Origin of the sequence: Prevotella sp. P5-64 (genome assembly GCF_002251285.1) — a bacterium.
Classification (GTDB): Bacteria; Bacteroidota; Bacteroidia; order Bacteroidales; family Bacteroidaceae; genus Prevotella.
The window spans coordinates 57672-151024 of record NZ_NPJK01000030.1 but is presented as its reverse complement, the minus strand read 5'-3'; the positions used below and the strand labels follow the sequence as shown (position 1 = coordinate 151024).

General features: G+C 51.3%; 83 protein-coding genes and 1 pseudogene (1 of these 84 only partly in view). 49 read left to right on the top strand and 35 right to left on the bottom strand.

Annotation, left to right across the window (positions count from 1 at the left end; genetic code table 11):
- Positions 1–7: 7 nt before the first annotated feature.
- A complete protein-coding gene (gene trmD / locus CIK87_RS05760; RefSeq protein WP_022310288.1) occupies positions 8–697 on the bottom strand; it encodes a tRNA (guanosine(37)-N1)-methyltransferase TrmD in 690 nt (229 codons plus the stop codon).
- Positions 698–819: 122 nt separating this feature from the next.
- On the opposite strand from trmD, the gene CIK87_RS05755 reads away from it, so the two are divergent.
- Entirely contained in the window at positions 820–1569 is a 750-nt protein-coding gene (locus tag CIK87_RS05755; RefSeq protein WP_094386246.1) for a DUF5020 family protein, read from the top strand.
- Between the two features lie 75 nt (positions 1570–1644).
- Here CIK87_RS05755 and ligA read toward each other — a convergent pair whose 3' ends face one another.
- The 3 genes from ligA to CIK87_RS13945 are packed head-to-tail and all read right to left on the bottom strand — an operon-like array spanning position 1645 to position 4617.
- Positions 1645–3624, bottom strand: a complete 1980-nt coding sequence (gene ligA / locus CIK87_RS05750) for an NAD-dependent DNA ligase LigA (protein ID WP_254046514.1) — start codon at positions 3622–3624, stop codon at positions 1645–1647.
- A 9-nt stretch (positions 3625–3633) separates the two neighbouring features.
- Positions 3634–4299: a B3/4 domain-containing protein gene (locus tag CIK87_RS05745; RefSeq protein WP_094386210.1), complete on the bottom strand. Its 666-nt coding sequence runs from the start codon at positions 4297–4299 to the stop codon at positions 3634–3636.
- Between the two features lie 30 nt (positions 4300–4329).
- On the bottom strand, positions 4330–4617 hold the full coding sequence (locus CIK87_RS13945; RefSeq protein ID WP_144008124.1) for a hypothetical protein: 288 nt from the start codon (positions 4615–4617) through the stop codon (positions 4330–4332).
- A 204-nt stretch (positions 4618–4821) separates the two neighbouring features.
- Between CIK87_RS13945 and ald the strand changes: the two genes are divergently transcribed.
- Entirely contained in the window at positions 4822–5931 is a 1110-nt protein-coding gene (gene ald, locus CIK87_RS05735; protein WP_094386206.1) for an alanine dehydrogenase, read from the top strand.
- Positions 5932–5934: 3 nt separating this feature from the next.
- Here ald and CIK87_RS05730 read toward each other — a convergent pair whose 3' ends face one another.
- Positions 5935–7098, bottom strand: a complete 1164-nt coding sequence (locus CIK87_RS05730) for a clostripain-related cysteine peptidase (RefSeq protein ID WP_094386204.1) — start codon at positions 7096–7098, stop codon at positions 5935–5937.
- 23 nt (positions 7099–7121) lie between these two features.
- Positions 7122–9833 carry a valine--tRNA ligase gene (locus tag CIK87_RS05725; protein ID WP_094386202.1) on the bottom strand — a complete coding sequence of 904 codons (2712 nt, stop codon included), beginning with the start codon at positions 9831–9833 and terminating at the stop codon, positions 7122–7124.
- 95 nt (positions 9834–9928) lie between these two features.
- Here CIK87_RS05725 and mazG point away from each other — a divergent pair, with 95 nt between their 5' ends.
- From mazG to CIK87_RS05685, 8 genes are all read left to right on the top strand, one after another.
- Positions 9929–10783: a nucleoside triphosphate pyrophosphohydrolase gene (gene mazG, locus CIK87_RS05720; RefSeq protein WP_094386200.1), complete on the top strand. Its 855-nt coding sequence runs from the start codon at positions 9929–9931 to the stop codon at positions 10781–10783.
- Between the two features lie 10 nt (positions 10784–10793).
- Positions 10794–11366: a hypothetical protein gene (locus tag CIK87_RS05715; protein WP_022310296.1), complete on the top strand. Its 573-nt coding sequence runs from the start codon at positions 10794–10796 to the stop codon at positions 11364–11366.
- A 4-nt stretch (positions 11367–11370) separates the two neighbouring features.
- Positions 11371–12288: a ribonuclease Z gene (locus CIK87_RS05710; protein WP_094386198.1), complete on the top strand. Its 918-nt coding sequence runs from the start codon at positions 11371–11373 to the stop codon at positions 12286–12288.
- 90 nt (positions 12289–12378) lie between these two features.
- Positions 12379–12687 (top strand): T9SS type A sorting domain-containing protein, encoded by a 309-nt coding sequence (locus CIK87_RS05705; RefSeq protein ID WP_022310298.1) that lies wholly within the window; start codon positions 12379–12381, stop codon positions 12685–12687.
- A gap of 36 nt (positions 12688–12723) precedes the next feature.
- A complete protein-coding gene (locus CIK87_RS05700) occupies positions 12724–14229 on the top strand; it encodes a L,D-transpeptidase family protein (RefSeq protein ID WP_254046513.1) in 1506 nt (501 codons plus the stop codon).
- Positions 14226–14765 carry an RNA polymerase sigma factor gene (locus CIK87_RS05695; protein ID WP_094386196.1) on the top strand — a complete coding sequence of 180 codons (540 nt, stop codon included), beginning with the start codon at positions 14226–14228 and terminating at the stop codon, positions 14763–14765. Before CIK87_RS05700 ends, CIK87_RS05695 begins: the two co-directional genes overlap by 4 nt.
- A gap of 43 nt (positions 14766–14808) precedes the next feature.
- Positions 14809–15153 carry a hypothetical protein gene (locus CIK87_RS05690; RefSeq protein ID WP_144007837.1) on the top strand — a complete coding sequence of 115 codons (345 nt, stop codon included), beginning with the start codon at positions 14809–14811 and terminating at the stop codon, positions 15151–15153.
- Between the two features lie 22 nt (positions 15154–15175).
- Positions 15176–15616, top strand: a complete 441-nt coding sequence (locus CIK87_RS05685; protein WP_094386194.1) for a hypothetical protein — start codon at positions 15176–15178, stop codon at positions 15614–15616.
- A gap of 75 nt (positions 15617–15691) precedes the next feature.
- On the opposite strand, the gene CIK87_RS05680 is transcribed toward CIK87_RS05685, so the two are convergent.
- The 3 genes from CIK87_RS05680 to CIK87_RS05670 are packed head-to-tail and all read right to left on the bottom strand — an operon-like array spanning position 15692 to position 17711.
- Positions 15692–16276: a M48 family metallopeptidase gene (locus CIK87_RS05680; RefSeq protein WP_094386192.1), complete on the bottom strand. Its 585-nt coding sequence runs from the start codon at positions 16274–16276 to the stop codon at positions 15692–15694.
- Positions 16277–16279: 3 nt separating this feature from the next.
- A complete protein-coding gene (locus CIK87_RS05675) occupies positions 16280–17515 on the bottom strand; it encodes a M64 family metallopeptidase (RefSeq protein WP_094386240.1) in 1236 nt (411 codons plus the stop codon).
- A gap of 10 nt (positions 17516–17525) precedes the next feature.
- Positions 17526–17711, bottom strand: a complete 186-nt coding sequence (locus CIK87_RS05670; RefSeq protein WP_022310305.1) for a hypothetical protein — start codon at positions 17709–17711, stop codon at positions 17526–17528.
- A 58-nt stretch (positions 17712–17769) separates the two neighbouring features.
- Here CIK87_RS05670 and CIK87_RS14330 point away from each other — a divergent pair, with 58 nt between their 5' ends.
- The 10 genes and pseudogenes from CIK87_RS14330 (at position 17770) to CIK87_RS05620 (ending at position 27941) form a co-directional block, all read left to right on the top strand.
- The gene (locus tag CIK87_RS14330; RefSeq protein ID WP_158216211.1) at positions 17770–17922 is read left to right on the top strand and encodes a hypothetical protein; all 153 of its coding nucleotides are present in this window, start codon (positions 17770–17772) and stop codon (positions 17920–17922) included.
- Positions 17923–17985: 63 nt separating this feature from the next.
- Positions 17986–18489 carry an RNA polymerase sigma factor gene (locus CIK87_RS05665; protein WP_094386189.1) on the top strand — a complete coding sequence of 168 codons (504 nt, stop codon included), beginning with the start codon at positions 17986–17988 and terminating at the stop codon, positions 18487–18489.
- A gap of 8 nt (positions 18490–18497) precedes the next feature.
- Complete coding sequence (locus tag CIK87_RS05660) at positions 18498–19163, top strand: hypothetical protein (RefSeq protein ID WP_144008123.1); 666 nt, start codon at positions 18498–18500, stop codon at positions 19161–19163.
- Between the two features lie 22 nt (positions 19164–19185).
- Positions 19186–20088, top strand: a complete 903-nt coding sequence (locus CIK87_RS05655) for a hypothetical protein (protein WP_094386185.1) — start codon at positions 19186–19188, stop codon at positions 20086–20088.
- Positions 20089–20304: 216 nt separating this feature from the next.
- The gene (gene rpsF, locus CIK87_RS05650; protein WP_022310308.1) at positions 20305–20649 is read left to right on the top strand and encodes a 30S ribosomal protein S6; all 345 of its coding nucleotides are present in this window, start codon (positions 20305–20307) and stop codon (positions 20647–20649) included.
- Positions 20650–20651: 2 nt separating this feature from the next.
- Positions 20652–20924, top strand: a complete 273-nt coding sequence (gene rpsR, locus CIK87_RS05645) for a 30S ribosomal protein S18 (protein ID WP_094386183.1) — start codon at positions 20652–20654, stop codon at positions 20922–20924.
- Positions 20925–20939: 15 nt separating this feature from the next.
- The gene (gene rplI / locus CIK87_RS05640) at positions 20940–21461 is read left to right on the top strand and encodes a 50S ribosomal protein L9 (protein ID WP_094386181.1); all 522 of its coding nucleotides are present in this window, start codon (positions 20940–20942) and stop codon (positions 21459–21461) included.
- Between the two features lie 185 nt (positions 21462–21646).
- Positions 21647–22534: an ACP S-malonyltransferase gene (gene fabD / locus CIK87_RS05635; protein WP_022311167.1), complete on the top strand. Its 888-nt coding sequence runs from the start codon at positions 21647–21649 to the stop codon at positions 22532–22534.
- Positions 22535–22539: 5 nt separating this feature from the next.
- Positions 22540–24658 (top strand): annotated as a pseudogene (locus CIK87_RS05630) (alpha-amylase family glycosyl hydrolase).
- Between the two features lie 16 nt (positions 24659–24674).
- A complete protein-coding gene (locus CIK87_RS05620) occupies positions 24675–27941 on the top strand; it encodes a glycosyl hydrolase (RefSeq protein ID WP_094386175.1) in 3267 nt (1088 codons plus the stop codon).
- 92 nt (positions 27942–28033) lie between these two features.
- Here the strand turns inward: CIK87_RS05620 and CIK87_RS05615 are convergent, their stop codons facing one another.
- Positions 28034–29608, bottom strand: a complete 1575-nt coding sequence (locus CIK87_RS05615; protein WP_022311163.1) for an Rne/Rng family ribonuclease — start codon at positions 29606–29608, stop codon at positions 28034–28036.
- Between the two features lie 222 nt (positions 29609–29830).
- Positions 29831–30109, bottom strand: a complete 279-nt coding sequence (locus tag CIK87_RS05610) for an HU family DNA-binding protein (RefSeq protein ID WP_022311162.1) — start codon at positions 30107–30109, stop codon at positions 29831–29833.
- Between the two features lie 373 nt (positions 30110–30482).
- Here CIK87_RS05610 and CIK87_RS05605 point away from each other — a divergent pair, with 373 nt between their 5' ends.
- Entirely contained in the window at positions 30483–31337 is an 855-nt protein-coding gene (locus CIK87_RS05605; RefSeq protein WP_022311161.1) for a DUF3298 and DUF4163 domain-containing protein, read from the top strand.
- 65 nt (positions 31338–31402) lie between these two features.
- On the opposite strand, the gene CIK87_RS05600 is transcribed toward CIK87_RS05605, so the two are convergent.
- Complete coding sequence (locus tag CIK87_RS05600; protein ID WP_158216210.1) at positions 31403–32053, bottom strand: SprT-like domain-containing protein; 651 nt, start codon at positions 32051–32053, stop codon at positions 31403–31405.
- A gap of 162 nt (positions 32054–32215) precedes the next feature.
- Between CIK87_RS05600 and dinB the strand changes: the two genes are divergently transcribed.
- The 4 genes from dinB (at position 32216) to pyk (ending at position 36233) form a co-directional block, all read left to right on the top strand.
- Positions 32216–33304 (top strand): DNA polymerase IV, encoded by a 1089-nt coding sequence (dinB, locus tag CIK87_RS05595; RefSeq protein ID WP_094389325.1) that lies wholly within the window; start codon positions 32216–32218, stop codon positions 33302–33304.
- Positions 33305–33731: 427 nt separating this feature from the next.
- Positions 33732–33932, top strand: coding sequence for a hypothetical protein (locus CIK87_RS05590; RefSeq protein WP_144008122.1), 201 nt, complete (start codon positions 33732–33734; stop codon positions 33930–33932).
- Between the two features lie 194 nt (positions 33933–34126).
- A complete protein-coding gene (locus tag CIK87_RS05585; RefSeq protein WP_094386167.1) occupies positions 34127–34768 on the top strand; it encodes a SagB/ThcOx family dehydrogenase in 642 nt (213 codons plus the stop codon).
- A 25-nt stretch (positions 34769–34793) separates the two neighbouring features.
- Positions 34794–36233 (top strand): pyruvate kinase, encoded by a 1440-nt coding sequence (pyk, locus tag CIK87_RS05580; protein WP_022311155.1) that lies wholly within the window; start codon positions 34794–34796, stop codon positions 36231–36233.
- A 77-nt stretch (positions 36234–36310) separates the two neighbouring features.
- Here the strand turns inward: pyk and CIK87_RS05575 are convergent, their stop codons facing one another.
- From CIK87_RS05575 to CIK87_RS05565, 3 genes are read right to left on the bottom strand one after another with little or no spacing between them, the layout of a single operon-like run.
- Positions 36311–36592, bottom strand: coding sequence for a hypothetical protein (locus CIK87_RS05575; RefSeq protein ID WP_022311154.1), 282 nt, complete (start codon positions 36590–36592; stop codon positions 36311–36313).
- Positions 36593–36595: 3 nt separating this feature from the next.
- Positions 36596–36946 carry a phage holin family protein gene (locus tag CIK87_RS05570; protein ID WP_022311153.1) on the bottom strand — a complete coding sequence of 117 codons (351 nt, stop codon included), beginning with the start codon at positions 36944–36946 and terminating at the stop codon, positions 36596–36598.
- 12 nt (positions 36947–36958) lie between these two features.
- Positions 36959–37177, bottom strand: coding sequence for a YtxH domain-containing protein (locus CIK87_RS05565; protein ID WP_022311152.1), 219 nt, complete (start codon positions 37175–37177; stop codon positions 36959–36961).
- 238 nt (positions 37178–37415) lie between these two features.
- Here CIK87_RS05565 and CIK87_RS05560 point away from each other — a divergent pair, with 238 nt between their 5' ends.
- The 8 genes from CIK87_RS05560 to rplT all read left to right on the top strand — a co-directional run bounded on the left by CIK87_RS05560 (position 37416) and on the right by rplT (position 44713).
- Entirely contained in the window at positions 37416–37904 is a 489-nt protein-coding gene (locus tag CIK87_RS05560) for an SPOR domain-containing protein (protein ID WP_022311151.1), read from the top strand.
- A gap of 6 nt (positions 37905–37910) precedes the next feature.
- Positions 37911–38327, top strand: a complete 417-nt coding sequence (ruvX, locus tag CIK87_RS05555; protein WP_022311150.1) for a Holliday junction resolvase RuvX — start codon at positions 37911–37913, stop codon at positions 38325–38327.
- A gap of 20 nt (positions 38328–38347) precedes the next feature.
- Positions 38348–38911 carry a peptide deformylase gene (def, locus tag CIK87_RS05550; protein WP_094386236.1) on the top strand — a complete coding sequence of 188 codons (564 nt, stop codon included), beginning with the start codon at positions 38348–38350 and terminating at the stop codon, positions 38909–38911.
- A gap of 132 nt (positions 38912–39043) precedes the next feature.
- Entirely contained in the window at positions 39044–41044 is a 2001-nt protein-coding gene (locus CIK87_RS05545; protein ID WP_094386233.1) for a tetratricopeptide repeat protein, read from the top strand.
- A gap of 145 nt (positions 41045–41189) precedes the next feature.
- Entirely contained in the window at positions 41190–43154 is a 1965-nt protein-coding gene (thrS, locus tag CIK87_RS05540) for a threonine--tRNA ligase (protein WP_094386165.1), read from the top strand.
- A gap of 214 nt (positions 43155–43368) precedes the next feature.
- Positions 43369–44049, top strand: coding sequence for a translation initiation factor IF-3 (gene infC / locus CIK87_RS05535; protein ID WP_094386163.1), 681 nt, complete (start codon positions 43369–43371; stop codon positions 44047–44049).
- A gap of 83 nt (positions 44050–44132) precedes the next feature.
- Positions 44133–44330 (top strand): 50S ribosomal protein L35, encoded by a 198-nt coding sequence (gene rpmI, locus CIK87_RS05530; RefSeq protein WP_022311145.1) that lies wholly within the window; start codon positions 44133–44135, stop codon positions 44328–44330.
- A gap of 38 nt (positions 44331–44368) precedes the next feature.
- On the top strand, positions 44369–44713 hold the full coding sequence (rplT, locus tag CIK87_RS05525) for a 50S ribosomal protein L20 (RefSeq protein WP_022311144.1): 345 nt from the start codon (positions 44369–44371) through the stop codon (positions 44711–44713).
- 473 nt (positions 44714–45186) lie between these two features.
- Here the strand turns inward: rplT and CIK87_RS14325 are convergent, their stop codons facing one another.
- From CIK87_RS14325 to CIK87_RS05455, 15 genes are all read right to left on the bottom strand, one after another.
- A complete protein-coding gene (locus CIK87_RS14325; protein ID WP_158216209.1) occupies positions 45187–45363 on the bottom strand; it encodes a hypothetical protein in 177 nt (58 codons plus the stop codon).
- Positions 45356–47482, bottom strand: a complete 2127-nt coding sequence (locus CIK87_RS05520) for a Tex family protein (protein WP_094386161.1) — start codon at positions 47480–47482, stop codon at positions 45356–45358. Before CIK87_RS05520 ends, CIK87_RS14325 begins: the two co-directional genes overlap by 8 nt.
- A gap of 16 nt (positions 47483–47498) precedes the next feature.
- A complete protein-coding gene (locus CIK87_RS14820) occupies positions 47499–49067 on the bottom strand; it encodes a DNA/RNA non-specific endonuclease (protein WP_371327108.1) in 1569 nt (522 codons plus the stop codon).
- An 81-nt stretch (positions 49068–49148) separates the two neighbouring features.
- Entirely contained in the window at positions 49149–50468 is a 1320-nt protein-coding gene (locus CIK87_RS05510; protein ID WP_094386159.1) for an MATE family efflux transporter, read from the bottom strand.
- 6 nt (positions 50469–50474) lie between these two features.
- Entirely contained in the window at positions 50475–52907 is a 2433-nt protein-coding gene (locus CIK87_RS05505) for a TonB-dependent receptor (RefSeq protein ID WP_254046512.1), read from the bottom strand.
- A 92-nt stretch (positions 52908–52999) separates the two neighbouring features.
- Positions 53000–53995 carry a hypothetical protein gene (locus CIK87_RS05500; protein ID WP_022311138.1) on the bottom strand — a complete coding sequence of 332 codons (996 nt, stop codon included), beginning with the start codon at positions 53993–53995 and terminating at the stop codon, positions 53000–53002.
- 7 nt (positions 53996–54002) lie between these two features.
- Entirely contained in the window at positions 54003–55832 is a 1830-nt protein-coding gene (locus CIK87_RS05495) for a U32 family peptidase (RefSeq protein ID WP_094386157.1), read from the bottom strand.
- Positions 55829–56746, bottom strand: a complete 918-nt coding sequence (locus tag CIK87_RS05490) for a homoserine O-succinyltransferase (RefSeq protein ID WP_094386155.1) — start codon at positions 56744–56746, stop codon at positions 55829–55831. Before CIK87_RS05490 ends, CIK87_RS05495 begins: the two co-directional genes overlap by 4 nt.
- Positions 56747–56882: 136 nt before the next feature.
- Complete coding sequence (locus CIK87_RS05485; RefSeq protein ID WP_094386153.1) at positions 56883–58916, bottom strand: M13 family metallopeptidase; 2034 nt, start codon at positions 58914–58916, stop codon at positions 56883–56885.
- 22 nt (positions 58917–58938) lie between these two features.
- A complete protein-coding gene (abc-f, locus tag CIK87_RS05480) occupies positions 58939–60876 on the bottom strand; it encodes a ribosomal protection-like ABC-F family protein (RefSeq protein WP_094386151.1) in 1938 nt (645 codons plus the stop codon).
- A 598-nt stretch (positions 60877–61474) separates the two neighbouring features.
- Positions 61475–62932, bottom strand: coding sequence for a DASS family sodium-coupled anion symporter (locus tag CIK87_RS05475; RefSeq protein ID WP_022311133.1), 1458 nt, complete (start codon positions 62930–62932; stop codon positions 61475–61477).
- A 142-nt stretch (positions 62933–63074) separates the two neighbouring features.
- Positions 63075–64691 (bottom strand): MFS transporter, encoded by a 1617-nt coding sequence (locus tag CIK87_RS05470; protein WP_094386149.1) that lies wholly within the window; start codon positions 64689–64691, stop codon positions 63075–63077.
- Between the two features lie 20 nt (positions 64692–64711).
- Positions 64712–66862, bottom strand: a complete 2151-nt coding sequence (locus CIK87_RS05465; RefSeq protein ID WP_094386227.1) for a S9 family peptidase — start codon at positions 66860–66862, stop codon at positions 64712–64714.
- A gap of 5 nt (positions 66863–66867) precedes the next feature.
- On the bottom strand, positions 66868–68772 hold the full coding sequence (gene yidC, locus CIK87_RS05460; protein WP_094386147.1) for a membrane protein insertase YidC: 1905 nt from the start codon (positions 68770–68772) through the stop codon (positions 66868–66870).
- 3 nt (positions 68773–68775) lie between these two features.
- Positions 68776–70380, bottom strand: a complete 1605-nt coding sequence (locus CIK87_RS05455) for a CTP synthase (protein WP_022311129.1) — start codon at positions 70378–70380, stop codon at positions 68776–68778.
- A 211-nt stretch (positions 70381–70591) separates the two neighbouring features.
- On the opposite strand from CIK87_RS05455, the gene CIK87_RS05450 reads away from it, so the two are divergent.
- Complete coding sequence (locus CIK87_RS05450; protein WP_094386145.1) at positions 70592–71908, top strand: DUF3078 domain-containing protein; 1317 nt, start codon at positions 70592–70594, stop codon at positions 71906–71908.
- Positions 71909–72027: 119 nt separating this feature from the next.
- On the top strand, positions 72028–73236 hold the full coding sequence (locus tag CIK87_RS05445; protein ID WP_094386225.1) for an MFS transporter: 1209 nt from the start codon (positions 72028–72030) through the stop codon (positions 73234–73236).
- A 711-nt stretch (positions 73237–73947) separates the two neighbouring features.
- Here the strand turns inward: CIK87_RS05445 and CIK87_RS05435 are convergent.
- Positions 73948–74961 (bottom strand): GGGtGRT protein, encoded by a 1014-nt coding sequence (locus CIK87_RS05435; RefSeq protein WP_022311125.1) that lies wholly within the window; start codon positions 74959–74961, stop codon positions 73948–73950.
- Positions 74962–74975: 14 nt separating this feature from the next.
- Complete coding sequence (locus CIK87_RS05430) at positions 74976–75677, bottom strand: iron-sulfur cluster assembly scaffold protein (RefSeq protein WP_094386141.1); 702 nt, start codon at positions 75675–75677, stop codon at positions 74976–74978.
- A 298-nt stretch (positions 75678–75975) separates the two neighbouring features.
- On the opposite strand from CIK87_RS05430, the gene CIK87_RS05425 reads away from it, so the two are divergent.
- The 9 genes from CIK87_RS05425 (at position 75976) to CIK87_RS05385 (ending at position 83167) form a co-directional block, all read left to right on the top strand.
- Entirely contained in the window at positions 75976–76482 is a 507-nt protein-coding gene (locus tag CIK87_RS05425) for a DMP19 family protein (protein WP_094386139.1), read from the top strand.
- Positions 76483–76519: 37 nt separating this feature from the next.
- The gene (gene smpB / locus CIK87_RS05420) at positions 76520–76999 is read left to right on the top strand and encodes an SsrA-binding protein SmpB (protein WP_022311122.1); all 480 of its coding nucleotides are present in this window, start codon (positions 76520–76522) and stop codon (positions 76997–76999) included.
- A gap of 53 nt (positions 77000–77052) precedes the next feature.
- A complete protein-coding gene (gene metH, locus CIK87_RS05415; RefSeq protein ID WP_094386137.1) occupies positions 77053–79821 on the top strand; it encodes a methionine synthase in 2769 nt (922 codons plus the stop codon).
- A 61-nt stretch (positions 79822–79882) separates the two neighbouring features.
- Positions 79883–80743 (top strand): type I methionyl aminopeptidase, encoded by an 861-nt coding sequence (gene map, locus CIK87_RS05410; RefSeq protein ID WP_022311120.1) that lies wholly within the window; start codon positions 79883–79885, stop codon positions 80741–80743.
- An 11-nt stretch (positions 80744–80754) separates the two neighbouring features.
- Entirely contained in the window at positions 80755–81780 is a 1026-nt protein-coding gene (gene tsaD, locus CIK87_RS05405; RefSeq protein WP_094386134.1) for a tRNA (adenosine(37)-N6)-threonylcarbamoyltransferase complex transferase subunit TsaD, read from the top strand.
- Positions 81781–81813: 33 nt separating this feature from the next.
- Positions 81814–82341: a CinA family protein gene (locus CIK87_RS05400; protein ID WP_022311118.1), complete on the top strand. Its 528-nt coding sequence runs from the start codon at positions 81814–81816 to the stop codon at positions 82339–82341.
- Between the two features lie 160 nt (positions 82342–82501).
- Positions 82502–82780 (top strand): 50S ribosomal protein L28, encoded by a 279-nt coding sequence (rpmB, locus tag CIK87_RS05395; RefSeq protein WP_094386223.1) that lies wholly within the window; start codon positions 82502–82504, stop codon positions 82778–82780.
- A 24-nt stretch (positions 82781–82804) separates the two neighbouring features.
- Positions 82805–82993, top strand: coding sequence for a 50S ribosomal protein L33 (gene rpmG / locus CIK87_RS05390; protein WP_004370497.1), 189 nt, complete (start codon positions 82805–82807; stop codon positions 82991–82993).
- Between the two features lie 15 nt (positions 82994–83008).
- Entirely contained in the window at positions 83009–83167 is a 159-nt protein-coding gene (locus CIK87_RS05385) for a DUF4295 domain-containing protein (protein ID WP_022311116.1), read from the top strand.
- Between the two features lie 597 nt (positions 83168–83764).
- Here CIK87_RS05385 and CIK87_RS05380 read toward each other — a convergent pair.
- The 3 genes from CIK87_RS05380 to CIK87_RS05370 are packed head-to-tail and all read right to left on the bottom strand — an operon-like array spanning position 83765 to position 85443.
- Positions 83765–84214, bottom strand: a complete 450-nt coding sequence (locus CIK87_RS05380; protein ID WP_022311115.1) for a DUF4293 domain-containing protein — start codon at positions 84212–84214, stop codon at positions 83765–83767.
- On the bottom strand, positions 84214–84546 hold the full coding sequence (locus CIK87_RS05375) for a DNA-directed RNA polymerase subunit omega (protein ID WP_022311114.1): 333 nt from the start codon (positions 84544–84546) through the stop codon (positions 84214–84216). The genes CIK87_RS05380 and CIK87_RS05375 overlap by 1 nt, the downstream gene beginning before the upstream one ends.
- Positions 84547–84582: 36 nt before the next feature.
- Positions 84583–85443 (bottom strand): outer membrane protein assembly factor BamD, encoded by an 861-nt coding sequence (locus CIK87_RS05370; protein WP_094386220.1) that lies wholly within the window; start codon positions 85441–85443, stop codon positions 84583–84585.
- A gap of 125 nt (positions 85444–85568) precedes the next feature.
- Between CIK87_RS05370 and uvrB the strand changes: the two genes are divergently transcribed.
- From uvrB to CIK87_RS05340, 5 genes are all read left to right on the top strand, one after another.
- Positions 85569–87593 (top strand): excinuclease ABC subunit UvrB, encoded by a 2025-nt coding sequence (gene uvrB, locus CIK87_RS05365; protein WP_022311112.1) that lies wholly within the window; start codon positions 85569–85571, stop codon positions 87591–87593.
- 185 nt (positions 87594–87778) lie between these two features.
- On the top strand, positions 87779–88852 hold the full coding sequence (locus CIK87_RS05360; RefSeq protein WP_094386132.1) for a DUF4468 domain-containing protein: 1074 nt from the start codon (positions 87779–87781) through the stop codon (positions 88850–88852).
- A gap of 234 nt (positions 88853–89086) precedes the next feature.
- Positions 89087–91417, top strand: coding sequence for a putative porin (locus CIK87_RS05350; RefSeq protein ID WP_094386130.1), 2331 nt, complete (start codon positions 89087–89089; stop codon positions 91415–91417).
- 121 nt (positions 91418–91538) lie between these two features.
- The gene (locus CIK87_RS05345; protein WP_022311107.1) at positions 91539–92174 is read left to right on the top strand and encodes an HD domain-containing protein; all 636 of its coding nucleotides are present in this window, start codon (positions 91539–91541) and stop codon (positions 92172–92174) included.
- A gap of 164 nt (positions 92175–92338) precedes the next feature.
- Positions 92339–93353, top strand: partial view of an MFS transporter gene (locus tag CIK87_RS05340; RefSeq protein ID WP_094386128.1) — the 5' portion only. It continues 230 nt past the right edge of the window; 1015 of the gene's 1245 nt are visible here — the first part of the coding sequence; the start codon lies at positions 92339–92341; the stop codon falls past the right edge of the window.

Sequence of the window (93353 nt, the reverse complement as noted above, 5' to 3'; positions counted from 1 at the left end):
GGGGGGGTTATCCCTTCTTCTGCCGTTCCAGCAGGTCGGGGCGCAGACGGCGGGTGCGCTCATAGCTCTGCTCTATCTCCCAGTCCTTGATTTTGGCTTCGTTGCCGCTGAGCAGGATGTCGGGCACACGCCAGCCTTTGTATTCTGCCGGCCGTGTATAGATAGGCGCTGAGAGCATGTCGTCCTGGAAACAGTCCGACAGAGCGCTCTGCTCGTCGCCCACCACGCCCGGCACGATGCGTACCACGGCATCCGAGATGATGGCAGCAGCCAGTTCGCCACCGGTGAGCACGTAGTCGCCCACCGAGATTTCGCGGGTGATGAGGTGGTCGCGCACGCGCTGGTCTATACCCTTGTAGTGGCCACACAGGATGATGAGGTTCTGCTTGAGCGACAGGTCGTTGGCCACATGCTGGTCAAACTGCTCGCCGTCGGGGGTGGTAAAGATTACCTCGTCATAGTCTCTCTCGGCCTTGAGGGCGCTGATGCAGCGGTCTATGGGCTCTATCTGCATCACCATGCCGGCAAAACCGCCGTAGGGATAGTCGTCCACGCGGCGCCATTTGTCCTTGGTGTAGTCGCGCAGATTGTGCAGATGTATCTCAGCCAGTCCCTTCTTTTGGGCACGTGCCAGGATGGATTCGTGAACAAAGCCCTCGAGCATTTCGGGCAGAACGGTAATGATATCTATTCTCATAGTGTCTATTTCTCTGAATTTCATCTACAAAGTTACGACAATTTTGCCAACCATCTCTTATATTTATGGTCTTTTTCGTACCTTTGCACTATCTTTGGACTATTTTTATAAACATGTATCATATGAAACAGAGATTACTTATGCTTGCAGCCTTCACCGTGGCTGCCGTTTCTGGCTTCGCACAGAATGTCCAGTTGCATTATGATTTGGGTCGCTCGCTTTACTATGACCTTTCCGAGCGTCAGAGTGTAACCACCACTATCGAGTTGTTCAAGCCCGACCGTTGGGGTAGCACCTATTTCTTCACCGACCTCGATTATGAGAGCGACGGAGTGATGGGCGCTTATTGGGAGATTAGCCGCGAGTTCAACCTTTCTGCCAACAAGCAGTGGGCTGCCCATGTAGAGTACGACGGTGGTGTAAGCACCGGCCGTATGGACAACAGTTATTATGGCAACCGTTTCCAGCAGGCGGCTCTCCTTGGTGGTGCGTGGAACTGGCATAGTGCCGACTTCTCCCGCACATTCTCGCTGCAGGCTATGTATAAGTATTATTTCAAGAATGCTCACAAAGACATGCGTGCTTTCAACAGTTTCCAGGCTACAGCAGTTTGGGGCATCAATTTTGCCAAGGGCCTCTGCACCTTCAGTGGTTTTGCCGACCTCTGGTATGACCAGAGCGTGCGTGGCAACTACATTTTCCTGAGCGAGCCTCAGTTCTGGGTTAACTTGGACAAGCTCAAGGGATGGGATGATGTCCATCTGAGTCTTGGCAGCGAGGTCGAGCTGTCCAACAACTTCGTGTGGAACAACCAGGGTGAGAACAATAAGTTCTATGCCATCCCCACAGTGGCAGCCAAGTGGACTTTCTAAACTTGGAGACCATATACAGAGAGCGGCTGACGGGTTATATGCCTGTCAGCCGCTCTCTTTTGCTTCATGCAGTGTCTATCCGAAACGCTCGACGAACTCGTCTTCACTGATAATGGGGATGCCCAGCTCCTGGGCTTTCTTGTTCTTGCCCGACTGAGAGGTTACATCGTTGTTGATGAGGTAGTGGGTCGAGCGACTTACGCTACCTGTAACCTTGCCGCCTTGACTCTCGATATAGGCCTTGAGCTCGTTGCGGTTTTTGTAGTGGTGCACATCGCCGGTCACTACGAATGTCATTCCCTCGCAACGGGCGCCGGCTGGCGCGGTGGCATCTGCCTCGATTTCTATCTCGGCGAGCAGACGGGTTACCATCCTGCTGTGCGTGGGATTGTGGAACCACTCCACTACAGCAGCCGATTTCTCGGGGCCTATGCCGTCTATGTGGGCAAAGTGTTCAGGGTTGTCGGTCTGAGAGGCTTCGGCTACCAACTTTTCGAAGGTGTATGCGGCGAGCAGACGCTTGCACACGTCGGTGCCGCATAGAGGTATGCTCAGGGCGTATAGCAACTGGCGCGCCTTGACCGTGCGTGCTTTCTCTATGCTGCGCAACAGGTTGCTTACTGACTTGCGCCCGAAGCCTTCCATCATCGACAGCTCCAGCGCATGCTCGTCCATGTGGTAGAGGTCGGCATATTCGCTCACCCAACCCAGGTTGATGAACTTGGCGATGGTCTGTTCGCTCAGTCCGTCGATGTTGGCACCAGCCTTGGAGACAAACCGTGCAAACTTGCGCAGCTGTTTGGCGGCGCAGTCGGCATTGGTGCAGTGCAGCGTGCGTGTGCCGCTTGCGCTCTCGGTCACCTCGGTGGGTGCGCCGCATACGGGGCAGGCGGCGGGGATGTCGAGTGTGCCCACGGTCTGTATCACCTCTATCACCTTGGGGATAATCTTGTTGGCCTTGATTACCGATAGGGTAGTGCCGGGGCCGCCTATGCCCAGGCGTTCGCACTCGCTGATGTTGCAGAGCGAGGCGCGCTTCACGGTGGTGCCCTCGAGACTTACGGGAGTGAAGACCGCCACGGGCGAGATGGTCGATGCCGCACACGACCACTCGATGTGGTCCAGCTGGGTCTGTGCACTCTCGTCCTGCCACTTGAAGGCGTAGCCGGCGCGGGTGGCGTGGTGCCCCGTGACCGAACCGGTAGAGGCGTAGGCCGTGTCGTCATAGACGATTACCAGCCCGTCTACCGGGAAGGGGCATTCTCCGCTGGTGACCTTGTGGGTCCAGCCATCGATGCTGTGGTCTATGTTGTCGAGGGTAGGCGTGGCTATCAGCTCGCGCTCCACGGTGGTGAAGCCCAATCGGTCCAACAGCGCCATGCGGTCGCCCCACGAACCGACAGCCTCGTCGGTATAGACCAGCGTAAAGGCTATCCACTGGATGTGGCGGCGGCTTACCTCGTTGATGTCTTTCAGCGTGAGCGAGCCTGAAGCCAGGTTGCGGGGATTGGCATACTCTTCGTCGCTCTCCATATTGAATATCTCAAAGTCCTTGTAGGATATTACCGCCTCGCCACGTATCACGAGGTGGCCCTGATGGTCTATGTGCTGGGGGATGCCGCTGATGGCTGGCGCCAGGTGGGTGATGTTGGTGCCGGTATGACCGTTGCCGCGCGTCACGACCTTGCTGAGCAGTCCCTCGTCGTAGGTCACCACGAGGGTGAGGCCGTCGAGTTTCCACGACATCCAGATGGGGCGCTCCTCGGCCCACTTCACCAGGTCGGCAGGACTCTTGGTCTTGGCGAGCGACAGGGCGGCAAACTCATGGTCTTCCTTCTTGCCGGCGATGTTGTCTTCTGACACCTTGGCAGTGGGCGAGCCGTCGAGCGTGATGCCCGTGAGCGTCTCCATAGCCTTGAGCCGGTCGAAGAGAGCATCCCATTCGTAGTCGGTCATCAGCTCTTCCCTGCCATTATAGTAGGCTGCAGACGCCGCATTGAGCTGTTCTATCCACTGGCGCATCTGTGCCACGCGGCTGTCATTATTCTGTTCCATAGTCTTACCTTATTTATATATATAGTAGCTTCCGTCGGTACCGTCGCAGTAGTCGCGCGCCAGCTGGAGGATGTACTCGGCATTGGCGCGCACGTCGGCCTCGCAACCGTCATACCCGTTGATGAGCACCACGAGGTGGGTGGTGTTGTCGTCTATCTTGGTGCGCTCGTGGTCGGAGGTGGGAGTGCCCACGCCCCCCACGGCGTCGCGATAGACGGGTAGACCCTCGATGTTGATGGTGCCGCGGCCAATGCCCTCGTAAGGTTCGCCGGCACGGCCCACACCCAGGGTGAGCGTGTCGCCCTCAAACTTGTCGGCGTCGAAACCGCCAATGCTGTAGCCATAGCGTATGCTCGCCAGATTGACAAGGTCTACCAGCGTATTGATTTGGTAGAGCTGCTTGCCTTGGAGGATGCGGCGGATGAGGGCTTCGGCAGCAGGACGGTAGCGCGACGGGTCTTTGCCGCAGGCACGGTAGACCTGTCGGGTGGCTGCTATGCCCGAAATGTCTTTGAGCGTCTCGGTCGTCAGGGTCTGCCTGAACTCCTGGCCCAGTCGGTCTATCTCGCCCCAGAGTCCTGCTGAGTATGGGCTGTTGTGTACGTATATCTCTACATGTGCTCCCACAAACTCGGGGCACACGCTTTCTATCTCGTCAGATACTATTATGCGCATGGTGATACTGTTGGTTACTATGTTGCGAAATTACGAAAAAAATAAGACATAGATGTAATTTGTCGGCAAAAACTTGGCGACATCCCTATGAAGCGGCGCCATCATGGCAGTTGTAGCCAAAGCGCAGGAGCATGAAACGATGTGGAGAACTGTGCCCCACGAAAGCATCGGAATATCCTGATTTCTGCCCGTGATGCAGTGGAAACTGATTGCGAACTGCGAAACGGTAAAATCGAAGTGCGAAATGAAGAAATCATGGTTGGAAATCCAGAAATCAAACCACGCAATTATTTTTAAGTTCATCAGCATGGTTTTCATTCCGCCGACTATCGGTCAGAAGATGCCCCCACGGGAGACCACGTGGGTGAAAAAGGTGGCGTGAATGGCGGCCGATGCAGGCTCGATGTGCTTACAAATCGTAAGTGAAAGGATAAAGTTTGAAAAAAAACGAAGAAAAATGTTTGGAGAATGTGATTATTTATTATATTTGCAGCAATTAATCAATTAAAAACCAATATAATCATGAAAATCGGTATTCCAAAAGAAATCAAGAACAACGAGAACCGAGTGGGTATGACCCCCGATGGCGTGGCCGAACTGGTAAAACACGGGCACGAAGTGTTTGTACAACATACAGCCGGCGATGGCAGTGGCTTTGCCGATGCGGCGTACGAGAAGGTGGGTGCCAAGATACTGCCCACCATCGAAGCGGTGTATGATGTGGCTGAAATGATTATAAAAGTCAAAGAGCCCATCAAGCCCGAATATCCTCTGCTGAAGCATGGACAGTTGGTATTCACCTATTTCCACCTGGCTTGCGATTTGGAATTGACCGAGGCCATGGTCAAGAGCGGTGCGGTGTGTCTGGCCTACGAGACGGTGCAGACAGCAGACAAAAGGTTGCCTCTGCTGGTTCCGATGAGCGAGGTGGCAGGCCGCATGGCGTCAATCAACGGTGCCTACTATCTGCAGAAGACCAAGGGCGGAAAGGGCAAGCTGATGAGTGGTGTGCCCGGCGTGAAGCCCGCCAAGGTGCTGGTACTCGGCGGCGGCATCGTGGGTGAAGCGGCTGCGCGCATGGCTGCCGGAATGGGGGCAGAGGTGTATATCACAGACATCAGTCTGCCTCGTCTGCGCCAGTTGGATGCCGAACTGCCTGCCAATGTGCATACGCTATACTCGACCGAGCACAATATACGCAAGGAGTTGAAGGATGTGGATATCGTAGTAGGTTCGGTACTGGTGCCGGGCGACAAGGCTCCGCACCTCATCACCCGCGACATGCTGAAGGAGATGGAACCCGGAACGGTGCTGGTGGATGTGGCTATAGATCAGGGCGGCTGCTTTGAGACTTCGCATCCCACAACACACAGCGACCCCGTATACGAGGTGGATGGCATCGTACACTATGCCGTGGCAAATATTCCCGGTGCAGTGCCCAACACGTCGACCGCCGCTCTGACCAATGCTACGCTGAAGTATGCCTTGGCTCTGGCAGACAAGGGCTGGAAGAAAGCATGTCGTGAAGACGCGGCTCTGTATAAAGGCCTGAATGTGGTAGAGGGCAAGATAACCTTCAAAGCTGTGGCCGATGTATGGGGTATGCCTTATGAACCGGCTCAGGTAGATTAACTCCTAATGGGTGGCTTGCCACCAAGCAGTCATAGATTTCCGGCCCGCTACGTAACTGTTGGTAGTAGGGTCGGAAATTGTTATTCCGCAGAACGTGGTGACGGGGATGGTGCTTATGCCGCCATTGAACTGGCTCAGGTCGGTATACACGGCATTGGTGTGGGTGTGGTAGGGCACAAGTCGCTTGACCAGATAGTCAAACTGGCTGCGGTCATTGGCATCGCAGAGATCATCGATGTAACTCTTCATGTCAAAGAAAATGGTCTGTGCCATACCGTCGAGTTTCTGCAGACGGTCGACATGGGTGGCATCAAAGGTGTAACGGCCGTTGATGTCTTTCATCCACGCAGCCATAGCGTCCATCTGTCGGCAGTCTATCACCGAGAGCGTGCCGTAGGGATAGGTGTGCTGGGTGTAATAGGTATGAAACTCGTTGACAATGGACTGATAATCGGGGCTGGTGGCAGCCAGGTGGCGCCAGATGCGGTAGTAAGGCAGTCCGTCGGCCATAATCTCTGAGGTGGAGGCGATGATATGGTCGGTGGCGTCCTTTAGGTCGTATGCCACTTCGACTCCCGCCATGTAGCAGTCGTCGAAGGCGATGAACTGAAGGGGCATGGCTGCTCTCTTGATGCCTTCGGCAAGGTCGGAGAGCTCGGTCTGAAACTTGGCGTCGATTCCGCCAAACGAGCGGCTACGGTAATAGTCCTTGACACCGCTTGGAATCCATCCGTTGCCATGGCATCCGATGACCATGGCATATCGGGGAGCCGGGGCGGCGGTCTTGACATCGCCTAAGAGTGCAGCTATGCCCGAGGCACTGGTGTAGTCGTAGGCATTGTAACGCTTGAGCGTGTCGCGGACGCACTGGTTGCCCTGATACCTGATTTCTACCAATGCAGAGTAGGTAGGCGACTGCGAGATGAAAGTGAGCAGGCGCGTATTGCCCATCCCGCCCTGTTGGCGGATGGCCCTTTCTATATTCTCAATGTTGTTGATAAAGTACGAATATAGATTGCGCTGGTAGGGAGGTTGGCCAGTAGACGACCAAGGAAGGTAAAGAAAAAGCGTTTTCTGGGTCTCTGGCGGTGTCGGAGCATTGTCGTCGCTACAAGAGGTAAACAACAGGGTCACGAAACACACACACAAACCGAGAAAACGCTTCATAATGATTAAGTATTTAATGAGTTCTATTTCTTTCTGAGCTCAGCAATCGACTCCTGGAGTGCTGCAATCTTCTCGAGCGAGTCGCTCTCCTTCTTGCGCTCCATGGCTACGACAGCCTCGGGGGCATTGGCGACGAACTTCTCGTTGGCGAGCTTCTTGCGGATACCCATGAGGAAGCCTTCGAGGTGCTTGAGCTGTGCCTCGGCCTTGGCTATCTCGGCCTCGACGTCGATGAGGTCGCCCAGAGGTACGGCAAACTCGTGAGTGCCCACCATAAAGGCGCTGGCGCTGGCATCCTTGTCGCTCACTACGTCGATGCTGCTGAGGTTGGCCATCTTGGTGATGACGGCGTTGTAGGCAGCGAAGGCGTTGGTGCCGATGGCCTGCAGAGCCAACTGCTCCTTGGGCGCAATGTTCTTCTGGTTGCGTACCATGCGCACGCCGCTTACTATCTGCTTCACCTCCTCAATCTGCGAGATGAGGGTAAGTTCGGCCTCGGTGGGAGCGGAAACCTTCAGCGCGTCGCGCATGATGCTCTCGCCATCCTTGCGGTCGTAGATGTGCTGCCACAGCTCCTCGGTGATAAACGGCATGAAGGGGTGCAGCATCTTGAGCAGTGTCTCGAAGAAGCGCAGTGTCTTGTCGTAAGTGGCGCGGTCGATGGGCTGGGCTTCGCCATTGATGTAGGCGGGCTTGACCATCTCGAGGTACCAGCTGGAAAACTCATCCCAGAACAGGCGGTAGACAGCCATCAATGCCTCGGAGATGCGGTACTTGCGGAAGAGGTCGTCGACCTCCTCGTTGGTCTGCTTGAGCTTGGCGTCGAACCACTCGGTGGCTATGCGGCTTGCCTCGGGCTGCTCGCCGTCGGCAACGGTCCATCCCTGAACCAGACGGAAGGCATTCCAAATCTTGTTGTTGAAGTTGCGGCCCTGCTCGCACAGGCTCTCATCGAAGAGGATGTCGTTGCCGGCGGGGGCGGAGAGCATCATGCCCATGCGCACGCCATCGGCGCCGAACTTCTCGATAAGTTCGATGGGGTCGGGAGAGTTGCCGAGACTCTTGGACATCTTTCGGCCCAGCTTGTCGCGTACGATACCGGTGAAGTAGACGTTCTTGAACGGTATCTTGCCGGTGTACTCCTCGCCAGCCATAATCATGCGGGCTACCCAGAAGAAGATAATGTCTGGTCCGGTAACCAGGTCGCTGGTGGGGTAGTAATAATTGAGCTCCTCGTTGCCTGGGTTGTTGATGCCATCAAAGAGGGAGATGGGCCACAACCATGAGGAGAACCATGTATCGAGTGCATCTTCGTCCTGTTTGAGGTCATCAGCGGTCAGAGCGGCATTGCCGGTCTTTGCCTGAGCCATCTTCAGCGCCTCGTCGGCGGTCTCGGCTACCACGAAGTCTTCTTCGCCGTCGCCATAGAAGTAGGCGGGTATGCGGTGACCCCACCACAACTGGCGCGAAATGCACCAATCCTGGATGTTGTCGAGCCAGTTCTTGTATGTAGTCTTGTATTTGGCGGGGTAGAAGTTCATCTCGCCGTCCATAACGGGAGGTAGGGCGATGTCAGCGAAGTGCTGCATGCGAAGGAACCACTGTAAGGAGAGGCGTGGCTCTATCGCCGTGTCGGGGTTTCGCTCTGAATAGCCCACCTTATTATTATAGTCTTCGATGCGTTCCATAAGTCCGGCGGCCTGAAGGTCCTTTGTAATCTGGCGACGACAGTCAAAACGGTCCATGCCGACATACAGCGGAGACGCCGCGGAAATGGTGGCGTCGGCATTGAAGATATCGATGGTCTCGAGATGGTGTGTCTTGCCCAGCATATTGTCGTTGGTGTCGTGTGCAGGGGTAACCTTCAGACATCCTGTACCAAACTCTATGTCTACATAGCGGTCCTCGATGACGGGGATGACACGTCCCACGAGTGGTACGATAACCTTCTTGCCTCTAAGCCATTGGTTCTTGGGGTCTTTGGGGTTGATACACATCGCGGTGTCGCCCATGATGGTCTCAGGGCGCGTGGTGGCTACCACTGCATAGTAACCCTTCTCGTCCTTATGGATGACATTGCCTTCGGCTGCTTGGTCAATATCCGAGCAATCACAGTCAGGAGCAATGTAATATTTAAGATTATAGAGTTTGGACTGCTCATCCTTGTAGATAACCTCCTCATTGCTGAGTGCAGTCTGGGCCTTGGGGTCCCAGTTTACCATGCGCAGTCCGCGGTAGATAAGTCCCTTGTTGTATAGGTCAACAAAAACTTTGATGACGCTTTGAGAGCGCTTCTCATCCATGGTGAATGCGGTGCGGTCCCAATCGCATGATGCCCCCAAACGGCGTAGCTGCTTGAGGATAATGCCACCATGTTCGTTGGTCCAGTCCCAAGCATGCTTCAGAAATTCATCGCGGGTGAGGTCATGCTTCTTAATACCTTGTTCAGCAAGTCTCTTCACCACCTTGGCTTCAGTCGCTATCGAGGCGTGGTCGGTTCCGGGTACCCAACAAGCATTCTTGCCTTCCATGCGGGCGCGTCGCACCAGAATATCCTGGATGGTGTTGTTGAGCATGTGACCCATGTGTAACACGCCAGTTACATTGGGAGGTGGGATGACAATGGTGTATGGTTCTCTTCCGTCTGGCTTGCTGCTGAAGAGTTTGTTGTCAAGCCAGTACTTGTACCATTTCGACTCCACTTCACGTGGGTCGTACTTACTTGCTAATTCCATATTTTTCGGATTAATAATATCATGTTAAAAAAATCATTGCAAAGTTACAAGAATTTATTGAAATTTACTTACTTTTGCATAGAAAAAATATAACAATGAATACGAGAGAAGCTAAAATAGAAGCCTTTGGCCACCTGCTTGATGTCCAGGAGCGCCTTCGTAAAGAGTGTCCCTGGGACCGCAAACAGACGTTTCAGAGTCTGCGTCCCAATACCATTGAAGAAACCTTCGAGCTTGCTGACGCATTGATGAACAATGACATGCATAATGTGAAAAAGGAGCTCGGTGATGTCATGGAGCATGTGCTGTTCTATGCCATTCTTGGAGATGAATCCGACGAATTTGACATCGCTGATGTCTGCAACCAAGAGGCTCGCAAGCTGATGTTCCGTCATCCATTTATAGATTGGACGGGATGGCGGGATGATCCGAAGGCGGACTCGGGCGACGTGCCGCACAACAGCGAGGAGGTGGAGCAGACTTGGGAACAAATCAAACAAAAGGAAAAGGACGGCAACAAGACCGTGCTTTCCGGTGTGCCAGCCTCGCTGCCTTCGCTCATCAAAGCCTACCGCATCCAGGACAAGGCCCGCAATGTGGGCTTTGACTGGCAGAAACGTGAAGATGTTTGGGATAAGGTGCGGGAAGAACTCAACGAGCTTGAGGTTGAACTCGCCAAGGACGACGCTATCAACTCTGAAAAGGAACTTGGTGATTTCCTCTTCAGCGTCATCAATGCCGCTCGCCTCTATCATCTCAATCCCGACAACGCGCTCGAGCAGACCAACCAGAAGTTCATCCGCCGCTTTGGCTACGTAGAGCAGAAGGCCAAAGAGGCTGGAAAAGAGCTTAAAGATATGACTCTCGGGGAGATGGATGACCTCTGGAATGAAGCTAAGTATCAGGAACGCAAGAATGATAACCAATACAATGAGAATGATAATCAATAAAAGATATACAATGAAGAAGGTATGTTTTATCTTGACCATTGGAGTCGTAATGATGATGATGGGATGCGGAGGACAGAAGAACGCGGACAATAATGCCGACGCGGATAGCGTGGAGGTTATGGAGACGCCGGATTCTACGGTCTATGGAGTGTGCGGAAGTGGCACGTCGATGCATTCTCTTGAATTGGTGACCGACGAGGGCGACACCATAACCTATATGTTGGATGCCGACGATGCGGAGATGACCGTCAAAGGCGGAATGTTGGTCGGCGACCGCATGGCAGTTGTCGGCTTCAAGAATAGTGATGGAGAGATGCAAGCCTCGCAGGCCATCAACATCACCACGTTGCTCGGCAGATGGACCAGCATTGACAAGAACTTTGAAATACAGGAAGGTGGAACAGTGGCATCGGCAGTCAAAGCCGAAAGCAACCCTTGGACGGCGTGGAAGATATGCAATTGCAAGCTCATTCTCAATCGTGACACCTTTGGCATTGACGTTCTGGGAGCCGACAGCCTATATCTCGAAAATCATCAGGGCATCTACGCCTTCAAGCGCCAACCTGTGAATAGTAACGATTAACGTTTTGGAATCATTCAAGGTACATATACTCGGGTGTGGCAGTGCGCTGCCCACGCTGCGCCACAATGCATCGGCGCAGGTGGTAGAGCTGCGCGACAAGATGTTCATGATAGACTGCGGAGAGGGCACCCAGATACAGCTCCGTCGTTCGCGCGTGAGTTTCTCGCGCATTGGCCACGTTTTTATTTCCCATCTGCATGGCGACCATTGCTTCGGGCTTATCGGGATGATATCCACATTCGGCATGTTGGGGCGTACAGCACCGCTGCATGTCTATGCTCCGGCGGAGTTGCAACCCATCCTGGAGGTGGAGATGCAAGCTTACTGTCAGGGACTTGAATACAAGGTCGAGTTCCATGCGATTGATACCGCGGCGACTACCGTTATCTATGAAGACCGTAGCCTCACGGTGACTACCATTCCCCTTGAGCATCGTATGCCTTGTTGCGGTTTCCTTTTTTGTGAGAAACGGACACTCCCGCACATACGTCGGGACATGATAGACTTCTATCATATCCCCGTATGTCATATCGCCAACATCAAGAACGGCGCAGACTGGACGACCGAGGATGGCTCTGTAGTCCCCAATTCGCGCCTTACTTTCCCTGCAGACCCACCTCGCAGCTATGCTTACTGTAGTGACACGCGCTATATGCCCAAGTTGCATAAGCTCGTGGAAGGCGCTACCGTGCTTTATCATGAGAGTACCTACGACAAAGCCTGCGCCGACCGCGCCAAGCTCTACTACCACAGCACATCGGAGCAAGCCGCAAAGGTAGCGCGGGCCGCCGGAGTCGGCAAGTTGGTCTTGGGACATTTCAGTGCCCGCTATGAGAACGAGCAGACTATCCTCGACGAGGCCGTTGCCATCTTCCCCAACACCGTCTTGGCCAATGAAGGCATGGTGATAGATGTTAAATAGTTTTAATGATGCTCATTTTGTTCGTGCAAATGATGGATAGTGTGCGATAAATTACCTATTTTTGCATTGAAATACAATATTGAAAGGCTTATGATAAAAAATATACTCGTATCAGTTTTTGCTTTGTTCGTCGCCTTTGCCATGCCATCGTCGGCGATGGCCAACCCAGGCATAGAGATTGTGGAGACCGATTTCCAGCAGATTTCTATATCTTACGCCAACTCCATCCTGCGTGTTACCGGTGCTGAGGGAGAGGTCCTTCAAATCTACAACGTGGCTGGAGTAAGAGTGATGAACGTCAAAGTGGAAGGTGAAGACAAGCGCTTTGAACTCAGCTTGCCCAAGGGTTGCTATATCGTAAAGGTGGGCAAGTGTGTTCGCAAAATCTCTGTCAAGTAGTCCGTGTCGAGCCTCCTGAAACTATTCTTTATTGCGGTGGCCGCCTTTTCGCTTGTCGCCTGTAGCGAAAAGGATGTCAATCCCAACCGCGACCTTACCTTGGATGATTTTTCCACGATGCGTGTGTCTGACTATGTGGTCAGCCTGTCGCGTCTCAAGCAGCATTTGGACCGCCAAGTGCGCGATGACCGAGATACGGTCGCTTCCGATTATTTTCTTCGCAATTATTACCAGCAGGGTGGACGCCTCCTTTGGGTAGACCGTCAGGGCGTCGACCGCCGGGCTGACACTCTCTTGGCCTATCTGCGTCATGTCGACAAGATTGGCTTCAGTCCCAATCGTTTTCGTGTGCCCCAGATAGAGGCCGACCTCCATCGTATGCGCCACCTGCAGTTTGACACGCTCCACACAGCCAGTCGTGTAGTGGCTCGGCTGGAGTACAATCTTACCAAGTCATACCTGCGCTATGTGACGGGCCAACGCTTCGGTTATGTCAACCCCCGCGTGCTTCTCAACCGCATTGACCTCGTCGACACGGCGCGTATAAGCCTCGGCTATCGCACCCTTTTTGATGTTGGGATGGACACCCCCAACCGTGCGTTCTACCAGCGCGCTCTCGCCAAGGTCGAGGCCGACAGCGTAGCCGTCTTCCTGCACGATGTCCAGCCCGTCGATTCGCTTTATCGTCGGTTTGCGCAGATGCTGCAGACCACTCCGCCGCAGACGCCAGCCTACTCGCGGATAATGGCCAACATGGAGCGCCGCCGCTGGCGCACCCACCGACATCCCCAGACTTGCCCCAAATATGTGATGGTCAATGTGCCGGCGTTTATGCTGACCGCTGTCGACGGCGAGACCACCATGCAGATGCGTGTAGGACTGGGAGCCGTGTCTACCAAGACCCCTCTGCTCGTCAGCGATATCTCCCGTATGGACCTCAACCCTCAATGGATTATCCCAAGGAGCATTATCCGCAACAGCGTGGTACGCCACATCGGCGACAGTGCCTATTTCGCCCGCAACCATTACATTGTGCGCGAGCGCAGTACGGGCAAGACTGTCTCCTGGCCACATTTCACATCAGATATGTTGCTTTCGCCCGCCTATTCGGTTGTGCAGAAAGGTGGTGAGGGCAATTCCTTGGGGCGTATAGTATTCCGTTTCCCCAATTCTTTCTCCGTTTATCTCCACGACACTTCATCCCGCGGATTTTTCAGACGTGCTGTGCGCGCAGTCTCTCATGGTTGTGTGCGAGTTGAGCGCCCCTACGACCTGGCAGTTTTCCTTCTCGCCGACAAAGACCCGTCGGTCAAAGCCAAGATACAGTATTCGATGACAGCCATGCTGGCCCGCGACGGCGAAGCCCAAGCTGATACGCTCAAGCGCCGTATGGTTATCCGTTCCAAGAGCCTCGACCCGGTAGTGCCGTTGTTCATTACCTATTACACCCTCTATCCCGACCCTCAAGGTCATATGTGTGAGTATGCCGACATCTATGGTTATGATGCCGTAATCAACCGATATCTGAACAATTACCGATGACAGTCGACGACAACACACTTCTGAAGATGCTCGCGTCGCCCGAGACCAAGCGCAAGGCATTCGGGCTCATCGTCAGCCAGTATAGCGAGATGCTGTATTGGAAGATACGACACTTTGTGCTCTATCACGACGACGCCGACGATGTGATGCAGAATGTGCTGATGAAGGCGTGGATGAATATCGACAGGTTCAAGGCCGATTCCAAGATTTCCACCTGGCTCTACAGTATTGCCGTCAACGAGTCGCTCGACTTTCTGCGCCGCAAGAAGAACGTGGCCGACGCCGATGCCGACCTCTACGCCGCCCGACACCTGATGGCCGACGAGTATTTCGACGGCGACGCCACCGAGGCCCTCTTGCAGGAAGCCATTGCCCAACTCCCCGACATGCAGCGCACGGTTTTCCTGCTCCGCTATTACGATGAGATGAAATACTCTGAGATGAGCAAGATGCTCGAGCGTACCGAGGGCGCTCTGAAGGCCAATTACCACATTGCAGCCCAGAAAGTTTTGGATTATATTAAACACCGTGATTAAACTATTCGAAGATACAATCGTCAAACGTATAAAGTGAATGAATATGAGCGAAATCAATCTTAATGACATGCAGTCTGGTCACCACCGCAATCCTTTTACGGTGCCTGAAGGATATTTCGACCATTTTGCCGATGACTTTATGGCCCGTCTTGATGACCAGCCTGCCGTTGTCCATCATTCATGGTGGCACCGTTACCGTTATTATGTGGCTTCAGCAGCCTGTCTGGCAGGCCTGTTGCTTACATCTACTGTCTATCTGGCCCATACGCAGCATCAGCAGACCAAGGCTCTTGCCGAGCAGCATGCCATCGATGCTTCTATCGACGAGATGGCCGACTATGCCATGTACGACAAGGGCGATATGTATGCTTCGCTGTCTGAGTATTAATGTATATATAATAAGGTATAGCATGAAAAGAATACTGATAATGTCCTTCACTCTGCTGCTCGCTGTCGTGGCGGCTGCCGCAGAGCACGATTTCAACCCCCGACGATTTCAGGCGGATATGGAGACTTTCATTGTCAAGGAAGCAGATCTCACGCCTGCCCAGATAGATAAGTTCCTGCCTCTTTTCCGTGAGATGCAGACCAAGCAGCGTGCCCTCTTCGATGAGATGCGCCAGTATCGCCGCATGGCCGATTTCGGCGATGACAACGCCTGTGCCCGCGCCATCCATCGCATGGACAACATCGATGTGCAGATACGCCGCATCCAGCAGCAGTATCACCGCAAGTTTCTGGCTGTTCTGCCTGGCCGCGTGGTGATGAAGATTCTTCGTGCCGAAGACTGCTTCCATCGTCAGGCTTTCCGCCGTGCAGCCCGCTGTCCTCGTGCCCCGAGAGAGAAATAGCCCCATCCGTTTATAGAGAGACGGGAAGAATGTTGCAGATGATTGTTGCCGACATTCTTCCCGTCTTTTTTGTGTCTATTCTTCGCCCAGATAGTTTCTTAGGGCAGCCGTCATGTTGCGCAGTTGTGCCACTCGGGCTTTGTAGTCAGGGCTTCCCGCCCGTTCGTAGTATATCAGTGCGCTCTCCAGATAGTCCTTTGCCACCCGCATATTGTGTAGATTGATGTAGCAGAAGCCTAAGCGGTAGAGCGCGTCGGCCTTCTCGTTGCCGTAGCGCATCAGGGTGGTGGCTTCGTAGTAGGCTATGGCGCGCTGCCATTGCTCCTGCTTGAACAAACATTCGCCGCAGAGCCAGTTGTAGAGCCCCACCTCTTGGGGCGAGAAGGCTTTCAGTTGCGGGATGGTCGCCTCCAGATATTCTGCTGCCTTGGCGTATTGGCCTTCGTAGTAATAGCACACGCCGAGAAATGCCCTGAAGCGCGGATTGATGGTATATACGCTGTCGAGCCGTGCCAGGATGAGCATGCACTCATGATACTTGGCCGTCTGAAAATACTCTATGGCCCGCCCCAGCTGCTCCTTGTCGGCCTGCTGGGCGTGCAGAGGCAGCGTGGCAGCCACGAGTATGGCTATCGTAGTCAGCGTATGGCGCAGCGGCATGGCTTATTCGGTATAGAAATTGATGAGTCTGACGAGCGCCTGACGGCAAGCCTTGCAGAACTCGGGGTTCTCGTTGGTGCGCATGCGGCAGTCGGGATAGGCGCGATACACGCCCTTGAGGCTGTAGCCCGCTCCCTCGTAGAAACCAGCCTGGCTGTCGGTGCCTATCAGGTTCTCCCACTTGTTGTGGAAGTCCACCTTGGTCGTGATGTTAGGTTCCCATGGCTCCACATCGTGAGGATACATGGGGATGTCCTCAAAGTCGTAGGCGTATTCATCGGCAAGACCGGCAAAACTGTGGCCGAACTCATGGACCACCACTGGGCGGAACTTGGGATGGTGGGTCATGGCGAGGTTGTACGAGTTGAGTATGCCGCCGCCACCATACTGGTCGGTATTCACCAGCACGATGATGTGCTCATACGGAGTGCCAGCCAGCACGTCGTGCAGCGTCTTCAGCCTGAGTGTGGTCAGATAGCGCGAGCTGTAGAATGTGTCGAAGTGGGAGCCCAGCACCGTGTTCTTCCATTCGCCTGTTGCCGGCGACGATGTGCCGCTCTCTGCCGAGACGGCCTTCACTGCCACCACGTTGAACCTGTCGCGCATGCTCTTGAAGGGTTCGTGGGCAAAGATGGCATCCATCGCGGTGCGGGCGTCGGCTACGAACGTCTCCATCTCGCCCTCGGTGTAGCCCTCGGCCACGAAGGCTATGTGGATGCAGCGTGTGGTGTCGCGGGCTTGCCATAGGGTGGTGTAGGGCGTAGGCTTCTTGCCGATGCGACGTATCAGGATGTCGCTGGGCACCACCGTGTGGGTGTAGCTTGCGATGACCTCCTGGCGGTTGTTGCGCAGGTCTATTGTCACCTCTACCGTGTCTTTGGGCATGGGCATCAGAAACACGTTCTCAAACGAGCGTGCCGCGCCCTCTGCCTCGGGATAGCTGAGCCATTCCTGGAAGAGCGTGGAGAACGAGTTGCGATAGATGGCGGTGCGGGTCTTGTGGTCGCGCACGGTCAGTTGGCCGTTTCCTTGTACCGGCAGTTCGGTCAGTCGCTGTCGTTTGCCATACCATCGGGGGCTCACGTTGAGCTGGTCGAGAGCGATGTGTTGCTGCCGGGCGTTGCCCTCGAAGATGTAGTCGAGCCGCAGCGTGCTGTCGGTGAAATACTTGTCAAAGTCTTGTGCCGTGGCCGTCGCACACAGTGCCAGGGCGAGCAGAGTCGTCATTATATGCTTCATATCCATTGTCTTATTCGTGTTTCCAAGCCGTGATGTATAGCCCCACGCTTATCACTACCGCAGCCAGACCAGCCAGCAGCAGCGAGTTCTTGATCCAGGGGTTGGTTATGACATAGGCTGCCACAAAGCAGACCATGCCCGTCACGAGGGCGTAAGGCGCCCCTTTGCCTATTCGGGTGAAATCTATCTTTTTCATTATTGCAAAGGTAGTGCAAACCGATAGGAGAACAAAATAAAATCATTTATTTTTTATCATGATGGTCATCAAATTGATTGCAGAGTGGGAAATGGAGATTTCAAACCCGGAATTATCCAAATCGCGGCGGGCAACCACTATTTCCAACCACGAATTAATCTTGCCGGCCATCGATGGTACAATCGGCGTTGTCAGAAGAAATTTAGGTTAATGTGTGTTAAATCGGTTGATAAATCGCGTGTTTCCGCGTTTATAGAGTAGCATAGCGAAAATCATGATGAGCGAAAAGGAGTTTACCGATATAGCCGCAGAATTGCGCGTGGCAGCCGTCCGTTCGGCTGCCGCTGCCGGCATCGGTGTCGAGGGCGCAGAAGATGTGGCCCAAGACATAATGCTGAGGCTGTGGACGCTGCGCGACAATATCTCCTCCGCTCGTCATGCCCGTGGACTGGCTGTGGTGGCTGCCCGCAACAGGGCGCTCGACATGCTGCGCCAATCTCACACGGTATCGCTGACGACGGGAGTGACTGTTGTCCAGTCCTCGTCGGCTGCCGATGTCGCTATCGAGGCCGATGAGACCGATACATGGCTGCAGCGCAGACTCCAGGCTCTGCCGCCCATGCAGCATCAGGTGTTGCGGCTGCGACAGATAGAACTGAAGGACAATGCAGAGATAGCTGCCATACTCGGCATCAAGCCGGCCTCGGTGGCCACGCTGCTCTCAAAGGCACGCAGACAGCTGCTCGCCGATATCAGAAAACGTAATCAACGTACATAAATATAACAATGTATAACGAAAAGCAAATCAGACAACTCCTCACGAGGTTTATGGAAGGCCAGACCACGGTGGAAGAGGAGCAGGAGATAGCCCGGTGGTTTGCCGCCCGTCGCGAGGTGGCTCCCGACTTGGAAGACTATCGGCAGATGTTTGCCTACTTTGATGCCGGCATGCCCGAAGAGGATGTGGCTGTCACTCCCGTGACAGCGGGCAGGTCGTCGTCTGTGGCCCGGAGCATCGCCCTCAGGGTGGCTATGATTGCCGCCGCCTGTGTGGCTGTGGCTGTGGTCATGACGCTCGCTCTCAGCCCGTCGTCGCCGTCGGCAGACAGTGTGCAGATAGCAGCCGTTCCCATAGACACGGTCTCGGGTGCCGCTGTCCATGCACCCTCAGTCCCCAAGGCAGACAGCGTGAAGAGCGAGAAACCCAAGGCGCGCCGTTATCATAAATATATGTACACGCCGGCGCCTCCCCACCCGCTGTATGCCGAGGCGCGCCGAAAGGAGTTCGTCGACTCGCTCTCCGACGCCATCGATGCCTTTGTGGCACAATGCGTGGAAGAGGCGCAGCGCGACGATGAGCAGCTCTACCAGCAGGCTATGATGGAGGGAGCTAACCGCGAGAATGCCATCGTCAATGAAGCCTTGGCTGTGCTCGAAGAAGAAGTTTATTAAAATATAAAGGAGGAAACTGAATATGAAGAAAATCAAGCGTTTTATCTTGTTGGCTGTGCTCGCTGCCATGGCGGCTGTCGCCTCTGCTGCCTCGCCCAAGCAGTCTATTGATGTAGCATTTGCGCAGCTGGCTCAGACCCTCATAGACATGGGTGCCATCACCAATAGCGAGGCCCAAGAGTATGAAGGCGGTTATCACAAGTTCTACAACTTTGTCATCGACAAGGAGCAAAGAAAGCTGGTCGATGACTTCGAGGCCAAGACTATGCGGCCCAATGTGGCTCTGGCTTACATGTCTAATTTCCGCAAGGCCGGTACGATAGCCAAGTCCAATAATATAGGTTATGGCAAGGACAACGCCCTGACCTATAATCTGGGCGTGTATATCGACCGCAACTACGATATCCTCTACCTGCGCGACCCGCTGAACAAGGAAAAACGTTATGTCTATGCTTTGGTGTGGTGGATGTCTGGGAAAAAGATGAATGGTTCGCTGCTGAAGTTCTATAACATTGACCCGGTGGTGCAGCGAGAGAAGGCATCGAAGCAGACCGAAGGCCGCAGAGTGCTACGCACCGAGAGCGACAGCATCTTGATGGTTGACGGTAGCGGAAAGCTGGTCTACTCCAATCTGGATATCGCCAACAAGGCCACCAAGTTTACCTCTTCCAGTCTGTTGACGGCAGTAACATCAGTATGTTCGGCCTATACGTCGCTCGCCTTTTCAGATGGCGCAGCAAAGGATGTGGAATACCGCCAGATATTGGCCAACCGACTGGTAACCCTGTGCAATCTGGGTCGCAAGACGTTTGATGCCAACGACAAGAAGGCTTGCATCAAGCTGGTAGAAGGCGTGCGTCGTTGCGAGTCGGATGTGGTCAACAGCACGCTGCTCGACGCTGCGCTCACGCTGCTCAAAAACTGATTATAGAAATCTCTCTCAACTCTGAAAGTCCTCCGGCAACTGTCAACGATGGTTGCCAGGAGGACTTGTCTGATTAAAAAAATAATGAAATAATCCTCGAAATGTTTGTCAGTCAGGAAAAAAAGCAGTACCTTTGCACCGCATTTTGAGGCAGTGGGCTTCGGCTCTCCTGTCGATAGTGCGCAAACATTAATCATTTATTAATTTATAAACAGTATGAATCAATACGAAACCGTTTTCATTTTGACTCCCGTTTTGTCTGATGAACAGATGAAGGAAACGGTCGCTAAATTCAAGAAACTGCTCACTGATAAAGGCGCAGAGATTCTGAACGAGGAGACCTGGGGACTGAAGAAGATGGCTTATGCTATTCAGAAGAAATCTACAGGCTTCTACTGTCTGTTGGAATTCAAGGCTGAGCCAACTATCGTTAACTCTCTCGAGACTGGCTATCGCCGCGACGAGAAGGTTATCCGTTACATGACCGTTAAACTTGACAAGTATGCTGCTCAGTACGCCGAAAAGCGTCGCGCAAAACTTGGTAAAAAAGAGGAGGCTTAATCATGGCAGAGCAGAACAATTCAGAAGTACGTTACTTGACAGCTCCTTCTATCGATGTAAAGAAGAAGAAGTATTGCCGCTTCAAGAAGAGCGGTATTAAGTTTATCGACTACAAAGATCCTGAGTTCCTGAAGAAGTTCCTGAACGAACAGGGTAAGATTCTTCCCCGTCGTATTACTGGCACATCTCTGAAGTATCAGCGTCGTGTGGCCCAGGCTGTAAAGCGTGCGCGCCAGATAGCATTACTTCCTTATGTAACTGACTTGATGAAATAAAAAGGAGGAAGCACAATGGAGATTATTTTGAAAGAAGATATCATCGGTCTTGGATACAAGAACGATATCGTGAACGTTAAGAGTGGTTACGGTCGTAACTATCTTATCCCCACAGGCAAGGGTGTTATCGCTTCGCCCAGCGCCAAGAAGGTGCTCGCTGAGAACCTTAAGCAGCAGGCTCACAAGCTGGCTGCCCTCAAGGCTGAGGCTGAGAAGAAGGCTGAGGCTCTCAATGGTGTAGAGCTGGTAATCGAAGCTAAGGTTTCTGCAACTGGTGTAACTTACGGTTCGGTAGGCGCTGCTGCTGTAGTAGAGGCTCTCGCTAAGAAGGGCTTCGACATCGACCGCAAGATTGTTACCATGCACGATGCCAAGAAGGTTGGCGACTACGAGGCTACCGTTCACTTCCACAAGGAGGTAGAGGTAAAGGTTCCCGTTAAGGTCGTTGCCGAGAACGCTCCCGTGGAGGCCGTTGAGGCTCCCGTTGAGGAGGCTCCTGTTGCTGAGGCTGCTGCCGAGGCTCCCGCAGCTGAATAAGTTTGCGCTGTAAAGCAAATCTCAATAGAAATCCTAACTGCAATTGCGCGGTTAGGATTTTTTTTGTGCCATAATGTATGGCGGTGCCTCGCGCGTACATAAAAATAAATGTGATTTATTTTGTATTGCGCTCGGTTTTCACTAACTTTGCACTAAAGTAATAAGTATTAAGTAATAAGATAATAATGAAAGCATTTGTATTCCCCGGACAGGGTTCACAGTTTGTCGGCATGGGCAAGGAGCTCTACGACAATAATCCATTGGCAAAAGAATTGTTTGACAAGGCCGACGAAATCCTCGGCTTCAAAATCACTGATATCATGTTTGCAGGCACCGACGAGCAGTTGAAGCAGACTAATGTTACCCAGCCTGCTGTATTCCTGCACAGTGTCATCTCTGCTCTCTGCCTGGGCGACGAGTTTGCTCCAGCAATGGTTGGCGGTCACTCACTCGGTGAGTTCTCTGCTCTTGTAGCAGTAGGCGCGCTCAGCTTTGAGGATGGCCTGAAGCTGGTGGCTGCCCGTGCCAATGCCATGCAGAAGGCTTGCGAGGCTAACCCTGGTACTATGGCTGCCATCATCGGTCTGCCCGATGAGAAGGTTGAGGAAATCTGCGCTGAAGTGTCTACCGATGGTAATGTAGTGGTTGCTGCCAACTACAACTGTCCTGGCCAGCTGGTTATCTCTGGCAATGTAGATGCCATCAATGCCGCCTGTGAGAAACTGAAGGAAGCCGGTGCCAAGCGCGCTCTGCCCCTGAAGGTTGGTGGCGCTTTCCACTCTCCTCTGATGCAGCCCGCCAAGGACGAACTTGAGGCCGCCATCGAGAAGACTACATTCAATGCGCCCAAGTGCCCCGTTTATCAGAACGTGGACGCCAAGCCCCACACTGAGCCTGAGGTAATCAAGGCCAATCTGATAGCCCAGCTCACCAGTTCGGTTCGCTGGACTGCCAGCGTGCAGGCTATGATTGCCGACGGTGCCGATGACTTCACGGAGTGTGGTCCTGGAAAGGCGCTGCAAGGTATGATAGGTCGTATAGACAAAACCGTGGCTGTGCGCGGTATCGCCTGAACGATATGATAGTTTATCAGATATTTACCAGACTTTTCGGCAATCGTAACACCACTCGTAAAGAGTGGGGTTCGGTTGCCGAAAATGGTTCTGGGAAGATGAATGACATTGATGCGCAGGTGCTGAAGCGCATCAAAGCTATGGGTGTGACCCATGTGTGGTTTACCGGTGTGTTGCGTCATGCCACGCAGACCGACTACACGGCTTATGGCATTCCGGCTCAGAACGCCGAGGTGGTCAAGGGTCGTGCCGGTTCTCCCTATGCCATTACCGATTATTATGACATTGACCCCGATTTAGCTGTCGACGTCGATAAGCGTATGCAGGAGTGGGAGAGGCTCATCGCAAGGACGCACAAGGCGGGGATGAAGGTAATCATGGACTTCGTGCCCAACCATGTGGCGCGTCAGTACCACTCTGTATGCAAGCCCAAGGGCGTAAGAGATTTGGGTGAAGACGATGATGTCAACATGCACTTTTCCACCCACAACAACTTCTATTACTGCTGGGGGCAGTCGCTTGACTTGGGCGATGTCACCGATAGTCAGACTTATCACGAGGCTCCTGCCAGAGCTACCGGCAATGACCATTTTGACAATCGTCCTGGTCGCAATGACTGGTATGAGACCGTCAAGCTCAATTATGGTGTTGACTATTGTGATGCAGGTGGTCGCTCTGAGCATTTTGACCCCACTCCCGATACGTGGACCAAGATGACAGACATCCTGATGTACTGGGCAGGCAAGGGAGTGGATGGTTTCAGATGTGATATGGCAGAGATGGTTCCCGCAGCGTTCTGGGCTTACGCCACCAAGGTGGTGAAAACGGCTTATCCGCATATCATCTTTATCGGCGAGGTCTACAATCCTTCGCTCTACCGTACTTATATTGGGGCTGGCTTTGACCTCCTATATGATAAGGTGGGCATGTATGACAGTCTGCGTGACATCGTCTGTGGCCGTCGTTGGGCCTCTGACATCACAACGCAATGGCAGCAGACCGACGATATCCGCGACCACATGCTCTATTTCCTGGAAAATCATGACGAGCAGCGTATTGCGAGCGACTTTTTCGCCGGCGAGCCTTGGGCTGCCTATCCCGCCCACATAGTGAGTTGTCTGCTCCACGCCAATCCTTATATGCTCTACGCTGGTCAAGAACTCGGCGAGCGTGGTATGGACAAGGAAGGCTTCAGTGGTCGCGATGGTCGTAGCACTATCTTCGACTATTGGAGCATGGACAGTGTCAACCACGGATACTTCGATATTCGCAAGAAAACACCGTCGGAACGCAAACTGATGGATGCCTACAAGCGCGTGATGCTCATTGCTGAGAAAGAGAAGGCGGCAAGCAGAGGTCTGACCTTTGACCTGATGTATGTTAATGGTCATCTGGCACAATCTCAATATGCCTTCCTGCGCAAGAAGGATGACGAGCTGCTTCTGGTGGTTGTCAATTTCGCAGCTGAGGCCATCGATACGGGAGTTATCATTCCTTCGCATGCCTTTGTGTATATGAGTATCGCAGAGGGGGATGCCGACGCTGTTGAGTTGTTGAGTGACGGTAAGGCCAAGTTGCATCTTGCGGTCAACGAGGCTGTCAATGTCGCCGTTCCGGCTCATGGCGGAGTAGTATACAAAATCAAACAATAATATCATGGACGAATTGATTCTGAACGAACACAACAAGGAGGAATTCCCGCCTGCCCATACTGCCGAGCATCTGCTTAATCAGCTGATGGTACGTAAGTATGGGTGTGAGCGAAGTCGTAATGCGCACATCGAGCGCAAGAAGAGCAAGATAACCTATCAGCTCGCCAACAAGCCCACCCGCAAGGAAGAGAAGTTCATCGAAGATGAGATGAACCGCCTCATTGATGAGGACATGCCTGTAACCTATGAGTTTGTAGACCGTGACCATATCCCCGAGGGTGTTCATATCGACCGTTTGCCCGAGGATGCGAGCGAAACCATCAGGCTGGTACGCATCGGCGATTACGACGTCTGCCCATGTATCGGCAAGCATGTGCGCTCTACTGGACAGATTGGCCATTTTACTCTGCTCGGCACCAATTGGGACGAAGAGAAGCGCAGCTTCCGAATAAGGTTCAAAATCGTACAATAACTTAATCTATATCCATATGTTGAAACTTAAATCATTACCAGTATTGCTCTTTGTTGCCGCAGGGGCATTGTCCGCTTCGGCTCAAGACGCACAGACTTTGTACCAGGACTTCCAGCATCCCGGTCAGCCTTATCGCCCCCGTGTATGGTGGCATTGGATGAACGGAAACATCACCAAGGACGGTATCTACAAGGACCTCACCTGGATGAAGCGTAGTGGCATTGGTGGCTTTCATGTCTTCGATGCCGGTCTATCCACTCCGCAAGTCGTCGAGAAGCGTCTGCCTTACATGACGCCAGAATGGAAAGACGCCTTCCATTATGCCATTCATCTTGCCGATAGTCTCGGGCTCGAGGCGACTATCGCCAGCGCTCCCGGATGGAGCGAGACTGGCGGCCCATGGGTCAAGGACGAAGATGGAATGAAGAAGCTCGTTTGGCGACAGACCGAGGTCAAAGGTACAGGCAAGGCCCTGAAGGTTAAGTTGCCCGGTGGCTTTGATATCACTGGCCCCTATCAGGACTATTGTTATGTCAATCAATCTGTAGCCACAGTCTTCTTGCAGAAGAAGTTCTATCGCGACGTCGCAGTTCTGGCTATGCGCATTCCAGATAACGACAAGTCGATGATGGAGCTCAATCCGACCATCACAACCAGCGGTGGCACAGTTACTGCCGAGCAGCTGGGCAACGACAGTATCTCTGACTATTCTATCATCCAAGCCGAGAAGGACGGCAAGGCATGGGTGCTGATGGACTTTCATCAGCCACAACTCGTGCGGTCAGTGACATGGTCGGTATTGAAGATAGAAGAAAGAGTGGAGAACTGCGCTGCGAGTCTCTTCTGCAGCATGGACGGAAAGACATTCACCAAGGTGGTCGACCTGAGTTACCAGGGAGGCTTCGAGCGTGTGGAGGATATTCCTCAGACCACAGCCCGTTATTTTAAGATGGTATTCACAAGTACTGAGAAGAACAATCCCGCTACCGGATTCCGTCTTTCTTCGCTTAAATTGTCACCCGTAGTACGCGTAAACCTCCTTTCAGACAAGTCGGCATCTTCTTTCTATCGTTATGGAACGTCTGTCAAGACTCCTGCCACTACCGATGTTGTCAACACGGCAGACGTTGTCGATGTTACCTCTTTTGTCAAGGACGGCGTGCTTACCTGGAAAGCTCCCAAGGGCCGTTGGCGCATCATGCGATTCGGCTACGGACTCACAGGAAAGACCAACCATCCCGCTTCGCCTGAAGCTACCGGTCTCGAGGTTGACAAGATAGACCCCGTGGCTATCCGCGATTACTATAAGAATTATCTCCAGACTTATGTCGATGCCAGCAAGGGACTGATGGGTAACCGTGGTATCACCTACTTGCTCAATGACAGTTATGAAGCCGGTGCCCAGACATGGACAGGTAAGATGGTGGAAGAGTTCAAGGCCCGCCGTGGCTACGACTTGCTCCCCTGGCTTCCCGCGCTGGCAGGTATCGTTGTCAACAGTGCTGAGGAAACCGAGCGCTTCCTCTTCGACTGGCGTACCACTATCGGCGACATGATGACAGAGTACCACTACGACCAGATCACTGACATCCTCAAGCCCTACGGCCTGAAGCGATATACGGAGAGTCATGAGGCGTGGCGCGCCAACGCTACCGACGGTATGGACTGCAAACGCAGCGCCGATATACCTATGTCTGCTATCTGGATGCGTTACAAGCAGGGACTCGTAACCGTCCCCCAGCACGAGAGTGATATCCGAGAGTCTGCTTCTGTTGCCCATATCTATGGACAGAACGTAGCTGCAGCAGAGTCGTTTACATCCGATGGCTTCCGCGATGGCGCCTTCGTGTATACCCCCGCTGTCCTCAAACCCACCGCCGATGCCGCTATGGCCAGCGGATTGAACCTCTTCGTCATCCACACCTCTCCCCACCAGCCTGTTGATGATAAGGTGCCGGGCATTGGCCTTGGTCTTTGGGGCCAGTGGTTCGACCGCAATGAGACTTGGGCAAGCCAGGCCGGCGCATGGACCGACTACCTCGCCCGCAGCTGTTATCTCTTGCGTCAAGGTAAGTTTGTCGCCGACGTAGCTTACTATTACGGTGAGGATTCCAATGTTACAGCCCGCTACCAGACCCGTATGCCAAAGTTCCCCAATACCTACAACTATGACTTCGTGAGTCCGTCGATAGTTAAGGATGTCCTCAAGGTTGACAATGGTCAGCTGGTAACCGCCACAGGTATGCGCTATCGCGTATTGTGGCTTGACAATGTGAGCATGATATCCATCAAGATGCTGCGCCGCATCAAGCAGCTGGCTGATGCCGGTGTGACCATTGCCGGCGACAAGCCCAAGATCCTCGTGGGACTCGATGGAACTGTCGAAGAGTTTGACAGCCTGGTAAAGGATATCTGGGGCTCTGGCCGCAAGAATGTTACTACCGGAGTGTCTATCGGCAAGGTGCTTGCAAACACTGGAGTCGCTCCCGATGTCACCTTCTCTGACGCCAAGGCCAACATCAAGTTTGTACACCGTCGTCTGAACGATGGCGAGATTTACTGGATAGCCAACCAGACCAAGCAGGCGCGCAAGTTCACTGCCTCCTTCAATGTCACAGGTAAGAAGCCACAGCTGTGGCATGCCGATACCGGCGCCAAGGAAGATGTGAGCTACGAAATGGTCGACGGCCGCACCCGCGTAACCCTCGACATGCCCGCCTATGATGCAGTCTTTGTGGTGTTTGTTGACGATACCGACGTTCCTGCTGTCACTCTCGCCGATCGCACCCGCACTGCTTTTGCCGAGTTCGCCCAGCCATGGACCGTCAACTTCCAGGCTCATCGCGGAGCTCCATCACAGATTGCTCTGGATAGCTTGGCATCGCTTACAGAGTCATCCGAGCAGGGAGTTAAGTACTTTTCAGGTGTTGCAACTTATACCAACACCTTCAAGGTAGCCAAGAAATCACTCAAGAAGAAAGCTCCCTCACGCATACTGCTTGACCTGGGCGAGGTCAAGGACTTGGCCGAAGTTACCGTCAATGGTCAGCCCGTGGGCGTGGTATGGCATGCACCTTATATAATAGATATCACCGCTGCCGTCAAGGCTGGTGACAACAAGGCCGAGATTGCTGTAGTCAATCCATGGCACAACCGCATGGTAGGAGATATGCAGCCCGGCGCCGAGACTGTCACCTATTACCCCATCAAGTATTACAAGGCCGACGAGCCTCTCCTCAAGTCAGGCTTGATAGGTCCTGCCCGCATTGTCGGTGAAAGATAAACGCAAGAAGCTACTCTTCGTCAGTCCGAAGGGTAGCTTCTCACAGATTACTACAAGAAAGAGCCTCCCACTTTGCTGTGAGAGGCTCTTTCTTATTTGGTTTCGATTTCTTCCTTCATGTCGATAAACTGCTTCTTTGTATCGTAGAATTCGTATTGTAAGAAAGCAAGTTTCTGCGACGCTATTACATGTACGCCAAAGCCGTACTTTAGCTGCCATTTTCGCTTGAGTGATACCAGTCCTTGGTTGATATATGCCTCAACGTATGGATGTACATGTAGATAGAACTTCTTGATGCCAATCTTGTTGACCAGTCGGTCAATCTTTCTTTCGAGAATGTCAGTAAACAGGATGCTCGACTTGATTTTGCCTGTACCGTTACAGGTGGGGCAGGCCTCTTCGACGTTGACGTCCATGGCTGGCCTAACCCTCTGACGGGTTATCTGCATCAGTCCAAACTTGCTAAGAGGCAGGATGTTGTGTCTGGCTCTGTCCTTTTGCATGTTCTTGCACATACGTTCATAGAGCATCTGCCGGTCTTCGGCGAGGTTCATGTCGATGAAGTCTACGACGATGATACCACCCATGTCCCTTAGTCTGAGTTGGCGTGCCAGTTCGTCGGCAGCGCCAAGATTGGTTTCCAGTGCATTCTGTTCCTGTCCGTTTTCCGATTTAGAACGGTTTCCACTGTTCACGTCAACCACGTGCATTGCCTCTGTGTGCTCGATTATCATGTAGGCACCATGGCGGTAGTTGACCGTTTTGCCGAAACTCGACTTAATCTGTTTGGTTACGTTGAAGTTGTCGAAAATTGGAACTTTACCCGTATAGAGTTTTACGATGTGCGCTTTTTCAGGGGCTATAAGCGACACGTAGTCTTTTACTTCCTGATAAACATCTTCGTCGTTGATGTAGATGTTCTCATAACTTGGGTTGAACAGGTCTCGCAGAAGCGCTACGGCACGGCTGGTTTCTTCAAACACAAGTTGGGGTCTTTTCTGTGTCTTTTGCACCTTTGTTATGGCGTCCTCCCAGCGCTTGGTAAGCACCTTCAGCTCAGTATCCAGTTCAGCCACTCTCTTACCTTCGGCTACCGTTCTCACAATAACTCCACAGTTTTTCGGCTTAATGCTATGTATAAGCTGCTTGAGTCTTGCTCTCTCTTCTCCCGACTTTATTTTGGAAGATACCGAGACCTTATCGCCGAATGGCATAAGCACAAGATATCGTCCGGCAAAAGAGATTTCGCCTGTCAGTCGCGGACCTTTGGTAGAAATGGGTTCTTTTACAATTTGCACCAGCACCTCATCGCCCACTTTGAGCGCAGTCTGTACGCTGCCGTCTTTAGGGATATCGGGCAGACGTGATGCTTTGGCAAAAGGGTAAAGTTTTTTCCGGTCACTCTGTACCTGTCTGAGATATTTCTCGTACGAGTTGAATTGGCTTCCTAAGTCAAGATAATGAAGAAAGGCATCGCGTTCGTAGCCTACATCCACAAAGCTGGCGTTGAGACCAGGCATCAGTTTTTTGACTTTTGCTATGTAGATGTTGCCCACAGAGAAAGAGGCCGAGCGGGGCTCGTTCTGATACTCCACGAGGTTCTTGTCCTCGAGCAGAGCTATCGAGATTTCTTTCTGACGGACGTCAATGATTACTTCGCTTGTCATACTATCTTCACTTATTGCTTAAAAAAATGGGGGCATGTCGCACGACACGCCCCATTAGTCTTTTTGATTAGGCTATAGAGCAATACAATGATTACTTGCTCTTATGTCTGTTCTTGCGTAATCTCTTTTTACGCTTGTGAGTAGCCATCTTGTGGCCCTTCTTCTTTTTACCGTTTGGCATAATTCTTTTAATTTAAATGGTTATGTTTTTGCGTTGTATGCTTAGTTGTTCTTCATCTTCTCCACGAACTCCTTGGCAGGCTTGAAGCTGGGGTAGTCGTGTGCGGGGATGATTACAGTAGTATTCTTCTGTATGTTGCGAGCTGTCTTCTCTGCACGACGCTTGATGATGAAGTTACCGAAACCACGCAGTGAGATGTGCTCTCTCTTGAGCAGGCTTTCCTTTACAGTCTCCATGAGACTTTCCACTACAATGGCTACTTCCTTCTTTGAGATGCCAGTATTCTCTGAAATCTTGTTTACAATTTCTGTCTTTGTCATTGCTGTTTTTATTGTTATTTATATGAATATTTTGACTATGTTTGTTTTTGTGGGTGCAAATATAATAGTTTTTTGTGTGATATGAAAAGATTATCACTCTTTTTTGCGTTTTTGGGGGATATTTTGCCGTATAAGTGGCTCATTTGTAGGTTATTGAAGGGCGAAAAGAGGCTTTTCGGCACCTTTTTGCATGTCTCCATCGTTACTTTCTTGTCACTCGCTTTTCCCCTTGTTTAGACTGCGATTGCCGGAGGTATCGATGGCGTTGCCCCAGATGCTTTTTTACTTATTATTAACTAAAGTTGTTTGGTGGGAATTATGCTTTCTGCTAACTTTGTCTTTTCTAAGTAATATTATATACCATATTAGAATTATGAGAAGACTATTTTTCGTTGCCTCCATCCTCTTGGTATGGATGGGAGGCATTACCGGATGCAAGATGGCTGGCTCTGCCAATGGTTCCGACTCTTTGGCGGTTGACAGTTTCAAGTATGCCTTTGCCGACAGTATGCTCCACTGCAATATTGTGGCCGATGTGCCCCAGGGCGATGACTCCCTCGCTGTCGGAGTGCGCGCTTATGTCAATGCCCAGCTCGACTCGCTTTCCAGTGTTCATGCTTTTGACGCCTCGCGTTCAGCCGGATACGGCGGAGACCTTACCGATGGCCAGGCGCTGGTCGATTTCTATGGCAAGCTCAATGTTGACTCGATGCGCGCCATGCAGTCGCCCGATGGCGGAGCCCCCGAGTTCCAGTGTTCTTACGATGTGGCTATTCGCCTTGCCGCCCAGAACGAGCGTTATGTCACCTATAGCGTAGACCAGTATGTGTATGGCGGTGGCGCCCATGGTTCTGCCGTGTCCTACCGTGTCAACATCCTCAAGTCTTCGGGCCGCGTGCTCGGCGCTACTGTCGATGCCGCTCAGCTTGAAGCCATCCAGCCTCTGCTGCTTCACGGTGTGACCACCTATATCAACGCCCAGGGGCAGAAGGTTACCGAGGACGAAGCCCTGAAGCTCCTCTTCATCGACAAGGGCATCATCCCGTTGCCCGCCCATGCTCCCTATCTTGCTGCCGACGGTCTCCACTTCGTCTATCAGCAGTATGAGATTGGCCCTTATGCTATGGGCATGGTTTCGTTTACATTGCCTTACGACAAAGTAAAGCCTTACATGACTGCCGAGGCACTCCAGCTTCTTGAGACTGGTGCCGCCGATGCTGCCAAATAAGTATAATATAATAAGGTGTAAAAACAATGGCACGCTGTTTGTCTTGACAGAACAGCGTGCCATTTTCATTTTCCGGCAGTTTGTCTAATCCGCTCGTCTTCTTTCAGATGCTGGGCCAGCAGAGCTTCATCTACATAGTAGAGCTTGACCGTGAGCGGGTGCGGATAGTTGTAGAAGAAGGTATCGGTTGTGTAGTACCACTCGATGCTACTCACCTTGTCGCTTTCCATGAGTACTTTCTGGAAGTGGGCCACCCTTGTGCTCGGGGGTAGGGTGATGGCGGTCTTTCCCGACGTCATCCGGCATGCCGCCACCAGATTCCACTTCATGCGCACCACCTTGGTCACTTCTCTTTTCATCTTTGTGCTTATGGTGATGTGGCGCCCGAACTCCTTGTTGATTTTTTCCATCACCGACTTGAATACAGGTCCGTGCGAGCTTGCGTCTTTCAGTTGTTCATGCCATATATGCAGATGTATCATCTCGTGCAGCATGATGTCTTCGGCCTTTCGTTCGTCGATGTCATACTTCACGTTGAGCTTCATCTTGTACATAGCCACGTACCCCTGCTTGTCGCGCTTTAGCGTACGGTGCATCTGACCCATATACGAGTTTACGTTGACCAGCCAGAAAGCCGGGCGGGGCAGGCGGTCGTTGAAGATTGTCTTATTGAAATGAGCAAAGCGCTCTCTTGCAAATTCCAGCGTATATCTCATGTCTCTGTTATTCTTGGACCGAGTTCCCTCAGTTCCGATTACGTAGATGCAAAAATACTCATCTTTTCTCTTACCGCCAAGCATAGCTTTGTTCTTTTGCGTTATTTTTTTGTTCTTCCCGCAGTCTGGAGTAAAAGAAAAGTGGTAATTTTGCTCCTGATTATGGAGCGCAAGATTATACACATCGACATGGACGCCTTCTTTGCCTCGGTAGAGCAGCGCGACGATGCCTCACTCCGTGGCAAGCCCATTGCCGTGGGCTTCGACGGCGAGCGCGGCGTGGTGAGTACTGCCAGCTACGAGGCACGCCGCTATGGCGTTCACTCTGCCCAGTCGATGGTTGTCGCCCACCGCCTTTGTCCCGAGCTCATCGTGGTGCCATGCCGGCACGACTACTATGCCCAGGTGTCGGCACAGATACATGCCATCTTTGCCGACTATACCGACCTCATCGAGCCCATATCGCTCGACGAGGCATTTCTCGATGTCACCCACAACAAGCGCCACATGGATATGGCGGTCGAGATAGCCCGCGAAATCAAGCAGCGCATTGCCGACGAGCTCCATCTCACTGCCTCGGCAGGCGTGTCCTACAACAAGTTTCTCGCCAAGATAGCCAGCGACTTCCGCAAGCCCGACGGACTCTGCGTCATCCATCCCACGCGTGCCCTCGACTTCATCGCCTCGCTGCGGGTCGAGCAGTTTTGGGGTGTGGGTCCCAAGACCGCCGAGCGCATGCACCGCATAGGCGTCTTTACTGGTGAGCAGCTGCGCGAGGTGTCGCGCCATCATCTCTGCGAGGTCTTTGGCAAGATGGGCAACGTCTATTACGACTTTGCCCGTGGCATCGACCTCCGCCCGGTTGTGGCCGACTATGTGCGCAAGTCGGTTGGCTGCGAGCAGACCTATCTGCGCGACATCAGCCAGCGCTCTGTAGTCATCATCGAGTTCTACCACCTTGTCGTCGAGCTTGTTGCCCGCCTTGCCGACGCCCGTTTCGAGGGTCGCACGCTTACCCTCAAGGTCAAGTATGCCGACTTTACCCAAATCAGCAAGCGCATTACCACCAACCATACACTGTCTACCAAAGCCTCCATACTGCCGCTGGCTAAGCGGTTGCTGGCACAGGTAAGCTACTCGTCATCGCGGCCCATACGCTTGTTGGGGCTGTCGGTCTCCAATCCGCTCGCCGACGATGGTTTGCCCCAGAGCCAATGGGTCGAAGGCGACCTCCCGTTTGAGGAATGGTGACCCTACGCGCCTATGGCTGACGATGCCCCCCCCCTTTTACCTTGTTTCCACCCATGCCCGATGTTGATAGCAAGCCGGCGGATGCCATATTCCGTTCACGCATCAGAGCCGACTTGTCCGCTGCCGCTTAATCTTATGTTGCAAACCGTGAATTGGAGAAATCAAGGCGTGAAAACATTAATTCGCGCTTCGCAATAGTCATTTCATGCTTTGAAACTCCTCTCGACATCATCTTTGCGGTTTTCGGTCGGTGTGGGCAGATGTTGGGGGTGCTGGCGATGATGGCGGGCACCATAGCCAGGTTCTATGAGCCGGCTCCTGAAAGCCCGGCAGCCAAGACCGCGCCCGCGACTCCTATCCCGCCCAGTTGCAGCGCATGCTCGGTCCTGGCTATGTCCGTCGGGACCTATATATTAATGTATCGCGCGTGGGTAACTCTCTCGTCGTGCGCTTTGACTATGCCGGCGGACTCTTCACGGCCGACGGCAAGGCCCCGTCGACATTTGAGATAGCCGAGGAAGAAGGCCTGTATCATCCTGCCACAGCCGTCATCGCCGGATGCACCGTCGTCCTGACGTCGCTGGAGGTAAAGCATCCCCGCCTCGTGCGCTATGGCTGGCAGCCATAGCGCACGTGCCAATCTCGTCAACGGCGCCTCGTCGCCCGCTTCTACCTTCAGAGGCGAAGTGGGCGCGCACGACTGATGGGCGAGGGAAAACTGAAATATCTCGTTTATGCTCAATTCTTTTCTGCCGATATATGAAAAAATATCTCAGAATTGTTGTAATTTTGCAGCGTAAATAGATATTAGTTCAGGTTAATATGAAAAAATTGTCATTTCTTGTTGTCCTCGTCATGATATCGCTTTCGGCGCTGGCACAGACCACGGTCAAGCTGCCCGCCCCAGACAAGCAGGTGGCGATGACGCTCTACGAGGCTTTGCAGACGCGCCGTTCGGTGCGCAGTTATCAGAATAAGGATGTAGACAATGCCACGCTGGCTCAGGTGTTATGGGCGGCGTGTGGCTACAGCCGCGAGGCGGAGAAGAAGATAACCGCCGCTTCGGCGCTCAACCGTCAGGACATTGAAGTATACGTGATTAAGGCTGCTGGCGCTTACCGTTACGATGTCGAAAGTAATGCTCTGGTACAGCTCTCGGGCAAGGACCTGCGCCGCGAGGTGGCTGCCGGGCAGCAGTCGGTGGCTTCGGCTCCCGTCATGCTTGTGCTCGCCAGCAACCAAGGCAAGTTCGGCTCCTTGGGCGACGCTCAGGCAGCCCAGCGTCTGGGCACGCTGGATGCAGGATATGTGTCGCAGAACATCTATCTGGCATGTACGGCGCAGAAGTTGGGCACCGTGGCACGCGCCACCATGAATGTAGAGGTGCTCAAGAAGGAACTCGGACTCGGTGCCGACCATCTCTTGCTGCTCAATCATCCGATAGGGTGGGAGGAAAGCAAATAAAAACCAAACGATAAAACCAATAAAGATGAAAAAGACCAAAATAGTATGCTCGATAAGTGACCGCAGGTGTGAGGTAGACTTCCTGCGCAAGTTGTTTTTTGCCGGTATGAACGTGGTGCGTATGAATACCGCCCACGCCACGCCCGACGGAATACGTACCATCATCCGCAACACGCGTGAAGTGTCGCCCCACCTGGCTCTGCTCATTGATACCAAGGGCCCCGAGGTGCGTACCACCAATGTGGAGCAACCCATAACCTACAAGAAGGGTGATGTGGTAAAGATATTCGGTCGCCCCGAGATGGACACCACCCACGACATCGTCAACGTGTCGTATACCGATTTCACCAAGTGTGTGGGCAAGGGTGCACATATCCTCTTCGACGACGGACTGTTGGATATGCTCGTCATGGAGCAAGTGGGGCCGATGCTCGTGGCCCAGGTGCAGAACGACGGTGTGCTGGGCGCTCACAAGAGTGTGAATGTGCCTGGTGTACACATCGATCTGCCCGCGCTCACGGAAAAGGACAAGAAGAACATCAACCTCGCCATCGACGAGGATATAGACTTCATCGCCCACTCGTTTGTGCGTAGTGCCGACGACGTGATGGCGGTGCAGAAGATGCTTGACGAGCGTGGCAGCGACATCAAGATTATCTCCAAGATAGAGAACCAGGAGGGCGTGGACAATATCGATGAAATCATCGACGCATCGTATGGTATCATGATTGCCCGCGGCGACTTGGGAATCGAAGTGCCTCTCGAGCAGATACCCGGTATACAGCGTACAATCATGCACAAGTGTGAGCAGAAGAAGAAACCCGTGATTGTGGCTACACAGATGCTGCACACCATGATTGACAACCCGCGCCCCACGCGCGCCGAGGTGACCGACATAGCCAATGCCATCTACTCGCGCACGGATGCGCTGATGCTCAGTGGTGAGACGGCGTCGGGCAAGTATCCTCTGGAGGCTGTACAGACCATGGCTGCCATCGCCGAACAGGCTGAGCAGGACCGCATGAACAGTGACGACTTTGACATCCCATTGAGTTCGACCTGCTCGCAGCGTGAATTCCTGGCCCATACAGCCATCGAGTCGACCCGCAAGTTGGGCGTTGCCGGTATCATCGCCGCCAGCGAGAGCGGACAGACTGCGCGCGACATTGCCGCCTTCCGCGGTCCTACTCCCGTGCTCGCCATCTGCTACAACAACGAAAAGACCATGCGCTGGCTCAACCTCAGTTATGGCGTAATACCCATTTATCAGAAGAAACACTTGAGCTCGCTCTTCCTGTTTGTGGCTGCGCTGCGTATGCTATTGCAGAAAGGCTATATCAAAAAAGATGACAAGATAGCTTACCTCGGTGGTAGTATCGGCGGACGTGGCGGCGCCACCTTCCTGGAGATAAACCGCGTAAGCCAGGTATTCGACAAGTCTTACGAATTCCACTTGCCTGACTGATAAGTGTAGAAGAAAACGATGGGATATAAAAACGAGGGGGATATTGACAGTCATGTCGATATCCCCCTCGTCTTCGGTTATTTCTTGTGTCGTCGGAATCTTGGTATCAAGGACTTGCCGCTGAACTTGCGGTACAGTTTCCATCCCAGGAGCGCTGCGTCAAACATTCCGATGCCCGTGCTCATGAGCCGTTGCAATCGCTTTGACGGTGTCTCATATCTCGGCGCTTCCTCCTTGGCAAAGAGCGTCTGCCAGAGGTCGGCTATCTTGTCTTCGCTGGCGTCAATCTCCTTGGCAAGAGCCTCGCGACGGGCCTGAATGTCTTCAAGCGAATTGTAAGTGTTCTCGTTGTTGACCATAGCTTATTTCTCCATTAATATACTTGCCAATAATCTGACCAGCGGGCGCTCTATCCACCTCTTGCGGTTGGCCACGCACAGCAACAGTATGATGAAATAGGTTGCAGCCACGGTGCCAAAGGCAAGCGCGTGACCCATAAGTGGGGCAAGCGCATAGGCCACGGCGAAGGAGAAGTAGATAAGGGTGAGCATGAGGAGTATGGCTATAATCACGCTGATGGTGGCAATCGTAAGGATACGCACCACCTTGTCAACGAGATTGAGCTTGATGTACTCTCCACGCAGCCCGATGTACTGCTTGATGGCTTCAACCAGCTGACCTATGGTCTCGATGTTTTTGTCGTTGGAGAACATCTGCAGAGGTCATTAATCCAATGCGTCTTCGGCAGCATCCTTGATGTCATCAACAAGGTCAGCAACCTGCTTGCGACTCAATTTGATGTCATGCTTGTTGCAGAAGTCGTCAACTGCGTCAGATATCTTCTTACGTGTGTCCTCACCTTTCTCAGGAGCCATGATGAGACCCAGTGCTGCTCCAGCAAGGGCGCCTCCGAGGAATGCTCCAATGTAACCTAATGCTTTCATATCGTTACTCTTTATAAGTTAATAATTCTCTTTGTCGGCAAATTGTCTGCCGATATCTGTCGCAAATGTAAGAAAAGAAAATAGATTGACCATAAAAAGTTAGTAATTTTTTGTTAAAACGCTTGGAATTCTCATATTTAACAAACTTTATGCACGAATGCACCCTCCCTTTGCGATATATTTTGTAATTTCGCAAACAAAAGTGAACATAAATAATCAAACAATATCTTAACAGACAATGAAGAAAAGTATAGTAATGTGCGCAGGCGTTTGTGCCGCTCTCGTGCTGGCCAGCTGCGGTTCAAGTAAGGATAGTGCTTTCAAGAAAGCATACGACAAGGCTAAGGCCCAGGAGCAGGTGGCTACCCAGCCAGAGACTCCCGCTCCAGTAGTGGCTCCCATCGTGGAGAAACCTGCCACCCAGTCTACCGTAATCGACAATGTGGACAACGCCAACGTTCGCACAGAGGATGTAACCCTCGTAAGCGGCGCCGGTTTGCAGAACTTCAGCGTAGTTGTAGGTTCGTTCTCTCTCAAGGCCAATGCCGAGGGTCTGCAGAGCACTCTGAAGGCTGCTGGATATGATGCACAGATTGTGCTCAACTCTGCCCGTGGCATGTATCGCGTGGTTGCCAGCACTCATGCAGACAAGGCTGCTGCCGTACAGAGCCGCAATCAGTTCCGCGCAGGCAACTATCCTGACGCTTGGTTACTTTTCAAGAAGTAAAGGTTAATGCGTGTTCTTTCTATAGACTATGGTAAGAAGCGCACAGGAATAGCAGTGACCGACCCCTTGCAGATAATTGCAAACGGGTTGGCCACTGTTTCTACATCCCAGCTTTTCGATTTTCTGAACGACTACATTGCTCGCGAGCAGGTGGAGCGTATCGTGATAGGCAAGCCCGTCCAACCCAATGGAGAGCCCAGTGAGAATCTTGCGAGGGTAGAGCAGTTTGTCAATCGTTGGCGCAAGGCTCACCCGGAATTGCCCATCGAGTATTATGATGAGCGTTTCACTTCCGTCTTGGCCCATCGCGCCTTGATAGATAGTGGTGTAGGTAAGAAAACGCGTAGAGAAAACAAGGGACTGGTTGACGAAATCAGCGCAACCATCATTCTTCAGGACTGGATGGGTTCTAAGAAGTTTTGATACATACCAACATACAGTTTATGATATTACCTATTTATATATATGGCCAGCCTGTACTGAGAAAGGTGGCCGAGGATATCACCCCCGATTACCCCAATCTGTCGGAAATCATCGCCAATATGTATGAGACCCTCGATGCTGCAGAGGGCATTGGTCTCGCGGCTCCTCAGATAGGCATGGCTATCCGTCTGGTGGTCATCGACCTCGATGTGCTCAAAGAAGATTTGCCCGAGTATGCCGGCTTCCGTCATGTGTTCATCAATCCGCATATTGTGGAAATCGACGAAGACTCCAAGAAGGAAACCATGGAAGAAGGATGCCTCAGTATTCCGGGTATCCATGAGTCTGTGGCTCGCCACACACGCATTCATGTCACCTACCTTGACGAGAATATGGCTGAGCATGACGAATGGGTCGAGGGATATCTTGCCCGCGTGATGCAGCATGAGTTTGACCATCTGGAAGGTACCATGTTTGTAGACCGCCTTACTCCCCTGCGCAAGCAGTTGATACGCAGTAAGCTCAAACAGCTTACTCAGGGAAAATATCGTTGCAGTTACCGCACGAAACCGGTAAGACGATAACTTGTAAAGGTTGTCCATGGCTGTTCCGCATGGGCAACTGAATGAATGGGAACAACAAACAGCTATAGGATAATGAAGAGTATAATATCACAGGATAACCCGAAGCGAACAGTCTCTAACGCAAGTATGCGCATGAAGGCGTGGATTACATCTGCGATAGTGCTCTTCATTGTCTTTTTTGTTCCGGGCAAGGCCATTGCCCAGTATAATACCAACAGGCTTATGCTTAGTGGAGAGATAGCCCTGCACTATGAGGACTATGTGCTCTCCATACAGTATTTCAATCAGGTTATCGTTCTCAAACCTTACCTCTATCGCCCCTGGCAGTATCGTGGCATCGCCAAGTTCTACCTTGAGGACTATAGCGGTGCTGAGTATGACGTGACCCAAGCCCTCAAACTCAATCCCTACATTGACGGACTGTACGATTTGCGTGCCATTGCCTACGTGCGTCAGGATAAATACAAGGAAGCCATTGACGATTACACCCATGCTATCCGCCTCAATCCCGACCAGCGTAACTATTGGTTCAACCGAGCCCTCTGCCAGATGAATCTCAAGGAGTATGCCAAGGCCCATAATGACCTTGACACCATCATCAGCAAGTGGTCGGGCTTCGCCAATGCTTATTCGCTCAATGCGGAGATATGTCTGCAAGAGAAGGACACTGTGACGGCCGCCAAGTGGCTGGACAAGAGTCTGGAGATAGACCCCTATGACGGCAACGCATGGACCACGCGAGCGTTTATATCCCTTGCCCGCAAGGAGTGGAAGGACGCTGACAAGTTCTTGAGCAAGGCCATCCACCTCAAGCCCAAGGTTGTGTCCAACTATGTCAACCGTGCCTTGGCGCGATACAATTACAACAACCTGAGAGGTGCTATGGAAGATTATGACCGTGCTATAGACTTTGATCCCAATAACTTCCTGGCACATTATAACCGTGGACAGCTGCGTATGCAGTTGGGTGACGACAACCGGGCTATTGCCGACTTCGATTATGTCATCCATATGGAGCCCGAGAATTATCTTGCCATCTTCAATCGTGCCCTTCTGCATGACCGCACGGGAGACCTGAAGTCTGCCATCCGTGACTACAGCACCGTAATCAGTCAGTTCCCCAACTTCTGGACTGGCCTGTCTTATCGTGCAAAGGCTTACCGCCGTCTGGGCATGACCGCCAAGGCCGAAATGGATGAATTCCGTATCCTGAAGGCTCAGATGGACAAGCATCTGGGCATTCAGCCACGCTGGAGCAAGAACAAGAGACGCGAGATGCGTAAGCGTAGTGAGATAGACCCTGAGAAGTACAATCGTATGGTGGTGGCCGACGAGAACCTGGCCAACCAGGAGTACAAGAGTGCGTTCAGAGGAAAGGTGCAGAACCGCTCGGTAGAGGTGGAGTTCATGCCTATGTACACCCTCTCGTTCTTCAAGTATAATAATGGCGTCACCTCTTATCAGGCGTTCGACCGCGATGTAGAGAAGTTCAATGCCCTTCAGACCAAGAGCAAGATTGACTATAAACTCTACGTGACCTGCAATCCTCCTCAGCTCACCGAAGGTCAGTCGCAGGCATTCTTCCAACTTGCAGACTCACTTTCGTCATTCATAGAGAAGGCTCCCCACGTTACAGATGTCAAGCGTCAACTGATGATGCGTGCTGTGGTGTATGGCGTCGTACAGGATTTTGATGCCGCCATCAACGACCTGACCGTCCTTGTCCATACCGATTCTCTCTCGACGATGGCCTACTGGCAGCGAGCCGTTTGCCAGCATCTTGTCAATGAGTTTGACCGCACCCATGGTGTCCAGACCTCCGACGCCCCCGCTCGTGTGATGCGAGTGCGTACCGACCTTGACCGCGCCATCGCCCTCGCGCCTCAGAATGCCTACCTATATTATAATAGAGGTAATCTGCACGCCTCCAATGGTGAATATTCCAACGCCATCGATGACTACACGCGCGCTCTTCAGATAGATGCTTATCTTGCCGAGGCTTATTACAATCGTGGCTTGGCCTATGTCAAGAATGGTAAGAAGGCCGACGGTATTCGCGACCTGAGCCGTGCTGGCGAACTGGGCATCTATGATGCTTATAGCGTAATCAAGCAGATTAGCAATGACAAATAAACTCTTCCCAATGGTGTCGATTGGGTGAAAAAGTACTTGAGAGAGGTGATTTTTATGCTTTTTGTAAAAATTACCTCTCTTTTCTTATCTTATGTCGTAACAAAGTAGTACTTTTGCAACGATTAAAATAAAACTAATTTGTATTATGGTTAAAATCACATTTCCTGATGGCTCCGTGCGTGAATACGAGAGCGGAGTTACAGGGTTACAAATCGCCGAGAGCATTTCACCGGCTCTCGCTCGCAACGTTGTATCTTGCGGTATCAATGGTGAAATTGTAGAGTTAAACCGTCCCATCACTGCCGATTCTACCATCGCGCTTTACAAGTTTGAGGACGAAGAGGGTAAGCACACCTTCTGGCACACCTCTGCCCACTTGCTCGCCGAGGCGCTACAAGAGCTCTATCCCGGCATCCAGTTCGGCTTCGGCCCTGCCGTAGAGAATGGCTTCTTCTATGACGTTATGCCCGCTGAGGGTCAGGTGATTTCAGAGAACGACTTCCCCAAGATTGAGGAAAAGATGCGCGAGCTGGCCAAGAAGAACGAGGCCGTTGTGCGCCGTGAAGTGTCTAAGGCCGAAGCGCTCAAGGAGTTCAAGGCCGATGGTCAGAACTACAAGTGCGAGCACATTGAGCAGGACCTCGAGGATGGTACCATCACCACTTATACCCAGGGCAACTTTACCGACCTTTGCCGTGGTCCGCACCTTCTCTCTACAGGTGAAATCAAGGCAGTCAAGATTACCAGTGTGGCTGGTGCTTTCTGGCGTGGTGACGCCAAGCGCGAGCAGATGACACGTATCTATGGCATATCATTCCCCAAGAAGAAGATGCTTGATGAGTATCTCGTTATGCTTGAAGAGGCCAAGAAGCGCGACCACCGCAAGATTGGTAAGGAGATGGAGCTCTTCTTCTTCTCCGACCGTGTGGGCAAGGGACTTCCCATGTGGCTCCCCAAGGGTACCGACCTGCGTCTGCGCTTGCAGGATATGCTCCGCAAGATACAGAAACGCTTCGGCTATCAGGAGGTTATCACTCCCCACATTGGTTCCAAGAATCTTTATGTGACCTCTGGACACTACGCTCATTATGGTAAGGACAGCTTCCAGCCTATCCACACTCCCGAGGAGGATGAAGAGTACATGCTCAAGCCTATGAACTGTCCTCATCACTGTGAGGTTTTTGCCAGCAAACCACGCTCTTACAAGGACTTGCCACTGCGTATAGCTGAGTTCGGTACCGTTTATCGTTATGAGAAGAGCGGTGAGTTGCATGGACTTACCCGTGTACGCTCGTTTACTCAGGACGATGCCCATATCTTCTGCCGTCCCGACCAGGTCAAAGGCGAGTTCCTGCGCGTGATGGATATCATCCAGGCCGTGTTCGAAATTTTCCAGTTTGATAACTTCGAGGCCCAGATTAGTCTCCGTGACCCTAACGACAAGGAGAAGTACATTGGCTCTGACGAAGTTTGGGAAGAGAGTGAAACCGCTATCAAGGAGGCTTGCGCCGAGAAGGGCCTTGATGCCAAGATTGAGTATGGCGAGGCTGCGTTCTATGGTCCTAAGCTCGACTTCATGGTCAAGGATGCCATCGGCCGCCGTTGGCAGCTGGGCACTATCCAGGTCGACTATAACCTGCCCGCCCGCTTCAAGCTCGAATACACAGCCGAGGACAACACCAAGAAGGTGCCCGTGATGGTTCACCGCGCTCCTTTCGGTTCGCTCGAGCGCTTTACCGCTGTGCTCATTGAGCATACAGCAGGTCACTTCCCACTCTGGCTTACTCCTGACCAGGTGGCTATCCTGCCCATCTCAGAGAAGTACAATGACTATGCACGCAAGGTGAGCAAGTATTTTGCCAGCCAGGGTGTGCGCGCCGTCATCGACGACCGCAACGAGAAGATTGGCCGTAAGATTCGCGACACCGAGTTGAAGCGTACTCCTTATATGGTCATCGTTGGCGAGAAAGAGATGGAGGAAGGTCTTGTAAGTATGCGTAAGCAGGGTGGTGGCGAGCAGGCTACCATGTCTATGGAAGACTTTGCCAAGCGCATCAATGACGAGGTGGCAGTCCAGTTGAAGGCTACCGAAATCGAGCCTCAAGACTAAGACTTAGAAGTCAATTTTAGCATAGAGCAGCATTGCGGTGTCTATCCGCGGTGCTGCTTTTTTTGAAGAATTGATGCGTCTGGGACGAAAAGGCATTACCTCCGTGCGCCTTTTGGGGTCAATTATAGCACCTTTGGATAAAAAAGATGAAAATTTAATTTGATATTTAACGATTATTTTGTACCTTTGCAGCCGCTAATTATAAGATAGTTGAATGAAAAATGACAAAATGAAGAATCAGTACCGCGTGAACGAACAGATTCATGTCCGGGAAGTTCGTGTGGTAAGTGAGGATGGTTCCGAGGTGATGCCTACTCGTAAAGCGATGGATTTGGCTCGTCAGCAAGGCGTCGATCTCGTCGAAATATCACCCAATGCCCAGCCTCCTGTTTGTCGTCTCATCGACTACTCTAAGTTCCTCTATCAGCAGAAGAAGCGTCAGAAGGAAATGAAGCAGAAGCAGGTGAAGGTCGAGGTTAAGGAAATACGCTTCGGACCCCAGACCGATGAGCACGACTATCAGTTCAAGCTCAAGCATGCCCAGGAGTTCCTGCTCGAAGGCAACAAGGTGCGCGCTTATGTATTCTTCCGTGGACGCTCAATCCTCTTCAAGGAGCAGGGAGAAGTTCTTCTCCTCCGTTTTGCCAACGACCTGGAAGAGTATGGCAAGGTAGAATCGATGCCCGCACTTGAGGGAAAGAAGATGTTCCTCTATCTGGCACCCAAGAAGGCCGGCGTGGCAAAGAAGAGCCAGCAGAAGCGCGACCGCGAGGCAGAGGAAGCCAAGGGCAGTGCCAGTGGAGTGGAAGAAGTAGAGGAAGCACCCAAGGACGGTGGCCTTTTCGGCAACGCCAAGAATGGTGCCGAGGCTCTGCAAAAGCTACAGCGCGATTAAGACAAGAACATAGTGTGCGTAACGTCTTGGTATATACGTTACCACCTATATTATAAATAATAACAATTAAACAATTAACAAAAATGCCAAAAGTTAAGACAAATTCCGGCGCAAAGAAGAGATTCACATTCACCGGTACTGGTAAGATTAAGAGACATCACGCTTACCACAGTCACATTCTGACTAAGAAGACAAAGAAACAGAAGAGAAATCTTGTTCACCAGACTCTGGTTGACAACTCCAACCTGAAGCAGGTACGCGATCTGCTCTGTCTCCGTTAACCGTTAACTTTTTAGTCGAACTTTAAAAGAAAGAAATTATGCCAAGATCAGTAAATCACGTTGCATCTAAAGCAAAGAGAACAAGAATTCTGAAGCTCACCAAGGGTTACTTCGGCGCCAGAAAGAACGTATGGACCGTTGCTAAGAACACTTGGGAGAAGGGACTTACCTACGCATACCGCGATCGCCGTAACAAGAAGCGCACTTTCCGTGCTCTCTGGATTCAGCGTATCAATGCAGCTGCACGCTTGCAGGATATGAGCTACAGCCAGTTGATGGGAGCTCTCCACAAGGCAGGTATCGAGATTAACCGCAAGGTCCTCGCTGACCTCGCAGTCAACAACCCTGAGGCTTTCAAGGCTATCGTTGACAAGGTAAAGTAAATTGAGAATAGGTAAAAGAGCCTCGCTCTTCTACTCATAAGCTATAAAGCGCAAGACTGTAATGGTCTTGCGCTTTTTCTTTATCCCCATAACTGGCGGGACCAATGCCATCTTGATGCGATAGAAAGACGCAATGCAGTTTGGCTTGTCAAAGAGTTTGGCCATTGTGAAAATGTTGGTTTCATGGTTTGAATTTGTGAAATCAAGGTGTGAATTCTCGGTTTCATGGTTTGATTTTGTTATTTCATAATTTGGTTTTATTATTTCGTGGTTTGGTTTTATTTTTAGGTTGGTCTCGGGAGGTTTTGGCGTTTTCCCTTTTCCCGATTACGCCTCTTGCTTATTTCGGTCGGCCATTAGGTTTTGCTGGGGCGGTGGTGGGGTGGTGCGTTAGGGCAATGTGAGGGGGGATGGACGGGATGAGATACGTTAAGGGCTGGATTCGTTTGTGCCGAATCCAGCCCTTGGTTGTGCTATGGCAACTGACCCGTATTGTTGACTTTACCTTCGAGATCGGTGCCTTCTTCCTCTGTTTGCGTGTCTGTATGGATGGGTGCGCTGTGGTCGCTGATGGCTATGTCGGCGGGCTGAAGGGGAGTGACAGGAGTGCCGGGCCGTGAGGCGGAACGGACCTGCGGACACTTAGACATCGCGCATAGACAGCGAGATGCGGTGGCGCTGGTGGTCTATGCCTATCACCTTGACCGTGACGTGCTGCTGCAACTTTACCACTGTGCTCGGGTCGGAGACAAACTTGTTGGCCAGTTGGGAGATGTGGACGAGCCCATCCTGATGGATGCCAATGTCGACGAAGGCGCCAAACTGGGTGACGTTGGTCACTATTCCCGGCAGTATTATCCCTTCCTGCAAGTCGTCTATCGACTTAATCGAAGCATCAAACTCAAAGGTCTCCAACGCCATACGTGGGTCTCTTCCGGGCTTCTCGAGCTCTGCCAGAATGTCGTTCAGCGTGGGCAGTCCCACCGTGTCGCTCACATAGTGCTCTGGCTTTATCTGCTTCTGTATCTCCTTGTTCTTAATCAGTTCGGCAATGCTGCATTTGAGGTCCTTTGCCATCTGCTCCACGATGTGATAGCTCTCGGGATGCACCGCACTGTTGTCGAGCGGATTCTTGGCGCCGTTGATGCGTAGGAAACCGGCACATTGCTGATAGGCAACCAGTCCCAGGCGCGGTACCTTCTTCAATTGGCTGCGGCTTGTGAATGCTCCATGCTCGCTGCGATATGCTACGATATTCTGAGCGAGCGACATGCCCAAGCCACTCACATAGCTGAGCAGATAGGCACTTGCTGTATTGACATTGACGCCAACGTGGTTGACGCAACTCATCACTGTGTTGTCGAGAGCATGCTTGAGTTTGGTCTGGTCTACATCGTGCTGGTACTGACCCACGCCGATACTCTTCGGGTCTATCTTGACCAGCTCGGACAATGGGTCCATGAGCCTTCTGCCTATCGACACGGCGCCTCGCACTGTGACATCCTCGTCGGGGAACTCCTCGCGCGCTATCTTTGAAGCTGAATATATTGACGCCCCATCTTCGCTCACCACGTAGTAGGGGATGTCGCTGAGACTGCCGATTGAACGCAGCCATTCGGTAGTCTCCCTGCTTGCCGTGCCGTTGCCAATGGCGATGGCTTCAATCTTGTATTTGTCTGCCATGTGTTGCAATGCCGCGGCAGCCAGCGCACTCTTGCGCTGTGGCGGGTGCGGATAGATTATCTCGTGGTGCAACAGCGTGCCCAGCTCGTCGAGACATACGGTCTTGCATCCATTGGCAAACCCCGGGTCTATGGCCAGCACGCGCTTCTGCCCCAATGGCGCAGCGAGCAACAGCTGGCGCAGCCCTTCGGCAAACACGGCTATGGCCTCTTCGTCGGCCTTGTCCTTGCTGCTGTGGGCATATTCGGTCTCTATCGACGGCGCCAGAAGTCGCTTGAGGGCGTCGTCCACAGCCTCACCCATCAGTCGCTGACATTCTCCTTGGCCTCTGACGTAGTGACGCTTGAGTCTGTCGGCACACTGGGCGCGGTCTATGTCGATGCTCACACGCAGCACGCCCTTGTCTTCGCCCCTTCGTATGGCGAGAAGCCTGTGGGACGAACACCGACTGAGCGGCTCGCTGAAGTCGAAGTAGTCGCTGAACTTGGCAGCCTCATCTTGGTCTTTCTGCGTCTTGTTGACTTTGGATGTAATGGTGGCAAAGCGTCTGAACTCTCCACGCACCGTATTGCGCGTGCCCTCGTCCTCGCTTATGATTTCGGCTATGATGTCCTTGGCTCCAGCCAGTGCTTCCTCTACGCTGATTCCCTTGGACTTCCAGCGGGCGGCGATGCCCTCTATGTTGCGCTCGCGCTGCAGCATGATGATGTTGGCCAGCGGTTCCAGTCCCTTCTCGCGGGCTATCTGTGCCCTAGTGCGCCGCTTGGGTCGATAGGGCAGATATATGTCTTCCAGTAGGGTGGCGTCCCAGCAGTCGTCTATGCGCCGCTGCAGTTCAGGCGTCATTGCGCCAGCCTCGGTGATGGTGCGCCCGATGGTCTCCTTGCGCTTGGCGAGTTCCTTCAGTCGGCTATACAGTTCGTCGATTTGTCCAATCTGCACCTCGTTCATTCCGCCCGTCTTCTCCTTGCGATAGCGGCTTATGAATGGAATCGTGGCGCCCTCGTCAATGAGCGCGAGGGTATTAAGCACGTAAGGCTCTCCGATGTGGAGAGCCTTAGCGATGATATTTGAAAAATTGTTCATATTCAATTGTTTGTCTTTAAGGCCTGCCCCAATATGCAGGGTCCCATTCGGCCTCCACCTTGGCCTCGATGTCGTCGGGCAGGTTGCAGAAGAAGTCGATGCCAGTGCGCTTCTCGAGTTCGTCGATGGAGATATATTCGGTCTTGCTTCCTGTAGCGTGGGGGGACCAGATGCCCAGTGCGCGGTAGACGCCATTCTTGACACTCAGGATGGCTATATAGAAGTATTTGGGCACAATCAGTCCGCTGGAGGTATGCGTCATGATGTTCTGATCGTCTATGGTGGCTGCCTTGACTACATAGAGCGTGTCGCGCATATTGTCTGTGTTCCACTTGTCACGCAGGCGCACCTCCAATGTGTTCCATACGCCACCGTTGTGTCCCTGTATCTGTGGCTGCATGTTGGAGAGATAGAACGTCTGGCTGTTCTGCTCGCGCGAACATAGTCTGTCTGACGACGGACAGAGGTGGCCGCGGCTGTAACCGCTTCCCTTGTAGTCGCCGAGGGTAGATTGGTATCTGGAAGGTATGTTGGGGTCTTCGCGGAAATCTTCACTTCGCTTCACGTTCTTCTTGCTATTATCCTTGTGCATCTGGTAGCAGGTCCAGCGGTTGGCTCGCTTGGCGCAATCCCATTCCAGAGAGTAGGTGATGCCGTAGGCCGCGGTGCTGTGGGTAATCACGAGGTTCATGTCGTCGCCCTTGATTTTGGGGAACTCCAATCGCCATACCTCCTTGTTGGCAGACTTGGACACATTGTTGCAGTTCTTGTTGTTGGGGTCTTCGGTGCCTGGCTTTTCTTCACCTCCCCCGCCTCCGCCAGTGCTTCCACCGCCGGTAGAGGTAATCTCCTGGAGCTTCACCTTCATCAGCTCCCATGTCGACGAACTGTTGCCGCATGAGTGGTAGAAGGCGATGGTAACATTGCTCTCGCCGAGGAAGCGCGAGGGAATGTCGCAGTTTACAGTGATGGTCTTGTTGAATGTCATCGGGTTTTCGATGTCATCCTTGAGCGTGGTCCACTCTGTCGTGGCGGCGTCGCCGGTAAAGCAGTCGGTGATGAGCACCTTGACGGTCGAACCGGCGTAGTTCATCTTGTAGCTGAACTCCAGGGAAGCCTCAGTAGTGTTGGTGAAATCAAACTCGGATGAATAGAGAAATGTCTCCGAGGGTGTGGTCTTGTTGTCCTTGAATCCTGTGGCTAATGCGCACTTGTACTGTGTGCTGTAGTCCCATGATATACCTTTGGGCGTGGAAACCTCGAATACGCCCAAAGAGTTGGAGAAGTCCTCATTGATAAAGAATTTCTGGAAAGCAGGGTAGCCGATGTCCTCATAGTTGGCGGGACGTGTAAAGACAATGCTGTCAATGTTGGCTTTATCATAGATGTGCTCGTCGTCTCCGGTGAATATACGTACCTTGCCGTAGGTGCCGAGATCAACACGGTCAATCTTGCTGCGGTCGTATAGGTGGTAATTGGCAAGATTCTTATTCTGTGAACTGTGTTTGCACACGGCCATTTTCTCCTGTGCGCCTGCGGTGAAGGCAAACGCAATCGAGAGGATTAAGAATAATGTTTTCTTCATGTCTGTTTATGCTATAGTAATACTTTGCAAAATTAATGGTTTTATCGCGCGCAACCAAGCAAAAACCTATAATTTTCTATCTCACTGCATAAATGACTTGAAAACAGATGGAGAAAAGCGCAACATCAGCATTTCTACTATACCGCGCATGGCCAGATAGGCTATCAGCGCCAGCCATAGAGCGTGGTTGTGGAGTGTGGGGGCGAGGGTAAAATAGAGTGCGAAGAACACTATCGCCGCCAGTGCAGTGGACCACAGCATGGGACGCGTGGCGGTGAGCCCGATGAACAGTCCGTCGAGCAGAAAAGCGGTTACACCGGCGATGGGTATGGCCACAGCCCAGGGCAGATAGGGTAGGGCTGTGCTGATGACATCGTGCTCGGAGGTAAGCAGGTGGAGCAATGGCTTTCCGCCGAAGGCGAAGACGAGGGTGAACACAATGGCGACAATGATGCCCCAGAGAAACAGACGGCGTGTCAAAGTACTGAAAGCCTTGCGGTCGGCGGCTCCGCAGTATTTGCCGCCCAAGGCTTCGGCGGCATAGGCCAGCCCGTCGAGGAAGAAGGAGGTCAGGGTAAACAGGGTGAGCAGCAAGGTGTTGGCAGAGAGCATCAGGGTGCCTTGGCGGGAACCGAAGGAGGTGAAAAACAGGTTGACCATCACCAGAAAGAGCGTGCGCAGGAATATGTCGCGGTTCACTGCAAAGAAGCGGAGCATCCCGTGGTGCCACTTCATGCCTAGCTTGTCGCTGTCGCAGACTTCCACCTTGGCGAGGCTCCTCTTGAGCCACATCAGCGCCATGCCGAAGCCTGTCCATTGGGCTATCATCGTGCCCAAGGCCACTCCCTCGATACGGAGTCCGAATCCGAAGACCAAGATGATGGAAACGAGTAGGTTGGTGATGTTTTGCGCGATGGAGACATACATGGGGATGCGCGTGTTCTGCATGCCGATGAACCATCCGGTAAGGCTGTAGAGTCCCATCACGGCTGGGGCTCCCCATACGCATATAGAAAAGTAGGTGTCGACGGTCGCGCTCACCGTGTCGTCGGGCTGCATGATGAGGGTTGTGGCATGGAAGATTGCCCGCTGGTAGACTATCATTAGCGTGGCTATGATGAGTGCGGCGGTGATGGACTGGCGTAGCAGATGGCGTACCTGCCGGTGGTCGTTTGCGCCCAATGCCTGCGCAGTGAGCCCGCTGGTACCCATGCGTAGAAATCCGAATATCCAGTAGATGACGTTGAACATCATCGAACCTACTGCAACGGCTCCGATATAGACAGCGTTGCCCATGTGTCCCACGATGGCGAGGTCGGCCATGCCCAGCAGAGGTACTGTGATGTTGGTCACCACTGCCGGAATGGCAAGGCCGAATATCTGCTTGTCTATATCTCTCATCGCGGGTTAGAAATTCAACTTGACATCAATGCCCATGTGGAACGGGTTGGCTTGTTGGGCGAAGACAAGTGGTTTGCCGGTTGCACTGCTTTCCACGACGAAGGTGTTGGGGCGGGAATTGGTGATGTTGCGCCCCCACAGACTTACAACGACATTGCCGCACAATGCATCGCAATGGGCGCCAAGTGTAGCGTAGAATGGCTGGCTCAGGGTGTTGGCCTCGTTCCAATAGATGCTGCCTTGGGCGGCCATATTGGCACCGATAACCAGGGCATGTATACGTGGGTTGCGCGTGTCGATGCGGTAGTCTATCGTCGAACCCAATGTGTGGCGAGGGATGAAAGGCACACGGTGATGGCGGTAGTCTATCTGGGTGGTGGTGTTGCCTGTAGTTGCGGCGTCGCGATAGTCTCTGAATGTCGATTGGGTAAAGGCGTAACTGGCTGTCCATGTGAGGTGATTGTCAAGATGACTTCCTCGCAGAGAAAGTTCTCCACCCAGACTGCGGCTACGGCCTGCGTTGACCATCATTCGGCCGAAACCGTAGTTTCCGGCCATCACCGACAACTGCAGGTTGTTCACGTTGGTGAGATAGACGGCCATATCCATCTGTATCTTATTCCCAGGCAGATTGATGTGGGCTCCCAGTTCGTAGTTCCATGTCGTTTCGGGGGCGTAGGCTATGGTTTTCTCGATATCCTTGTAGTCCTCTTCGGTATGGGGTATCTCGTAGTCGCCACGCTGGCTGGAGTTGTTGCTGAGTTCGGTCTGTAGAATGTCTGAAAACATCTGATAATTGTAGCCACCGGCACGATAACCTTTGCTGATGGCACCATAGAGGTTGGAACCGTTATCGCCAAACTTGTAGCTCAATCCTAATTTGGGCAGAAGTTGGTGGAAATCATTGTGGTAACTGTTGCTGAGTTTGGATAAGAGGTGGCTCGAAGCTGCGCTGCCCATCATCATGACGTTGCAGTTCATCTCCGCCCGCGTGTCATAGTCGAGTCTTACCTTGGAGTAATCATAGCGGAGTCCCAAAGTCAGTGTCAGACGGCGCGTGAGGTCGATGTTTGATTCGTGGAATACCCCTTGGTTGAATGTAGGGAGTCGGAACGTGCCTGGGATGACGCCCAAATCGGTGGTAACTGTTATTCCGCCGCGCTGTTCTATCATCTGCTCAGCCATCTGCTTGGCTCTGTCGGGAGCCATGCCAGTTGCCTCGAAGCGTGCCGCCATTGTCTGTACTATAGCTTTATACATGGCGGTTTGGATGGTGGTTCCCAGCATGTTATCCATATCTCCAAAGAACGCAACTGGCGCTTCGGTCTTGTTCCATTGGTATGAGGTAAACGTACCTGTCGTCCACCGCCATGCACGGTTGGTCTCCGCCTCCTTCAAGCCCATCTGCCCCTTGACAACCATCTCGTGCGTAATCGAGTTTTGGTGTTGGCGTTCTTCCATTTGCATGAAGTCGGCAGCCATATAGTCGATATCCATCAGCATGTAGTCCTTGAGATATTGGAAGCTGGTGGTAGAACTGAAGGTGGTGTTTTCCCAACGCTTGGAGATGACTACGCCGGTGTTGAGCATGTTACGGCGATAGTTGGACTGACGGTTGGCGACAGTGGGTTGGGTTTCGCCGTTCCAGAGTCCGTAGGGGAACGCGTTCTGGCGGACGTATTGATAGTCGAGGATATAGTCGACGCTGAAGCCGTTACCTTGCTGATAGATTAGGCGCAGTTTGCCGCCGGCTTCATTGCCTTTATCAGCTCTTTCACCAGTTGTGTTGTTGGTAAAGAAACCTTTCTGACCATTATAGAAACCGGCAAGCGACCAGGCTATGTGTTCGTTGGGCTTCGCATAGTGAGCCACCTCAGCATGACGAGTGAAGTGGGAGCCGACGCCCAGTTTGATTCTTGTGCCTTGATAGTTCATTGGACTGAGGCTATAGGTACATATCAGTCCGCCCTCAGTGTTGATGCCGTAGAGCGTTCCTTGTGGACCACGCAAGACATCGGCGCGAGCCAACTCATAGTTGTGATAGTTGTACGTACTCTTACTCATCAGCGGCAGACCGTCGGCATAGACGCCCACAGCCGGACTGTTGATGCGTGATCCGATACCGCGAATATAGATAGAGCTGGTATAGCGCGAACCGTAGGAGGGCATCGTAAACGAGGGGACAAAGGCAGAGAGGTCACGTAAGTCGTTCATGGACATACGTTGCAGGTCGTGTGCATCGAACATCGAACTGCTCAATGGCTGCTGACGCAGATAGAATGCCTCTTTAGGTTGTGACACCACTACTACCTCGTCGATATTCACTACTTTTGATGTGTCGTTGGCTACCGGTGTGACGTAGCGCGATTCGCTTGCTGATGCAGCAACGGCCAGCATCAGCGAAATACATGTAGTTACAATTGTCTTGTTATAGTTCATCCTCTTGTATTGTTGTTTTGAACGGCTGCAAAGGTACTCATAATCCTCTGCAATCCCAATCCTCATTTATGAGGAATTGTGCCGCGATGGCGTCATACGTTGAAGGCGCCGCAGTGAGGACATTCGCCTTTTTTGCGTAGCAGTGCGCCACATTTCCCACAGACATAGGTCATGCGGCTATGGGTGCGGTATTGCCTGATGGCGTATATGAAATACAAGACGAGCAGAATATAACCTATAAAATATAAAGAGGTGATGCTGAAGACTATGTAGTCGATGGCGCAAACTGCAGCCAGTCCACTCAGATAGAGTATGGCTTCGCCCGTTGCCAACTGACCGCGCACGTCGTCCAGCACTGCGACACCTACAATCAGCATCGCCCAAACCAGAAGCAGAAATAGCGCCAGTATGGGTGGCACCGACAGCGGGTTGAGTGTCGGGTTGAAGTAGAAGTGCCGCCATACGTCTGGGGCAAATGTCTGGATGCTGGCATAGAGCGTCGCTGCCGACGCCACCAGTAGCGTGAGCAGAGTGGGATAGAAGGAATGGATGTCGCGGAAGTGGACGATGGGTACATCCATACGCTTCAGCTTCCTGATGAGATAAGCGGCAGAGATGACGCATATCACGATAAGGAAAATAAGGAGGTGGGTGTCAGAGAAAGTGGATATGAACTCGGATATGGGATCATCGGGCACGACAGAGCGGAGCAGCTTTCCTTCATGTACCCATCCGAAATGGCGCGAGGCAGTTGCCACCTGTATCCATACAGAGTCTGCCGGGTCCTGTGGCAGTGTGCGATAGTCTGCCACAACCAGATGTTCGCCGTGCCGGACTGTAAACGAGTCGGTGGGCATGTTGCTCAGTACCTCTTCCGGTTGCTGCGCAACAAGCGTAAGCGAGTCTGAGCGCACGATGAAATTATAGTTGACCGTATAATGGTGCAGTGTGTAGAACGACATGGTATCTGTCTGTACGCCAGTGATTTCCCTGGTTACGTTCGCGTAACGGTGCGGGCGGTGGTAGCACGACGCCAGCATCGTTATCATCAGCAATAGCAGCGCTGTGTATTTACTCGTTTTCATCATCATTATCCTATTCTTTAGCATAGATATTCATCTGACATTCGTCACAGACAAACTTGAGCTCGAAACTTCTTCCGTCGGCAAGGCGCAGGCTCAGAGGCTCTTTCCATTCGGGCTGACGACCGCCGCGACGCACACAGTAGCCCAGCGCATAGCGCAGACAGTGACGGCACTGCATGATGAGTGGATGTGAGGTCGGCGAGAGCTCGTAGGCAGGAGCCAGCTCATGACGGTGATGCTGTTGGTAGAAGGCGCGGGCTTCGCGGTTGGCTATATTATATAAATAGGTGTGCTGGATGTATTCGCGTTGCCATCCGTTGGGCATCATGGCATCGTCGGCCACCATCTGCTGATTGTCCTGGTTTGAGGTCTGCTTCACAGGAGCCTCTTCGAGTTGTGTCACAACCATTCTTCGCAACTCTGCCAGCAGACTGGACGGGATGAAGAGCATCTCCGCGCCCTCGGCTATGCTCACGTCGGCCAGCGTATAGGGCGTGTTGCCCAACTTAGATAGCTGTCTTACGATGTTGTCATGCTGGTTGGTCCGCGCCGGTTGATGTTCAAAGGTCACAGTGGCCCTTGCATGAAGCGCTTCGAGTGCAAAGCCGTCGTCCGATGTCGACAGGGTCATGTGCAGAGGCAACTTGCGCTCAGCCACAGTTGATGCGAGCAGTTTGGAGAAAGCCACATCGTTGTTGCGGTATAGCGCTGCTCCAGGGCGGAGCGACTGCGGCATGCGCTGGGGGAAGAGACGGTTGCCCTCGGCGCGGTTGACGCGGAAGCCCTCAAGCTCGTGATTGCTGTTGAAGAAGCAGAGCCCGTCGCCATTGGCAAACTCAGCCAAGCCCGCCACGTTGAACGAGTTGCCGCGTATCTCCTTGACCTTGCCCACATACTCGCCCATGGCCTTGGGGGTGTCAAAACTGGAGATATCTGCCTGGCGGCCGTTGAGGAAGTAGTGGGTATAACCTCTATTGAAAGTCTTGCGCAGATTGGGCTCGAAGTGATAGGTCACCTGACCCTTCGAGGCGCGGCAATAGTCGTTGGGACGCTTGCTTACCAGTCTGTCTATCTGCTGCGAGTATGCCGATACAACATTCTTCACATAGTCGGCGTCCTTGAGTCGGCCCTCTATCTTGAACGAACAGGCACCGGCGTCGGCCAGCTGTTCGATGGCATCTATCTGGCACATGTCTTTGAGCGACAGCAGATGGCGCTGGTGCTCTATCTCCCTGCCAGTGGCGTCGACGAGGTCAAACTTGAGTCGGCAGAACTGGGCACACTCGCCGCGGTTGGCGCTTCGGCCGAAGCAGTATTGCGAGGCGTAGCAGACGCCAGAGTAGCTCACGCACAGGGCACCATGGACAAAGACCTCGAGCTCCAGTTCGGGCGAAGCCTTGTGTATCTCGGCTATCTCGTCGAGCGACAACTCGCGAGCCAGCACTACTCTGGTGAAGCCCAGCGACTCCAGCCACAGAGCCTTCTCTGCCGTTCGCGTGTCGCATTGGGTTGAGGCGTGTATAGGCAGAGCCACCCGTCCCACCAGACCCATGTCTTGCAGCAGCAGGGCGTCCACTCCTGCCTCGCGCAGTTGCTCTGCGAGCGCCAGCGTGTCGTCCATCTCGCTGTCGTAGATGATGGTGTTGAGCGTGACATAGACCTTGGCGTCAAAGCGATGCGCATACTGGCACAGCTGGCCGATGTCGTCGACAGAGTTGCCGGCTGCAGCGCGGGCGCCGAAGCGTGCGGCACCGATATACACGGCATCGGCTCCGCAGTCGATGGCTGCGATGCCACATTCCAGGTTCTTGGCGGGAGCCAACAGTTCGAGTTTTCTCATACGTTTATGTTTTCATCTGCCTCTTGACGACAGACGTAATGATTGATCCAGTTGTTGTAAAAGAGCGTAGCCGCTGCGCGCCAGTTGCAGTGGGGCTGGGCGTTGGGGTCGTCGTTGGGGTAGTAGTGCTGTGGCAGATTGACATCATCGCGCTTGCCCAGGTCGCGGCGGTACTCGTCGCCAAGTGTCCACACGGGATATTCGAAGTGGCCCAATACATAGAAGTCTCTATGCTGGCGCGAGGCGCAGATGCACAGACCGGCTTCGGCCGACTCGGCGAGGATGTCCACGCCCTCGGTATGCTCGATGTCCGGGCGCCTTATCTCGGTATGGCGGCTGTTGGGCATGCTGAAAGTGTCGTCGAAACCGCTGAATATGGGATGGTGCAGGTCGGCTGGCGTTACCGTAAACACGCCGAATCTCTTGGCTGGCAGGAGATACTTGGGGATGCTGTAGAAATGGTAAAGTGCAGCCATGGCTCCCCAGCACAGATAGAGCGTGCTGCGCACGTGGCTGTGGGCCCAGTCCATGATGGCCGTGAGCTCGCGCCAATAGTCTACCTCTTCATAGGCGATGGTCTCTACCGGTGCGCCGGTGACTATCATGCCGTCGAAGTGCTCATCTGCCAGTTCGTCGGCATACCGATAGAAGCGTTCCAGATGTTCTGCCGTTGTGTTCTTTGAGGTATGCGAGCGCAGCTTCATGAAACTCAACTCTATCTTGTGTGAAGAGTAGGCCAGCACACGCGCCAGGTCGCACTCTGTTTCCTCCTTCTTGGGCATGAGGTTGAGGACCACGATGTGTAGAAGGTCCTCTCGGCGGGCGCAGTCGCGTCCATATCCTTCGATGCCGTCCACGTGTTCGTATCTCAGGGTCTGGATGGCGGGAATACCTTCGGGTAAATATATGGGCATAACTGTTGTGGAATTACTACTTGTCAATAATGTGGGGCGTATTGCAGTTGCAAAAATAGCAAAAACCGATGAAAAACAAGTAGGGCTGTCAAAGTATTTTCTGACAGCCCCCACTTTTATCTTGTCTTACGATGTGTTACCAGAGGTCCAGACGGTTGGCCTTGGGGATAAAGAGCTTGTCGTCCTCCTTCACTCCGAAAGCCTCGTACCACGCATCTACATGGGGCAGAGCGCCGTTGACGCGCCATTTACCCAGTGAGTGCGGGTCGCGCTTTACGCGGTTGCGTATTTCCTTCTCGGTGATGTTCTGGCCCCAAACTCCAGCGTAGGCGATGAAGAAGCGTTGGTCGGCGGTGAAGCCGTCCTTCTGCTTGAGTGGCTTCTCGGCAGTGGCGTTCTTGTAGGCAGTGAAAGCCAGTTGCAGACCACCGTGGTCGGCGAGGTTTTCGCCCAGCGTGAACTCACCATTGGCGTTGAGGTCGGGCAGCACCTTGATGTTGTTGAAGAAGTTGGCATACATATCGGCACGCTCCTTGAAGCCCTCGGCATCCTTGGCGGTCCACCAGTCCTTGAGCATACCGTCGGCATCGTACAGACGGCCCTTGTCGTCAAATCCGTGGGTCATCTCATGACCTATCACTACGCCGATGGCACCATAGTTGAATGCTTCGTCGGCCTTGGGGTCGAAGAATGGGTACTGCAGGATGCCCGCAGGGAAGCATATCTCATTGGTGGTTGGGTTGTAATAGGCGTTGACGGTCTGTGGGTTCATAAACCACTCATCGCGGTCAACGGGTTTGCCGGCCTTCTCGGCGATATGCTTGTCGTGGGCAAAGGCGCGACAAGCCATCACGTTGTCATAGTAGCTCTTTGATGGGTCTATGGTCAATGCGCTGAAGTCTGTCCACTTGTTGGGATAGCCTATCTTTACGTAGAACTTGTCCAGTTTGCGGTGTGCGTTTGCTTTGGTTTCGCTTCCCATCCACTTCTGGGCGTCGATGCGCTGACCCAAAGCTATCTGCAGGTTGGCCACCAGTTTCTCCATCATCTTCTTGGACGACTCGGGGAAGTAGCGCTGGGTGTAGATTTTGCCCAGAGCCTCGCCCATCTGTGCCTCGACTTGTGCGGTGGCGCGTTTCCATAATGGGTAGTCTTCCTTGCGGCCGCTCATGGTCTTGCCGAAGAAGTCGAAGTTGGCTTCTCTTATCTCGTCGCTGAGGTAGGATGCCGAGCTCATGATGATGTCCCACTCCATGAGCGCCTTGATTTCGTCGGCGGTCTGCAGAGCCACAATCTTGTCCAGGCCCTTCATAAACTCGGGCTGGCCCACGATGAGTGTCTGGATGTAGTCCTTGTTTACGCCCTCTGCTACGCACATCTGCTCGAGCGGGATGTTGGGATAGTGCTCGGCAAACGCCTTCATGGTCATCTTGTTGTAGTTGGCCTCGGGGTCGCGCAGCTCGGTCTCGCTCTTGGAGATAAGGGCGAGGATGGTCTCTTGACGGAACACGGCGTCGCTCTTCTTCTGGGCCCGGGCTTCGTCAAAACCGTAGAGCCCGAACATGCGGGCGATGTGCTTGCGGAAAGCCTCGCGTATGGCCACCGTGGCAGCGTCGTTGTTGAGATAGTAGTCTTTCTGCTCCAGAGTGAGTCCGCTCTGAGAGATGTGCATGATGTTCATGCTCACATTCTTGGAGTCGGCGCCGAAGTATGAGGCATACTGTACGCCATAGCCCTGGGCGGCATACTTGAGCTGGAGCTCGCGCAGCTGGGCCACGGTAGAGGCGCTCTCTATCTCGTTGAGCAGAGCGGCAACGGGGGCTGTGCCCTCGGTATTGCGTCGCTCTACGTTGAGAGCCAGCTTGTAGAAGTCAGACAGCTTCTGCTCGATGGTGCCGGTGGCATATTTCTTCTTTTCCAGGTCGGAGAGGATAGTGTTGATGCGCTTGCTGTTGTTCTCCTGCAGCTGGTCGAAACTGCCGTAGCGGCTGTAGGCGGCAGGGAGAGGATTGTTCTTCTGCCATCCACCAGTGGCAAACTGATAAAAGTCATCGGCAGGCTTGACGGTTTTGTCAAGGTTTGACATTACCAGTCCCGACTTGTTCTGTCCCATGCCCATGATGGGCGCCGATATCATGAGGACTATCGGAATAATTGGTTTCAGTTTCATTGTATTGTTGTTTGGTTGTTGATTATTCGTTTTTGAGACTCTCGAGCTGTTCGGAGAGTTCCATCCACTGCTCGTTGGCCTGCTCGAGGGCCTGGTGGGTGGTGGTATACTCGGTCACGAGTTCCATGTCGGCTGCGTTCTCAGGCTGCATGAGCAGGGCGTCGAGTTCCTTGAGCCTCGTCTCCATCGTGGCAATCTTGCGTTCGCACTCTTCTACCGACTTCTGCGCCTTGCGTATGCGCTTCTGCTGTTCCTTGTGCTCGGCATAGGAAATCTTCTGCTGGCTCTGGGGCTGTTCTACAGGCTTGGACTGGGTCACTACAGGCTGTGCAGCCAGTGCCTCGTGGATGCTGTCGGCATTGTGGGCACGCAGATAGTCGTAGATGCCACCGAGGTGCTCGCGCACATGGCCTTGGCCGAACTCATAGACCTTGGTGACCAGACCGTCGAGGAATTCGCGGTCGTGGCTCACGATGATGGCTGTGCCGTCGAAGGCGCGGATGGCCTCTTTGAGCACATCCTTGGACTGCATGTCCAGGTGGTTGGTGGGCTCGTCGAGGATGAGCAGATTGACGGGCTCCATGAGCAGACGTATCATGGCCAGACGGCTGCGCTCGCCGCCGCTGAGCACCTTGACCTTCTTCTCAGAGGTCTCTCCGCCAAACATGAATGCACCCAAGAGGTCGTTGATCTTCAGGCGCATGTCGCCGGTGGCTACGCGGTCTATGGTGTCGTAGATGGTGATGTCTTCGTCGAGCAGCTGGGCCTGGTTCTGGGCAAAATAGCCTATCTGCACGTTGTGGCCTATCTTGAGGGTGCCGTCGAAGGGGATTTCGCCCATGATACACTTGACGAGTGTAGACTTGCCCTCGCCGTTCTTGCCCACAAAGGCCACCTTCTCGCCCCGCTTGATGGTGAGCGTCACGCCCGAGAAGACGTTGTGGTCACCGTAGGTCTTGGCTACCTCGTCGCAGATGACGGGATAGTCGCCGCTGCGCAGACATGGGGGGAACTTGAGGTGCATGGCAGAATTGTCGACCTCGTCAATCTCGATGGGAACTATCTTCTCCAACTGCTTGAGGCGGCTCTGCACCTGCACGGCTTTGGTCGCTTTGTAGCGGAAACGCTCTACAAAGTCCTTGATGTCGGCTATCTCTTTCTGCTGGTTCTCGTAGGCGCGCAGCTGCTGCTCACGGCGCTCGGCGCGCAGCACCACATACTGGTCGTATTTGACCTTGTAGTCTTCGATGTGGCCGCAGGTTATCTCGATGGTGCGGTTGGTGACATTGTTGATGAAGGCGCGGTCGTGGCTCACCAGCACCACGGCTTTGGCAGACTGGGCGAGAAACTGCTCAAGCCACTGTATGCTCTCGATGTCGAGGTGGTTGGTGGGCTCGTCGAGCAAGAGCACGTCGGGCTGTTGCAAGAGAATCTTGGCGAGCTCGATGCGCATGCGCCAGCCACCGGAGAACTCGCGCGTGGGGCGGTCGAAGTCGCTGCGTTGGAAGCCCAGACCGGTGAGGGTGCGCTCGAGGGTGGCTTCGTAGTTGTCGCCGCCGAGCATCATGTAGCGGTCGTGCTCGAGAGTGAACTTCTCGACCAACTGGGCATAGCTCTCGCTCTCATAGTCGGTGCGGTCGGCCATCTCCTGCTGCAGCCGCTCGATGCGCTCCTTCATGCGGGTGGTGTGGATGAAGGCTTTGCGGGCCTCTTCGATGACGGTGGTGTCGTCGGCGAGTTTCATCACCTGGGGCAGATAGCCTATGGTGGTGTCGTTGGGGATGGCTACGGTGCCCGAGGTGGGCTTCTGCTGTCCGCAGAGTATCTTGAGCATGGTCGATTTGCCGGCGCCGTTCTTACCCACGAGCGCTATGCGGTCGCGGTCGTTGATGACAAAACTCACGTCATGGAAGAGCGGGCGGGCGCTGAACTCTACAGCGAGATTTTCTATAGAAATCATATTTCTGGTCTTCAATATGCTTGCACGGCTCTGTCTTGCTGGGGCGCAGACGGCAGACAGGGCGTGGCGGTATGTTTATATATTCGGTTTAACTATAGTTCGCGCAGCGGGCATGACGCGCAGACCCGTAGGGGCGACCTCTGTTAGTAAAGTGCAAAATTACGCTTTTTTTTTGTTAAAACCTAACTATCACCGCTTTTTCTCCCGACATCGGGGGAGATAAGGTTGTGGCTGTGGGGGATGGAGCTGGTGGAGGGGCTGTATGCTCGCCTATAGTGGAAATCTTCAGCGGTCGGCCTCTGGCATGTAGCATCAATAGCGCCGTCGCGGCAAAGTTTAACGCAATGGCTTTCAAGTAGTTTCCAAACTACGATTTACTTGTTTCAAACTGCGAATTACACTTTTCGCGATGCGAAACAAACAAATCGCACCACGATTTCTCCATTTCCAACCCTGCAAATACTTTGTCGATGGTCAGTGCAGAAATGGAGATGGACTCTCTTCGTGCGAGCGGATGTCTGGTGCGATTGTGCTGGGTCGCGGCAACAAAAAACGGGAAGAGTAGCCCCTTCCCGTTGATAGTTTTTGTAGATAATATTTATCCGATGAGTCCGGCCTTACCGATGAAGTAGAGCACGGTGTAGCCGAGAACCATGCTGATGATGCCCATGGTGATACCCGTCTTGAGCATATCGTTCTGCTTGACCAGTCCGGTAGAGAAGGCGATAGCGTTAGGAGGAGTAGAGATGGGGAGACACATGGCGCTGGATGCAGCAAGGGCAATACCGATGATGATGGTAGAGGTGCCGCCAATGGCGCCCAGTTTGTCGCCCATACCTGTACAAACGACAGCAAGGATTGGAACCAGAAGAGCTGCGGTGGCAGTGTTGCTGATAAAGTTGCTGAGGAAGTAGCAGATAAGTCCAGAGATGAGCAATATGGCGATGGGAGAGAACTCGCCGAAAGGTATACTCTCGATAGCGCGGTCGGCAAGTCCGGTGCCGTTCATGCCCAGTCCGAGGGCGAAACCACCGGCAACCATCCAGATAACGCTCCAGTCAATCTTCTGCAAGTCTTTGCCATTGATGACTCCTGTAAGTGCGAATACACCCATAGGAATGATGGCTACAGTGTTGGCGTCGACACCAGTGACACGGTCGAGCAGCCACATGAGGATGGTGACGATGAAGGTGATGCATACCACCCACATACGCCAGCCGTGAGAAACATGACCCTCAATCTTGAGTTCGATGGTCTTCTGAGTGAAGGGGAAGAACTTGAGGATAAGGCGCCAGCTGATGAACAGGATGATGATGACCAGCGGGAACATGAATGACATCCACTGTCCGAAGCTGATGTTAAGATGCAGCTGCTCATTGAGGGCCTGCAGGGCGATGGCATTGGGAGGTGTACCGATAGGAGTGGCCATACCACCGATATTGGCGGCGATTGGGATGCTCATCGTCAGCGCGATGCGTCCCTTTCCGTTGGCGGGAAGGGCGGCGAAGACAGGGGTAAGGAAGGTGAGCATCATGGCGGCGGTAGCTGTATTGGACACGAACATCGAGAAGACGCCTGTGATGAGTAGGAAGCCCAGCAGCACGTTCTCGCTCTTGTTGCCGAAGGGACGGATAAGATTCTTGGCAAGCAGCACGTCGAGACCCGACTTGGTGGCTGCGATGGCAAGGATGAAACCGCCGAGGAAGAGCATGATGACGGGGTTGGCGAAGGTGGCCATGATGTCCTTGGACTTGAGAAGCTCGCCAAAGGCTTCGCCCTCGCCCTTGAAGCAGGCGATGGAGTTGTCAGACAGAGTAAGACACATTACCGATATGATGGCCAGTGAGGTTGCCCAAGAGGGAATGGCCTCGAACAGCCATGAAAGGGTAGCGAAGACAAAGATGGCTATAACGCGCTGCTGGATAACGGTAAGGCCCTCAATGCCAAAGCAGGTGATTGGGAGGTTCCAGATGAGGGCGGTAACGGCAATGATGCCGAGCAGCTGCCATACCTTTTTCATCTCAATCTTGTTTGAAAGAACATTTTCTTCAGACATAATCTTTAAGTTTTTAGTTGTTATTATTAGTTATTATGATGTTTACGAATGTCAGGTTCAATTGGGTAGGTGTATTTCTGGTATATATATCCATGTGCGGCATCGGCGCAGGGCCGGTGACGCACATGGATGATATGGAGGTTTACTTGATGTTGGGCTCTTCAAGGTGCAGTCCCTTCTTCTTGTCAACAACCTTGAGGACAAGGCCGATGACGAGCGCGGCAACACCCAAGCCTGCCAGCATCACCAATGGGGCGGTGTAGTTGAGTTCGGTAGCATTGGTAACTCCCTTGTTGGTCATGGTGAGGACCTTGCCGATGAGCAGGGGGAACAGCCACAGGCCGATATTCTGTATCCAGAAGATAAGGGCGTAGGCAGAGCCGATAATCTTGGCGTCTACCAGTTTGGGCACGCTTGGCCACAGAGAGGCGGGGACAAGAGAGAACGATGCGCCGAGAACGAGGATGGTCACGTAGGCTACGATGACTCCGCCTACCTGGTTGCCCTTGAATTCGGGAAGAATGAAGGCGAAGGTAAGGTGGCAGGCGATAAGCAGCAGTGAACCCAGAACGAGCATAGAGGCAGCCTTGCCCTTATGGTCTACAAAGTTGCCCAGGATGGGGGTAATGCCCACGGCAAGCAGGGGGAACACGGCAAAGATAGACTCGGCAGACTGACGCATGTAGCCCATGTAGCAGTAGGTGACAAGGGATACGATGGACAGGTAGAGCACACCGTACTTGAAACTCTTGTTCTTGAGGAAGTTGAACATAAACGCTGTAACAGCCACCACAAGCATGATGACATACTGGATGATGGTAACAGACGAGGATGCCCAGAAGGAGTCGGCGGGAACCTCTGTAAATGAGAGGTTGCACTGCAGCATGTTTACAGCGTACTTCTGGAAGGGGAAGATAGCTGAATAGTAGAGTACGCAGAGCAATGATACGAGCCAGAAACCACTGCTGGTGAGTATCTGTCCCAAGTCGCTGATTTTGAAAGGGTCGTCTTTCTCTTCGGCTTCGCCGGTCTGCGCGTCGAGTTTCTTGTCCATAAAGAAATAGACAACGAGCATAATCATGGCGATGCAAAGCAGCACAACGCCGAAAGCCACAGAGCGTGATACGCTAACGACTCCGCCGAGCTTGGCGAAGAAGGGCGAGAATATCATGCAGGTGGCTACGCCCAGGCGGGCCAATGCCATCTCAGATCCCATGGCCAATGCCATCTCGCGGCCCTTGAACCACTTGACGATACCACGCGATACGGTGATGCCGCCCATCTCGGCTCCGCAGCCGAAGAGCATAAATCCACAGGCTGCCAACTTGGCAGATGCGGGCATACCCTCATAGAACGGCGATACGTTCAACTGCTCGAAGACGGGAATGTGGTTGAGGTTATTGGTAAACCAAGTCTCAAGGCCGCTGCCGATAAAGCTGTCGCTGATGGCATACCACTTGATGATGGCTCCCAAAAGCATCACGCCTCCAGAGAGGAGGGCTGTAAAGCGAACGCCCATCTTGTCGAGGATGATGCCTGCAAAAATCAGGAAGAAGACAAATACGTTGAGGAAAGTCTCCGAGCCCTGCATGGTACCGAAGGCGTCAGAGTCCCAGCCTCGCTGTGTCTGCATCAGGTCTTTAATGGGCGAAAGGATGTCCATAAAGATGTAGGCACAGAACATGGCCAAAGCCAAGAGCAACAGGGCCATCCAGCGGATGGCGGCCGAGTCGCGCAGTGTTTTTTGTGTTGTTGTCATTGCTTATATCTTTTTATTGTTTATTTCTTTAACCAGCGGTCAAGCCATGAGAAAAAGGTGCGCTGCCACAGTACACCGTTCTGTGGTTTAAGAACCCAGTGGTTTTCATCAGGGAAAAGGAGCAGTTCGGCTGGAATACCCTTGAGGCGGGCTGCATTGAAGGCGCCGAAGCCCTGATTGGCATTGATGCGATAGTCTTTCTCGCCATGGATGCAGAGGATGGGGGTGTCCCAATTATCGACAGCCTTGTGGGGACTGTTGGCATAAGTGCGGCGTGCACGCTCGGTCTGGTCCTTGTTCCAGTAGGCGTCGTCGTACTCCCAGTTGGAGAACCAGGCTTCCTCGGTGTCGGTGTACATGGACTCAAGGTTGAAGGCTCCATCATGAGCGATGAAGCACTTGAACCGTTTGTCATGATGGCCGGCAAGGTAATAGACTGAGAAGCCACCGAAGCTGGCGCCCACGGCCCCCAGACGGTCTTTGTCAACATAGGGGAGATTGTTGGCGGCATCGTCGATGGCGCTGAGGTAATCTTTCATGCACTGGCCGGTCCAGTCGCCGCTGATATCTTCGTTCCACTTGCTGCCGAAGCCTGGCAGACCGCGGCGGTTGGGGGCTACGACGACATAGCCGTTGGCTGCCATAATCTGCATATTCCATCGGTAACTCCAGAACTGTGATACGGGACTTTGGGGACCGCCTTCACAGAAGAGGAGGGTAGGATATTTCTTGTTGGGGTCGAAGTGGGGAGGAAGGATTATCCATACCAGCATATCTTTGTTGTCAGTGGTTTTCACCCATCGAGGTTCAACCTTTCCGACTGCAAGTTGGTCAAAAATATGCTTGTTTTCATCTGTAATCTGTGTGATTTCAGTCTTCTTCTTGGGGTTGATGACAAAAATGTCATCGGGGTGGCTCATCGAATGACGGGTAACAAGCAACTTCTTGGTATTACCTATCATCTGCAGGCTGCCGTAGTCGTATTGGCCTTCGGTAACCTGATGGAGTTCTCCGCGAAGATTAGTCTGGTAGATGTTGGCACATCCATGCCATACGGAAATGAAGTAGATACTCTTGTTGTCAGAGTTCCAGCAGAATGCATCGACATTGGTGTCGAGCTTCTCGCTGACGTATTCTTTCTTGCCAGTGGCCAAATCATACACCAGTAGACGGTTGCGGTCGCTCTCATAGCCATTGTGTGCCATGCTGAGCCAAGCAACATACTTGCCGTCGGGTGAGAAACAAGGTGCAGTGTCATAGCCTACGTTCATATCACCATCCTGATGATTGACGGGCTGGTCCTTCATCGATTTGGTTGGATTAATGGCTGGTTCTTTATAGTCGGCAGGCTTGCAGAGATTGCGGGTGGTGTGGCTGTCGATATCATACAGGTAGATATCGGCGTCGGTAGAAATGGCGTAATGCAAGCCAGTACGCTTACGGGAAGAGTAAGCAATCTGCTTTGAGTCGGGGCTCCATGCAAGTTGCTCAATACCACCGAAAGGAGCAGAGGGACACTCATAGGGTTCACCCTCCATAATGTCGATACCGTCGGTGATGGCATTGTCGTTGACAGCAGCCATGAAGGGATGGGCGATGGTCTCAACGTAATGATCCCAATGACGGTAGTTCAGGTCTGTGATGACACGGCCGGTAGCCTTGGGCAAGTCAGAAGGATTCTTCTTGATGATGTCATTATAGGGAATTGACTTGATAAGAATTACCTTGCTTCCGTCGGGTGAGAAACTGAACCCCTCGATATCCAAAGCCGAGTGAGTGAGCTGCTTGCGGTCTGTGCCATCAGGGTTCATTTTCCACAGCTGGCCACCAGAAAGGTAGGCAATCTTGCTTCCGCCTTCTATCCAGGCGGCGTCGCTCTCGCTCTTGGCGCCAGTGGTGAGCATACGCTTGGCAGTGCCGTCCACGTTCATTACATGCAAGGTCTGCTGCCCTTTGTTTTTTTCTACGCTGTAGTAACCTACCTGGTATACCACTTGCTTGCCATTGGGCGAAACCTGAGCTCCACCTATGCGTCCCATTGCCCATAAGGCTTCGGGAGTCATGAGGTCTGAACTGAGTTTGATGTCACTTTTACCAATCATGGTCTGTGCGTTTGCAAAATTGCCGCCCATCCACAGGGCGGCAACTAATGCTATAGTTTTGGCTATCATCATAGTTAATACTTTTTTCTTTTACGAGCCAGCTCTTCTCTCTGTTTCTGCAGCTCGGCCTGCTGTTCCTGCATAGCCTGCAGGCGTGCAGCCAGACCTTTCATCTTCTGAGGGTTGTTCTGGTTCTCCTTGTAGCGTGCTTCAAGGATAGCAAGCAGTTTCTCATCATTGGTGGTCTTGCGGAGGGTCCACATGATGGCAGCCGAGAAGAAGAGGCTGACAAAATAGTAGAAGTTAAGACCCGACGAGTAGTCGTTGAAGATGAAGAAGAACATGACAGGCATGAGGAACATCATCCACTGCATCACCTTCATCTGTTCGGCTTGCTGGCCTACCATCTGGTCGCGCTGCTGACGCATAGTCATCCACGAGTAGAGCAGGTTGGCTACGCAGAAAAGTATACAGGTGAGCGAGAGGTGGTCACCTATGATGGGCAGATTGGTGCCCCATTCGAAGATGGGGTCATAGGTTGAAAGGTCACTCATCCACAGGAAACTCTGACCACGCAGCTGAATGGCGTTGGGCACGAAGTTGAACATGGCAATCCAGATTGGCATCTGTATGAGCATAGGCAGACAGCCCGACAATGGACTTACGCCATATTTGGCATACTCTGCCATCATAGCTTGCTGCTTCTGCATCTGGTCTTCGGGCTTGTCAAATTTGGCGGTGGCAGCTTCGAGTTTCGGTTTGAGTACACGCATCTTGGCGCTGCTCATGTAGCTCTTTTTTACCATTGGGAAGGTGATTACCTTCAGTAACAGTGTGATGAGAATGAGTACCACTCCCATGGGGAAGAGCTTGGACAGCCAGTCGAAAACATAAATGGTGAACCAGCGGTTGATGATGCGGAAGAGAGGCCAGCCAAGGTAAACCAGACGCTGGAGCTCGAGGTCCTTGCCGAAGGTGCTTTGCTCCTCTACATTCTGCAAGAGACGGAAGTCATTCGGGCCATAATAGAACTCAAACTCTGATGGCTGCTTGCCTGTTGGGTCAAAGAACGACTTCATCTTGGCCTGATAGCTCTTCAGATAGCCATCGCCAGACTTTTTGTCATAAGGGATGGAAGTCATAAGAGCGTTGGGCTGGAAATCGTTTTTGGCAATCATCACAGCCGAGAAGAACTGGTTCTTGAAGGCAACCCAGTCTATACGTTCTTCAATGGGCTTGTCGATTTTTTCTGATGTCTCGCTCAGATAATCGGTGCCACCTTCGCTTTCGTGGTAGGTCAGGGTAGCGTATCTGTTTTCAAAGTTGAAGCCCTTCTCCTGCTGACGGCATTTCTCCTGCCAGTTGATATCCATTGTGGAGGTATTGGGAGCGAAGAGTCCGGCCATGCCTTCTACGCTCAGACGCATGTGGAGCATATAGTCCTTGCCGAGCAGATAGCTCAGCACGATGTTCTTGCCGGCGGCAGCTTCGGCGGTGAACACGACGGTAGAGTCGGTGAGTGCCGATACGTTGAAATACAGGTCCTGGGTAGAGATGTTGGTCTCCTTGGCCTCCAAGGTATAATTGAGTGACTGTTCGTTCTTGTCAAACAGCACCACGTCGTTCTTCTCCTTGATGTTGTCCTTGTAACCCTTAATCACGGCTTTTTCTACCGTTGCACCCTTGGTGTTGAAGGTCAGTTCTACATGCTTGTTCTTAAGTACCACGTTTTGCGCAGTACCTTTGAGGGCGTTATGAAACAGTGCAGTACTGTCTTCGAGGGTCTGCTGCAACGCGCGTTCGCGTTGAGCTTTTACGGCATCTTTCTCGGCTTTGGCAGCCTTGTCCTTGGCGGCTTCCTGTTGGGCGAGCTGTTCCTGCTGAGCCTTAATCTCTTCTTCAGAGGGCTGGCTCCACCAGGTAAACCCGATAAACAGCAGCGCTATGAGCACAATGCCGGTAATTGTATTTTTGTCCATGTCTTATTTCTTGTTCTTTATTGCGTGTTTAACGAAATCTACGAAGAGTGGATGTGGCTTCAGCACTGTGCTTTGATACTCTGGGTGATACTGGGTACCAATGTACCACTTCAGTCCAGGTATCTCTACCACCTCTACAAGGTCGCTTTCGGGGTTGCGTCCTACACACATCATGCCAGCGCGTTCATATTCAGTAAGATACTGGTTGTTGAACTCGTAGCGGTGACGGTGGCGCTCGCGGATATTCTCCTTCTTATATATATCAAATGTACGCGAACCTTGTTTAAGTATACACTCATACAGACCCAGACGCATAGTACCTCCCATATTGGTGATGTTCTTCTGCTCTTCCATGATGTCTATCACGTTGTGGGTTGTCTTCTCGTCCATTTCGCGGCTGTTGGCGTCGGCATAGCCCAGCACGTTGCGGGCAAACTCGATAACCATCATCTGCATACCCAGACAGATACCAAAGGTGGGGATGTCATGGGTGCGGGTATAATGAGCGGCAATCAGTTTGCCCTCAATGCCACGCTGGCCGAAACCGGGACAAATCATGATACCGTCCTGGCCTTTCAGCAGGTCGGCCACGTTGTCTTCCGTAATCTTTTCGGAGTTGATGTAGTTGATGTTTACCTTGTAGTCGTTATAGGTGCCAGCCTGTGAGAGACTCTCGCGAATACTCTTGTAGGCGTCCTGCAGGTCATACTTGCCCACCAGACCGATGTTGACAGTCTCGGTAGCTTTGGCGCGACGCTCAAGGAACTGGCGCCAGGGACCCAGTGATGGCTTCTCGCCAATGGGCTCTTCCACCTTGCGCAGGATGGCGGTGTCCAGACCTTGGTCCTGCATATATACAGGAGCCTCGTAGATGCTTGAGAGGTCTTCGCTCTGGATGACACAGTCGAAGTCGACGTTACAGAAAGCGGCAACCTTCTTTCTTAAACCCTCGTCGAGATACTTTTCGGTGCGGAGGACGAGCACATCAGGCTGGATTCCCACGCTTTGCAGTTCCTTCACGCTATGCTGTGTGGGCTTGGTCTTCAGTTCGCCCGCAGCCTTGAGGTAGGGCACGTAGGTGAGATGCACATTGACAGCCTTCTTGCCCAATTCCCATTTCATCTGGCGGATAGCCTCCATGAAGGGCGCGCTTTCGATATCGCCGATTGTACCACCTATCTCAGTGATGACAAAGTCATAGTGGTAGCGCTGGCCAAGCATCTTGATGTTTCGCTTGATTTCGTCGGTGATGTGAGGCACCACCTGGATAGTCTTGCCCAGATAGTCGCCACGACGCTCTTTGTCTATTACACTTTTATATATACGTCCTGTGGTCATTGAGTTGGCTTTCGTGGTCTGGATGCCAGTGAAGCGCTCATAGTGTCCCAAGTCGAGGTCGGTCTCCATACCGTCGGCCGTCACATAGCACTCTCCGTGCTCATAAGGATTCAGTGTACCCGGGTCAATGTTGATGTAGGGGTCAAACTTCTGGATGGTGATGTTGTAGCCTCTGGCCTGCAACAATTTGCCGATAGACGATGAGATGATTCCTTTGCCTAATGAAGAAACCACACCGCCTGTTACAAAAATATACTTTGTGTCTGCCACGATTGTGATAATTTAATATTTGTTCAAGTTGCAAAATTACAATAATTTGGTGAACTCTGCAAAGAAAAGGTGTTATTTTGTTCCACGCTTTTTCCCTTTTGTTCACGACTTTTGCTTTCGCAGACTTCTAAAACAAAAATTCATTGAGATTTATTTTGTATTTTTCACAGCATGCAGTAACTTTGCAAGCACAAATAGCCACTATACAATTATGAGAATTAAGTTTATTGCCATTATCCTTTTAGGTTTGCTGTGTGATGTTACGTCCGTGTCGGCCCAGTCACGACATTCGCAATCGCTGTCGTCATCGCGCCGACATGCCGCACAAGCCCAGCCGGATATGGTGACTCTCTATATGGATTCGCTGTTGCATTTCCGCGTCCACCAGGACTCTGCCCATCTCGAAGAGTTTGTGCCAACCATGACTGTGCCGGCACTGCCCAAACTGGGGATCGAGTACAAGTTGCTCTTTATGCCGACCACGTTTTATAAAGGCGTGTCCCACAACTTCTTTGATATCGACCGCGATGCCAACCTTATCGACGAGAGTCTGCTGGCGCTCTATCTCGGGCGTCCCGACCTCGTGCGCTCTACGCAGAGCCAGTTGGAGCGTGCTGGAGACATACGTAAGGCCGAGGCAATACATGTCGACCATGCTCCTGAAATCGTTGAGAAGGTAGCCCCCAAGCCCCAGGAGACAGTTGTGGCTCCCTTGGATATTGTGGTGCTGAAACCCAACTTCTGGACATACTCCGGCGACTATTATCTCCAGTTCCTGCAGAATTACATTTCTTCCAACTGGTACAAAGGTGGTGAAAGCAACTACTCGATGGTAGGTTCGATAACCCTCAATGCCAATTACAACAACAAGCAGAAGGTGAGATGGGACAACAAACTTGAGATGAAGTTGGGATTCCAGACCTCCAGACAGGATACGTTGCACACCATGCGAGTAAGCGAGAACTTGCTGCGTCTGACGAGCAAGTTGGGATTGCAGGCATCCAGAAGCTGGTATTATACCATCCAGATGATAGCCGCTACCCAGTTCGTCAGACAGTGGAACAGTAACTCCAATGTCGTTACCACCGACTTCTTGGGCCCGTTGAATGTCAATCTCTCTGTCGGTATGGACTACAACGTCAAGTGCTTGAAGGATAGGCTTACCGGTTCCATCCACTTGGCTCCGCTGGCTTACAATTTCCGTTACGTCAACCGTCTTGAGCTCGCTTCTCGTTACGGTTTGGACGAAGGCGAGCACCAGTTGCACAACTTCGGTTCGCAGTTTACGGTCGATTTGTTGTGGAAGTTTGCCGACAACATACGTTGGAAGACCCGTCTCTATGGTTATACTACCTACGAGCGTGCCGAGCTTGAGTGGGAGAATACGTTTACCTTCCAGTTCAACAAGTATATATCCAGCAACATATTCGTTTATCCCCGTTTTGACGACGGAACCAAGCGCAGTGACCGTCATGGCTATTATCAGTTGAAGGAGTACGCCTCTTTGGGCTTCGCCTATTCCTTCTGATGATGCTTTCTTCGGCGTGCTCAGCCCCTCTGCTACTGTTGCGGTGAGCCCGCGTGCAATATTCGCCTGCCATATTGGCAGGCGGTTACTATATATAATAGGTATTAAGACTAATGATGATGAAATCTATAGGCAGCATAATCAAGGGACATCCCACCATGACCGAGAGTACGGTCTATTCCATGTTGGTGATTTGTGGCATATCACATTTCCTCAACGATATGATTCAGTCGATTATCCCGTCTATCTATCCCATCATCAAGGACAAGTTTGAGTTCTCGTTTGCGCAGATAGGCATTATCACTCTGGTCTTTCAGATGACGTCTTCCATCCTGCAACCATTCACCGGACTCTATGCCGACAGGCATCCACGCCCCTATGCCTTGTCCGTGGGCATGTGCTTTACGTTGATAGGACTTCTGCTGTTGGCTTTTGCCGAGAATTATCTGCTCATTCTTTTGGCTGTGAGTGTGGTCGGCTTTGGTTCTTCAATCTTTCACCCCACGGCATCACGCGTAGCGCAGTTGGCATCGGGAGGAAAGAAAAGCCTGGCACAGTCTATATTCCAGGTTGGAGGCAACGGAGGTTCCGCCCTCGGCCCCTTGCTGGCTGCTGTCATCATCTTGCCTTTCGGCCAGTATGCCATATCCTGGTTCGCCCTTGTAGCACTGCTCGCCGCATTGATTATGATGCGTTTGGGAGCTTGGTATAAGGCGCGCCTGGTCTATGCCCAGCACCATCATCTGCCCACTCCGGCATTGAACGACCACATCTCCCGTGGAGCCAAGTATCGTGCCCTGGCGATACTCATTCTGCTTGTATTCTCCAAGTATTTCTATACGTCGTGTATCACGAGCTATTTCACCTTTTTTCTTATCGACAAGTTCGGTATCAGTGTACAGGCGTCGCAGATATGCTTGTTTGTATTCCTGTTGGCCTTTGCCATCGGCACCTTGGCAGGTGGCGTCTTTGGCGATAGGTATGGCCGCAAGTATGTGATATGGTTCTCCATCCTCGGAGCAGCGCCCTTCGCGATAGCCATTCCTTATGCCAGTCTGCCTTGGACCATCGTCTGCACATTCCTCTCAGGCCTCATCATCGCGTCGGCTTTCTCGTCGATTGTGGTCTATGCCACCGACCTTATGCCCGATAAGGTGGGACTTATAGCTGGCATCTTCTTCGGACTTATGTTCGGTTTGGGCGGTCTTGGCTCCGCGTTCTTCGGTTGGCTTGCCGATAGGACCAGCATCGAGTTTATCTTCCAGGCCAGCGCGTTCCTTCCCTTGTTAGGAGTCATTGCCGGCTTCCTGCCGAATACGCAGAAGTAGTAATTCGTCCATATCTTTATCAGACGGCAGCAATCCTTAGTGTAGCCGCCAGACACCATTGCCTTGCCCGTGTTTACTGACCGTCGGCAGGATTTCCTCCACAGTCGTAAGGACTTTCCCCCGCAGTCGTCAGGACTTCTCCGTCAGTCAGCAGCTCGTCCCCGTCAGTCTGTCGCCTTTCCAAGCCAATCATCTCCACTTCCAGGACAGTCTGCTGCTCATCCCCGATAGTCAACTGCTCTTCCCTAATTATCGGCCGTCCTTCCCCGTTAGTCAAATGTTCTTCCCCGATAATAGGTTGTTCTTCCGCAACATTTTGCAGTTCTTCCCCGACAACCTAAAGGTGTTTCGCCCAAAGTTGATTTCAAACTGGGAATTCGTCAAATCAAACTCAACAACGTATAACTCGAACTTTTAATTCCGCGTTTCCCGCTCCGCCTTCATCCCTAACGCCATCTCCAGCGCTATCAGTAGATTTCGTACCCTTTACGGTATCAAGGCTACGGCATCGTCAGTAGCGCCAAATGATGTGTTTGCACATATACATTCTTCATCATTGAGTCCGACTGTTACCAACCCCACTTTGCGTACATCCTCGAGGCGAATATGTGTTCCAATAGTAATGCTTGTGATGACAAGGGTACAAAAAAATCCCTGTGACATAGAAGTCACAGGGATAAACTTATGTTTGAAAAATGTATAGCTCGTGATTTACTTCTTGTTGAGAGCCAGGTCGATAGCTACAGCGATAGCCACTGTTGCACCTACCATTGGGTTGTTACCAATACCCAAGAAGCCCATCATCTCTACGTGAGCAGGAACTGAAGAAGAACCTGCGAACTGAGCGTCAGAGTGCATACGGCCGAGAGTATCAGTCATACCGTAAGAAGCGGGACCTGCAGCCATGTTGTCTGGGTGCAGTGTACGGCCGGTACCACCACCTGAAGCTACAGAGAAGTAAGGCTTGCCAGCGAGCACGCGCTCCTTCTTGTAAGTTCCGGCTACGGGGTGCTGGAAGCGTGTGGGGTTGGTAGAGTTACCAGTGATTGAAACGTCTACATCCTCGCTCCAGTTGATAGCAACACCCTCGCGTACGTCGTCAGCACCATAGCAGTTAACCTTGGCACGAGGACCGTCGCTGTAAGGAATGCGCTTTACAACCTCGAGCTTGCCACTGTAGTAGTCAAACTTGGTCTGTACGTATGTGAAACCGTTGATACGGCTGATAATCTGGGCAGCGTCCTTGCCAAGACCGTTGAGGATGACGCGGAGAGGATTCTTGCGAACCTTGTTGGCCATCTCGGCAATCTTGATAGCACCCTCGGCAGCAGCGAAAGACTCGTGGCCAGCCAAGAAAGCGAAGCACTGTGTCTCCTCGCGGAGCAGACGGGCGGCGAGGTTACCATGGCCGAGACCTACCTTGCGGTCATCAGCTACAGAACCAGGGATGCAGAAGCTCTGCAGACCGATACCGATGGCCTCGGCTGCATCAGCAGCTGTCTTAACACCCTTCTTGATGGCGATAGCGGCACCACAAACGTATGCCCACTTAGCATTCTCGAAGCAGATACGCTGAGTCTCTTCGCACATCAGATAAGGATCAACACCAGCCTCTTCGCAGATCTGATTAGCCTCTTCTACGCTACTGATACCATTTGCATTCAGAGCAGCCAGCACCTGCTTCTCGCGGCGCTCCTGGCTTTCATAACTTACTTTTCTAATCATAGTTGTGTATCTCCTTATTCTTTACGTGGATCAATTGATTTAACAACACCCTGCTCAGCAGTTGTACGACCGTAGCGGCCAGTGAACTTCTTCACAGCCTCGTTGGCGTCCATACCGTCCTTGATGGCTTCCATCATCTTGCCGAGGTGTACATATTCGTAACCGCATACCTGGCTGTCCTTGTCAAGGAACATCTTGGTGATGTAACCCTCGGTGAGCTCGAGATAGCGAGTACCCTTGGCAACGGTGCCATAGAGAGTACCAGTCTGTGAGCGCAGACCCTTGCCCAGGTCCTCGAGACCGGCACCGATAACGAGACCACCCTCAGAGAAGGCGCTCTGGCTGCGGCCATAGACAATCTGGAGGAAGAGCTCACGCATAGCTGTGTTGATGGCATCACAAACGAGGTCAGTGTTCAGAGCCTCGAGGATGGTCTTGCCAGGCAGAATCTCAGAAGCCATAGCAGCTGAGTGGGTCATACCAGTACAGCCGATGGTCTCAACGAGACATTCCTGGATAACGCCTTCCTTGATGTTCAGAGACAGCTTGCAAGCACCCTGCTGAGGAGCACACCATCCCACACCGTGAGTGTAACCTGAGATATCCTTAATCTCTTTGGCTTGAATCCATTTTCCCTCTTCGGGGATTGGAGCTGGTCCGTGGTTCGGGCCTTTGGCGACAACGCACATGTTGTCAACTTCCTTTGAATAAATCATGTTGTTCAAAAATAAATATAAAGTACTGTTACTTATTCACGCTTGTCAAGGGCGATACGTTGGTCACGGGCATCCCCTTTTTCAAGCGCAAAGTTATAAAAAACTAAACAAACTACCTAATAATGATGAGGGTTTTTTGTTCTGCCTCATGATTTTTTAGATACCTCAATGGCAAATGCTGCCGTTTTGTCATTCTGAGTTGGCAAACATGACCGCCGCAAGTCAAATCTCAAGGGCAAACACTATTTTCTTGTACCTTACATATTCTTTTTCCGTTTTTTTTGTCTAATTTTGCATCATTATGATAGTAAAAGTCAAAGACGCCGCTCTGGCCAAAGCTGCCGGCGAAGGCATGGATGAGTTTGTGCAGGTAATAGTGGATGCCACCTATGAGGCTATCGGTGGAGAACTTACAGCCGAGACAATGGGGATGCTCAATGCCGACCAGATTACGCTGCTGGCATATATTGCCATGCGCGAAGAAATGATGGATGGTGGCTTTGTCCAGCTTATCCACAACGGTTGGGGACACTTTATCTTCCACAATCCGTTTGACAAGGCTGTGCGTGGTTGGGGGTTGCCTGAACTGTGCAGTCTTATACGCCGTGCGCACAAACTCTATTCCAAGTATCATGAAGAGATAGAGCGTGAGTGTGACGACGACGAGTTTATGGCCATGTTTGAGCGCTTCCCCGAGTTTGACGACCTTGATGACAAGTTTGTTGAGGGCGAAGAGGGATTCACTTCTGCCATAGCCCACTATGTGGATGAGCATCTGGACCGTTTCTGCGAGATAGAGGCTTGACAGATGGTGGTAACGAGTAAGAAAGGAGAATGAAAAAATGAACAAACAAGAACAGGATATACGCAAGAAGAGCCCTGTGCAGATACGCAACAAGAAAGCCTCGTTTGAGTATTTCTTCGTTGATACCTATACGGCAGGCATGGTACTCACCGGTACGGAGATTAAGTCTATACGTGCCGGCAAGGCTTCGCTTGTCGATAGCTACTGTGTGATAGACCGTGGGGAAATATGGGTCAAGGGTATGAACATCAGCCCTTATTTCTATGGCTCTTTTTCCAATCACGAGGCTAAGGGTGACCGCAAACTTCTGCTCAAGAAGCGCGAGATACGTCATCTCGAGGCCGCTGCCAAGGATGTGGGTTTTACCATCGTCCCTATTTTGATTTTCATCGACGAGCACGGTAGAGCCAAGATGGATATCGCCCTTGCCCGAGGTAAGAAAGAGTTTGACAAACGCCAGACTCTCAAGGAAAAGGAAGACCGTCGGGAGATGGACCGTGTAAGAAAACATTTCTAATTGATTTTATTTGAGACAGGAGTAGGCCGAGGCGTATTCCTGTCAGATTGTTTATGGATATAAGACAACTTGTCAAGCAACGCATACTGATACTCGATGGTGCCATCGGCACGATGATACAAGGCTACGGTCTCTCGGAAGGCGACTTCCGCGGAAGGTTGGACTTGCGCGATGATGTACTGTATGTAGGCAACAATGATATGCTGTGTCTTACCCGTCCAGATATCGTGCAGGATATTCACCGGCGCTATCTTGAGGCTGGTGCAGACATGATAGAAACCAATACGTTCTCTTCGCAGCGTATATCCCAGGCCGATTACCACTTGGAGCATCTGTCGGGTGAGATGGCGTTGGCCGGTGCCCGGCTTGCCCGTGAGATGGCCGACCGCTATGCAACGGCAGAGCACCCTCGGTTTGTACTGGGCTCGATAGGTCCCACCAACCGCACGTGCTCGATGTCGCCGGATGTGGCTGACCCTGCTGCACGTGACCTTGACTATGACACACTGCTTGACGCCTATATGGAGCAAGTCGATGCCTTGGCTGAGGGTGGGGTAGACGCGTTTCTGATAGAGACAATATTTGACACCCTCAATGCCAAGGCGGCCATGGATGCTGCGGTGAGCGTGATGGAGCGCCGTGGCATAGAACTGCCCATCATGCTGAGTGTGACGGTGAGCGACCTGGCTGGTCGCACGCTGAGCGGACAGACGCTCGATGCCTTCTTGGCGAGCATCAGTTCGTATCCGGTATTTTCAGTCGGACTGAACTGCTCGTTTGGTCCATCTCAAATGAAACCGTATCTGGAGGAGCTCGCCCGCAAGTCACCTTATTATATATCTGCTTACCCCAATGCTGGTTTGCCCAACTCTATGGGACTATACGACGAGACTGCCGACACTATGGCTCCCAAGATAGGCGCTTTGATAGATGAAGGCATACTCAATATCGTCGGTGGCTGCTGTGGTACTGATGACCATTTTATCGCCCGCTATGTGGAACTTGCTCGTGGCAAGCAGCCCTATGTCCCCTGCGATAGAAGTGAATATCTGCAACTGAGTGGCCTGGAGCCGCTGGAGGTTCGGCAGGGTATGTTTGTCAATGTCGGCGAACGCTGCAATGTGGCTGGCTCTCGCAAGTTTCTCAGACTTGTCAAGGAGAAGAACTACGAAGAGGCGCTCACGATAGCCCGCCACCAGGTAAGTGACGGTGCTATGGTGGTAGACGTCAATATGGATGATGCCCTCCTTGATGCTGAAGCCGAGATGAGCCATTTCCTGCGGCTATTGGCATCGGAACCCGACGTGGCACGCGTTCCGGTGATGATTGACTCGTCGAAATGGAATGTCATCCTTGCTGGCCTCAAGTGTTGTCAGGGAAAGTCGGTGGTCAATTCCATCTCGCTGAAGGAAGGAGAGGATGTGTTTGTCAGCCACGCCAAGGATGTCAAGCGCTTCGGTGCAGCCGTGGTAGTCATGTGCTTCGACGAAGAGGGCCAGGCTACTACCTATGAGCGACGTATCGAGATAGCTCAGCGCGCTTATCACATTCTGACGGAGCAGGTGGGCATGAATGCGTGTGACATCATCTTTGACCCCAACATACTCTCGATAGCTACGGGGCTGGAAGAGCACGACCGATATGCTCTGGACTTCATCCGTGCTACCCGATGGATAAAGGAAAATCTGCCAGGAGCCCACGTAAGTGGCGGAGTGAGCAATCTGAGTTTCTCCTTCCGTGGCAACAACTATATCCGTGAAGCTATGCATGCCGTCTTCCTCTATCATGCCATTCAGGCTGGTATGGATTTTGGTATTGTCAATCCCTCTACGCGTATCACCTATCAGGATATCCCCGAAGACCATCTGCGTATTATAGAAGATGTAGTGCTCTGCCGCCGCAAGGGAGCTGCGGAAGACCTCATTGAACTGGCTGCCCGTCTGAAGCAGGAGCAGGATGCTCTCAAGGCCGGTGGCGCTTTGCCGTCAGCCAATGTGCAGCAAGAGGCTTGGCGAAAGGAACAGCTGGAAGCCCGTCTGCAATATGCACTGCGCAAGGGCATAGGCGATTATCTGGCTGAAGATTTGGCAGAAGCCCTTGAGAAATATCCACGGGCTGTGCAGATAATAGAGGGGCCGCTGATGGATGGAATGTCGGAGGTAGGCAGGCTGTTCGGTGAAGGCAAGATGTTTCTGCCACAGGTCGTGAAGACGGCACGTACAATGAAACAGGCTGTGTCTATACTCCAACCGCATATCGAAGCGGAACGTGACGAGAACCAGACATCGGCAGGGCGGGTAATCTTGGCTACTGTCAAGGGAGATGTACACGATATCGGCAAGAATATTGTTGGCGTGGTGATGGCGTGCAACAATTACGAAGTAATCGACCTCGGTGTGATGGTGCCTGCCGACCAGATAGTGAGCAAGGCTATCGAACTCAAGGCAGACATCATTGGCCTGTCGGGACTTATCACGCCGTCATTGGAAGAGATGGTCTGTGTGGCCCACGAGATGGAACGGGCGCACCTGGATATACCTATAATGATAGGCGGTGCTACCACCTCAGAGATGCATGTTGCCCTCAAGGTGGCTCCGGTCTATGACGGTCCGGTGGTGTGGATGAAGGATGCATCGCAAAACTCGCTCGCAGCTGCGCGTCTGCTTAATCGTGAAGAGCGTGAGGCGTATAAGGCGGAGCTGGACCATCGCTATGATGAACTTCGGAAGAGTTATCACGATGAGCAGCAGAGACTCTTGTCTATAGACGATGCACGGCGGCAAAAGTTGTCATTGTTCGACAGTCACAGTGATAAAAAATAGCCTTATCTTTGGCAGTTTCTTGATTTTGAAGTAATTTTGCAGTGATTTAATAACATAGGATATGTTTCATAAGAAAAGACGTTGGCACTGTCTGTCTGGACAGGAGCCTACTGAACTTGATAAAAAGGTAATGTATTGGGAGCAGAAAGGAAAGCTGGTGCCAACCCGCGATTTGATTAAGACTCCCGAACAGATAGAAGGCATACGCCGTAGCGGTGTGGTCAATACGGGCTGTCTTGACGAAGTGGCCCGCCAGATACATGCAGGTATGAATACGCAGGAAATTGACGATATCTGTATGCAGTATTGCAAGGACCACAATGCCATCCCAGCCTGTCTGGGCTATGAGGGCTTTCCCAAGAGCGTATGTACTTCAATCAATGAGGTTGTGTGTCATGGTATCCCTAAGGAGGAAGATGTCCTGGAAGAGGGGGATATTGTCAATGTCGATATGACAACTATTGTGGATGGCTATTATGCCGATGCTTCACGTATGTTTGTTATCGGTAAGACTACGCCTGAAAAGGAACGTCTCGTGCGTGTTGCCCGTGAGTGTCTCGAGGCAGGTATGGAGGCTGCCAAGCCTTATTGCTTTGTCGGGGATATAGGCCATGCAGTGCAGCGTCATGCCGAGAAAAATGGCTATAGCGTGGTGCGCGACTTGTGTGGACATGGTGTGGGCCTGAAATTCCATGAGGAGCCCGAGGTGGTGCATTATGGCCATCGCGGTCAGGGTATGTTGATTGTGCCTGGCATGGTGTTTACCATCGAGCCCATGATTAATATGGGAACCTATGAGGTGTTTATAGATGCGGATGATCCTTATGAGTGGGAGGTTATTACTGGTGACGAACTGCCCTCTGCACAATGGGAGCATACATTCGTAATGACAGAGAATGGCGTCGAGATACTTACTTATTAAATCTGCATGATATGAGCGATATATATATATTAGGTATAGAGTCTTCGTGTGATGATACCTCGGCAGCTGTGTTGCGCAACGGAGTGTTGCTGAGCAATGTCACCGCTTCGCAAGAGGTGCATCGAGCTTATGGAGGCGTGGTTCCTGAGTTGGCTTCGCGTGCCCATCAACAGAATATAGTCCCGGTTGTGGACCAAGCTCTTCACCGTGCTGGTATTACCAAGGAACAACTGTCAGCCATCGCGTTTACCCGTGGCCCAGGATTGATGGGGTCATTGTTGGTAGGTGTCAACTTCGCAAAGGGATTGTCACGTGCTTTGGATATACCTCTGATAGATGTCAACCATCTTCAGGGACATGTTATGGCTCATTTTATCAAGGAGAGCGATGATGATACCTCCTGTCCGCCGCTGCCATTCCTTTGTCTGTTGGTGTCAGGTGGTAACTCTCAGATTGTACTTGTCCGTGCCTACAATGATATGGAGGTATTGGGGCAAACTATCGATGATGCTGCTGGAGAGGCCATAGACAAATGCTCAAAGGTTATGGGTCTGGGTTATCCTGGAGGGCCTATAATCGACCGTCTCGCACGCCAAGGCAATCCCAAGGCATATCAGTTCTCCGAACCTCATATCCCTGGGCTGGACTATAGTTTCTCAGGTCTGAAAACATCGTTCTTATATAATCTGCGTAAATGGATAGAAGATGAGCCCGACTTTGTGGAAAATCATAAAGAGGATATTGCCGCCAGTCTCGAAGCTACAATCGTAGATATACTGATGATCAAACTGCGCAAGGCTGTACGGCAGACAGGCATAACCCATGTGGCTGTTGCTGGCGGCGTTTCTGCCAATACCGGTCTTCGCAATGCTTTTGAGGAACATGCCCGTCGTTTTGGTTGGACCATCTATATTCCTCGGTTCAGTTATACCACCGACAATGCTGCTATGATTGCCTGTGTCGGCACCTTCAAATATCGTGACCATGATTTTGCCGATATATCTCTGCCGGCTTTCAGTAAAGTGACGTTTGAGTAAGTATTGATTATCAACCCATAAATATAATATATAGTGGAATTAGAAAGCAAAATACTCAGCAAGGAAATACTGCAGTATCTCTATGCTGGAGGAAAGACACTGGGAACCGCCGAGAGTTGTACAGGTGGTCGTATTGCCCAAGTGATTATAGCGGTACCTGGTGCCAGTAATTATTTCAAAGGTGGTATCGTTTCATACAGCAATGACGTCAAGGAACGTCTGCTTCATGTCGATTCCAAATTGATAGAAGAACAGACAGCTGTGTGTCAAGGAGTGGCAGAAGCTATGGTCAAAGGGGCTTGCGATGCCTTGGAGTGTGATTATGCTATCGCTGCTACTGGTATCGCTGGTCCTGGTGGCGGCACTTCACAGATACCTGTAGGTACAATTTGGATTGGATATGGTTCTAAAGACGATGTGCGTACGCTCAAGATAGAAGAGGATAATGGTCGTGACATTAATATAGCCAAGGCAACCAATATTGCTTTGCGTCTTTTCCTCGACTATTATAAGGAGAAGAACCCCATCGTTGATGATGCGGATGCCGAAGAGGTAAAGTAAGCCCATGTCTATGAGTATCACCATCGTGGATGCAAAAACAATAAAAAACCTTAATTTTGAAAAAGTTTAGGGATTTATTTTGTTTATTCCGAAAAAAATTGTAATTTTGCACCCTGTTTGGAATAAGTATCTAATTAAGAATCAAAAATTAAGGATAGAAATGTCTAAGATTTGTCAAATCACAGGTAAGAAGGCACAGTTAGGTTGCAATGTGTCTCACTCAAAGCATCGCACAAAGCGCAGCTTTGACGTTAACCTTTTCAGCAAGAAGTTCTTCTATGTAGAGGAGAATTGCTGGATTAGCCTGAAGATTAGTGCCGCTGGTCTGCGCCTTATCAATAAGGTTGGACTTGACGCCGCTCTTAAGATGGCTGTACAGAATGGTTACTGCGACTGGAAAGATATCAAGGTAATCGCCGAGGGTAACAATGTAGATTAATTTTAAGGTTAGGAGATATAACAAATGGCAAAGAAAGCTAAAGGTAACAGAGTTCAAGTCATTCTCGAATGCACCGAGATGAAGAACAGTGGTCTGCCAGGAACAAGCCGTTACGTGACTACCAAGAACCGTAAGAATACTCCTGAGCGCCTTGAGTTGAAGAAGTATAATCCCATCCTGAAGAAGATGACTCTTCATAAGGAGATTAAGTAATAGGAGATTTAAGCAATGGCAAAAAAAGCGGTAGCTACCTTGCACGAAGGTTCAACTGACGGACGTGCATATACCAAGGTAATCAAGATGGTTAAGAGCCCCAAGACTGGTGCTTACGTTTTTGATGAGCGCATGGTTCCTAATGAGGATGTTAAAGCTTACTTCAAGGACTAATATCGGATAATTACGATAACAATATGGATAGAGCTGTAAGACAAGTTGCTTACAGCTCTTTTTTTGTCCCTAAGTTTCAGACGGATTGTTAGCGTATTCTTGTTATGCGTGGTGAATATAGTTGGTCGGTTTGGGGTTGCTAATCCGTTTTTTCGTTGATTGTTGGGTTATAGAGTGAAGGCTTTATGAATATGCTAATGATTGAAGATGTTGTAGACCATTCATGAGCAAACATGCTATCCGGAGGTAGATTGTGTATGTTTCCTCTTATACCGACTGTTGTTGTCGTTATTATAGGTACTTTTGGAGGCGCGCTGGTTGTTAGTTGCCTTCTTGTCTTTTGTGACATGCTCACGTAGTGTTTGATACGTGTCTACGTGATGTTTGATGCGTGCCTACGTGTCATTTGATACGGGCTTGCAATGTGGCTCAAGACAGCTCTGTGGCATAGTTGTGTTTATTGGTATGTGTCGTTGTGAGTCGTAGCAAGAGTGTGGTTAATCAATTTATCGGCTATTTAGCTGTCGCTTAGTGGCAATAAAAAAGGAGAATAATGTGACTTAATCTCCTTGATTGGGTTATATTTCAAATCGTCTTTTATCTTATTCTGTCTGCCGAACGCACAAGCCTTTCGTCATCCAAAATTCCTTTTCTTGCCAAAAGGTAGCAACCTATAGCGAGAGCGGGAAGCAGCGCAGTGATGTTGATATGGAATGTGCCCATTTTGCTGAATGTGGTTAGGATGGACATAGCATAATAGGCATACCATATTATATTAATGATCACAGCAACCATACACATCTTAGCCTGCTTCTTGCGTGTCTTGTACATGGCGATAGCCATAATTGCCACGGGATATGTGCATAGCATAATGGCGAACAAGGGCCATGAACAGTAGCTGATATTATCTCCTTTTACGAATAATGAATATATACTCATTTCTGTTCCCATACCTTGGGGTTCGATAGTGCCAAGGGGAAAGGTAGAGCAGATGACGGAGACAATAATGGCGAGAAGCAGAAATAATGTTTGTTTGCGTTGTAGCATTATTCGTCTTCCTTTTCTTGTGATGGATCACGCCAGTAGATATTGCCGTCAACAAACTCTTGTGTGGCGAGAAGTGTCGGCTTGGGTAATTTTTCATAGTAGCGTGATATTTCTATCTGCTCTCTGTTTTCAAACACCTCTTCCAGTGTGTCTGTATATGAAGCAAATTCTTGAAGTTTTTTATTCAAATCTTGTTTGATTTCTGCAGCAATCTGATTTGAACGCTTTGAGATGATAGCAACGCTCTCGTAGATGTTGCCAGTCTCTTCGCAAAGATCCATAATGTTGCGAGTTACGGTGTTAACCGGGGCTTTTGATTTCTTGTAATCCATTTCTAATTATTAAAAATATTAATAAGTCATTGTTTTTTATCTATCGAACGTTGGGATGTTTTCGTCGTTGATATGTGCCTTGATGTATTCCTTGCACTTTGCAATGTATTTCTCCGCAGTGGCACGCTCTTTTGAATCTGGGTATTCATTGATGAAACCATAGCATTCGTCTTCTGCATCTTGATAACGCTCAAGTTGCTTTGATGCCACGCTCTGCTGAGCCAACTCATATTTGCTTTTCATGAGCAAAGTGGCAAATTCTTCTCTGAGCTTGCTATAGGGATAATCTTTTAGTGCGTTTTGCGCCGTAATAATGCAAGCCTCGTAGTTGTTCTCACCAGGACCGCAATTTCCGAAATATGGACCGAGGTCATAATAAAGCTGGGCGTTATACAATTCTTTGCGAACCAATTTGTCCTGCAATTCAAAGAGGCGCTGCTGGGCGCTGGCTTTGTGCTTGGCGTCTGGATAAAGGTCGAGGTATTCCTGGAAAGAAGATATAGCTGAAACTGTTGCCGACTGGTCGAGTCGTGGTTCAGGTGTGCTTTCGTATAGGCTTTGACCTATATAAAACTCGGCATTCTCTGCAAAATCACCTTTGGGGTATGACGAGTAATAACGCTTGAAAGTGGCAGCCGCTCCTTCATAGTCTTTACTGTTGTATTGGGCCATCGCAAGCATATAAAGGCTTTCTTGCGCATTCTCAGTTCCCTTGAGTACTACTATCAAGTCGGTCAGCAAAGTTGTAGTGCGTGTCCACTTGCCTTTAGCAAAGCATTCTTTGGCATATTCGTACTTATATGGAACATTGTTGGTCGTGTAGACCTTGTTGAATTCGTTAGCGCATCCTGTAAAAAGGAGTGCTGCGATTATAGCAGCAAAATGTATTTTGTTCATAATCAAAAAATTGTCATGCAAAATTACAATTATTTCCTCTATGGGCAAAGTAAAAAATACAATTTTTAGGAAAAAAACTCTATTATTAGAGATAGTGGTGACATTTTTTATTTAATTTTGCAATTATGAATTATGATTTGGTATCAGATTATGCTCCCACGGGCGATCAGCCCCATGCGATAGAGCAACTTACTGAAGGTATAGACCGCGGTGACAAAGCCCAGGTTTTATTGGGTGTGACGGGATCGGGAAAGACCTTTACGATAGCCAATGTTATCAAGAATGTGAACAAGCCGACCCTGATATTAAGCCATAACAAGACTCTTGCAGCTCAATTGTATCAAGAGATGAAGGGTTTCTTTCCTCATAATGCCGTTGAATATTATGTCTCTTATTATGATTATTATCAGCCCGAAGCCTATCTTCCCTCCACTGATACTTATATCGAGAAAGACTTGGCTATCAACGAAAACATTGACAAACTTCGGCTGAGTGCAGTTAGTGCATTGCTCTCAGGAAGGCGCGACGTGGTGGTGGTGTCTTCCGTGTCGTGTATCTATGGTATGGGCGGACCTGCTTCCATGACCAACAGCATTGTTTCGGTGAAGCGCGGCGAGGTTAAGGACCGCAATGTCTTTTTGCGGCAGTTGGTGGATGCACTATATATTAGAAATGATGTTGATTTGGCGCGAGGTTCCTTTAGGGTAAAGGGTGATACGGTTGATGTGGCTATTGCCTATAGTGACAATATACTTCGCATCAGTTGGTGGGGAGATGAAATTGACAGCATCGAAGAACTCGACAGTGTAGACCTTCATCGGCTGGCTGACTTTGATGATTATCAGATATATCCAGCCAATATATTCGTTACATCCAAAGAGCAGGTGGATGGCGCTGTAAGGGCTATTCAGGACGATTTGGTCAAACAGATTGATTTCTTCACCCAAATTGGAGATGATATCAAAGCGCAGCGTATCAAAGAACGTGTCGAGTATGATATGGAAATGATCAAGGAACTGGGTCATTGCAGTGGAATTGAGAACTATTCCCGCTATTTTGATGGTCGTCAACCTGGCGACAAACCTTATTGCTTGCTTGACTTCTTTCCTTCAGACTATCTGATGGTTATCGATGAAAGTCATGTGACAGTTCCTCAAATCAATGCAATGTATGGAGGCGACAGAGCGCGCAAACAAAATCTGGTTGAATATGGCTTCCGCCTTCCTGCAGCTTTCGACAATCGTCCGTTGCGTTTTGAGGAGTTCCAAGAGATGACCAACCAGGTCATTTATGTCTCTGCTACCCCTGCTGATTATGAACTCATGGAGTCGGAGGGTGTTGTGGTCGAGCAGATAATACGTCCCACGGGGCTGTTGGACCCTGAAATTGAGGTCCGGCCGAGTGAGAACCAGATAGACGACCTGTTGGATGAAATCCTTACGCGCACCAATCGTCATGAGCGTGTACTCATCACTACCCTTACCAAGCGTATGGCAGAAGAACTTACCGAATATCTTCTGAATCATGATGTGCGTGCCAACTACATTCATAGCGACGTAGCTACTCTCGATCGTGTGCAGATCATGAACGACTTGCGTGCCGGTGTCTATGACGTGCTTGTTGGCGTCAATCTGCTGCGTGAAGGTCTGGATTTGCCAGAAGTCTCACTTGTTGCCATACTTGATGCCGACAAGGAGGGATTTCTGCGTAGCCACCGCTCCCTTACCCAGACGGCAGGGCGTGCCGCTCGTAATGTCAATGGCAAAGTGATAATGTATGCTGACCATATCACCGAGAGTATGCAGCGCACGATAGATGAAACTTCAAGACGGCGCTCTATACAGATGAAATATAATGAGGACCATAATATTAAACCACAACAGATAAAGAAAGAAATCAAGCAGACATTGTCCAAGGAAAAGGCTCAGACAACGCGGCCGACAATCACCTACAAACCATACGTGGAATCGGAAGAGCCAGCATTTGCGGCGGACCCAATTATCATAAAGATGACCAAGGAGCAGTTGGAAAAATGTATAGAACGCACAACTTCACTCATGAAAGAGGCTGCAGAACAGCTTGATTTCATTCAAGCCGCCCAGTATCGTGACGAGGTCATCCGCTTGCAGAAGGAATTGGAAGAAAAATGATATAGCAGTAGGTATAGAACTGTCAAAAAGCGTCATGTGGGCTTTTACTGTCATCGAAAGATGTTCCCCATACTGTCCTTTCAATGATGAAGATGTAAAAAATATAGTTAAATACATACATTTGTTTCACGGAAACATATCTTTTTTGTACTTTTGTCATACAAAAATATGTAAATCTTAAGATTATGAAGAAAATACTGATTGCGATTATCGCTCTTTTCCCCTTGCTGTGCTCTGCGCAGAATGTTAAGCCCTTGACGCCTGAACAGCAGTTGGAACAGGCTCAAAAGCAACTTGAAGAAGCCCAAAAGGCAGTAGAGGCAGCTAAAGCCAATGCTCAAAAAGCCAAGCAGGCAGCTGAGCAAGCCAAGGCCAAGGCTGATGCAGAAAAGGCCAAGGCCGATGCAGAGAAAAAACGCAAAGAAAAGGAGATAGCTGAGAAGCAAGCAGCGATTCAAGCTCAGATAAAAAAGGCTCAGGAAGAGGCGGCTCGGCTCAATGAAGAGGCTGAGAAACTGAATGCCGAAGCCAAGAAGATGAATGCAGAGTCTTCTTCTTCAGCTCCACAGCAGAAAGTGGTGGTAACATCTGACCAGACTAAAACTGTAAAGAAGGAAAGTGTGACTCCCGCACCCAAGCAGGAAAAGCCTGCTCAGTATGGCAGTGTCAATGGATGGTCGGCGATCTCTGCTCCTACTCCAACGGTTCGTCAGGAAGTCAAGCCCGAAGTCGATGTAAATACTGAGGTGAAATATCTTGCGGGCGCGGTGCCATTGGTGGATGGCAAGGTCGTTTTTGAATTAAACCTCGATGTTCCTGGTCAGACCGCGAGTGAAATCTATGATAAGGCTTTCGAATATGTCAACAATCTTACCGTAGACGAGAATCAGAAAGATGATTCCCAGTTGCGCAGCAAGATAGCTATTGTCAATACAAACACTCACTCCATTGCCGCAAAGATGTATGAGTGGTTGGTGTTTGCCAATACCATATTGATGAGTGACAAGGCGGAGTTTTCTTATACATTGATTGTAAATTGTGCCGACACCCATCTTAATGTGAGATTGGAGCGAATCTCTTACACCTATGAGCCCAACCGCTCGACAGGATTTACCGAATCGGCCCATAACATCATAGCCGATAAATACGCACTTAACAAGAAGCAGACAAAGGTCGTGCGTCCTTACGGCAAATTCAGAATCAAAACGATTGATCGCAAGGATGAAATCTTCAACGGATTTGTCAACCTGTTTAATTAATCCGATACATTTATGATCATTAATGATAATATCGATCACAATAACCATTTGAAGACTAAACGCCAGTTGCGACTTTTCAAGATACGTAACGTGCTGAATATCCTTTTTATGGTTATTGCGATTGTTGGTGTAGCAATCTACTTTTTGTCAAGTCACAATGTCGGCATTTATGTAATATTGGCAGCTTGTGTATTTAAGTTCGTTGAATGTAGTCTCAGACTTATTCGCTAAGAGATGAAGAAAAAGCTCGTTTTAGCTCTTTTTTGCGCAGTCAGCATATCACTGTCTGCGCAAATAGATAATAATCAATTTGATCAGATTAATCGTGATGTAATGTTGGATAACTCCAACCCGCGTAAGGTCAATCCCGATAGCCTTGGCTCTGATAAGGAAATTCCTAAGGGTATAAAAGTATGGACGGTTGACAAGCGTTTTGGTGATATTGTTCATTCCACGCCCGATACGCTGTCTCATATGTTTATGAACAGTATTTTTACTACAGGATTGAGAGGCGAGTTCAATACTACCGGCAATCTTGGAGCACCGCGTATCAACCGCATATTCATTGACCGCAGTCTGGATGGTAACTTCATCTTTACCAATCCATACGATTTCTTCGTCACGGATGTGAGCAATTTTCATTTCACCAATACCTTATCGCCGTTTACCAACCTGACCTTCAATACCTGTGGTGACCGACTTACAGGCGAGGACCATTTTACGGCTAAGTTTGGTGTCAATGCTGGTAAGCGCCTTGGTTTCGGCTTCAATTTTGATTATATTTATGGCCGTGGTTATTATTCCAGCCAAAGTACGTCACATTTCAACTATACGATGTATGGTTCTTATCTTGGCGACCAATATCAGGCGCATCTTCTGATGTCGACCAATCACCAGAAAGTGACCGAAAATGGTGGTATCACCAATGACGACTACATCGTTCACCCTGAGTTGTTCCCCGAGAGCTTCGCCACACCAGATATTCCTACGGTGCTCAATCGAAATTGGAACCGTAATGACAATCAGCATCTGTTCTTTACCCATCGTTACAGCCTTGGCTTCCATCGTACCGTCAAAATGACGGAAGATGAGATTGCGGCCAAGAAGTTTGCCATGGCAGCCAAGAAAGACCAGGAGGCACGTGAAGCCCGTGAGAAGGCTGAGCGCGACGACGAAGACTTTGATGAAGAGGAGTTTGATAAAAACCGTAAGCAAGGGCAGAAGTTTGCCGGTCGTCCTGACAATGCCCGCATTGCAGGCAACGAGCCGACAGATACGCTGAAGACCCAAACCCAAGAGCGGCTTCAGATTACAAGTAAAGCTCAGGCAGACAGCCTGCTCGCAGCGCAGCAACAGTTGGCTGAAGATACTTTGTGGACCAAGAAAGAGTATGTTCCAGTGACCAGTTTCATCCATACAGTTGAGCTTAACAATTACAGCCGTATTTATCAAGCCTATGAGACCCCCGAGTCTTATTATGCCAATGATTATGAGATGGATGAAAAGTATACAGGAGATTCCATCTACGACAAGACTCGCCATCTTGCATTGCGTAATACCTTCGCCCTGTCGCTACTTGAGGGTTTCAACAAGTGGGCCAAGGCAGGCGTGAAGTTGTTTGCCGCCCACGAAATGCGCCGTTATGTCCTGCCTGAAAAAGTTGGAACCTCTTCTTGGAGTGAGAACAATATATATATAGGTGGACAGTTGAGTAAATTCCAGGGTAGGACATTGCATTATTGTGCATTGGCTGAATTTGGTATGACAGGAGAGGATGCCGGAAATCTGAAGGTGGATGCTTCGGCTGATTTGAACTTCAACCTCTTTGGAGATACTGTGACTCTTCAGGCTAATGGCTTCTTCCATCGCAACACACCTTCATTCTATTATCGCCATTACCATAGCCGTCATTATTTATGGGATAATGATGGCTTGTCCAAGGTCATCCATTCTCGCATTCAGGGTATGCTCAGTTGGGAAAAGACCAAAACCAAACTGCGTGTTGCCTTCGACGAGATTTCCAATTACACATACTTCGGATTGAGTTATCAGATAGGGGAAAATTATAACCGTTTGAACAATGATGTTCATGTGCGTCAGAGCGGTGATGCCATAAGTTTGCTTACCCTTCAGTTGTATCAGGACTTCAAGTTCGGTCCCTTCAACTGGGAGAATGTCCTTACTTATCAGAAGTCGAGTGCCGAAGATGTATTGCCCGTTCCTCAGCTTAATGTGTACTCCAATCTCTATCTTCGCTTCAAAATCGCCAAAGTCTTGAAGTGCGACTTCGGCGCTGATGTAAGATATTTTACCAAGTACTACGCCCCTGATTATGCTCCTGGTCTGGGCCAGTATGCTGTTCAGGAGGGCCCCAATCGTGTTGAGGTCGGCAATTATCCCATCCTCAATGTCTATGCCAACTTCCATCTTAAGCAGACGCGCTTCTTTGTGATGATGAGTCATGTCAATGCTGGTAGTGGCAATAAGATGTATTTTCTCGCCCCTCATTATCCTCTCAATGACAGCATCTTGAGATTTGGACTTAGTTGGAATTTCTATAATTAACCATACAAGTCCAGTAGTTAGCATAGGTATTGTCACACCAGATACGATATCAAACTTGCACCTCGATAGTGGGTTTGATATCGTATCTATCAACCAATAAACAATCTATTTTGTAACCATCATGCAGCAGTTGAACCTCGACATCATGGAATATGTAGAGAATCATATTCTCCCGCGTTATGCTGATTTCGGCAAAAGCCATGGCTTGAGCCACGTTATGCGTGTTATCAAAAACAGTATGGAACTGGCTCGGTTCACCGGTGCTGATATAGATATGGCTTATGTGGTTGCCGCTTACCATGATTTAGGCATGAATGGGCCTCGTGCCATACATCATTTAACTGGCGGTAAAATACTCGCCAGTGATGCGCGGCTCAAAAAGTGGTTCAGTCCAGAACGTATTGTTATCATGAAGGAGGCTGTGGAGGACCACCGCGCGTCAGCCAGTCGCCAGCCTCGCTCCATTTATGGTAAGATTGTTGCCGAAGCCGACCGCGACCTTGATACCGAGGTGGTCTTCAGGCGGGCAATACAGTTTGGACTTGAGAAATATCCCGATATCACCCCAGAGCAACAATGGGAGCGTTTTGTCATGCATATGACCGAAAAGTATTCCGTCAACGGATATATTAAGCTGTGGATACCCAATTCTCCCAATCGAAACAAGTTGAAGCAGATACAGACCATCATTGAAAGCAAGTCCATGCTCCGTGAGTGGTTTGACATGATTTATCAGCAGGAAGTGTCCAAAACCTAAACCGTTCTTGGGAGTAGATACGCCCGGCACAACGGACATCCACATTCTTCTACATGCTGCTACATCTACTTAAAAAGCGAATAGCGAAAGCAAAAAAACAGACAATTATTTTGTATTATCTATGGTTTACATTACCTTTGTATTAAACTAAAAATTTAAGATCGATGAAAGTGCGTTTATCTTTGATGAACTTCTTGGAGTTCGCGGTGTGGGGTTCATACCTCACCTGTATGGGAATCTACCTCGGTAATATTGGCATGGCCGGACATATTGGCGCCTTTTATGCCATGCAGGGTATCGTTTCTATTTTCATGCCCGCTTTGATGGGAATTATTGCTGACCGTTGGATTCCGGCACAACGCCTTTTGGGTATTTGTCATCTTCTGGCAGCCCTCTTTATGTTTGCGGCAGGATGGTATGGTATGGTTAATGGTGAAGGGGCAAGTTTTGCCATTCTCTTTACATTCTATTCATTGAGCGTTGGCTTCTATATGCCCACCTTGGCGCTCACCAATTCCGTTGCCTATTATTGTCTTGAACTCAAGGGCATGGACACCGTCAAGGAGTTCCCGCCTATTCGTGTCTTCGGAACCGTAGGCTTTATCGTTGCCATGTGGTTTGTCGACATCATGGGCTTCAAGAGTACATACGAACAGTTCTTCGTGTCTGGTGCTTTCAGTCTGATTCTCTTCCTTTATACCTTCAGCATGCCTACCTGTCCGCTGAGTGATGATGATAACAAGCAAAGTCTGGTAGACGCTTTCGGATTGCGTGCCTTTGCTCTTTTCAAGCAGAAGCGCATGGCTATCTTCTTTGTTTTCTCCATGCTCTTGGGCGTCAGTCTGCAGATTACCAACGGCTTTGCCACCCCATTTATCGAGAGCTTCAAGTCGCTGCCCGAATATGCCGGTACCTTTGGCGTGAAGTATCCCGTCATTCTCTACTCTTTGTCCCAGATTAGCGAGACCCTCTGCATCTTGATGATTCCATTCTTCATGAAGCGTTATGGCATCAAGAACGTTATGCTTATTGCCATGTTTGCTTGGGTAGCCCGTTTCGCTCTTCTTGGCGCCGGCAATCCAGGTGCGGGTGTCTGGATGTTCATCCTTTCGATGATTGTTTATGGTGTGGCTTTCGACTTTTTCAATATCTCTGGTTCGTTGTTTGTCAACGACAATA

Bases quoted from the DNA above. Each gene is read 5' to 3' on its own strand.
- mazG (WP_094386200.1), top strand. From the start codon at position 9,929: ATGAATACGAGAGAAGCTAAAATAGAAGCCTTTGGCCACCTGCTTGAT.
- CIK87_RS14820 (WP_371327108.1), bottom strand. From the start codon at position 49,067: ATGAAGAAAACATTATTCTTAATCCTCTCGATTGCGTTTGCCTTCACC.
- CIK87_RS05730 (WP_094386204.1), bottom strand. From the start codon at position 7,098: ATGAAGCGTTTTCTCGGTTTGTGTGTGTGTTTCGTGACCCTGTTGTTT.
- infC (WP_094386163.1), top strand. From the start codon at position 43,369: ATGAAAAATGACAAAATGAAGAATCAGTACCGCGTGAACGAACAGATT.
- CIK87_RS05620 (WP_094386175.1), top strand. From the start codon at position 24,675: ATGTTGAAACTTAAATCATTACCAGTATTGCTCTTTGTTGCCGCAGGG.
- smpB (WP_022311122.1), top strand. From the start codon at position 76,520: ATGAACAAACAAGAACAGGATATACGCAAGAAGAGCCCTGTGCAGATA.
- CIK87_RS05350 (WP_094386130.1), top strand. From the start codon at position 89,087: ATGAAGAAAAAGCTCGTTTTAGCTCTTTTTTGCGCAGTCAGCATATCA.
- CIK87_RS05445 (WP_094386225.1), top strand. From the start codon at position 72,028: ATGAAATCTATAGGCAGCATAATCAAGGGACATCCCACCATGACCGAG.
- CIK87_RS05665 (WP_094386189.1), top strand. From the start codon at position 17,986: ATGATGAGCGAAAAGGAGTTTACCGATATAGCCGCAGAATTGCGCGTG.
- CIK87_RS05500 (WP_022311138.1), bottom strand. From the start codon at position 53,995: ATGATGAAAACGAGTAAATACACAGCGCTGCTATTGCTGATGATAACG.
- CIK87_RS05370 (WP_094386220.1), bottom strand. From the start codon at position 85,443: ATGAACAAAATACATTTTGCTGCTATAATCGCAGCACTCCTTTTTACA.
- rpmB (WP_094386223.1), top strand. From the start codon at position 82,502: ATGTCTAAGATTTGTCAAATCACAGGTAAGAAGGCACAGTTAGGTTGC.
- metH (WP_094386137.1), top strand. From the start codon at position 77,053: ATGGATATAAGACAACTTGTCAAGCAACGCATACTGATACTCGATGGT.
- CIK87_RS05360 (WP_094386132.1), top strand. From the start codon at position 87,779: ATGAAGAAAATACTGATTGCGATTATCGCTCTTTTCCCCTTGCTGTGC.
- CIK87_RS05380 (WP_022311115.1), bottom strand. From the start codon at position 84,214: ATGCTACAACGCAAACAAACATTATTTCTGCTTCTCGCCATTATTGTC.
- CIK87_RS05520 (WP_094386161.1), bottom strand. From the start codon at position 47,482: ATGAACAATTTTTCAAATATCATCGCTAAGGCTCTCCACATCGGAGAG.
- CIK87_RS05585 (WP_094386167.1), top strand. From the start codon at position 34,127: ATGAAAAAATTGTCATTTCTTGTTGTCCTCGTCATGATATCGCTTTCG.
- CIK87_RS05560 (WP_022311151.1), top strand. From the start codon at position 37,416: ATGAAGAAAAGTATAGTAATGTGCGCAGGCGTTTGTGCCGCTCTCGTG.
- uvrB (WP_022311112.1), top strand. From the start codon at position 85,569: ATGAATTATGATTTGGTATCAGATTATGCTCCCACGGGCGATCAGCCC.
- CIK87_RS05660 (WP_144008123.1), top strand. From the start codon at position 18,498: ATGTATAACGAAAAGCAAATCAGACAACTCCTCACGAGGTTTATGGAA.
- CIK87_RS05575 (WP_022311154.1), bottom strand. From the start codon at position 36,592: ATGGTCAACAACGAGAACACTTACAATTCGCTTGAAGACATTCAGGCC.
- CIK87_RS05505 (WP_254046512.1), bottom strand. From the start codon at position 52,907: ATGAACTATAACAAGACAATTGTAACTACATGTATTTCGCTGATGCTG.
- rplT (WP_022311144.1), top strand. From the start codon at position 44,369: ATGCCAAGATCAGTAAATCACGTTGCATCTAAAGCAAAGAGAACAAGA.
- CIK87_RS05385 (WP_022311116.1), top strand. From the start codon at position 83,009: ATGGCAAAAAAAGCGGTAGCTACCTTGCACGAAGGTTCAACTGACGGA.
- CIK87_RS05450 (WP_094386145.1), top strand. From the start codon at position 70,592: ATGAGAATTAAGTTTATTGCCATTATCCTTTTAGGTTTGCTGTGTGAT.
- CIK87_RS05680 (WP_094386192.1), bottom strand. From the start codon at position 16,276: ATGCCGCTGCGCCATACGCTGACTACGATAGCCATACTCGTGGCTGCC.
- yidC (WP_094386147.1), bottom strand. From the start codon at position 68,772: ATGGACAAAAATACAATTACCGGCATTGTGCTCATAGCGCTGCTGTTT.
- rpsF (WP_022310308.1), top strand. From the start codon at position 20,305: ATGAATCAATACGAAACCGTTTTCATTTTGACTCCCGTTTTGTCTGAT.
- CIK87_RS05685 (WP_094386194.1), top strand. From the start codon at position 15,176: ATGAAAAGAATACTGATAATGTCCTTCACTCTGCTGCTCGCTGTCGTG.
- rpmI (WP_022311145.1), top strand. From the start codon at position 44,133: ATGCCAAAAGTTAAGACAAATTCCGGCGCAAAGAAGAGATTCACATTC.
- CIK87_RS05430 (WP_094386141.1), bottom strand. From the start codon at position 75,677: ATGATTTATTCAAAGGAAGTTGACAACATGTGCGTTGTCGCCAAAGGC.
- fabD (WP_022311167.1), top strand. From the start codon at position 21,647: ATGAAAGCATTTGTATTCCCCGGACAGGGTTCACAGTTTGTCGGCATG.
- map (WP_022311120.1), top strand. From the start codon at position 79,883: ATGTTTCATAAGAAAAGACGTTGGCACTGTCTGTCTGGACAGGAGCCT.
- dinB (WP_094389325.1), top strand. From the start codon at position 32,216: ATGGAGCGCAAGATTATACACATCGACATGGACGCCTTCTTTGCCTCG.
- CIK87_RS05610 (WP_022311162.1), bottom strand. From the start codon at position 30,109: ATGACAAAGACAGAAATTGTAAACAAGATTTCAGAGAATACTGGCATC.
- CIK87_RS13945 (WP_144008124.1), bottom strand. From the start codon at position 4,617: ATGAAAACCATGCTGATGAACTTAAAAATAATTGCGTGGTTTGATTTC.
- CIK87_RS05655 (WP_094386185.1), top strand. From the start codon at position 19,186: ATGAAGAAAATCAAGCGTTTTATCTTGTTGGCTGTGCTCGCTGCCATG.
- rplI (WP_094386181.1), top strand. From the start codon at position 20,940: ATGGAGATTATTTTGAAAGAAGATATCATCGGTCTTGGATACAAGAAC.
- CIK87_RS05690 (WP_144007837.1), top strand. From the start codon at position 14,809: ATGAGCGAAATCAATCTTAATGACATGCAGTCTGGTCACCACCGCAAT.
- CIK87_RS05485 (WP_094386153.1), bottom strand. From the start codon at position 58,916: ATGAAACTGAAACCAATTATTCCGATAGTCCTCATGATATCGGCGCCC.
- ruvX (WP_022311150.1), top strand. From the start codon at position 37,911: ATGCGTGTTCTTTCTATAGACTATGGTAAGAAGCGCACAGGAATAGCA.
- CIK87_RS05670 (WP_022310305.1), bottom strand. From the start codon at position 17,711: ATGAAAAAGATAGATTTCACCCGAATAGGCAAAGGGGCGCCTTACGCC.
- CIK87_RS05345 (WP_022311107.1), top strand. From the start codon at position 91,539: ATGCAGCAGTTGAACCTCGACATCATGGAATATGTAGAGAATCATATT.
- CIK87_RS05570 (WP_022311153.1), bottom strand. From the start codon at position 36,946: ATGTTCTCCAACGACAAAAACATCGAGACCATAGGTCAGCTGGTTGAA.
- CIK87_RS05715 (WP_022310296.1), top strand. From the start codon at position 10,794: ATGAAGAAGGTATGTTTTATCTTGACCATTGGAGTCGTAATGATGATG.
- CIK87_RS05475 (WP_022311133.1), bottom strand. From the start codon at position 62,932: ATGTCTGAAGAAAATGTTCTTTCAAACAAGATTGAGATGAAAAAGGTA.
- CIK87_RS05695 (WP_094386196.1), top strand. From the start codon at position 14,226: ATGACAGTCGACGACAACACACTTCTGAAGATGCTCGCGTCGCCCGAG.
- CIK87_RS05435 (WP_022311125.1), bottom strand. From the start codon at position 74,961: ATGATTAGAAAAGTAAGTTATGAAAGCCAGGAGCGCCGCGAGAAGCAG.
- CIK87_RS05465 (WP_094386227.1), bottom strand. From the start codon at position 66,862: ATGATAGCCAAAACTATAGCATTAGTTGCCGCCCTGTGGATGGGCGGC.
- abc-f (WP_094386151.1), bottom strand. From the start codon at position 60,876: ATGATTTCTATAGAAAATCTCGCTGTAGAGTTCAGCGCCCGCCCGCTC.
- CIK87_RS05745 (WP_094386210.1), bottom strand. From the start codon at position 4,299: ATGCGCATAATAGTATCTGACGAGATAGAAAGCGTGTGCCCCGAGTTT.
- CIK87_RS05495 (WP_094386157.1), bottom strand. From the start codon at position 55,832: ATGAGAAAACTCGAACTGTTGGCTCCCGCCAAGAACCTGGAATGTGGC.
- def (WP_094386236.1), top strand. From the start codon at position 38,348: ATGATATTACCTATTTATATATATGGCCAGCCTGTACTGAGAAAGGTG.
- CIK87_RS05705 (WP_022310298.1), top strand. From the start codon at position 12,379: ATGATAAAAAATATACTCGTATCAGTTTTTGCTTTGTTCGTCGCCTTT.
- ligA (WP_254046514.1), bottom strand. From the start codon at position 3,624: ATGGAACAGAATAATGACAGCCGCGTGGCACAGATGCGCCAGTGGATA.
- tsaD (WP_094386134.1), top strand. From the start codon at position 80,755: ATGAGCGATATATATATATTAGGTATAGAGTCTTCGTGTGATGATACC.
- CIK87_RS14330 (WP_158216211.1), top strand. From the start codon at position 17,770: ATGATGGTCATCAAATTGATTGCAGAGTGGGAAATGGAGATTTCAAAC.
- rpmG (WP_004370497.1), top strand. From the start codon at position 82,805: ATGGCAAAGAAAGCTAAAGGTAACAGAGTTCAAGTCATTCTCGAATGC.
- CIK87_RS05725 (WP_094386202.1), bottom strand. From the start codon at position 9,833: ATGGAATTAGCAAGTAAGTACGACCCACGTGAAGTGGAGTCGAAATGG.
- CIK87_RS05565 (WP_022311152.1), bottom strand. From the start codon at position 37,177: ATGAAAGCATTAGGTTACATTGGAGCATTCCTCGGAGGCGCCCTTGCT.
- CIK87_RS05545 (WP_094386233.1), top strand. From the start codon at position 39,044: ATGAAGGCGTGGATTACATCTGCGATAGTGCTCTTCATTGTCTTTTTT.
- CIK87_RS05375 (WP_022311114.1), bottom strand. From the start codon at position 84,546: ATGGATTACAAGAAATCAAAAGCCCCGGTTAACACCGTAACTCGCAAC.
- ald (WP_094386206.1), top strand. From the start codon at position 4,822: ATGAAAATCGGTATTCCAAAAGAAATCAAGAACAACGAGAACCGAGTG.
- pyk (WP_022311155.1), top strand. From the start codon at position 34,794: ATGAAAAAGACCAAAATAGTATGCTCGATAAGTGACCGCAGGTGTGAG.
- CIK87_RS05755 (WP_094386246.1), top strand. From the start codon at position 820: ATGAAACAGAGATTACTTATGCTTGCAGCCTTCACCGTGGCTGCCGTT.
- CIK87_RS05600 (WP_158216210.1), bottom strand. From the start codon at position 32,053: ATGAGATATACGCTGGAATTTGCAAGAGAGCGCTTTGCTCATTTCAAT.
- thrS (WP_094386165.1), top strand. From the start codon at position 41,190: ATGGTTAAAATCACATTTCCTGATGGCTCCGTGCGTGAATACGAGAGC.
- CIK87_RS05605 (WP_022311161.1), top strand. From the start codon at position 30,483: ATGAGAAGACTATTTTTCGTTGCCTCCATCCTCTTGGTATGGATGGGA.
- CIK87_RS05510 (WP_094386159.1), bottom strand. From the start codon at position 50,468: ATGAGAGATATAGACAAGCAGATATTCGGCCTTGCCATTCCGGCAGTG.
- trmD (WP_022310288.1), bottom strand. From the start codon at position 697: ATGAGAATAGATATCATTACCGTTCTGCCCGAAATGCTCGAGGGCTTT.
- CIK87_RS05615 (WP_022311163.1), bottom strand. From the start codon at position 29,608: ATGACAAGCGAAGTAATCATTGACGTCCGTCAGAAAGAAATCTCGATA.
- rpsR (WP_094386183.1), top strand. From the start codon at position 20,652: ATGGCAGAGCAGAACAATTCAGAAGTACGTTACTTGACAGCTCCTTCT.
- CIK87_RS14325 (WP_158216209.1), bottom strand. From the start codon at position 45,363: ATGTCTAAGTGTCCGCAGGTCCGTTCCGCCTCACGGCCCGGCACTCCT.
- CIK87_RS05675 (WP_094386240.1), bottom strand. From the start codon at position 17,515: ATGAAGCATATAATGACGACTCTGCTCGCCCTGGCACTGTGTGCGACG.
- CIK87_RS05470 (WP_094386149.1), bottom strand. From the start codon at position 64,691: ATGACAACAACACAAAAAACACTGCGCGACTCGGCCGCCATCCGCTGG.
- CIK87_RS05490 (WP_094386155.1), bottom strand. From the start codon at position 56,746: ATGCCCATATATTTACCCGAAGGTATTCCCGCCATCCAGACCCTGAGA.